Genomic DNA, 113,261 nt, shown 5'->3' with positions numbered 1-113,261 from the left:
AGCTTCCCGCCTGTCTAGAAGGTCATATTTCCTTTTATGATCATTTCACCTATACTGATAGGGCACAAAACCGACGGCATAATCTAATACATAGAAGGAGATTTGTGATGGAGAAACGTTTATCTCGTTCCGCAATGATATTTAGCTTGGGGTTTGTCTTTATGCTCGTCTGCGCAGTAGGCGCATTCTTCTACGGCGTAAAGATCGGAACGTCCAAAACGGAAACCAAGTACGAAATGAAGGAATTAAAATCTGCAGCAGTTGAGAACAACACTCCCTATCAGCAGCAGGATCTTGTCTCATTTTATCATACCGTATTTTTGCCTTACCGTGAATTTCTAACCGAATGGTACGATGCGATGAATGACTTTGCTCAAGGTCAGTCCAGCAACGCGTCAAGCAGATTGAAAGATCTAGCGGATCTGGCGCATTCGCAAAAATCAGAAGCATCATCGTTTGATATGCAGAAATCACCACTTCTTGGCGATGCACAATCGAACTTCATCAGAAGCTTGGAGCAATTCGAGCAGGCAGCGAAAGCAGCGGCGGCTGTCGTGAAATCAACAGATGCCTCTAAAGTGCAAAGCACAATTGAGCAGGAGCAATCTTTTCTGACTGCCGTCCAGCAATCGCTTGCGGCTCAACAATCGTATTACTCAGCCATGTTGAAATGGGGAGCAACCGTTGAACCTAACATCCCTTCCGAATATAAAATGCCGAAGGTCATCGAAATCAAGAAATGGTCAAGCCTTCCGTTAATCGTCAAAAACAAACTTATAGCCGATCAGCTTGCTGCCCGCAAGCAGCTCACTATATTTTATCCGCAGGATCTAACGAGCCGGATCGATGACTTTATCGCTTCTGGTCAGCCTTCGAAGATGAATCTGAAATCCATCTCAGCGATTGCTGATTTGCTGATTGAGACCGAAGCTGTGCGCAGCGGAGATTTTATAACGAACCGTACGAAATTGTACAAGCAGGAGCTCCTGCCCCAGCTTCCATTCTTCTCTTAAGTCAGAACTTAATCGTATTGAAATCCTTGTAACGAGGCTATAGCAGCCATTCCTCCGGTAACATTGTGGAGGCTGCTGTAGCCTTGTTCTTCTAAATAATTGCAAACGGCCGCACTGCGCACCCCATGCGCGCATACAATATATAACGGTTTGTCATCCGAAATGGTTCCGAGACTGTATGGGATTGTATTCATGGGAAGTAAAATGGATGATTCCAAATGATAATAGTCCCACTCCTGCTGTTCACGCACGTCAATAACCTGCTCCGCTTCAAGCTGCCCCTCTTTAAGCAGCTTCAGCAACGATTCAGGTTCAAATTCATTCCATTCGCTCATAGCTGTCTCTCCCCTAACCTCAAAAATATCTCTTGTATTGGTTGAATCATAACGAAAATTTCACATTTGATCAAGTTTACACATTGCAATTGTCCACCACATTGCTATAAAATAAGAACGGTTGTCCCTGTCGCTTTTAAACCATTACGTTATATAATAAAGCGTGCAATTTTTCACACACCAAGGACAACAACAGACATCCACGTTTGCCGCTAGGTGAACCGGTTTTGCAGAGCGCGTTTCATTCCGAAGAAAAAGACGATCTTCTCGTCCGGCTCGCTTTGTTTCTGTGCCGAGACGAGGTTTTTTGTTTTAGCATCCATCTATAAGATCATCAAATAGGCGTGAAGTGCCGACATATCGAGCAAACATATAGTTTTGCCTGGTATGTCGGCACTTCACAAAAATTTTAGGAGGCAATCTACATATGTTTAAAGTGTTAGTATCGGATCCGATCAGTGATCTGGGCATCCAACAGCTTGTAGACGCGCAAGATGTAGCAGTCGACAAAAAGCCTGGACTTAGCGAAGACGAATTGGTGAGCATTATTGGTGAATACGATGCCCTGCTCGTGCGCAGCCAAACGCGCGTTACACCGCGTATTATGGAAGCTGGCAAACAACTGAAAGTTGTAGGCCGTGCAGGCGTAGGCGTAGACAATATCGATCTTGAAGCGGCAACACAACGTGGGATCATCGTTATTAATGCACCAGATGGTAATACGATTACAACTTGTGAGCATACTTTTGCCATGATGATGGCAGTTGCCCGTCACATTCCGCAAGCTTACCTGAAAACAGTAGGCGGCGTATGGGATCGTAAATCGTTCCTTGGTGTTGAACTTCGTAACAAAACGCTTGGTGTACTTGGCATGGGCCGTATCGGCAGCGAAGTAGCAAAACGTGCGAAAGCATTTGGTATGGAAATTATGGGTTATGACCCGTTCATGACGGAAGAGCGTGCAGAGAAGCTTGGCATAAAGCTGGCTACTGTAGACGAGATCGTTCGTAACGCAGACTTTATGACTGTTCACACTCCTCTGACTCCTGAGACTCGTCATATGATCGGCAAAAAGCAATTCGAAGTGATGAAGCCTGGTATGCGTATCGTTAACTGTGCACGAGGTGGTATTATCGATGAGCTTGCTCTTGTTGAAGCCGTTGAAGCTGGTATCGTTGCTGGTGCAGCATTTGACGTATTCGAAGTTGAGCCGCCGGCTGAAGATCATCCTTTCCTGACAAACCCGAAAATCATCGTAACTCCACATCTTGGCGCATCGACTGTTGAAGCACAAGAGAACGTTGCGATTGACGTATCGGAGCAAGTATTGCACATTCTGCGCAATGAGCCGTTCAGCAATGCGGTTAATATGCCTCCTATTCCGGCTAATCTGCAAAGCAAGCTGCAGCCATACTACGTACTGGGCGAAAAGCTCGGCAGCCTGGTTGCACAAATTACGGAAGGTGCCGTTCAAGAAATTACAGTTCGTTACTCCGGTGAGCTTGCAGAGGTTGATACTCAGCCGCTGACTCGCTACATTGTAAAAGGCGTTCTGTCGCATCATCTTGGTTCTGACCAAGTTAACGTTGTTAACTCGATGCACCTTGCAAAAGTGCGTGACCTGAACATCGTACAGCAAAAATCGCAGGCTTCCAAAGACTTCACGAACCTGGTAACGGTATCGCTTCGTACGAAGAAGGAAGAACGTATCGTAGCAGGTACACTGCTTACTGGTTACGGTGAGCGCGTTGTACAAATCGATAAGTTCCCTGTTGACGTTACTCCTGAGGGTAACTTGATTCTGATCTCGCATAATGACAAACCGGGCATCATCGGCCGCGTAGGTACACTTCTTGGCAACAACGACGTGAACATCGCTACGATGCAAGTAGGTCGCCAACTGGTTGGCGGTTCTGCAATCATGGTTCTGACTGTCGACAAGAACGCAGGCAAAGAAATCCTCGAGCAACTGACTAACCTGCCTGAAATGAACACAGCGAAAGAAATTTCGTTGTTCTAATAAGATAAACGCCGAACATCAAATGATGTTCGGCGTTTTTATGTTTTGGGTCACTTCTTCACAATAAAGTTAATCCCTGTTGTTTATACTAGGCTTTATAAGACCTTTGCCAATAAGATTCGCGGATACAGGCTTTCTTCCGATTTCTCTCGCCCAGACCGATAGTTGGCCTATATGATGAATTTCATGTGCGATCACATGACGCATGACTTCTCCCCAAGAATAACCGGAAAATTCCCCGTCCTTTTGCGAATCGTAAAACGGCAAGGTATCCATATTCGCTTCCCAAGACTGTAAAAACTCTTCAACTTCTTGGCGAAAAGTTGCATCAAGCCTGCGAACCTTCTCTAAACTTCTATAATCCTCAAAGCTTTCCTGAAAATCTGGTTTGCCCTGCAAAGCGCGTATCCAGCTCCACTCTACATCTGCGATATGGAACAACGTATGTAGAATCCCCCCTACTCCACCTGTCCGGATCCGCAGCAGTTCCTCTTCAGGCACATTTTCACACCACTGATACCATTCTTCCCTGACCAACCAATTGTAACGGAACATGGTTCTCATGCTATTACACCTCTCATTAATGAATGCTCTTTTACCATCATAGCAATTCTACCTGTGATTGAAAGCCCGATTTAGCTTCACCGGGCTTTCACGATGCAAAATACCCACGCTTATAAACTGTCTCACTCATAAACTGATGATGTGCTTACCATGACCTTCCTTCCCGAAGGTCTTTTTTCTTTGTTGTAGGACCAACCGATTTTGCATCAATATCCTCTTCCACCAAACTCCATACATACTATTACTCTACCTCGGCACATACAGCGTATGAATATGAGCAAGGTGAAGTAATGCGCTGCTTCCGTCAATCTCGATTAATTCAACAATATTATTGCTCATACATTTGATTACACCTAGTCGTTCTGATGGACTACTCCAATCGATAGCAACCTTATTCCCCTTTTCTGCTTGAAACAGTTCTGCAAACGTATTAGTTCTAACATTAACCATGACTGATTCTGCGGTTAGTGCGAACGGTGCATAAGAGCTAGGATAAGGGATTAACCATTTCAAATGATCAAGGGCAATATAAATGGTATTGTAGATAGGAGAATGTAAAATCAAATAGTCCGTCATCACTTCATTTAAATACCCATGAATGGGTTTATTGCCACAGACGGATATTTCAACGAATAAACCTTTTGCATTCTGTAAAATTTTTTCTAACGAAATTTGTTCTTCTTGCTTAATGAATGGTGTCAAATTTATATCTTTATCATCATCACTCCCAGCCCTTAAGTCCGCTTTGAGACTATGCAGATGGGTTATTGGGATGTAGTAGTAACGCTGCTGATGTAGAAGGACTAACAAATCTGTCCCAGCCTCGATCAACTTCCCGTGTTTGGGGCGATTCCCGGATATTTCTACGACCACTTTTTCCGATAGATAGGGTGTAAACTCATTCAAGATAAGCCCTCCTTTTGCATGTATATCCGCTTTACATTTTCTTTTTAGAACAACCAAGATACCCATAAACTCAATAAGACCAAAGATACGATCACCGTAATTGGAATGACGAGCACAGTAACCTTCAAGTAATTACTCCAGCTCATTTTCACTCCGTCTTTTCTAATAATGTGCATCCACATGATAGTTGCAAGTGTACCAATTGGAAGCAGAAGTGAACCGATATCGCTGCCAATAACACTCGCCAGATAGGCAATTTTCAACGTAATTGGATCTAGTCCCATATTCGTTAACGCCAGCGTACCAACCATCAGAGCAGGGTGATTGTTAAATAAGTTAGATAATATACTCAGAAGCAGTCCCATCAGCACGCTGGCATGCAGTAAACTTCCGGCGATAAGCGGCTGTAGGAAGTGAATAAGCCACTCTGTAAGTCCAAGGTTACGAAGACCATAAATGATCACATACATACCGAAAGCAAAAATGAGTATATACCATGGTGTCTTCTTGATCATATCAACAGGAGGAATCTTCAAGAAAATCCAACGCCAGGTTAACAGGAACGCGGATCCGATGACAGCCATCAGAGAAACGGGGAAGTGGATATAGGAGGCTACAAATAAGCTAACTCGCACACAAAAAACGAAAATCAATACATTCCGCATGAATTTCGTGCTTCTTACTTTGGGTATTTCCCCTTTAAGCGGATGACCTCCCGGTGTTAAGCTCCATTGCGCGATTTGCGGGAGCTTCTTCGGTAGTGTCCGGTAGAAGAGCGCGAACAGGAGCAGAGCCATTACCACTAGTCCAAGCGATGCAGGGACGAACATCATTGCTGTATGCATATAGAGATCCATATGAACGATTTTAAGTGCAATTAAGTTTACGATATTGCTTACTCCGATGGGAGCGCTGGAAGCTGTTGCTATTAGTGCGCCTGAGAGTAAATAAGGAATCTTTTGATGATTTTTTAGTCCCATACTTCTAAGCAGCATTAATAAAATAGGGGTTGTTATTAAAATACTTCCATCATTGTTAACGAAGAGCGTCATTAGAAAACAAAATAAATTGGTTAGCCAGAATAACCTTATCCCAGATCCCCGGGCTTTTCTTAATAAGATTTCGGCAGCCCACTTAAAGAAGCCAAAGCTTTCGAGTACAATCGCCATTACGATCGTTGCTATAATGGTAATAGCAGCCCCGCTGATGGTTTCTGTAATAGCTCCCAAATTACTCAATGAAACGGTACCTGTTAAGAGTACGATGAATGCACCAATAGATGCGGGTATTGCCTCATTAATATTTGGTTTCCAAAATATGAACCCAATCGTAAGAAAAAAGGTGCAAATTGTGATGATCGCCATTAAATCCTGCATGTTCTAGCCTCTTTTCATGCTAAACTCACTCACTACTCTTTCATTTTAATATCATTAATGATATGAATCCTGATGTCCGAATTACCATTTTCATAGATTCCTCCTTCTCATGGCTATTAAATGAACGATATACAGTATTTATATGTACAAGGCAATTAGCTCGCACTGGTCTATAACCCCTACTCTATGAAAACCATCTCCTATCAATCGTTGATAGATACCCACTAATGATACTTGCCAGCCAAAGACACTTGCCTATCGCCCACTTACATAAACCAAAAAGGCAGCACCGTTATAGCGCTAACGGTGCTGCCTTTTTGGGTGTGAATTTTTTTGTTTTTTGTCTTTTTCTTTGGTTTTGGTCTTTTGGTCTTTTGGTCTTTTGGGCCAGTGCAACGTGGCCCAAGGCTCGCGAGAGGATTAGGGGTAACGTGCTTGAGGAGCGGAGCGTCCGCCTTTGTCTATCCATTGCCTACCTTAACCCAATTCTAATTGAGGCAATGGATAGACAACAGCGGCCGAAAGCACGTTACCCCTTCCCCCGAGCGTGCCACGAGCCTGGCGAGCCAACCTCGAGCCCCCAGAGACCGACGCCGTCAGCAAACAACAATGTTTCACGAACAACAAGATTAAATCCCCTCATTCAACAAAAAAACGCTCCCTGGGGGGAGCGTAGTGACATCTATTGATTGGATTCGACAGGCAGCAGTAAAGTGAATGTCGTGCCTTTACCGAGGACGCTGTCGACTTCGATTCGGCCGTTATGCTGAGTAATGATATTTTTGACGATGGCAAGACCTAGTCCGGTACCACCCGATGCAGCACGTTTTCGTGCTTTATCGGCTTTATAGAACCGTTCGAAGATATAAGGTACATCCTCGCTTGGGATACCTTGTCCTTCATCAGCAATAATCAGCTTCACATATCGCTTCTTGTTAATTGATGCGAGATCTCCGGCTATTCGGATCGACTTACCTGCTGGCGTGTGACGAAGTGCGTTATCCATCAGATTCGTCAATACCTGCTCAATCCGGTCTTCATCCGCCTCATAAACAGCAAGCGGATCATCTGGGAGCTCTGCGATCAAGCTAACATCACGTTCCTTCGCATACACCTGGAACTTACGATGAACACGCCTCACGACATTACTCATATCAAACTCCTGCAAACTGAGCTCAACATGACCGGCTTCCATCCGGGCCATATCAAGGAAGTCGTTTACCAGACGACCCATCCGAAGAGACTCATCATAGATCACCTGGACGAGCTCTTTCCGCTCTTCGGGCGAAGCCACGATATCGTCCAGAAGGGCTTCACTGTAGCCTTGCAGCATCGAAAGTGGCGTCCTAATCTCATGAGAGACGTTAGCAACAAAGTCCCGCCGCAGCTTCTCGAGCTTGTGCTCTTCCGTTACATTTCGGATAACGGCAACAGCGCCGCGAATGACACCATCTGTCTGAAGAGGAGCCATTACAACCGACCAGACATTATTATGGACCTGCACTTTATTCGTACAGTCGCGTCCCGCTTGCATGACAAGCTGGAACGTATCCCGCAGCGGACCGGGCACGCAATGGAAAGAAGGTACTCCTTCATCTTCCAGATCAATATCCATATCGAGATCCGACCAGCGGCTCACCAGCATATGGCCAGGAGGGTTTGTAAGAATAACCTCGCCATCCGCACCAAACGTAATCACCGCATCCCCCATACTGCGCAGAATGCTGGAGAGATGCTCCTTCTCATGATTCAAATCATCAATCAGCATCTCCAACTGCTCGGTCATATGGTTAAACGTTTTGGCAAGATCACCGATCTCATCCGAAGAACGAATTTCAACTTTTGTCTTATAATTACCGCCTGCAATGGAATCTGCCGCTTTCTTGAGCGCCAGCAAAGGCTGCTGGATCCTCGACGACAAGAAAAAAGCGAAGAACGTAGAAAGCAGAAAACCGATAACCGCTACAACGATAAACAACACTTTAATCCGATGCTGGGAATCACTATTAAAGGCAATATCGATATACTGGAGCAGGAACGTCCCGAGAATAACGAGGACAAGTGCGACGAGAAACATAATCGTCCACCACAGCTTCCCGACTACCGTATGCAGGGCAAAATTCCCCCAACGTTTCAACAGCCTCATTACTTCGGTACCTCAAGCTTATAACCGACGCCCCATACTGTCGTAATCATCGAAGCAGCATCAGGCGATACTTTATTTAACTTTTCACGAAGGCGCTTCACATGAGTATCTACCGTACGCAGATCGCCAAAGAACTCATAGTTCCATACATCCTTCAGCAGTTCCTCACGCGAGAACACTTTATCCGGCGATACAGCCAAGTAATGAAGCAGCTCGTACTCCTTGGGAGTTAGGCTCACTTCCTGTCCTCCAGCCGATACGCGGTGTGCATCATGTTCAATAACCAGGTGCGGAAAAACTATATTGTTGCTTGAGTTTACTTCTTTTGTTAAAAAGGCCGTAGCGGACGAGCGGCGCAAAATCGCTTTTACTCGATAAATAACTTCGCGCGGGCTGAATGGCTTCACGACATAATCGTCAGCGCCAACTTCAAAGCCTTGCACACGGTTCATTTCTTCGCCTTTGGCCGTCAGCATAATGACCGGCGTTGCTTTTACTTGCCGCAAGCGGGAGCACACCTCCACGCCGTCAATGCCCGGAAGCATAACGTCGAGCAGAATGAGCGCATAATCGGTTACTGTTGCGAGCCGAAGCGCGGTCTCACCGTCTTCCGCTTCGTCGATCAGATAGCCTTCCTTCTCCAAATACATTTTCAGCAAACGACGAATCCGTTCCTCGTCATCAACTACTAAAATACGGCTTGCATAGTCGGACATGCGGTGTTGCTCCTTTCAATTCATTTTATTATGAATGATTATACTCCTGCGTAAGAGTGAAGACCAGCGATAACGAGGTTAACCCCTACCAATGTAAACAAGATAACGACGAAACCGATAACTGCAAGCCACGAGGAGCGTTTGCCCTGCCAGCCGCGCGATAGACGGAAGTGCAAGTAAGCACTGTAGTAGAGCCAGGAGATAAGCGCCCATACTTCCTTCGGATCCCAGCCCCAGAAGCGGCCCCATGCGATGTTCGCCCAGATCATAGCGAAGATAAGGGCACCTAACGTAAAGATTGGGAAGCCGATCGCGATTGCACGATAGCTGATTTCATCCAGATCTTCTGGATCGATATCTTCCATAAGCGGATGGATAACTGCACCAATCCGTTTTCGGAACAGCAAGCGGATTAATCCGTACAAGATAGATCCGGCAATAACAGACCAGATTACTGTATTTAACTTACGTCCTCCATTCACACCAGTCAACCAGCTTGGTGCTTCGAACAATGGCTTATCCATGCCAAGGAAAGAATCCATCTGAACGGCCTGGCTGTTATAAGGTTTAACAATTGGCGGCAAGGTATAATCCGCTGTATCGGTCGAGGAATGATCCACGCCTTTGCTATCGATAGTGACTTTCTCTTGGGTGAACTTAGCCTCGTAGCCTACCCCTTTGAAAATAAAGACAATTGCAATAAAGCCAATAACAAGGACAATCGTGTATAAGGAGAATTCTACCCAAAATTGATCTCTTCTAGCTTGTTTCGAAGTTTGCTTGAAGTCAACGACACGAAGCAAGTACATCAGACCTGCTGCAAAGCCTACTGCGAAAAAGGCTTCGCCAGTTGCTGCTGTCGTTACATGCACCTTCAGCCACATGGAGCTTAGAGCTGGAATAAGCGGCTGAACCTCTTGTGGGAACACAGACGCATAGGCGACAACAAGAACAACAAGCGGCAATGCGAACATACCAAGTAAAGGTACTCGATAGATCGCATATACGATCGTAAATGCGATCATAATAGCCATGCCTAGGAACGTAATAAACTCATACATATTACTTGTTGGAATTTGACCGCTTCCAATCCATCTTGTAAAGAAGAACGTCAGATGGGCAGCAAGGCCGAGTGACGATGTGATAAACGAGATACGCGACCAGCGCTTCTCATGTTTTATCGGATCACGGTTGCTCCATTTTTTCCCTGCAATCGTAACTACATAGAACAGGAATGCAAAGCAATATAGGAAAAAGGCGGCGATAAAGGCATCGCTGCTGAAATCGACATAACTCACGCGTTATTCCCTCCGTTATCAAGCGACTTAGGTTCTACGGCAATTCCGGTTTTCCGGAGCGCGTAGGCCACGTCTGCTCTCATGCCGTACCAGTTTTTATTTGTATGAGCGCCAAGCGACAGCTTTCCATCGTCGATCCGCAGCCAAATGCGCCGATGCTGCCAGTAAGAGCCAAGTAATAATCCCAGCATCGAAATAGCTGCGCCATACCAAACATAAGTAAGAGCTTTGTCCTTACGTACGTTCAAGTAGGTGGAGGCTTCAGCAAAGTGGACATTGTCCATACCGTTCACTTTAATCTCCAGCTTGTTCGCAATTGCAGCATTGATCGTATCTTGTCCAAATTTCTCCTTATCCTTCTGCATCGGGAAGTAGATATAAGGCTGACCCTTCTCAGGAAGTCCCGGACCTGTAATCAGGAAGATAAAGGCTGGAGCATTCGGATCACGGCTGAGTGTTACAGGTTCTCCATCCTCGCCAATGCTGAACTCCATATAATTCGCCGCAAGCTTCATCGTGTAAGGGCCCAGCTTATAATCCAGAGGTGCATCCTTCATTGGCAAATCAAACTCACCGTAACTCTCGCCAGTTTCCTTGTTTATGAGTTCCGGACTAACACTTTTCAGCTTGGGCGTAACATCGTAGTCAAACTGATACAGCTTAAGCCCATCATACTTGAGCGGATGATTCACTTGGATGTCCTGCTTCTTTATTTCTTTCAGCTCAGGATCACCGGTGGCATTATCACCGCAGTTGCTTGTACATTTATAAAGGACTGCTGAAGTCTCATAACGTTTGGCGCGGAGAGTGCCGTGAAGTTCTGGCGGCAATTCGTCATCCGTATAATATTCGACGGTGAACTTCTCGTTTTTCACGTAGTAGTTCGTACCATCGATCTGAACCGTATCACCATCTGGTATGCTCACATAGCTGTCCATTTGCCAGCCAGGAAGGCTTCTGCCTAAGATCGCGAGCAAGAACAAGATCAAGCCGATATGGTTAATATAGGGACCCCAACGGCTGAAGCGATTCTTCTCGGCAAGCATCGCAGTTCCGTCTGTATGAACTTTGTAATGCCTTTTTTTCAAATGAGTGGAGAACTGCTTCACCCATTCTTCATCGTTTCCTTCAATCTCGGTGTTGTACACTGTCTTCTGTCTCGTTATGAAACGCAAATGTTTGCGGATCTGCTGTTTACTAAGTGCTCTGTAAAGCGGCAGCACGCGGTCCAAGCTGCAGATAACAAGTGAAGTACCAATCATAACAAGCAGTGTAATGAACCACCATGAATCGTATGTATGAGACAATCCCAGCTTATAATAGAGCTTGCCGGATAAACCGTATGTCTCCTCGTAATAGGTAGAAGGCTCGAAATTATTGAGGAATGAGCCCTCCTGTGGGTAAATGGTACCAAACATTGCTGTTATCAATGTAATGACAATGAGATAAACAGCAATCTTGACGGACGAGAAAAAATTCCAAATCCGGTCAATCCAGCTTGGATTACTCTTCTGCGACCTTCTCGCTACGCCGTCGTATCGCATCTCGAGCGGGGCATCTGACTCCATGTCTTCCATAAGTGGTTTGCCGCAGCTTTCGCACAGCACGGTACCAACCGCATTCTGATGTCCGCATTCGCATTTCGTGTTATGTAAAGATAACACCGTGAAACCCCCTAATCCCATCCATCAGCCTCTAATTCGAGGCAATCTTACTGAAGCAGCTTGACTACGCGTGAATCAATATCCTTCTCGCTCATACCACCCACAAAAACATCCTGAACGGTCCCATCCGGCAGTACAAAGAAGGTTGTCGGATACGACTCCAGTCCGTATTTATGCTCTGTCTTACGGTTTACATCCCTTAGAATCGGGTAGGTCAGGTCGAACCGGCGAACGAAATTGTTCACAGTAAGCGTGTCCTCGCTTAAGTTAATCGCCAGTATCTCAAGTCCGGCATCCTTCCACTTCTCATATTGAAGCTCGAACTCCGGCATTTCCTTTACGCAAGGCGGACAAAAGCTGCCCCAAAAGTTAATGACTACGGCTTTGCCTTTATAATCAGACAAATGATGCGTATTGCCCTGCAAATCAACTAGAGTAAAGTCGGGCGGCTGTTCCCCAATTTTCGGAATGCCACCATCCTTTGCGGCAAATATGGTATTGCCAATGGCATATCCGCCTACTACGAGTACGGCAAGCAGAATAACAATTTGCACCACTTTTCGATACTTGCCCATTCCTGTCCCATCACCTACATTTCACCATTGATGTCAGCTTAGAATACATTCATTATAACGAAAAACGGGCGGCAATAACCGCTGCCGCCGCTTACTTTTTATGAACTTTATGTGTCTTGCGAGCAGCCTCTCGAAGCTCTTTCACTTCAACTGGAGTCAGGTGTCTGAACTGTCCTCTCGCCAAGTTCTGAAGACCAATATCGCCGAATTTCACACGTCTTAATCTCACAACCGGATGATTGATTGCGTCGAACATCCGACGTACTTGTCGATTACGACCCTCATAGATTGTAATACGGATCGTTGAGGTCTTATTCTCCTCATCAACATCCTGATATTCAACGTCTGCCGGTGCTGTCATTCCATCCTCAAGCATAATACCGGACTTCAATTTCTCCAGCAAAGATCCATGTGGTGTACCTTTGACTGTTGCGAAATACATCTTCGGTACGTGATGACTTGGATGCGTTAGCAGATTGGCAAACTCACCGTCATTCGTTAGCAGAAGCAGACCTTCCGTATCGTAATCCAGACGTCCAACCGGATAGACACGCTCCCTAATACCGGGCAAAAAATCAGCCACCACTTTGCGCCCTTGCGGATCCTTCGCGCTAGTGATGACACCTTTTGGTTTATTCAGCATCAAATAGATCTTTTTCTCACTGCGGATCGACTTGCCGTTAACCTTAATCTCATCAGTCGTTGGGTCCGCTTTGACGCCAAGCGTTGTTACTTTCTCACCGTTTACCTCTACGGCACCGGCTAATATCATCTCTTCGCATTTTCGACGGGATGCGATACCCGCTTGAGCTAATATCTTTTGTAAACGTTCCAATGCTTTCACCTCAACCTCCATCATAACGATATGGAAGGGAAAGCACAAGTCACGACTACTTGAATATGTACATACAAATAAGAATTGCTGCCAAAAATCCGACAAGATCCGAAAATAAGCCTACTTTCAAGGCATATTTTGTCTTCCGTATACCAATAGCGCCAAAATAAACCGTCAGAACATACAGCGTTGTATCGGTGCTGCCTTGTATCGTTGAAGCAATTCGGCCGATCATCGAGTCCGGCCCATGGGTGGCGATAAGATCAGCGGTGAAAGCCAGTGAGCCTGCACCTGTAAGCGGCCGAAGAATACCAAGCGGCAATACCTCAGTCGGAATGCTCAACATATCAAACAAGGGGCGGACGGCGCCCAGCATGAGATCCATAGCTCCGGACGCACGGAACATACTGATCGCCACCATCATGCCAACAAGAGCAGGGATAATATTAATAGCGGTGCCAAAACCGTCTTTTGCTCCCTCGATAAAAGTTTCATAAACGGGGACTTTACGGAAAGCCGCATATAATGGGATAAATACAATAATTGCTGGAATAAGCCAAGCTGACAGACGGGTAAACAGCTCAAACAACTTCTCCACCTCCTCCTCTTGGAAGTGTGGCTGATGCTGAGACAGGTGGATCTATTGAGGATTTGATCGGCATTTGTTTAGAAGTGTGGGTGGTCTTGCCTGGAGGTGGTGCAGATCGTCTGCGATACCATCGGTCAGCTACGATTGCGGCGCCTGTCGCAACAAAGGTCGCCGCTAGCGTTGTGCCGACGATTTCTGCCGGATTAGCGGAACCATAGTTCATTCGAATCGCAATTAGTGTTGTAGGTACAAGAGTTATGCTGGAGGTATTTAGGGCAAGCAGCGTACACATTGCCGGAGTCGCAGTCGTTTGGTCAGGATTCAGCTTCTGAAGCTCCTGCATCGCTTTTATCCCCATTGGCGTTGCCGCATTGCCTAGTCCAAACAGATTGGCGCTTAAATTACTCATAATATAACCCATTGCCGGGTGATTAGGTGGTACATCGGGGAATAGACGCTTCACAACAGGGCTTAGCATACGGGCAAGCTTCTTCAGCATGCCCGCATCCTCTGCAATCCGCATCATTCCCAGCCAGAACACCATAATACTAATCAGCCCAAAGCTTATCGTTACTCCTGATTTAGCACCATCAAACGCTGCTTGCGTAACGGCATCAATTCTCCCGTTTACCGCTCCAACGACTACACTTACAACGATAAAAAACAACCATATCCAGTTCACCATAAATTGGCCGCCTCCCCCGATTAGCCAAGCGTAAACGGCTGCGTCGTCCTATAGAGGGGCAGCATTCGTTTCGCGGGTGAAATATAAGCAAAGTATAGAGAAATCCAATACTTTCTTACATTTCAAATAATGCATTGATAACGGATGTTATCGAATGTATGAAGCTGTCACGTCCCACCGTTGCCTTCTTGTAATCATGCATAGCGGCATCCGACATCGGCTTGCGCTCTGGCAAGCTCATTCTTGCACTGCCAATATCATAGACAGGAATGGCTCCAATCTTCTGATCGTTCAAATACCATTCCAGTGCACCACGTTCTCCTAGCCTATAATTCATCGTTGCCATATCAAGGACAACAAGACGAGATTGCAGCATGTCCCGCTCCTCTTCGGCTAACGGATAATAAAACGAGTTTCCAACCGCATATGGATAGCCTGCTAAGGTTTGTCCTTTGCTTGCTACTTCCATAAGAGGATAGTATTTAAAGCCCCAGTCCAACATATGACGGTGGTCAATCCAATCATCACGATCATTTAACGTAACAGCCGCAATCTGCTGTCCGTTTCTCGTTGCGGAACTGACCAGGCAGCGAAGCGCCTTTTTGGTATAGCCGGTTTTAACTCCATCTGCCCCCTCATACATCGCCAGCATTTTATTCTTGTTTGCCCAGCTGTATTGCCATTTCTCATGAGGGTTGGGGACACTCTTTACCTTTGTGCTAACAATCTCGGCAAACACCGGGTTTCTTAGGGCATAAGCCGTTAATTTTGCTAAATCATTTGCAGAGGAGTAATGCCCTTCCGCATCCAATCCATGTGGATTTTTGAACTGCGTATGAGTAAGGCCCAACATCTCCGCTTTCGCATTCATGAGGTGAACAAAACCCTCTTCCGATCCACCTACATGCTCGGCAATTGCTGTTGCCGCATCATTACCTGAACGGAGCATAAGCCCGTACAACATATTAAGCAGTGTCATTTCCTCACCTAGCTGCAAATAGATAGATGAGCCTTCCTTTCCAACCGCTGTTTTGCTCGTCTTCACATGATCCGCAAGCTTTCCATGCTCAATCGCGACAATAGCCGTCATGATCTTCGTCAAGCTGGCTATTCGCATGGATTGATCTCCATTCTCACTATACAGCAGTCTTCCTGACTTCACATCAACAAGAGCAGAAGCATTTGCACTGGTATGAATCGGCTTTGGCGCCGCGAATGCCGGCGTTGCTAAGCTTGTACCCCAAATCAAACTGGCAATCCATAATCCTATTCCTATACGGCGAGTAACTTTCACGTTTTCGTTGCTCCTTTCCTATCGTCAGCCCTCACCTTGTACAGTATATGCTTCGGATGGGCAAATTAAGACATGCCTACCTCCAGAAATGAGAAAACCTCTATCGAGGTCTCTCGAAGATGAGCGACCGCGTCTAGAGGTAGGGATTATCTATTGTAGTGAAGAATCAGAAGCCCTTGCGGGCAGTTCTCTAGATGAGGGTGTCAGTTCCATCTGTTATATAGTCATTTGTGCTTGGGCTTGAACTTGCTGAAGTTTTGAACATCGATTGAACCTTGTCGAATACATGTGGAGCAGAATCAATAATCCGTTCCATCAGATGCGTTTGATTATCAAGCGGTACAATTTTCACACCTTGTGTACCTACAACAAGGAAAGCGATTGGCGTAATCGATACCCCGCCGCCGCTGCCGCCGCCGAAAGGTGCTGAAACACTGGCAGTATGATTGTGGCCGTCAGATGGCGACGTATGCTCGTGTGATGCTGAACCGTCATACCGGATATCGCTGCCGCCAGCCACAAAACCGAATCCCACTTTCGAGATCGGCATAATAATGCTGCCATCAGGCGTTTGAACAGGATCACCGACAATCGTATTGACGTCGACCATCTCTTTAATATTTTCCATAGCAGTTTGCATTAGGCCTTGAATCGGATGTTCTGGCATTGTGACTCCTCCTGAAATTGTATTGTGTTTGTGCGTTATGGATGAGGACTCGCCTACGCTTTTGTATTCTGCTCATCACAGCGCTTGACTATGTATGGAACCAAAAGTCATCTCGGAACTTAAGCCTTAAACAGCAGACTTCGCCAAGCCTGCACACCTTCTTTTGCTTTCTTCAAGCGAATGAGTAATTGGATCCCGGCCATAACAGCATTCCCAAACCCAATTTTGGCGATACAGGACCATTCCGTTGTAAAACAAGGCTGCGCATAAACAGGCTTAATATCGACCTTAGGCTCCGCTTTTAGTTTTACGAATTGAGATAAGACGCCTAATGTAGTTGTCTTCACTGACCACAATGCTCCCGTTGCCATAGCTGTCCACATCGCATCACCCGTACCAACAGAGCTTGACCATTTCCATTCTTCCAGCTTTACCTTCGCTAAAGTTCCTTTTGTCCATTTCGATAAATTATTCGTTAGCGCTGCAGCATGTTTAAACTTATCAATTCCCGCCATCACGCGGTCTTTATCGATCTCATCATGTTTCTCATCCTTACTGCTCATACCAATGCTTGTACCTATCAAATGCTCATGCAAACGGATTGCTTTGCCGCTGAAATCAATCGAACCGATCTTCATCTTATAACGCAGTAAACCAAAGATCGCCTTGAACTTGATCTCGATATCGTCATTATCTCCATCTCGTCTCATATGTCCTTGAATGACCACTGGTGACACCAAGGCAATGAGCAGAAAAAGCACAATGATGAGACCGGCTGCTAGTACCCATAAATTCGGATAACCGATCATTCCATGCTTCCTCCATACTTCCGAAAACTAGGTTACCTGTAGTATGGCTTGATGATCTGATTTCATACAAAAAAAACCTCAGGATCTATTCAATCCTAAGGGTTTATTTGTCTAAGATACACCGCTGTAAGGCAGCCTGTCCTGATCCTTCAATGTCCATCTCTTCCCATCTACATAGACGGCATCCACACGCTCATTATAGAAACTGAGCAGTCCTGCAATCTCATGAACCTCAGGAAGAGGTTTGCGGTAGCCCCATACGACATCGTCATATTTGCGGCCAAGCACACTCGCATTCCAATAGGTTGCTATTCCTTTGTAGGGACACCGGGTTGTTGTATCAGAAGATTCAAGCAAATCCATTCTAACGTCTTCCACTGGGATATAATATCGAGGGGTTAAGCCTGTCTCAAACAAGACGACAGGACGTTTGCTGTCTGCAATAATTTTTCCGTTAATGACAACTTGAATATGGCGGGAGCTAGGTATCGCATCAATTCTTGTATATGGATCCAGCGCATGAACGAAAATCTCTTCGTCTTCCTCGTACCAGGCATCAGCTTTTTTCCAAACAAAAGAATAATAGCCCCGGAGAATGGTACTCTCCTCCACCGGTTGAAGGTAACTCCAAACCACGTTCTCTACTAGACGTTCACCACTACGAATATGCCAGTAGACAGCCTCTCCTTTCACAGGATGCTCTTGACGAAAGTCTGAAGGCTCGAATAGGTCCTTCCTAACATCCGATTCTGGAAAATAGTAAATCGGAAGCTTGCCCGTCTCCGTAACAAGCAGAGCCCGTTTGCTGTCAGCAACCGTACTTTCCCCAAACTTAACTCGAACACGCTTGGGACTACGCTCCGCACGGAGCTCCCATTCCTTCCGCTCTCCATCCCGCAAATTCCACTGGGGATCATAATGCCCAATTTCCATTCTTATGTCTCCTCCTCATGATCTGATAAGCCTGCTCGATATCCTTAGTTAAAGCTCGGTCTTCTGATAGATAGGGAACTGATTCCCGTATGGCTTCATAAGCCTTTCTTACACCGTTGCCCAAGCTATCTTGTGATCCCCGAAGATCAATAGCCTGTGCTGCGTGAATCGCTTCGATCCCTAAGATGTAATATAGCCGGTCAATGATTTCTCGTGTCTTATACACGACAAATGGCGAGTTCGTTGCATGGTCTTCGATATCCCCTGCTAATGAGGCGTAATCAGCAGATGCAGGATTCGATAAATGACGAATTTCGGCATCCAGCGACGTAACGGTTTTCTGCAGTGTACAGAAACCGATCGAATACTGCTCATTCGGTGTAAGGAATCGGGTTAAACCTGTAAATGACGGGTCGCCAAGACGTAAAGTGCGAAAGACAGAGCACCGGGATACATGATGGAGTGCTTGACCAAGCATCTCAAAGCCTAATGTCCATGCGACAGGTTCGAAGTTGGCGCAAGAAACGATACGACGTTCCTCCAGCATTAAGCATGGATTATCATCTGAACTGTTCAAGTGCAGTTCAAGCTGGTCCTTCACATAACGCCAGGCATCCCTCGCCGCACCATGGACTTGAACAGCATCACGAAAGCTTAATGGATCCTGCAGCTTTTCTGCAGTTTGCTGCTGCCATAGATGGCTCCCTTCAAGAGCATTCCTGACGACCGCTAGACTAGTCAATTGTCCTGGGAATGGCCGCATGCGATGTACAGCCTCATCCAAAGGAGACAGCTGACCATGAATGGCTTCGAGCGACATCGCATAGATAACATCCGCTAGCTCAAGCACTTTTATCGTGTCAACAAGAGCAAGAGCGCCAATACCCGCCGATAAGGCGTTAGAGCTTACAATAGCAAGCCCGTCTTTGGGTCCAAGCTGCAACGGTGCAAGTCCCGCTTCCTGCAAAGCAGCAGCAGCAGGCTGCCGCCGGCCTTGCGCATCGACCTCCCCTTCTCCAATCATAGCGAGTCCAATATGGGGCAAATTCGTAATATCAGCGGCTCCAACCGACCCTCTCAAAGGAAGAACAGGCGAGATACCAAGATTCAGAAATTCTACATATCGGTCGGCAATTGCAGGCTGTATCCCCGTACAGCCTGCTAACAAGCCATTAAGCCGTGCGAGCAATACCGCACGAACATCATCGTTTGTAGCATTTGGGCCGATTCCTGAACTATGAGACAAAATCAAATTACGATTATATTGAGCAAAGAAAGCAGGGTCTACTTTCTTATCTTTATTCCAGCCGACACCACGGTTAAATCCGTAGATGGGAACATCGTGCTCAACCAGCTCATAAACAAGTTCCCTTGCAGCCTCGAGCCGTGATCGGGCTGATTCAGCGATTTGAACTGGCCGTCCAAACCTGGCGACCTCCTCTATATCTGAAAGGGCTAGCCCGCTTCCGTCTAATACTAAGGGCTCTTCCTTAAACATAGACCTGAGTGCCCAGGGGAAAGGAATGGTCGAAAAGCTTGATGCCAAGAGCCAGCTCCACTTCCGGGTATACGGACGGGTCCTTTACCCCTGTACTTAACGGAATAAGCGATTTATCGATTATAAATACGGCAATTGGCTGGCCTTCATACAGTTGACCAACGCTCACCGGTTCACCTGTTTCAAGCGAAATAGTCGTAATGACATCCGGGAATGTGGAGAGCCGCTTACCGGAACCGTCATCAACCGCCATATACTCATTCATGACATGAAGGATAAGCCTATTTCCTTCTGTCTCTACTTCAATCGTTCCGATATCAAAGGCGCCCTGGTAACGGACATCTTTCCGAACAACAACACCCCTGCCGATATAACCGCCGCCGGTATAGGAGCTAATCGTTTCAAGTACCTTCTCAGCTCCTTCCGGTTCGGCTTTCAGAATGGCTTCCCCTAGTCCGATTGCTCTGGAAATCCCCCCAACTGCAGCATGTTCTCGGACATAGCTTGCAGGGACTGGCAGACGTGCTGCAGCAATGAAGCCTCCAGCCAAATCAGCTGCAAGCCGAAGGACATTCGAAGTGCGGCTTGGTGAACCTTTAACGGCGAGTTCAAGGTAGGTTCCATTCTCCGGCTTCCCACCGGCTACGGCTTGAATAGTCTCAATATCGTTACGTGATGCCAGTCCGAGCGATCCCATCTTGCCTGTAGGATGAGCACGGATATCGCCAGTTGCATCTACCACAACAAGTCCAAGGGCAGCGGCAGGCAGCCAGCCGTTAATGGAGCTCGACATGCCGTTTTGCGGAGTCATCACCCCTACGATTCGACCTTCGTATTGCTCAATGATGAGTTGAACCGCTTTAATATAATCTTTGCCCAGCATCTGCCATTCGGTTCCGGCCGGTGCTCCAATCGCTGTACATGTCAAGATAATTGCATCATCCGGAAGCTCATCTACACTGACCAGCTTTGGTCTGCCAATCGTAACTGCGGCACCACCAATCTCGAGGCCATGTTCTACCCATCCGCCTCCGCCGCTTGCGTAGACCGATCCGCCCTTCACTGCTGCGAGCACATCCTGCTTCGTTAATTCTCTAGCCATCTTCTCCTCATCTCCTAACCTTCCGTTGATATTCTCCGAATTCCTTTTACCCGTACCTCATCATGCGATTCTTCATAGCCGGCATCCGCATAACGCAGTACACCAAGGCCTGTATCATTATCTAGTGCAGTACGCAGCCGAATCTCAGCTTCCTCTGTCCCGTCAGCCACTAAGGTAACCCCTGCACTTGTCATAAAACCCGCATAACCACCGCCGCCCGAGTGAATCGCGACGAGATCCGCCATAGAAGAACAGTTCAACATCGCATTGAGAAGCGGCCAATCGGCAATGGCGTCACTTCCATCCTTCATTCGCTCCGTCATAATATTCGGATGTGCCATTGCTCCAGCGTCCAGATGATCACGTGAGAAAGCTATAGGCCCTGCCAGCTTGCCTTCCTTCACAAGCCGGTTCACATCAAGCGCAAGCTTTGTTCTCTCCCCATGACCAAACCAACCGATTCTTGCAGGCAATCCTTCGATAGGAACATATTTCTGAGCCAACTGTATCCAATTGACAGCCGTTTCGTTATGCCGGAAATGCTCAAGAATATAATCATCGATGACCCGAATATCCTGGGCCTCACCACTAAGCGCAATCCAGCGGAACGGGCCTATTGCCCTTGCAAATAATGGCCTAAGGAACGCCTCCGTAAAGATATCAATTTGAAAAGCATCCTCTACTCCGTAAGCTTTGGCTTGTGTGCGAATATTATTGCCGTTATCAAACACAATAGCGCCTGCCGCCTTGAAAGCGAGCATCGCTTCAACTTCTTGAGCAATCGAGTGGCCTGCCGCCGTTTGAAGCTCGGCAGGGTTAGATTTCCTTGCTTGAGCAGCCTTTTCAAGCGTATAACCACTCGGAATATAGCCGTAAAGCAGATCATGAGCTGAAGTCTGATCTGTAACAATGTCCGGGATAATTCCTCTCCGCAATAGTTCTGGGTAAATATCAGCCGCATTACCCCGTAAACCAATGGACAATGCTTCCCCCCTGCGACGGGCATCATTTATCCAATCAAGCGCTTCATCCAAGCTCTCTGCCCGGCGTTGCAGAAAGCCGGTTGACAGCCGCTTGTTGATCCGTTCATCGGATACTTCCACGCATAGAATAGCCGCATTCGACATGGTACCAGCAAGCGGCTGTGCACCTCCCATTCCTCCGAGTCCAGCGGTCAGAATGAACCTTCCCCGGAGATCGCCGCCGAAATGTATCCGGGCTATACTTTGAAAAATTTCGTAAGTTCCTTGAATCACTCCTTGCGAACCGATATACTGCCAGGCTGCAGCCGTTAATCCCCCCCAAATAATAAGACCCTTCTCTTGTAAGTCGTAGAAGTTCTCGCTCGTCGCCCATTTCCCTACCAGATTGCAGTTAGCCATCACGACAAGAGGCGCTTGCCGATGGGTACGGAAGACACCAATCGGCTTGCCCGATTGGATGACTAATGTCTCATCCTCCTCAAGCTCTTTGAGAGTACGAACGATAGCATGGTAAGACGGCCAATTTCGGGCCGCCTTGCCTAGCGAGGCATATACAATTAATTCTTTTTGATTTTCCCCATTCTCCAATACGTTTTCGAGCATGCGAAGCAAAGCTTCCTGCCGCCATCCCTTACACCGCAGCTCTGTCCCTCGACTTGCTTGTATCAGGCTCAATGCTGCACACTCCCCGCCGCTTCTCGGTATACGGGACGACCAAGGCCAAGATGATCCCGCAGTGTCGTGCCTTCATACTCCGTACGGAACAGCCCTCTCCGCTGCAGCTCTGGAACAACAAGATCAACAAAATCTTCAAGTCCGCCAGGCAGATGAGAAAACGCAATGTTGAAGCCATCTGCGGCACCACTTGTAAACCACTCTTCCAGTCGGTCTGCGATTTGAACTGGTGTTCCAACAAATCCACCAACAAAGGTGCTTTTTGCCCGTTTGACCAGCTGGCGAAGCGTTGGATTCTCCTTCTCAATCAGCTCCCGCAGCCGCTGCAAACCGCTTTGACTTTGATTAAACCCCTCCACTTCAGGCAAGTAGGGAAGCGGCTCATCAAGCGGAAATTGAGATACATCACGGCCAAGATAATGGGATAAGAGATCAAGTCCTAGCTCTAGTGGAGTTAACTCCTCAACAATAGCCCGCTTCGCGTTGGCTTCCTCTTCCGTCCGGCCAACAATCGGCATAACCCCAGGCAGAATACGCAGATCATCCGGATTACGACCATATTTGGCCAATCTGCCCTTCAAATCGACATATAATCGTTTGGCATCCTCGAGCAATCCGCCTGGTGCAAATACAACTTCCGCAGTTGCCGCTGCGAGCTCTTTGCCAGCTTCTGATGCCCCAGCCTGAATAAGAACAGGATAACCTTGCGGCGGACGTGTCACATTGAGTGGTCCTCTAACCTTGAAATGCGCCCCTTCGTAATTCAAATAACGCAGCTTGCCCGGATCAGCGAACTGTCCGCTTTCTTTATTGAGCAGAAGAGCATCCTCCTCCCAGCTGTCCCACAGCCCTTGCGTCACCTCAACAAACTCCTTCGCGCGCTCATAACGGACTGCATGAAAGAGATGCTTCTCTTGGCCGAAGTTTCGCGCTTCCTCATCCGTCTGCGAAGTGACGATATTCCACGCCGCCCGGCCGCGGCTCAAGTGATCAAGCGTTCCAAGCTTTCTTGCGATATGATAAGGCTCGTTATAGGTCGTTGAGATCGTCGCTGCCAGTCCAATTCGCTCGGTTACAGCCGCCAGCGCCGACAGCAAAGTGAATGGTTCCGGACGAATGCTGTTCGCTTGTTTCACACTCGATTCGAAACGATCCCACACATACAGCTCATCTGCGTAAAAGAACATATCAAACTTGCCTTCCTCCGCCTTTTGCACGATCCGCTTGTAATAATCAAAATCCAGCAGTGCTCCTGCATCGGCTCCTGGATGCCTCCAGCTTGAGATATGCTCACCCGCCGGGAAAAACATCATCGCTCCAAGTGCAATTTGCCGTTTCTCTTTCCCCATTTCAAACCCCTCCTTGATATTCATACATCCGTCCTATTACAAGAGTCCTTTGCTTGTCAGCCATTCCTTTGCAACATCCAGCGCCGGGCGCTGCTTAAGTTCCACTTCGCCGTTTAGCTGCTGCATCTCCGCATCCGTGATACTGCCCTTAAGCTTGTTTAGTACGTCTTTTAGTTCAGGATGGTCAGCGAGTGTCGATTCTCGTACGACTGGCACAGCATAATAAGGGACAAACACATGCTTGTCGTCCTCGAGAGCGATCAGATCTTTATCCGCAATTTTGCTGTCGGTCGAATAAGCAACCATAACATCAATCAGTCCTTGGCCGATCGCCTGATAAGCAAGACCTGCTTCCTGGATCGTCTTTTGTTCCTTAAACTTCGGATTGTACACTTTCTCAACCAGCGGCCAAGTATCTTCCCGCTTTAGAAACTCCGCATTTGTACCAAATACGAGCTCGCCTGATTTCTCGGACAACTGCGATACATTCGTGATTCCAAGCTTATCAGCCGTTTCTTTCCGAATGACAAAGGCGTATGTATCATTAAAGCCTATTGGATCAAGCACATCGATTTTGTTGCGATCCTTAAGCAGCTTTACAACACTCTCATAAGCCTGCTGCGGATCGTAGATCGGTTGTTCTTTCAAAATGTTAAGCAGTGCTGTCCCCGTATATTCCACGTAAGTGTCGACCTCTCCATTGTCAATCGCTGCCCACAGCAGATTATTGTCCAGCGTCTTAATCGAAGTCTTCAAATCCGTGTCCTGGTCAACAAGAAGCTTAAGAGCATTCGCCAAAATATCCGATTCAGCAAATCCTTTTGTTGCAACAACAATCGAATCATTTTTACTGGAAGAGCCATCCTTTGAATTACTGCATCCAGTTAAAGCAAGAACTAATAAACCCGATAACAAGATAAGTGCTGCTCCAAATGTCTTTTTCTTCTGGATAACGTTCCAGCTATGTTTTCTCATCTTCCTATACCCCTCTCGATCTATCCTTTAATTTTGTTCTGCGAACGCAAACCCCTAGGGGTTAACAGCCTGTTGATGTAAAGCAGCAGCAGGTTTACAGCAATAACGAGGAGGGAGACCGGTATAGCCCCTTCGAAGATCGTGATCGTATTAATCATCGAAATTCCCCTCGTAATGATGTCGCCAAGCCCTCCTGCCGCAATGTATGTTGCAATCGTTGCCATACTGATTGTCTGTACGGTTACGAGCCGAATTCCTGCCATAATGACGCTTCGAGCAATCGGAAGCTGTACCAACCTCAAAATCTGCCAGCGTGTCATACCCATCCCTGTTCCCGCTTCAATGAGCGCTGGCGGCACCTCACTGATGCCGGTATACGTATTTTGCAAAATCGGCAGCAGCGCATATAACGTCAGGGCAATAATTGCGGGCTTTTCCCCGATCCCGACAAACGGAATCATAAATCCGAATAAGGCCAGGCTAGGAATCGTTTGGATTACCGAGATAACGGTAATAACCCCATTAGCGAGTCTTTTCTGGCGTGTTAACAAGATACCAGTCGGGATAGCGATCACACAGGCGATTAGTACTGACCACAGCGACAGCTGAATATGTTCGCCGGTTTTCTGTACGATGAGCGGCCAGTCCGCTTTCACCGTACTCCAAAATTGATCCATAAGTGAGATCTCTCCTTAGATGGCATAGCCCGCCCCAAAGCGTTCCTGGCCAATAAAATCTCTAACAAAGTTGTTAATCGGCTGCTTAATTATTTCATTCGGCTCAGAAGCTTGAACCAGTTCTCCATCCTTGAGCAAAACGATTTCATCGGCGATCTTAAAGGCTTCGTCAATGTCATGAGTAACGAAGACAATCGTTTTGTGTAGCTGTTCATTCAGCTTGATGAGTTCCTTCTGCAGTTGTACCCGGCTGATCGGATCCAGTGCGCTAAACGGTTCATCCATCAGGATTATGGATGGTTCTGCTGCAAGCGCCCTTGCTACACCGATACGCTGCTGCTGCCCGCCGCTTAGCTCGTTTGGATACCGTTTACGGAATTGATCCGGCTGAAGGCCAATTAACTCCAGCAATTCTTCTGTTCTGATCTGCTGCTTTTTTTTGCTGTCTCCCCTGAGTCGTGGCACAATCGAAATATTTTCTTCGATGGTCATATGAGGAAATAATCCGATTTGTTGAATGACATAACCGATTCTTCTGCGAAGATGGACAGGATTCAGTTTGCTGATATCCTCACCTTCTACGAAGATTTGACCAGCTTCCGGCTCGATCAGCCGGTTAATGAGCTTGAGAAGGGTTGTTTTCCCACAGCCTGACGGACCAATGATACACACGATTCTTCGCTGAGGAATTTGTAAATTAAATCGATCTAATCCAAATCCGGAGTCCGCCCGATACTTTTTACTTACATCTCGAAACTCAACGGCCGCTTCCGCCATCCTACACACTCCTTTTTCTCATGCGGATTCCTAGAAAAAAACAAAGAGGAGGTCTTATTCCCCTTATTGGGAACAAGACCTCCTACCGTTAGGTGAGTCCGCTTTATTTTTTTCAATTCTTACTGGTATTTCCAATACTAGTATGTATGGATTGACCTTGTCAATCATTATTTTTACTATTTCTATCGGAATTATAAGTTTTAAGGACATAAAAAAAGACTTCCCGTCGAACAGGTCAGCCATTTCACCTCAAAAATCTATTCGTTTAACTTGATCTCACTAGCGTTAAAGAAGTCCAATGCCGACTTGTACCATTTGGGCTCAGCTTCACGCTCTCCATCTACGAATACTTCCGTCTTCTCGTTATAGAATGACACTAATCCTGCAATCTTAGGGATCTCCGGAATCGGATTCGGATAGCTCCACAGGATGTCTTTATAAACTTCGCCATTAACATCAGCCGTCCAATAGACAGCATCACCTTTATAAGGGCAGCTTGTTTGAGAAGCAGATGCTTTCAGCAGGTCGAAGCGGACATCTTCCCTCGGCAAGTAATAACGGACAGGAACGCCAGTCTCGAATACAATGACAGGGCGTTTACTGTCAGCAACCCATTCCCCATTCAGCTTGATCTGAATATGGCGTGAGCTGGCAATGGCGTCGACACGCTTATACGGATCCCGCGGATGGACAAAAATCTGCTCCTCTTCCTCGTACCAGGCATCTACCTTGTTCCAATAAAAAGCATAATACCCTCTGATGCCTTTACTTTCAGGAATCGGATTCGGGTAGCTCCAAACCGCATTTTCCGAAGACCTATCGCCTGTTGTGATGGTCCAGTAGGAAGCATCACCTTTTAATGGGCAGAATGTCGACTGCTCCGTTTGCTCGAGGAGATCTGTTCGAACATCCGCCTCTGGAAAATAATACACCGGTAAATGGCCGCGTTCATGCAGGACAATGACATTTTTGCTGTCCGCAATAGTTTCCCCGTTAAATTTCACACGAATCCAGCGAGGTGTGGAATCGAGGCGGATATTTCTCTTAACCTTCTCTAACTGTGTTGAATTATGCGCAGTTTGATTTGCCATCTTTCATTCCTCCTAAATGTTATTAAGGTAGATTACGAGTAGATCATAACATGCACCAAATTATTCCACAATTATAATTTATTTATTCCTATGCGATTAATCGGGTAAAATACATAAAAAATAAAACTGCCCCAAATGGAACAGTACTAAAGAGCCTAAGAGATAATAGTTGGCAAGACATTAATGATGAGGATTGTAAAAACAGCTGAGCCAGCCATCACGTTGGCATAGGTTTTGGGCAGCTTTTCCGTCGTTTGATACAGCCAATTAAACCTCGGGGCAAACCAGTTGCGAAATACAACGAAGATAATAATGATATTGGCTATACCTACAATAGACCACGCCCAAGGGAGCTGATCATTTATACCCGCAAACAAGCTACTCTCTAACATCCCAAGAAGCACAAGAGAAAAACATAAATAGATGATACTGATGATCCACTCCAGTGCAAATCTGAACAATTTAAACAACCCGCCTTCCTTATTTTCCCTTTTCATTTCATTTTAAAGGAAAATTTCTCATAAAAAAAGACCGCTCCGAAGTACGGAAGCAGCCTATGACCTTAAAGATTATTCAAATGCCGGCAAAATTGCACCTTTATAGGTGTCTTCAATGAATTTTTTCACATCTGGAGTTTGAAGAGCAGCAGCCAAAGCTTTGATCGCTTCGGAATCCTTGTTGTCCGGACGAGCAACGAGAATGTTCACGTAAGGAGAATCGCTGCTTTCGATGAAGAGCGCATCCTCTGTCGGAACAAGATCTGCTTCAAGCGCGAAGTTTGAATTGATCAGATCAAGATCCACTTCACCAAGAACACGCGGAAGAGTAGCCGCTTCTACTTCTGTAATTTTCAGGTTCTTCGGATTTTCTGTAATGTCATGTACAGTAGCTGCAACCCCTACGCCGTCCTTCAGTGTAATCAGCTTGTTAGCGGCAAGCAATTGCAGGGCGCGTCCACCGTTGGTAGCGTCGTTAGGAATAGCTACTTTAGCGCCATCCTTCAATTCATCAATACTTTTGATTTTTTTCGAATAAGCGCCCATTGGCTCGAAATGAACACCTGCTACGTTAACTAGGTCATAGCCATGTTCTTTATTAAAATCATCAAGATAAGGGACATGCTGGAAGAAGTTTGCGTCCAGCTGCTTTTCATGTAACTGCGTATTCGGTTGAACATAATCATTAAACTCAACAACCTCAAGATTAATGCCTTTTTCTTTCAAAGCAGGCTTGATGAAATTAAGAATTTCAGCGTGAGGTACTGGTGAAGCACCAACCTTTAATGTTACTTCCTTCACTTCATTGTTACCCGCCGCCGCATTGTTGTTCGTATTCTCATCTTTTTTAGCACCACATGCGGACAATGCGATAACAACCGCAAGCGCAAGCAGAATAAAACTGAGTTTCTTCATTTTCTTTTCCTCCATCATCTGTATGTTGCATCTATGTTGTCCACCTTACTTCCGGCTGAAACGGCGAACCAAATAATCGCCAGCCATCTGCAGGAGTTGAACCAAAATAATGAGCAGTGCAACTGTTACAATCATTACACTGGTCTGGAATCTTTGATAGCCATATCGAAGCGCTAAGTCACCAAGACCGCCCCCGCCGATGACACCTGACATTGCCGTATAGGAAACAAGTGTAACCGCCGTAATGGTAATACCTGCGAGCAGCCCTGGTCTTGCTTCAAGGAGCAGCACCCGTCTTACGATATCCCATCTGGATGCTCCCATCGCCTGTGCCGCCTCAATTACGCCACGATCCACCTCGCGCAGCGAGGTCTCTACCAATCGGGCGAAGAACGGTGCAGCCGCCACAACAAGTGGCGGAATAGAGCCTTGCACACCTAACGTCGTGCCTGTCAGAGCCTTCGTCACTGGCATGATGAGAATCATCAGAATAATAAACGGAACCGATCGAAGTATGTTAACCACTAGCGACAGCACCGCATATACAACTGGCTGTTCAAGCAGCTGCCTTTTAGAGGTCAGGAACAATACAACCCCTATAAGCAGTCCAAGAATAATTGTAAAGAGAAGCGAAGCACCCAGCATCGTCAACGTGTCCTTTGATGCTTGCCATACTTCTTCCCAACGCACTTGGCTCCAGTCAACACCTTGTTTCAGCATCATTTCAAATCACCTACTTCCAGCCCTTTGGCCCGAAGCTCGTCAAACACCTTGTTGATCTCGGCGTCAGCACCAATAAATTCGATAACCAGCTGTCCGTAAGGCGTATTCTTCATCCGAGATACCGTTCCTTGCAAAATCGTAAATTGAACGGAAGTTGATTTGACCGCGTTGAATAACAGCGGCTCGTACGTAATCTCGCCAACATAATTAATTTTAACGAGACGGCCACTTCTTGTGTTAATGAGCTCACGTGGATCAAACGAATCTGCGATCTGACTGACGAAATCCTTCGTAATGGAGTGCTGCGGTTTCAAAAAGACTTCCAAGACGTCGCCCATCTCGACAATTTCACCACCGTCAATAACCGCAACCCGATCGCAAATAGAACGGATAACGTGCATCTCATGTGTGATAAGCAATATCGTTATGCCAAGCTTCGCATTGATATCGAGAAGCAGCGACAAGATAGCATTCGTTGTTTGTGGATCCAATGCCGATGTAGCCTCGTCACAAAGAAGCACATCTGGGTTGTTCGCAAGCGCTCTTGCGATCCCAACACGCTGCTTTTGCCCGCCTGAGAGCTGTGCCGGGAACTTGTCCGCATGCTGTTCAAGGCCTACCAGCTGCAGCAGCTCGTCCACCCGCTTCTTGATCTCTGCTCTGGGCAGCTTAGACAGTTCGAGCGGAAATGAGATATTATCACGCACAGTCGCCATTGACAACAAATTAAAGTGCTGAAAAATCATGCCAATTCTGCGGCGTTCCTTCTGCAGCTGATTCGTCGATAAACGAGTCAGCTCTACTTCGCCTACCTTAACCGACCCGGATGTCGGCCGCTCCAGCAAATTAACGCATCGGAGCAACGTGCTTTTACCCGCTCCGGAATGTCCAATAATGCCGAAAATCTCGCCTTTTTTAATTGTCAGGCTTATATCTTTAACAGCTTCAACAGCGCCTGTACCTTTACCGTAAGATTTTTTTATATCTAATAGCTCAATCAGTGGTATAACCTCCTGCCATTATGCCATTTCTGCTAGAATCCCCTGTTACACCTTGTTCATGCTAAATAAAGAACAACGGCCATTATAAACAACTTTCACCCTTGTTGTCACTAGATAATAAAGTAAAAAAGTCCGTTATCCCATTGTGACGGGAAATAACGGACCAAACGTTCACCATTTTGACCATTTTGTTGAATGACCTGATGTAACCCTTATTCCTTATCCGCATCAACCGGAATGAACTCGTCGAGCGTCGTTTGACGTTCCCCAAGCCGTTCGAACAGCATCTGCGTTTGTTCTTCCAGCGCCTCGTCAATATCAACCTGCCTTGGCTCTGGCAATGCCTTAATATGGGGTAATCCAAAATAATCCAGGAATGATTTCGTTGTACCGTATAAAATCGGTCTGCCGATCGCTTCCGCACGGCCTACCTCTTCGATTAAATCTTTTGAGACGAGTGATTGAATAGCTCTGTCGCTCTTAACCCCACGAATTTCTTCAATATCGATACGGGTAATCGGCTGACGGTATGCGACTATCGACAGTGTCTCAAGCGCAGCCTGTGATAACTGGGAACGTGTTGGCGTATAGGCCATACGTTCGAAGTACGCCGCATGATCCGGGTTGGTTGTCATCCGGTAAGCACCGGCCACCTCTGCCACTTGAACACCGCGTTCTTCACGTGCAAGATCGCGATGCAAGTCGTACACAAGGTCCGCTGCCAGATCTGCGTCCAGCTCCAATATATCGGCAAGCTGACGTTTGTTCAGCCCTTCGTCGCCAGCCATAAATAATAAGCCCTCAATAATCGACTTCAATTTCGGGTAATCCATCGTTCGCCGCTTCTCCTCTCCAATGAATGACTATGTCATCAAACAGCTGATGCTGGAAGCAGCGAATATGTTTCATCTTCATCAGTTCCAGAATGGCCAGGAAAGTGACCACAATCTCATGCTTGCCCATATTCTCGCGGATCAGACGGGAGAATCGTACGGTCTCAAACTGCTTCAGGACCTCTACAATATCCCGAATTCTGTCTTTAACCGAGATCTCGTCCCGCTGGACGGTTGCCACAATGTTGCGGCGTGCGGCTCTGCGCAGCGCCCGCTGGAATGCGACAATCAGATCGGAAATATGCAAGCCCTCAAGCGGATTAATGACCTCCTCTTTCATATATGGTGTCATATCATCCGGCTCGCGGGAAAAAATGAGACTGCGTTCCATTTCCTTCTCCCGAAGCTGTTCTGCAATTTGCTTGAATTTACGATATTCGACCAGCTTCTGAATAAGCTCGTCCCTTGGGTCAAGCCCATCATCCGGCCATTCTTCATAGAAGTCTTCAAATACGGGAGGCTTAGGAAGCAGCTGATTGCTCTTGATGGCAAGCAAAGTAGCCGCCATAACAAGAAACTCACTTGTGAGCTCCAGCTCCAGTTCCTTCATCGCATTCAAATACTCCATATATTGATCTGTTATTTCACTAATCGAAACCTCATGAATGTCGATTTCTGACTTATCAATCAGATGAAGCAGCAAATCGAGTGGTCCTTCAAAGGATTCCAACTTGTAATGCATCGTCACTTCTTACGATCCCCCTGCCATGCGCAAACGGCTGACGTCCTATAACAAGTAACGACAGCATAATTTGAGCTATTACTCTAATTATGCAGTAATTTCGACAAATTTGCCATCTCTATTGCAGAAACAGCTGCTTCATATCCTTTATTTCCTGCTTTTGTACCTGCACGTTCAATTGCTTGCTCAATGGAATCCACCGTAAGAACACCAAAAATGGTAGGAATGCCTGTTTTGAGTGCGATAGCAGCTACACCTTTAGCAGCCTCATTGCACACAAAGTCGAAATGTGGAGTTGATCCACGAATTACAGCGCCAAGCGTAATAACAGCGTCGTATTTGCCGCTCTCAGCCATTTTTTGCGCGATCAATGGAATTTCGAATGCACCTGGCACCCAAGCGATATCTACGTTGCTGTCTTCTGCACCGTGACGCTTGAAAGCGTCAAGCGCCCCGCCCAGCAATTTACCGGAAATAAATTCATTGAAACGACCAACTACAACACCAAATCTCAAACCTTCCGCAATAACATTTCCTTCAAATACGTTTGGCATGATAAAGCCTCCTATAAATTATGTTTGTATATTTTTATCGTCCAAGTTACTAACGATTGTTGCTTGTGTTACCTTCCATTTGGATTGGCACGCGCTCAACAATCTCGATACCATGACCTTCGAGTCCTTTGATTTTGCGCGGGTTATTCGAGAGGAGACGCAGCTTTCTAACACCAAGCTCCCTCAGAATTTGAGCGCCAATTCCGTAGTCACGAAGATCAGATGGAGATCCGAGCCTATGTTTCGCATCTGCTGTACCAAGCCCCTGATCTTGAGAAGCATACATTTTCAACTTGTTCACAAGCCCATTCGCACGGCCTTCTTGACGCATGTACAGAAGAACGCCAACACCTTCGGCATCGATCTGCTTAAGTGCGGATTCGAGCTTAGAGCCACATTGACAACGACGGGAATGGAAGACATCTCCCATCAAGCATTCTGAGTGAACACGCACTAGCACGGGCTTAGCGGGATCGATCTGCCCTTTCACGAAAGCGACATGCTCATTGCCGTCTACCTGATTAGAGAAAGCAATCGCACGGAAATCGCCAAAGTCAGTTGGCATTTGTACATCCACAATACGATCAACAAGCTTTTCCTTCGCATTACGGTAAGCAATCATTCCTTGGATGGTGATCAGCTTCAAATCATGTTTCTCTTTGAAAGTAATCAAATCAGGCAGACGAGCCATCGTACCGTCTTCTTTGATGATCTCGCAGATAACGGCAGCCGGTTCGGAGCCGCACAAACGTGCAAGATCAATGCCTGCTTCCGTATGGCCAGCACGGCGAATGACTCCTCCATCTCTTGCTACTAGCGGGAAAATATGTCCTGGCTTACGGAAATCTGTTGCTTTTGTCGCTGGATCAATAAGGGCTTTGACCGTTTGGGAGCGTTCAAAGGCCGAGATCCCTGTCGTTGTGGAGACATGGTCCACGGAGACAGTAAAGGCTGTACCATGATAGTCCGTATTATGCTGAACCATCGGCGGCAGATCAAGCTGCTCTGCACGTTCCTGAGTAATCGGTACGCATACCAAACCACGTGCTTCTGTAATCATGAAATTAATTACCTCTGGTGATGCTGTCTCCGCAAGGGCAATCAAATCCCCTTCATTCTCACGGTCTTCATCATCAACTACGATGATCGGCTTGCCAGCTTTCAAATCTTCTAATGCAGATTCAATGGAATCGAAGATTTCTTCTTGAAGCTCAAGTTCTTGTCTGTTCATTAATTTCCCTCCCTGCTATCCAATCTTTCTTTTATAGAAATCCATTATCGCTCAGAAAAGCAACACTTAACTTTGATTCCGTCCGGCTTGATGCTTTGCCTGTTTCCTTAGCCGGCTTGAAATGCAGCAGGTGATCGACATATTTGCCAATGACATCACATTCTATATTGACCGATTCGCCGGCTTTTTTGTTCTGCAAGGCTGTCTCTGCAAGGGTATGCGGGATGACGGATACGGAAAACCCATTCGCATTTGTACCAACAACCGTTAAGCTAATGCCGTCAATCGTAATCGAGCCTTTCGGAATGACATAGCGAAGCATGTCATCATCTGCAAGACGAATAGCGAATACAACCGCGTTCGCATCCGTCTCACGGCCTGTAATAACCCCGGTCCCGTCCACATGCCCTTGAACGATATGCCCGCCAAATCGGCCTCCAGCGAGCATTGCCCGCTCAAGATTAACGGATTGGCCAGGACGAAGCTGCTGCAAGTTCGACTTCCGGTATGTCTCAGGCATGACATCCGCATCAAAGGAAGTGCGATCAAATGCGATTACGGTTAAACATACACCATTCACAGATATGCTGTCCCCAAGCGCCACGCCTTCCGTCACATGGGATGCTTCCACGGTAAGCACCATCGCTTCTCCTTGCTTTTTAACCCGTCTTAATGTGCCAACTTCCTCAACCAGGCCGGTAAACACGGGCACTCCCCCATTCTATTCATTGCCGTAAGCGGGATATCCGGAAATACAAATATCTTCGCCGGCCACCTCGACCTTCACGTTCTCTAGTTCAATCGCTTGAGCCATCTTCTCAAAACCGGCGAAAGTGAATGTTCCGGGAGATTCGATGCCGCCGATAATTTTCGTTGCCATATAGATTATGATTTTATCGATTAATCCCGCTTCCAGCATAGCACCATTCAATTTGCCGCCGCCTTCAAGCAGAATCGATCCGATCTCGAGTTCACCCAGCTTACGCATCGCTTCAGCTAGATCAACCTGCTGACCATTGCCGCAGCGGATAACTTCTACACCAGCAGCAACCAAAGCTTCCTCTCGGGATTGCTCTGCCTGATCCGATGTGAGGACAATTGTTCTGGTCAATCCGTCTGTCACCACTCTGGCATTCAGCGGCATACGAAGCTGGCTGTCTACGATAATTCGGATAGGGTGGATGGCTGGAACTGCCGATCTTGTTGTCAATTGCGGATCATCAGCAAGCAAAGTGCCAATCCCCACCATGATCGCTTCATGCTGGTGACGCAGCGTATGTACCTGCTCGCGCGCTGCTGAACCCGTAATCCAACGGCTGTCACCTGTATGGGAAGCGATCTTCCCATCCAGCGTGCTGGCTGTCTTAAGTGTGACGAATGGAAGGCGAGTCGTAATGTATTTGTTGAACTTCTCGTTCATATTGCGGGATTGTTCTTCCAGGAGGCCAACTTCAACCTCAATCCCTTCTTCGCGAAGACGCGCTATGCCTCGTCCCGCAACTTGTGGATTAGGGTCTGTCGTTGCGACTACAACCCGAGCTGCCTTGGCATTGATTATGCGTTCACAGCATGGTGGAGTCTTCCCGAAGTGGCTGCATGGCTCCAGCGTAACATAGACTGTAGCCCCTTCCGCTTCATCTCCAGCCATTTGCAAGGCATGAACCTCGGCATGGCCTGTTCCACGCTTCAAGTGGGTGCCAATACCAATGATCCGCCCTTCCTTCACAACAACACAACCAACCACCGGATTGATACCGGTTTGCCCTGAGGCTTTTGCGGCCATTTCAAGCGCAAGACTCATATAATAAGAATCATTTAAAATCTCCATAAATGCAAAAACACCCCCATTAGCCAGCTTAGCCAACGGGGGTGGGAAAATATCATTCGAAAATAACAAAAATAAGCTATTCAAGCGTAAACGGCTGCGCCGTCTCCATCGGAGGGTGCAGATAACGTTTCGCCGGTGAAATATAAACACAGTATAAATAAATCTATACTTTATTATATTTCAAACAAACCTATTACCCCCTTGTGAAAATATGCACAAGAAAAGAAATAAGCATGTCAGCGTATTCGTATCGAATGTGTCCCCTTCTCCCATCCAGACTATACTGTCGGTCCCGGATTTGCACCAGGTCCACCGTTCCGTCCATAACAATGCGAGGAATCGCTCTTGTCATGAATGGCCCGGGTCACGGACTGACGAGAAAGCGCCGCACGCTGGTAAACCAGTTGTGCAGACGCCGCTCGATCACCGCCGGTTGGGAATTTCACCCCGCCCCGAAGGTAAGCCACAATAACTATAATTTTGTTAGTATCTTAACACTAAGCTTCGTAAACTTCAACCTTTTGCATTTTGTCGCGTCCTTTGAACGCGTCAACATGCTCCATACCTTTTGTAACTTTACCAAAAACAGTATGTTGGCCGTCAAGATGCGGCTGTGGTTGGTAACAAATGTAGAATTGGCTTCCGCCTGTGTTGCGGCCGGCATGTGCCATTGCGAGTGTACCACGCTCATGCTTGTTCGGGTTGATCTCACAGTTAATTGTGTAGCCTGGACCACCAGTGCCTGTACCATTAGGGCAGCCGCCTTGTGCAACGAAGCCAGGAATAACGCGGTGGAATACCAGACCGTTATAGTAACCTTCGTTTACAAGCTTTTCGAAGTTTTCTACTGTTTTTGGAGCATCTTGGTCGAACAGATCGAGAATAACCTCTGCACCGTTCTCAAGTGTGATCTTTGCTTGTTTAGCCATTTCTAACATCTACCTTTCTATATCCGAATAAGACTACGTTACCAAATTTCGCCCTTACTTAGCAAGCGATTTGCGAAGTCTTGCCGGAATAACGTCATTGCACACGATATTTTCAAGCGATTCACGTTGTACAACGAGGTCAGATTGACCGTCTTTTACGAAGACAACTGCAGGGCGGCGGAAGCGGTTGTAGTTGCTCGCCATCGCGTAGTTGTAAGCACCAGTACAGAACACGGCAAGCAGGTCGCCTGTCTCTGATTTAGGCAGTTCAAGGTCAATAATCAGCTTATCGCCGCTCTCGCAAGCTTTACCAGCGATTGTAACCGTCTCAACATTCGCTTCATTGGCGCGGTTAGCCAGAATTGCTTCGTAACGGGATTGATACAGGGCAGGACGCGGGTTATCCATCATACCCCCATCTACTGCAACATATTTGCGAACGCCAGGGATTTCTTTCATTGTGCCAACTGTGTACAGTGTTGTACCAGCATCGCCTACGATACTGCGGCCTGGCTCAACCCAGATCTCAGGAAGCGGGAAGTTTGCAGCTGTGAAATTCGTAATGATCGCGTCTGTAATTGCACCAACATATTGCGCTACTGGAAGTGGTGTATCGCCTTCCACGTAACGAATGCCGAAGCCGCCGCCAAGGTTGATAACTTGGAAAGTATGGCCAAGCTCATTACGGATTTCAACAGCAAATGCTGCTACTTTGTCAACTGCCATGCGGAAGCCGTCTACTTCAAAGATTTGAGATCCGATATGGGAATGAACGCCCAGAATCTCGATGTTCGAAAGCTCAAGCGCTTCTTTGATCGCTTCTTTCGCTGCGCCGTTGCCAAGGTCGAAGCCAAACTTCGAATCTTGTTGGCCAGTCGAAATATATTCATGCGTATGTGCTTCTACGCCTGGTGTAATGCGGAACAGGATTTTCACTTTTTTGCCTTTGTCGGCAGCAAGTGCATTCAGCAAACGGAGCTCTACGAAGTTATCAACAACAAAACAGCCGATGTTTGCATCAAGCGCCATGTTGATTTCGTCAGGTGTTTTGTTGTTGCCATGGAAGTGAATGCGGGCAGCCGGGAAGCCTGCTTGCAGAGCCGTGTAAAGCTCACCGTCGGAAACAACGTCAAGCGACAATCCTTCTTGCTCAGCAATTGCGCACATTGCCATAACAGAGAATGCTTTGCTCGCGTAAGCTACTTGGAATTTAAGGCCGGAAGCCTTGAATGCTGTAACATATTCGTTAGCGCGTTGACGAACAAGCGCCTCGTCAACAATATACAGCGGAGTGCCGTACTCTTGCGCCAATCCTGTTACGTCTACTCCGCCAATTTCCAAATGCCCTTCGGCATTAATTTTGCTTGTGCCATGTAAATACATGAATCATTTCCCCCTTGGATTTCGACTACCATTACGCGATAGAAGTTAATTACGATTTGCACCAATAGACACAGTATATCGTAATCTATCCTTGAGAGAAATGGATAAAATAACATTTCATTTGTATTTCTTAGCCTCTATTCTGAGCGAGGCATTTTGTCGCTTTGCTGCGGCCGGAGCAGATTCGGACGAGTCCTGTTTTTAAGCACCGGCTTCCTTACAATGATGTTCCACATTGCCCGGTAATCGAATGGAATAAAAGGCCACATATATGGACGATTGAACGAGCGCTGCATGCACAGCATCATGAGAATCGCCGTTGTTGCAACAACAAAACCAGGTGCATGGAAGATTGATACGGCTAATATCAGCACAAGACGCACGATGCGGTTGGCCAGCCCAAGCTCATAGCTTGGCGTTGCGAACATCCCAACTGCTGCAATCGCCATATAGAGGATAACCTCATTGATGAACAGCCCTGTCTTGACTGCTATATCGCCAACCATAATGGCCGCAACGAGAGAGACGGCAGTGGCGAGTGTGGACGGCGTATGCACCGAGGCTAGCCGCATAAGGTCGACGCCAACTTCTACAATTAAGAACTGGACTATAAGCGGCAGCTTGCCGATCTTCTCCGGCCCAAGGAATTCAAGTGCCTGAGGCTTCAGCTCCGGATGAATGACAAACAAGAGCCATAGCGGAAGCAGGAACAGTGAGGAAAATATGCCAAGAAATCTGACCCAACGCAGATAGGTGCCAACAAATGGTGTCTGGCGGTTCTCCTCCGCATGTTGAATCAGATCGAAAAAGGTTGTTGGCAGAATCATAGCGCTTGGCGATGTATCCACAAAGACGACAACATTCCCTTCGAGCAAATGAGCAGCCACAACGTCAGGCCGCTCCGAATAGCGGACAAGCGGGAACGGGTTCCAGCCACGCTGTACCGTCGCTTCTTCCAGCTGTTTATCGGCGAGGGGCAAGCCGTCAATATGGACCAGCTCGATTTTATCCTTAATCGATTTTACTAGTTCCGGATCAGCCAAGTCATTAATATAGGCAATACAAACATCGGATTGTGTCCGTTCCCCCACCCTGACGAGTTCATAACGAAGCTGTGGATCCCGCAGGCGTCTGCGAACGAGCGAAATGTTCATCATCATCGTCTCGACAAAGCCGTCACGGCTGCCGCGAACGACACGTTCAAGCGTTGGTTCCTCTGGATTACGTGCCGGGAAAGCTTTGGCGTCAATTATAATGACTTCAGTTTCTTTATCAATAAACATGGCCGTTGAGCCGGATAACACGAAGGTCAGCATCTCATTCCATTTTTCTTTTTTCTCCGCCTGTGCAGCGGGCACATAATGACTCAGAAAAGAATGGAAAGCATCACTGGATATCTCATCCTGCTGCAAGTAAGTAAGGCGTTTCAATATCTCGGTTAATATCGTATCTTTGGCTAACCCGTTCATATAGAAAAAGGCAACACGCCTCTCGCCAAACGTCATTTCCCGCACAACGATGTCAAAGCTTACTTTATAACCAACTTCATTTTCCAGCCGCGCATAGATTTCATCCAGATTGTCAGGGATGACATCATCCTTGTCATTCTCCTTAGCCTCAGATTTGCGAGTTCGGCTTGGCTCCTTCGTCAATTCAAAGGCAGGAGTAGGGATCGCCATTCCCTGCTCTTCATTCTTTTGTTCACTCGGTATGTACATATACGGGGGCTCCCCGTTTGAGTGCTCCCGATCTTTATCTCGATCTTTATCTCGATCTTTATCTCGATCTGTCACTGCCATCTACCTCCATGCCTTTTGATCACTACCATTGGAAATACAGCCAATCAAATAAAGAGCCTAATGTTTTGCCAAGTACCATCGCCATCACCAGACCAACCAGATAATCAGAAAGATTCATTCGTTTGGCCAGAATGGGCAGCACGTTCATCACTTCCGTCAACGCACCTGCCAGCATCCCAACAAATACACCAGACATTAGTCCCGAGATCGTCAAGATCAGAGCCTTCGGCAGACTAAGCCGCCAATCCATAAAATCAGCAAATGTCCAGTACATGGAGCCGCAAATAACAGCTGATTCGAACCAAATGGACATCCGGTACGCGTATGCGATTTGGGCGATTCGTGGGATGAGGTCAAGTACAATAAGGAAGGCGACCAATCCGCTGCCGACCGCAAGTCCCCCTGACAAGCCAAGGAGGATGATGAAGAGATGCATAAGCCAATCACCCATCATCCTCGCTCCGTTCACCGTGCTGGTTGTTTTTCTTGCGCATCTCATCGGCGATGACATAGGCATTCACATTTTCTTGATAAGTATAGAGCTCGACCTCTAACGGATTAGGTTCCTCGTTGAACCTTTTACGGAAGAGATGGTTGAAGAACAAAATCATGCCTAGACCGATTCCAAGCGAGTACGGGATCTGAAACCAAAGTGGATGATCGGAGCGTTTGCCGGTCAAGAGCTCTACAATGCGGATATGCACTTCCTTCATGCTGACGTCGGTATGGAAATTCATAATCGCAAGCCCGGCTCCAAAAAAGAGCAGCAGCCAAGCGAACAAAAGCACCACGATCCGGGGCTTCTGTGGCTTAGGCGAAATCATGATCAACACTTGGGGGTCCCCGTAAGCCTCTACCGACAATGACGGGACCACCTCCCGTATGACTCGTACGATCTGGAGCAAGTCAATAACGACGCGATTGCCGTCACCTTTGTGATGACGGTACAGCACCAGTTCATTTAGCTCTTGCTCCAGCTCATCCGTAGGCGCCAGCAGACGCGATACCTGTCCAAGTGTTACACTTCGCTCCGGCCGGATATTTACTTTTTTCTTAAGACGAAGATAGAGGGCGGATGGCTGAGCTGCTTCCATCTGTCATCATTCCTTTGTTTCCCATAGGGTTTACTTCCTTGTTAGTATGAGAAAAGGAGTAAACGGATAGTCATGCTTGTAGAGGTAAAATATGCAAACTTTCCACAAGGAAATAAACACATCGAATGGAATTATAAGAGATCAGTTATTATCCAAAGGAGATCACTTCATGAAAATCGCCATTATTGGCTCGGGCGGTGCGGGTAAATCTACGTTTGCCAGGAAGCTTGGACAGGATTTAAACCAAAAGGTGTATCATTTAGATGCTCTGTTCTGGAAACCAAATTGGGCTTTGGTGCCAAGAGTTGAACAAATACAAGTCCAAAATGACTTGGTTCAGCAGAAGGACTGGATCATTGATGGCAATTACGGCGCTACAATTGACATCAGATTACATGCGGCAGATACCATTATCTTTTTAGATTATCCTAGGGTGATTTGCCTCTACCGTGCGATTAAGAGAACAATCCAGTATCGGAAACAATCACGCCCAGATATGGGTGAAGGCTGCGAGGAAAGATTCGATCTTACATTTTTGAAATGGATTTGGGAATATCCGAAGACAAAGAGACCAGAGACCATGAGCAAACTGCAGCAATTGTCGAGTAGGAAGCACATCGTGATTTTGAAGTCGCCTAGAGAGGCCAGGCGGTATTTAGAGGCTGTTAGTAGATCGGGAACATTGCCAAGGGAATAGACGTTTGAAAACAGACCAAATGGCCAGAGGCTCATCCTTTTCAAGATGACTCAGATGGCCATTTGGTCTGTTTTGAAGAGCGTATGTGTAGGATTTAACTGGTTATAAGAACATTTTCTGAATTGTTCGGATCTGTAAACGTTGTGCTGGCAATGAGTTTATGATCAGCATTACGTGCATCAATCTTATAGGGTGCCGTTGCTGAAGCTGGCAGAACAACATACCATAATCTCTCCTCTGACCCAATAGGAATCAGCTTGGCATCATACGTTGCCGTATCCTCACCGCCGAAAGAAAACGTAACAGTGTCTATAGACGAGTTCATCACTTGTCCAAACACAATTGGGAACGGACCGTGTATAGCCTTGATCCTCGGCATACTCATATAATTGAGTGCCACATCAGAATCTGCACCATTAGATATGCTATATCCACCACCCCACACCCATTTCCATCCGAGCCACGAATGGCGAACAAACTCAATTTGCAGATCTGTGCCTTCCTTATGCTCATTATTTTTATAGAAAAGAATAGCTCCTCCGTCTACTTTCTCTTGACTTATGACGTGATTATTTCCAATTCCCCTAAACTTTCGAACCGCTTCAACAGGTGTTTTTCCTACTGGAATTTGCATAGTCCACTTATTCCCTATTGCGCGTGAAAACCTCCAGTCGGCGATCCCTCCAGGACTATCGTACGCATAGATGGCAACAACAACTAGGACAAGGACAGCTAAAACTGACGTACAAATTCCTAACCACCTTGTTCGTATTTTCCCGTTCATGACTGCAATCCCCCTGATGTATTTATCGAAAATTAATGGTTTACCTCTTCATTCTTAATCGCTTTATTTTTATAATCTTGTAACAAATGGTAGATATCTATCTTCCACACCCCATCTTCTTTTTGCAGCCCTAAAGCCATGGAATGCGTACTGTTTTCTAAACTTAGAGTAATCAGTACAACTACTTTATTCTCCTCGGCTGTGCTCTCATCTATTTTGATAGAATCATAGTATCTATAGTGCATAGCTGTTTCAGAATCATACGTCATTGCATATTTAAAATAGTCGTCATGAAAGGTATTCGAGTCCGGAAGTTGTCCTCCATTATACACAATCTGATAAAGCAAATCAGGGTCTCCTATCGATATGCTGTACATATACACCAGCATCATGTCCTCAGGGGTAAACTGAATAAGCTCGCTTAAGTCCCTATCCTCTCTAAACCGGGTAAATGCTTCCTGCTTATCTGAGGACAGTTGTTTAAGATATGAGAACTTTTCAGCTTGGTCCTGAACTTGAGCAGGAGTGTCAGTACTAACAGCAGCAACTAGAGATACTGCGGCGTACTCATCCTTAGGCATTTCCTTACTATAGATTAACAACAAAATAATAAGAGGTAATAGAATAATCATTAAACCGGATTTTTTCAATGTCTCACTCCTCTACAATCCAATATTTCAAATCCATATTACCACATTATGGAATTCATGCACATCTAACATAATACCTATACCTTTTTCATTGCATTGCTGAACTGCTTCATAAGAAGTGGTTTCTCTTTGTCATAAGACCAATAGATGACTAAGACATTTTTGGTTCTGATTACATGAGGATACAGGTCACCTAACTTGATGCCAGCTGGCAAGGTAAGTTCGAAAGGTACTGGAACAGCACCATTAATGTCTATTGGAGTGGACGCCAATTGCTTTGCTGTTGTTAATTGTTCAACGTCCAAACCTTGCTTTTGTAGAGCTTCTCTCACATCATCCATCCGCATTAACGATTCCATTGTTTGAGCATGATGAGAGAATAAATACAAGAGTGATTAAGATGCCGTAGAGAAAAACTTGCTTCTTCATGTTTGACCCCCCTGTTTATGTGATTTCTAAAAAAAATATCCATTTACAATTCTTAACGGTACATTTCATTTGTTACGATAAATAACGAAACAAAAAAGACCAAATGGCCTTACGAACATCTGTAAAGATGGTTCGTTTGGTCATTTGGTCTTTTTCGTCCTGCACGATTTGCTCGCTTTCTACGAAGAACAAATCGCCAATACTGAGCAATCTGTTCTCGTATTTACGACGAGCAAATCGCGGCTATTGCGCGATTTGCTCTCTTCCTACGAAGAACAAATTGCTATTATTGTGCAATTTGTTCTCTTCCTACGAAGAACAAATTGCTATTATTGTGCAATTTGTTCTCGTATAACCTGCAAAATTTTCTTCTCCAACCTCGACACCTGGACCTGGGAAATCCCCAGGCGGCTGGCGACCTCGGATTGGGTTTTATCACGGTAATAACGTAAGTATACGATAAGCCGTTCGCGCTCACTAAGTCCTTCGATTGCTTCTAACAAAGCCAGCTTATCGAACCAGCGCTCCTGGGAATCATCGGCGATTTGGTCCATCAGCGTGATAGGATCGCCGTCATTTTCGAATACGGTCTCATGAATGGAAGTTGGAGGTTTGTTCGCTTCCTGTGCGAAGACAACATCCTCCGGCGTTATGCCAAGCCGATCCGCTACTTCGCTTACCGTTGGCAGGCGACCAAGCGTTTTGGATAACTCATCCTTCATCTTCCGTACCTTATTCGCGGTTTCCTTCAGTGAACGACTTACCTTGAGCGTACCATCATCGCGCAGAAAACGCTGGATCTCCCCGATAATCATTGGCACGGCATAAGTAGAGAATTTCACATCATAGGATAGATCGAACTTATCGACAGACTTCAGTAAGCCGATACAGCCAATTTGAAACAAATCTTCCGGTTCGTAACCGCGATTAATGAACCGCTGAACGACGGACCAGACTAACCTGATATTACACTGCACAAGCGTATCTCTTGCTAATGTATCGCCCGACTGGCTTAACGCAATAAGACGCTTAACTTCCGCATCATCCAAATACGGCTGAGCCGTTTGCTTCAAATCGACATCCATGAGGTTCAACCCCTATGCGCTAGTTATACAGCGCTTTTTTCGATTCAATACGCTTTAGCATTGCTACCCGCGTACCCTGGCCCAGAGCACTTGTCACTTCAAAACGGTCCATGAAATTTTCCATAATCGTAAAGCCCATACCCGAACGTTCGAGCTCCGGCTTCGAGGTATAGAGCGGCTGACGAGCCAGGTCGAGATCCTCAATGCCTCGGCCATTATCGCTAATCGAGATCGACACCACATCTCCATCAATGGAAGCCTCAATAATCACTTTTCCAGCAGGATCACTGTCGTAGCCATGAATAATCGCGTTCGTAACGGCCTCAGACACCGCGGTCTTCAGGTCGTTCAGCTCCTCAAGAGTCGGATCAAGCTGTGACACAAACGAGGCTACAGTAATACGTGCAAAAGCCTCATTCTCCGACCGGGCGCTAAAGGTTAACGTCATTTCGTTGCGTCCCATTACGAGACCACCTCCAGACTAGAAATCGCCATTCTCTCGTTGTCGTAGATGCTCATTATTTTAAACAAGCCCGACATTTCAAACAGGCGGTAGACACTAGGGTTCACATCACAGACGACCATCTTGCCGCCTTTACTGCGAACCTGCTTATATCTGCCCAAAATGACGCCTAATCCGGAGCTGTCCATAAACTGCAGATCCTTCAGGCTGAGTATAATGTGGCGACTATCGCCTCGCATGATCTCCGCTTCCATCTTGTTGCGGACAATGTCCGCCGTATGATGATCTAGCTCTCCACGGAGACGAACAATCAATACATTACGATAATGCTCCAGTTCTGCTTGCAAACTCATTGTCGCCGTTCAACTCCTTTAAGCTTCGCTATTGGATCGATCTACGATTTCTCCATCCATCGCGATGTTTCCTGCACGGCGACAAAACTAGAAGCAGAGCGCTAGAACCCGACAAATTACGCTACTAGAATAATCCTCCGAAGGACCGTTTGAGCATCATCCACCAGCCTGCTTTGCCAATTGACTGTGGAGCATCGACCGGGAACTCCTTCACAATTTGATCACCCTGATAGACGACCAGCTTGCCGATTGATTGTCCAATCGCAACTGGTGCTTTAAGTGGTTGATCGATCTGCAGCTCGTAACGGATATCCTTTGTAGCAGCACCTTTTTTGAGCAAAATGCTATATGGATGCTTCGCAACCAATGGCAATTCTCTCACAGCGCCTTTTTCGATCTTCACCGTTCCCATCGTGTCGCCTTCTTTAAAGATCGGATGCGTCATATACTGGGCGAACGTGAAATCGAGCATTTGCGATACTTCTGCATTTCTAGTTTTGGTATTCGGCTCACCCATAACGACGGCAATAACACGCAGATTGTCACGTTTGGCAGTCGCGGTTAAGCAGAACTTGGCTTCATTCGTAAATCCTGTTTTGAGCCCGTCTGCTCCGCTGTAGAAGCGTACAAGCTTATTGGTGTTCACAAGCCAGAATGGTTTCTCAGATGACTTGCGCAAATAATCCTGATACATACCGGTATATTTCGTAATCTCGGAGTGCTTAAGAAGCTCACGTGACATCACGGCAATATCATTTGCGGATGTGTAATGGTCTGACGCAGGCAAACCATTACAGTTGGCAAAATGGGTGTTCTGGAGACCCAACTGCTGTGCTTTCTCATTCATCATGGCGACAAACTGCTGCTCGGTACCTGCCAGCTTCTCAGCCATTGCAACGGAAGCATCATTACCGGAAGCAAGCGCGATGCCTTTCAACATTTCATCGACGGACATTTCTTCGCCTGGCTCGAGAAAGATTTGTGAACCGCCCATAGAAGCAGCGTACTCACTAGTTGGCACTTTGTCGGTCAGCTTGATTTTCCCGTCGTCCAGCGCTTCCATGATCAGCAGCAGAGTCATCACTTTCGTGATGCTGGCTGGGGGAAGCTTGACGTTGCTGTCTTTCTCGAAAATGATGGTCCCGCTGTCAGCGTCCATTAAGACCGCTGAACGTGCAGAAGGTGCTAGATCAAGCGATGCGGATTGCTGCTGACCTGGAGCGGATGACACTGGCTCCTTAGCAATAACGTTCTCATTAGCATAAGCAGCAGCTGGCATTGCAACGAGGGCGAATGCAGCGAATAGAATGAACAGCTTCGTACAAACTTTTTTCATGAGCAGGTCTCCTCCAAAGATGATGCGGTTCTTGTCGTTAGCTTCTAACACCGCAATTGGGCTATATTGTCTTCTCCAGTCTTGACCTCTTTCATGAAAAATATTCCACGCGATAGATGTCGGTTTTTGATACTGCCATCTGACGGGCAGTTCGCTGTGTCATTAGACTCCTTCGGGGCTTACAGCATCTAAGTTACTGATTCCAGCCTTACAGGGATATTGAGCTCTATTGTAATAAACAACAAAAACCGCCATACTCGCGTGGAGTATGGCGGTTTAAATTCATTCTTAGTAACGTACCGTTCCTTCAGCCGTCACGACAGACAGCAGCAGAGGACGTTCTTCCGGCTTGTCAGTCGATATGGTGTAGGCATCCCGAACCTTCGCTGTTACTTCTTCCAGAGTGGAATCATTAGCGCGGGTATGCAGTACAGCCAGCGTATCCCCTTCACTTACTGAATCGCCAACCTTTTTGCGGATGATGATCCCTACAGAGTAATCAATTGACGCTTCCTTTGTCGCTCGGCCAGCTCCAAGGAGCATCGCCGCAATACCAAGCTGCTCGGCGTGAATAGAAGCAATGTAGCCTGCACCAGCCGCTTTCACTTCCACCTGCTCTGCCGCTTGTGGCAAAAGCTCAACATCATCGGCCACCGAAGCGTCGCCGCCTTGTGCTGCAATAAACTGCTTGAACTTGGAGAGCGCCTCTCCACTATCCAATTGCCGCTGCAACAAGGCTTTTGCCTCGGAAAAATCCTTCGCCTTACCGCCAAGCACAACCATATGCGCACCTAACGTTAAACATAATTCAGTCAGATCAGCAGGACCTTTGCCCTGTAAAGTTTCAATAGCTTCTCGAACCTCAAGTGCATTACCAATGGCAAAACCAAGCGGCTGGTCCATATCACTAATAACAGCTGCTGTTTGTCGGCCGACTTGTGTGCCGATCTCAACCATCGCTTGCGCTAATTGTTCCGAATCCTCAACCGTCTTCATAAAAGCGCCGCTGCCCGTCTTCACGTCCAGCACAATGGCATCTGCGCCAGCAGCAATCTTCTTGCTCATCACTGAGCTTGCAATTAGAGGTATCGATTCGACGGTAGCTGTCACATCCCGCAGAGCATACAGCTTTTTGTCGGCTGGCGCCAAATTACCGCTTTGCCCAATAACCGAAATTCCGAGCTCATTCACCTGTTCGAGGAATTTCTCCCTGGACAGCTCGGTTTGAAAACCTGCAATCGATTCCAATTTGTCGATTGTACCGCCTGTATGGCCTAGGCCTCTTCCCGACATCTTGGCAACCGGGACTCCTGCAGATGCTACCAGCGGTGCAATGATAAGAGTTGTCTTATCTCCTACGCCGCCTGTGCTATGCTTATCTACCTTTACGCCTGCAATCGGAGCCAGGTCTACCTGATCTCCCGAATTCGCCATGGCAAGCGTAAGCGCTGCAGTCTCTGCTGGAGTCATTCCACGATAAAAGACTGCCATCGCCCAAGCTGACATTTGATAATCCGGAATACCGCCCTCGCAATAGCCATCCACCAGAAACGTCAATTCTTTCGCAGTCAGCTCACCGCCGTCCCGCTTCTTTTGTATAAGATCTACTGCACGCATGTTATCCACTCCGTTTCGGCCTGCGCAATCATTTATGTGAATGCGCTCGCAGCATCTGCTCCCGAACGATCAGCTCGTCCAGCATTTGGCTGAGCTGGAGCACTTCACGATGTACAAATGTTTTCTTTATCATTGCTTTTTCAACCATTTTCCCTCGCAACTGCTCTATTTCGACGAGTAATTGCTTGTCCATGTTCTCTCCACTCCATCACTCCGTAATCATGGACATTATACGACCGATCCGCCATCAAATACTGTCATATTCCGTCGAGGCGAATATTACAATTTCATTACAATCACCCATTAGAATTGTCGGATTAATTCCTTAACAAGAGCCAAAAATTCAGCTTTTACCCGCTCAGTCGTTTCCATAACTTCTTTATGGGACAATGGTTGATCCAAAACACCGGCAGCCATATTGCTGATACAGGAAATACCTAGTACTTCTATACCAGAATGACGTGCAGCAATGACTTCTGCAACGGTCGACATGCCGACAGCATCTGCACCCAATACGCGCAGCATGCGAATTTCTGCTGGCGTTTCATACGAAGGACCAAGCAGTCCAGCATAAACACCCTCTTGTAGTTTAAGCCCTTGTTTGGCAGCTGTCTCACGAGCAATAGCACGCAGACGTTTGCTGTACGCCTCTGACATATCCGGGAATCTTACACCTAGTTCATTATCGTTCGGGCCGATAAGCGGATTTTTGCCTGTCATGTTCAGATGATCGGAGATCAGCATCAAATTACCTGCTTCGTAGTCCAGGTTCACACCGCCAGCAGCATTGGTAACAAGCAAGGTAGTAACGCCAAGTGCCTTCATGACACGGACAGGGAATGCCGTAAGCTGTGGACCATATCCTTCATACATATGAAATCTGCCTCGCATGAGCAGTACAGTACGTCCTGACAATGTACCAACCAGCAGTTCACCTGCATGACCTTCTACCGTTGATACCGGGAAATGTGGGATTTCGCTGTAATCAATCGTTACTGCATTCTCGATATGATCTCCAAGAACACCTAGTCCAGAACCCATAATCAAGCCAATCTCCGGCTTTACTTGTACACGACCTGCAATATAAGCTGCTGCCTCTTTAATCTGGGCTGCCGTCATTGTATTTGAACTCATCGTAAGTTCCTCCTCTAATCCTTATCTATTCTTTTGTATGAAGCAAGTTCAAAAAGCTTGTACCGTTTGGCGGGGATGAAACACCAAAATTATCAGCAATCGTAGCGCCAAGGTCTGAGAATGTCGCTCTCGTATCCAGCAAGGCCGGTTTAGCAAATGCCGGGCTGTATAACAAAAGAGGCACGTATTCACGCGTATGATCCGTCCCTGGATGAACCGGATCATTCCCATGGTCGGCCGTTACGATTAGCAGATCACGCTCACCAATCGTTCGTTCAAGCTCAGGAATAGCACGGTCAAATTCCTCCAGCGCACCTGCATATCCTTCCGGATCACGGCGATGGCCAAACAAGGAGTCGAAATCCACAAGATTCGTGAACAGCAGACCTTTGAACGGCTTCTTAAGAGCTTCAATTGTACGCGTAATGCCATCTGCATTGCTTTTGGTCGAGGTTGTTGCTGTAATGCCTTCCCCGTCAAAAATATCATTAATCTTTCCGATTGCAATGGTATCGTAGCCATTATCCTTCAGGCTATTGAGAACTGTCGCCTCCGGTGGCTTCACAGCATAGTCATGGCGGTTTGGTGTACGTTTGAACGCTCCTGGCGAACCGGTATACGGTCTTGCAATTACTCTGCCTACTGTGAATCGCTCATCCATCGTTAATTCACGGGCAATTTCACAGCCGCGGTAAAGCTCTTCCAGCGGAATAATCTCCTCATGTGCAGCAATTTGAAAGACACTGTCTGCAGAGGTATAAACGATCCATGCCCCTGTCTCCATTTGCTCCGCACCAAGCTCATCCAATATTTCCGTCCCGCTTGCAGGCTTATTGCCAATGACCTTACGGCCTGTCCGCTCCTCGAACACAGAGATCAGTTCATCTGGAAAACCTTTAGGGAAAACTTGAAATGGAACTGTCATATTGAGGCCCATTAGCTCCCAGTGCCCAGTCATTGTATCTTTGCCAACCGATACTTCCGCCATTTTGCCATAGTAAGCTGCAGCCGCTACGCCTTCCGGCTTCCAATCCGATAATTGAGCGATTCGGTCGAGTCCCCAACGGCGCATATTCGGGAGTTGAATCGTTGGCACTCGCTCTATAATATGGCCAAGTGTATGAGAACCACTGTCCCCAAAAGATGGAGCGTCCGGCAGTTCTCCAATCCCAACGCTGTCTAACACAATAACAGCAATTCGATCAAATTTCATAAATTTTACCTCCTACTCCCGGCGTATGGTTATCCTTTAAGCACGGGGATGAGCATTCGAGTATACATCCTTCATTCTTACCTTAGATAAACGGGTGTAACGCTGTGTGGTCGAAATGTCAGCATGTCCAAGCAGCTCCTGCACAGCGCGGAGGTCTGCCCCGTTCTCCAGCAAATGAGCAGCGAAGGAGTGTCGCAGTGTATGCGGCGTTATTTCCTCTGAAATACCCGCTTCCTTCGCGTATTTTTTCACCATTTTCCAAAACCCTTGACGTGTCATACGTGTACCCAGCTGATTCAGAAACAGAGCAGGCTCCGATTCATTATGCCTAAGCAGCTCCGAACGGCCGGATTGCAAATAATCGACTAAGGCTGTGGCAGCCATGCGGCCAAAAGGGATAATTCGCTCCTTCATCCCGCTGCCGACGCAACGGATGACATTAAGCTGGTCATTAACACTGTCTACATTGAGCGAGATGAGCTCAGAGACCCGGATACCCGTCGCATATAACAGCTCCAGCATCGCTTTATCTCGCTTCCCGGGAGCATTAACCGGCTGAGGCGTTTCAAGCAGCAGGCCGGCGTTCTCGACAGACAGGACACTGGGCTCTTTTTTCTCCTGCTTAGGTGACTCTATGTAGATGGCGGGATTAAGCTGAATCAATCCGTTTACCGCCAAATAATGAAAAAATGCGCGAATAGAAGCAATATGCCGGGATACGGTGGATACCTTTCGTCCGCTCTCTTTCAGACGCAACAAATAATGCGACAAATGGTGACGTTGAATGTCCCCCACGTTCGCAACAGACTGTTCTTCCAAATAGTTGAGCAGGCCTTGTAAGTCACGGCCATACGATTCCAGCGTACTGCTTGATAAAGCACGCTCATTGGTTAGGTATTCTATAAAGGATTGTACTTGATCTTTCATGCCGGTTCCTTTCGTTCAAGAAAGATGATCAAGGCCATTCGCCTTAGGGCGATGGTCTTGCTTGTGGCCATATATCCTGCTAACCAACTATTCCACAACCGGCAGATCAAATCCTGCTTTTTGAACTTTAATTCATATTTGATCGATCATTCACCGTACCAATAAAACCACCGCAGTTGTTCTGTTACACTGCCTTTCTCTGCTGTCGCCGGATCAGCTTGAAACACTTTAAGGGATGCACCTTTTGGAGTTTGATAAGGATTGACGGGAGCAATGACGTCAACCAGCCATCGATAGCTGCCCGTCGCGATTAGAAACAATAAGGTGAATATAATAACAAATAAAATGCGGTTTAACCATTTACGCACCGAGAGGACCATTCTTCCTTCCCCCTTCATCCATTACGGTTGTCCATCCGTAACAATCTATGAAAGAGGTTCGCCGGATATGCTAAAGGAGCCTAGAACCAGCGCTTGTTCAAGGCTCCAGCTTATCAAAGGCAATACTGTCCAGCCATCGTTCAATCGGCGTGTAAGGCAAGCCAGCTGCCGTTGCGACCGGTTCGTAGGTGACGGTGCCACGATGCGTATTTACACCTTTTTGCAGCGGCACACTGCTCCGTACAGCTTCCCATCCGTGGGTCGCTAGATCCAAGGCATACGGAATCGTAACGTTCGTCAACGCGAATGTTGAGGTTCGCGGGACAGCGCCTGGGATATTCGCGACTGCATAATGAATGACGCCATGCTTCACATAGATCGGATCTTTGTGTGTCGTAGGCCGGTCAACCGTAGCAATCGATCCGCCCTGATCAACAGCAACATCCACAATGACAGAACCCTTTTTCATCCCCTGAACCATCGTTTCCGTAACCAGATGTGGGGCTTTCGCACCGGGAATTAAGACCGCACCAATGAGGAGATCTGCTCTGCCTACGGCTTCCGCAATATTGTAAGGGCTCGACATCAACGTTCGAATTCTTCCACCAAAGACGTCATCCAAATATCTCATGCGATCTGTGCTTCTTTCCAAAATAACCACAGTAGCTCCCATTCCAAGAGCGATTTTGGCTGCATTCGTCCCTACGATTCCACCGCCAATAATGACGACCTCTGCTGGAGGTACTCCAGGAACTCCACCTAAAAGCACTCCTCTGCCGCCATGGAACGCCTCAAGAAATTGCGCACCAACCTGTACGGCCATCCGTCCTGCTACTTCACTCATAGGAGTTAATAACGGCAAGCTTCCATTAGCTAATTGTATCGTCTCATAAGCGATCCCTGTTACTCCATTGTCCATCAAAGCACGGGTCAGCTCAGGAGCTGCCGCCAAGTGCAAATACGTAAATAATAATAAACCTTCACGAAAATATTGAAACTCTTCCTTGAGCGGCTCTTTCACCTTCATAATCATGTCCGCTTCGTTCCAAATCTCCGATGCAGATTGCCGAATTTCCGCGCCTTCCCTTTCATAATCCCAATCTTCAAATCCACTTCCATCGCCGGCTTTCGTCTCCACAATAACCTCATGGCCTGCCGCCTTCAGCATGGTTACGCCTGCCGGGGTAAGAGCAACTCGATATTCGCTCGTTTTGATTTCCTTTGGAACGCCAATGATCATAGCTTAGCTTCCCCCTTCATGAATGTGGCGCACTATCTACTATGTTGTATGATTCGTGAGGGACAAATGTTAGTCCTTAAGCGTACCTTTTCCAGCCGGAACTAAAAATATGTGCGCTTTGTCCGTACAGTTGACCATAACGAATACGCCGCTTACCCCATACACTGAACAAGCACGTTTTCATAAGCCACTTACAGCTTTATATAGAACGAATAGGAGAATGTATATGCCTAAGCTGGAAAAGCTGCTGTTCACAAGGTCTGTGCGCGTCCCAACCAAAAATACGGTTCGTAAGCTTATTACCTTTAAAACTGGTCGCTCGTATAAAAGATGCTTGAAGAGGCTTCGTGTAAAAGGAATAAAGCCATATAAACGGCTTCCCAACCTTCGTACCCTTGGCTGCCATTTCGACAAACGCCGATCATGGAAAGTCATTGCGAGACATCCGGAAGTTAAACGGGTCGAGAGTGATGCTCGTATTCGGGTGCATCTTTACCAGAAACATCGCCAAACGGCTGGGCAGAAGAAGGTTCAAGCTCTTTCGTCCTGTCCTCCAGAACTGACGTGGAATATATGCCGAGTCAAAGCAAATGAGGCGTGGGCTCGTACAACCGGAAGCAGCATTAAAGTAGCTATTATTGATACGGGAATTGCCGAACATCCTAATTTGAAAATAGCTGGGGGCGTCAATACGATTCGAGGCGGAAGTTATGCTGATGATAATGGGCATGGCACACATGTTGCAGGCATAACCGCTGGAAAAGGACTTGATGGAGTTAAAGGGGTTGCTCCCGACGTGGAGTTGTACGCTATTAAGGCATTAGACAGCCAAGGCGGCGGATACGTATCCAGCATTATTGCCGGTGTCGATTGGTGTATACGCAATAAGATGAACGTCATTAATATGAGCTTTGGCCTAGTTGGATCCTCAGTAAGCAAAGCGCTTCGCGATGTCATTACAAAAGCCTACAATCAAGGTATTGTCATCGTAGCATCAGCAGGAAACTCCGGCACCGAAGATAATGGCATGATAGATGCACCGGCTTCCTTTCCCGAGACGATGGCGATCGCCGCCACAAATCGGGCAAATGAAGTAACGAACTTCAGCAGCCGAGGCACTGGCATCGATCTAGCAGCTCCCGGCGAGCAGATTAGATCCACATGGCTGAACGGCGGCTATATGACCTTATCCGGCACCAGTATGTCTTCTCCACATGCTGCAGGCGGAGTTGCTCTTCTGCTGTCCAGGCAGCCAAATTTGAGTCCTTCCCAAGTTGCTGAACTGCTTCGGAGCTGGGCATTGCCACTTCCCACCGAAACGGAAGACGAGCAAGGAGCTGGACTTCTACTGTTAGACCGTGTATAAAAACGCCAAAACGGCTTTGCCGTCCAGAATCGCTGGGCAGCAAAGCCGTTTATTCATTTGTTTTGTCAGTATTTGCGTTGCAGCGATGACAGATCCCTTGGAAGTCGAGACGATGATCGAGTACGGTGAACCCGTATTCCTGCTCCAGCCGCTCTTCCAGTGGAAGCAGCCAATCTTCCTTGATCTCGTCCATTGCGCCGCACTGTACGCAAATTAGATGATGGTGATGATGCTTGCTGCTATCTGTCCGAAGATCATAGCGGGCAACACCGTCGCCAAAGTTAAGTTTTTCAACCACATGCATCTCGCTCAACAATTCTAGCGTCCGATATACAGTAGCGAGGCCGATTTCCGGTGCCTTGTCCTTTACGAGCATGAACACATCTTCCGCGCTTAAATGATCATCTTCATTCTCAAGTAATACACGGACGGTTGCTTCACGCTGCGGGGTTAATTTGTAGCCCTGCGACTGCAACTGTTGTTTAATCTTCTCAATCCGGGCTTCCATGATTTCCCCCCTACCACATGTCTGCGCCAACATCAGGAAACGTTTGCTTTCATTATAGGGGTTAACCATTCCTAAAGTCAAACATTTTGCCTATATACTCCTGTCTACGCTCCCGTCAGATAAGGAGCTGCCCACTGCATAAAATAGGGCGAAAGATACGCTTCCAGCAGTGCTGCACCAGCAAGGAGCAGAAGCATCAGCAGTGCAGTTGACGTAAAGCTGGCTATTTGTGGGGCTAAAGCTCCTTTTTGCTGCAAGAGCCTGTTCTTGATCACAAATGTCGAAAAAGTGAGTGCTGCTACACTCGTAATCATAATCGCCGGAACGATGATCAGATTAGGCGGAGCGATAGAGGCTAGAGAGAACAGTACTCCCTTCCAGGCGTGCTGGGTAATGAGTGACCCGACAGCAAAGCCAACAAGCGCTCCTTTCAAGAAATCGAGTGCAAGAACAAACGGTACTCCTACAACGGATATGCCAAGAAACCATAATAGAAACAGCCATTTGCCATGGAAAAAGAGCCGATCCCAAAATGACAACGCTGCATCCGGCGTCACGCCGTCATTAATAAGTCGGATATATTGATTGACATCTGTCGCCAAATCCTGCTGCTGCTCCAGTGTCAAAGCGTTAACCATCAGCCCGCCGAATATAGCCCCTACGACAAACAATACCGCTACGAAAACATATAAAGTCAGCTGATTTTTCACCGATTCTTGAAAAGTTGGCGAACGCATGGCACACTCCCCCCTTGTCCCGATGGTAAAGTGTATGATCCCTTACTTCATCGTATGACGTTTGAGAGAGCAGCTTGGACAAGATTTAAATGGTTCCTGTCAATTGATAAAGCTTCCACGCATACACAGCCAGAACCGTCTTCGCGTCGCTGATACGACCCTCTGCGATATAAGCTTCCGCCTGCTCAAGCGTAATGGCTTCTACCTGCAAATACTCATCTTCGTCCATATGCTGTGTACCTAATGTTACCTGATCGGCAAAATAAAGATACAATTTCTCATCAGCAAATCCGGGAGAAGTGAAGAATGCGCTGACCAGCTTCAAGCTGTCAGCCCGGTAACCTGTCTCTTCTTCCAGCTCACGTGCGGCCGCCTCAAGCGGATCCTCTCCTGCGTCCAGCTTGCCGGCAGGAATTTCGATCTGGAACTTCTCAAGCGGCTTACGGAACTGTTCTACAACGAGCAGCTTACCATCGAGTAGTGCCATTACTGCTGCAGCTCCAGGATGTTTTACAATCTCCCGGGTAGCCGTACGACCATCAGGCATCGCAACCGTGTCTACCTGAAGCGTAATCATTTTCCCCTCAAAGATCGGTTCTGTGCTGATCGTTTCCTCACGCCACAGCTCATTATTCTGACTCATCTTTTTCCTCTCTCCAATCCGTTTAATATCTGCATCTGTAATCGGAATAACTTGTCCCATTCTTACATATCCATTGCTTATAGCTACTAAACAAGGAGAGTGTTAAGGATGAAACAATATTTAACGCATAATGAGCTTCGTCTTGTCGGTAAAGCATGGGAAATTCAACGCCAGCTTCGTAAGCTTTCCAGATTGGATATTCCGCTCAACAAGCTGCTTTCCCCGCAGAAAACAAAGTAGTTGATATACTAAGCAGCTCTTATGCTTTAGCAGCTTGCTTAATAATTTCAATAACCAGCTCTGTGATCTTAACAAGATCAGCGACCTTGATTTGCTCCTTCGTCGTATGAATATGCTCATAACCAACAGAAAGATTGACCGTAGGAACACCAAGCCCGTTGAAAATATTAGCATCGCTGCCGCCACCCGAGTGGAAGGTGCGCGGCGTAAGTCCAATTGCTGTTGCCGCTGCTTTGGCCAACTGAACAACAGGAGCATTATCGTCATGCACATAAGCCGGGTAGATTAAGCTGCTCTCAAACTCAGCACGTGCACCAAATTCCTCTGCTGCGCTCTCCAGTGCTTGACGCATCGCCTCGACCTGCCGGTCCAGCTTCTCCTGCGCAATGCTGCGCGCTTCCGCTACCAGCTTCACGAAGTCGCATACGACATTTGTCGCACCGCCCCCTTCAAAGCTTCCGATATTTGCAGTTGTCTCTTTATCAATACGGCCAAGAGGCATACGGGAAATGGCCTTTGCCGCCACTTGAATTGCACTGATGCCATCTTCCGGATTTACTCCAGCATGAGCGGATTTGCCATGAAGCTTCATGATCACTTTCGCCTGAGTTGGAGCGGCAACCGCCATATCCCCAATTGAGCCATTGGAATCAATGGCATAGCCAAATGATGCTTTCAATTTAGAAGCATCCATACTCCGCGCGCCTAGAAGACCCGATTCTTCTCCTACTGTAATAACGAATTGAATAGGACCATGAGGAATATTATTTTCTTTCAAGACGCGAATCGCCTCCAGCATAGCCGCAAGCCCTGCTTTATCATCGCTGCCAAGAATGGTCGTCCCATCACTGCGTATGTATCCGTCACTGTCAATCTGCGGCTTAATCCCATTACCTGGCGCCACTGTATCCATATGCGAAGTAAACAGAATGGTTGGTGCATGATCCGCTTCCGAACCTTCCATGTAAACGAACAGATTATTCGCGCCATGACCTGTTTTCTCCTGAGCGTCATCTTCTTCTATCGATAGTCCGAGCTCCGTGAATTTTGCTTTTAGTACTTTGCTGATTTCTTGTTCAAACCTCGTCTCGCTGTCTACCTTCACCAATTCGATAAATTCATTAACAATACGATCCTGATTGACCATAACTATTCCCTCCATTCGTTGTTTTCGTTTACAATAGACTTATAGCCACACCTCATGCTGCCCCTCCTGATGGCGGGACAAGCGTTTACGCTTCAAATAGTTGAGAAAGGAGTTTTATCTTTGAAGATGCAAAAGCTTATTCGTCTAGTTGCTATTCTAGTTGTAGCTGCCTTGGTGATCACGACACTTGTTGCTTCGCTCAGCTCACTGCTCTAGCAGCTCGGGAATATCAAACCCGAATACATGGCAGAAATGCGGCAGTAACTGCCGCGCTGCCTCTTCGACGGTTACCTTCTGGTTTGTAAGGTCATTAAATGATGTGACCCCATACTCCTCTATCCCGCAAGGGATAATGCCGCTAAAGCCCTGATTGCCAATACCCGCCTCGATATTCAAAGCAAACCCGTGGCTGGTTACAAATCCTCCCCGATCTCGGGCTCTATTAAATTTCACCCCGATAGCGGCAATTTTCTCATTCCCAACCCATACCCCTGTATATTCCGGTTTTCTTCCCGCTTCTATACCATATTCGGCCAGCCAATTGATTATTGCTTGTTCAACCGTCCGAAGATAAGCATGCAGATCCAGCCCCTCCATCGGAAGGAACAGCATCGGATAACCAACTAGTTGTCCTGGACCATGATAGGTAATATCCCCGCCCCGATCGATTTCAAAGACCGATATCCCGCGCTCTCTCAGCTCATCTTCACTTAACAGCAAATGCTCATGATGACGATCCGTACCTAATGTATAAGTCGGCGGATGCTGAAGAAGGAGAAGCGTCTCCTGACGCTCCTCCTGGCTGATTTGCCGCACGATCGATTTCTGCAGCTCCCAAGCTTCCGCATAACCGATCATCGGTATATATCGGGCTTCCAATTGCCGCTTCACGTGTTGCTTTACCGTGTTAGTCATGCCTGGATTACCCCGTTTCTTAATACAATTTCGTGTCTTGATTAAAGCTTTCCAAATTGTCCTTCACACGTTGCAGGAAACGGCCGCAAATGACGCCGTCAAGCACACGATGGTCAAGGGACAAGCACATATTGGCCATCGAACGGATCGCAATCATGTCGTTAATCACGACAGGACGTTTCACAATTGATTCGAAGGTCAGAATGGCAGCTTGTGGATAATTAATGATCGGGTTCGTGATGATAGAACCAAATGAACCCGTGTTATTCACAGTGAAGGTACCGCCCTGCATATCAGATAGCGTTAGCTTACCTTCACGGCCGCGACGAGCCAAATCATCGATTTCGCGTGCGAGCCCAGCAATTGTTTTGTGATCGGCATTCTTAATGACCGGTGTTGCGACGGATTCTTCCGTACCTACCGCAAGCGAAATATTGATATCCCGCTTCACGATGATTTTGTCCACCGCCCACATCGAGTTCATGATCGGGAAGTCTTTCAGCGCATTGACGACTGCTTTAAGTACAAAGGCCAAGTACGTCAGGTTGATCCCTTCGCGCTTCATGAATTCATCCTTCACTTTATTGCGAAGCTGAACCAGATTCGTCACATCAACTTCAATCATCATCCAGCCATGCGGAATTTCATTGACGCTAAGCATGGTATTACGTGCAATCGCACTGCGAATCGGCGATACGTCAATGAAGTCTTCTCCACGGCCGGAATTCGATGTACTTTGATTATTCACGGTTGGTGTACGAGGGGACTCGGTCAAATGCAGTCCAGATGAACGAACTTCCGACACCGTTGTACTAGTAGGCGCAGCAACTGGTTTGGCCGCTGCTTGTCCTGCTCCTGAAGCAACGTAAGCCAATATGTCCTTACGCGTAATTCTTCCGCCAAGTCCTGTTCCGGACACGTCAGCTAGACGAACGCCATGCTCAGCAGCTAACTGCTGTACAACCGGAGAAAAACGATTACGCATCGATTTATCGCCTTCATCTGCTGCTTGCAAGCTTTCATTAGCTAGTGCACCGTTAGCCCCTGGAGAAACCTGAGCAGCTTCTGAGGATGCCACTTCAGTCTCTACACGGCATACAGGAGTACCAACGGGAACTGTCTCGCCGTTGCCAACCATAATCTCAACTATCGTACCTGCAAAAGTCGAAGGCAGCTCGGCGCTTACTTTATCTGTAATAAGCTCACAGATCGGCTCATACATCTCAATCCGGTCACCAGGTTGCTTCAGCCATTTATCAATTGTCGCCGAGACCAATGATTCCGCCAACTGAGGAATGACGATCTCCTTCACTGATTTCATTAACTATTCATCTCCCTACCTGACGCGTGCTTGCCGCTTAATATAGCGCCAAATTGCGCATTGCTTCTTTTACTTTATCTTTATTAAGCATGTAGTACTTCTCGCCCGGCGGGTTGATCGGCATAGCCGGTACATCCGGACTGCAGAGCCTTTGGATTGGAGCATCCAGCTCAAACAACAGCTCTTCCGCAATAATAGCCGATACTTCTGCACCTACGCCGCCAGTTTTGTTATCTTCATGAATAATCAGAACCTTGCCTGTCTTGCGTACTGCTGCGAGAATGGCTTCTTTATCCAATGGCTGCAAGGTTCTCAAATCAAGAATATGAGTGCTGATACCTTCCTGTTCAAGATCTGCCGCCGCTTGCTCAACAAACATAAGAGGCATGCTGTAGCCGATTACTGTAATATCATCGCCTTCACGAAGAACATTCGCTTTGCCGATTTCTACAATATAATCATCAGCCGGCACATCGCCATTGATCATTTTATAGCATTTTTTATTTTCGAAATAAATAACAGGGTCTGGGTCGCGTACCGCAGCCTTGAGCAGCCCTTTTGCATCATAAGCTCTGTATGGTGCCACAATCTTCAGGCCGGGAGTCCCAAAAAATACGGATTCCGGACACTGGGAATGGTACAAGCCGCCAAAAATACCGCCGCCGATTGGAGCACGGATAACGATCGGACAGGTCCAGTCATTATTTGAGCGGTATCGGATTTTAGCCGCTTCGCTGATGATCTGGTTCGTTGCGGGGAACATAAAGTCCGAGTACTGCATTTCCGCAATTGGCTTCATGCCATACATGGCTGCACCAATCGCGACGCCTGCAATAGCGGACTCCGCAAGCGGCGTATCGAGGACACGGCTTTCGCCAAACTGCTCCTGCAGACCTTTTGTTGTTGTGAATACGCCGCCTTTTACTCCGACGTCCTCCCCAAGCACGAATACATCCTCATCGCGTTCCATTTCTTCCTTCATTGCCAACCGAATAGCATCGATATAATCCATATTCGCCATCTTAGTGTCCCTCCTCTGCATACACATGCAATAGTACGGACTCAGGCGCAGGGAATGGAGCGTTATCGCCATATTCCGTTGCTTCATCGACCACTTTCCGGATACGTGCCAGAAGCTCTGCTTCCAGCTCCTCGTTCCAAAGGCCGCACTCTTCTAAATACTGCTTATATTTAGGAATACCGTCCTTCGCCCGGTTCTCGTCCACTTCTTCCTTCGTACGGTATGCAAGATCATTATCGGAAGTAGAATGCGGGGATAAACGGTACATCATTGCTTCAATAAGTGTTGGACCTTCGCCAGCAATTGCCCGTTCACGAGCTTCTTTCACGACGCGGAATACTTCCAGGGCGTCATTACCGTCAACCTGGAATCCTGGGAAGCCATAACCCAATGCACGGTCTGCAACACGTCCGCCAAGCTGCTTGTGCACAGGTACAGAAATCGCGTATTGATTGTTCTCGCACATTAAGATAACCGGAAGTTTATGTACTCCGGCAAAATTACAGCCTTCATGGAAGTCCCCTTGGTTGCTCGAGCCTTCTCCGAATGTTACGAAACTGACGATTGGCTGCTTCTTCATCTTCGCTGCCATTGCAATGCCTACTGCATGCGGCACTTGTGTAGTTACCGGACTTGAACCAGTCACAATACGAAGACGCTTGCTGCCGAAATGGCCAGGCATTTGACGACCGCCGCTGTTCGGATCTTCCGCCTTCGCGAATACAGACAGCATCAGTTCTTTTACAGTCATTCCTACCGCAAGTACAAATCCATAATCGCGATAATAAGGCAGGAAGTAATCATTCTCCCGGTCTAACGCGAAAGCAGCAGCAACCTGCGCCACTTCTTGGCCGATGCCGGATACGTGGAAGTTGATTTTACCAGCGCGCTGCAAGAGCATATTTCTCTCGTCAAATTTGCGGGAAAGCACCATCGTTGCATACATTTCAACGGCTAGCTCATTGCTTAAGCCCAGTTCATTGTGACGAAAGGTTTGTTCGGTTGAACCCTTTTGACTCATGAGGTTTTGCCTCCTTTAACCTGATTTTAAAACCAGGTACTAAGACTTGATATTACTTATTATAACCGCATTTGGACGAAAAAGAAAATGTTTCACTACTACAGAGCCAGTGATTTGCCATCAATAGCAAGCATCGCTTCGCCAAGTGCTTCCGATAAGGTTGGATGTGGATGTATAAGCTGTCCTACTTCCCATGGCGAAGCGTTTAATAACCCCGCAAGAGAAGCTTCCGAGATTAAATCCGTTGCATGAGGACCAATCATATGGACGCCTAGAATATCATTTGTTTTGCGGTCAGCAATAACCTTCACGAAGCCATCAGCTTCACCGAGAACAAGTGCTTTGCCAATCGCCTGGAATGGGATTTTCCCCGTCTTAATATCATGCCCTTTAGACCGTGCGCTATCTTCGGTTAAGCCATAAGAGGCCACTTCAGGACGTGAATAGATACAACGAGGGATTAGGTTTGGATCAACGGCTTCTTTCTTATGACCAGCAATATGCTCGGCTGCTGTTACACCTTCGTGTGCTGCTGCATGCGCAAGCTGAACGCCACCGATCACATCACCAATCGCGTAAATATGCGGCTCAGTCGTTTGACCATGTTCATTGGCATAAATAAAACCGTTTTTCGTCTGAATATCTGTGTTTTCCAAGCCAATTCCTTCGATGTTTGCTTGACGGCCAACAGACAGCAGCATCTTATTAGCTGTAATCAGAATATTACCTTCCGAGGTCTCAGCGTTAATAGACACTTCATCTGCATTAATGGATATTTCTTCTGTCTTTAATTGAACATTAGTTAATACTCTAACACCACGGCGCCGAAGCAGACGAGTAAGCTCTGCTGATACTTCCACATCTTCACCTGGCAGCAATCTGCCACCTACTTCTACAAGTGTTACTTGTACACCAAAGTCCTGCAGCATGGAAGCCCATTCCACACCAATCACGCCGCCACCAACAATGAGAATCGACGCTGGAAGGGTATCAAGCTGAAGAGCATCGTCGCTGGACAAAATATGCACACCATCCGGTTTTAGACCCGGCAGATGACGAGGCCGTGAGCCCGTTGCGATAATCAGGTTTGTAGATACAACCGACTCCATTTCACCATCGGCAAGTTCTACTGCCAGCGAACCACTGCGCGGAGAAAAAATGGAAGGACCAATAACCCGGCCTTTACCATTTATAATTTGAATATCGTATTTTTTCATAAGACCCTTCAAGCCGCGATGCAGCTGCTCAACCGTCTTTTCCTTCCGTTCCTGTACTTTATTGAAATTTAGCGACAACGCCCCGTCCGCCACCGAAATCCCGTATTTATCAGCTTCCAGCAAAGTCGCATATACTTCCGCGCTGCGAAGAAGCGATTTACTTGGTATACAACCTCTATGTAAGCAAGTGCCGCCTAGCTTATCCAGCTCGACGATTGCTACGCTTTTGCCAAGCTGTGCGGCTCTAATCGCCGCCGTATATCCGCCTGGGCCACCACCAAGCACAGCTACATCCACTTGGATTGTCATTATGTATTCCCTCCTAAAAAGAATTGCGAAGCAATTCTTGCTTCGTCAGCTTCAGCTTAAAGAATTGTTACCTAGTAAGACCATTATGGGTGAATTTGTGACAATTCTTACTTCGTAAGCATTCCACATCATTAATACCACTCGTCCTATTGTACCTTTTTTCAACCCTATTTACATCGTTAAATTTCCGAAATAGACACTGCCAGCATAAAAAGGTATCATAGGAAAGTACATCAGATCATAAGGAGAACAACAAACGCATGAGATTAGTCACTGCTCGTTTAATTGCCGTTCTGCTGCTTGTCATTCCTGGCCTTCTGGCTTGTTTTGGTTTTCTGAAAATCAAAAATGCTATATTTAATTACTTCTCTGCTTTCGGTAATGATGCGATTACTCCAGACTTTCAATGGCTTAGCTTCCTGTTTGGTCTTGTATTGTTTGCCATTGGAGTAGGTTTTATCGGCGGCTGGATCTTCTTCCGTGACCGCAAACGCAATTATGTTGCCCCTAGATTCCGCCCGAAGCGGCCTAGACCACCAAAGCCGCAAGCTTAAGCTACATAGAACACCCCGCGACAACTCTTAGAGTGCTGCGGGGTGTTTTTTATTTAACAGCTATTTGAGCTCAGGATCTAATAGAAAGAAAAAACCGCCTTCATATTGGTAAAATCAGACCCAATAATAAATAGCGGTTTTTTGATTTAGCTAACTTTATGCTCGATCCGCAGCTTGTCTGCTACCATAGCGATGAACTCGCTGTTGGTTGGCTTCGACTTGCTGATGTTAATTGTATAGCCGAACAAGTGGCTGATACTGTCTATATTGCCTCGCGTCCATGCGACTTCAATTGCGTGGCGAATCGCACGTTCGACGCGGGACGGCGTCGTTTTGAACTTTTCAGCAATCGCAGGATAAAGGGTTTTAGTAATTGCTCCAAGAATTTCGATATTGTTATACACCATGGTAATTGCTTCTCGCAAGTACTGATAACCTTTAATATGAGCAGGAACACCAATCTCATGGATAATACTTGTAATATTCGCGTCCAGGTTTTTTCCTTTTGCAAGCGGGACGACATTTGATTTGATCGTCGTTGTTGCGGCAGAACTAAATGATGCCGAGGATGAAAACGTTGTATTGCTCACCAATTGGCGGATACGGTTCGCTAAAATTTCCATATCGAACGGTTTCAAAATATAATATGACGCGCCAAGCTGAACGGCTTTTTGAGTGATGTTTTCTTGACCAAATGCAGTCAGCATAATGATTTTGGGCATTGGAGAAATATTCATTTCTTTTATACGTTCCAATACGCCTAGACCATCTAAATGCGGCATTATAATATCAAGAATTAGAACATCCGGTATTTTTCTGCCTTCTTCAAAATAAGACAATACCTCTTCACCGTTATAAGCTACTCCGCTTACGTTCATATCATTTTGTTCCGATATGTATTCGGATAATAAATTGGTGAATTCACGATTGTCATCTGCCAGCAATACTTCGATCTTGTGCAAGGTCTGGTCCTCCCTTAAATGGTATTCACTTACGATTACCTTCCCTAGTTGTCTTGAATTAAGTTTTCGACATGTGACTTTAAATTCCTTCTGTCGAAAAATTTTTTCCTTTGATTTTTTAATCTTTTTCGTTATAATAAATAATTTATTACAATTTATGATGCGCTTCGAAAATATTCGACAAATCTAATCATTTATTGACGTTCTGAAAATAAGAAACCGCTGATGGCTTGCTATGGCCAACCAGCGGTTTTATTCATTTAAAGCTTCATTATGCAGCTGTACCTTGAGAAGATTGTTGCTCCTTCATCAAAATCCCAGCATCCTGAAGCATCCATTCAATAAAGCAGCCATAACCAGAAGAAGGATCATTAACAAATACATGTGTTACTGCCCCAACAAGCTTCCCGTTCTGAATGATTGGCGATCCAGACATCCCTTGAACGATTCCTCCTGTTTTATCAAGAAGACGTTTATCGGTAATCTTAATAACCATACCTTTCGTTGCCGGCGCTGGCTGTCTGGTTACATGAGCGATTTCAATATCAAATCGTTCGACCTTCTGACCATTAACAACAGTCAAAATTTGAGCCGGTCCTTCCTTCACTTCTTCAGCAAATGTCACCGGAATTGATTTTTCGCTATAGCTATGATTCGGATTTTCACTCATCTTGCCAAAAATACCGAATGGTGTATTACGTTCTATATTCCCTAGAACTTTGCTTTCCTTCACGAAATGCGCACGTTTCTCTCCCGGTTCGCCCGTTTGACTTTTGTTAATGGACGTCACGCTGGATTGCAAAATTTGACCCTCGCCAACTTCGATTGGCGTTTGTGTATCCATATCCGTAATCACATGGCCAAGAGCGCCGTAGACACCTTGATCAGGGGCATAGAACGTTAATGTACCTACACCGGCCGCAGAGTCTCGAATATAGAGACCAAGCCTCCAGTTACGTTCCTCAGCATCTCTGATCGGATAAAGCTTCGTTTCCCCAATTGTCCCGCCGCGTTTGTAAGTGATCGAAAGTGGGCGCTGCTGTTTGCCTGCTTGTTCCACTAGATCAGCGACCTTGCGTACCTCATTGATATTCTGCCCATCGATCCTAATAATAAGATCACCCAAACGGAGACCAGCCTTTTCACCTGGCGACTCCTTCGTACCGTTACTTGCTCGTACCTGATGATGACCAACAACGAGAATGCCTGCGGATTTCACTTTCACACCAATTGTCTGGCCTCCGGGAATTACCCGCAAATCCGGTACGACATTTACTTTGACAGTCTTAAACGGGATTTTACCAAATAATTTCACTTTCATGCTCGTTTGTCCGCTTTGATGCGGCTCTAACGAGATTGGGTCGTTCAAATTGACTGATAATGACTGACGGGTTGAGCCATTAATTTGAAGCATTCGTGGATCCACGGTAACTTCTGCATGTACGGGAACTCCATATTGTAATCGTTTCAGTTGGCCGGAGAATAAACGAAGTTCATTCGGAAATGCGGCAAAATGTTGAAACGGCGCGGAGAGTCCGATCATGCAGACGCAGATAACGAGAACTAGGCCAAACCATTTCTTCCTTGGGCTGGAGTTCAATGATTTCACGCTCCCTGTTATTCCATCGCATGACGAGGTAGGTCGTTTCGCCATTGGCGTACCTTTAAGTTACCCTCTGCCGTATGTTTTATGACCGCAAAAACATTCCCTGAATGCCTACCATTAGGCTCCTTTCTGTCGATCCGCCAAAACAAGCATTTCTTGAGCATGATGACGAGTTTTTTCCGTGACTTCTACACCGCCCAACATACGGGCAAGTTCCTCAATTCGTGTCTGCTCCGCAAGCTTCGTCACATTCGTCGAAGTACGCTGTTCAATAATATGCTTACGAATTTCGTAATGATGATCGGCCATACATGCAACTTGAGGCAAATGTGTAATCGAGAAGATCTGACATTTCGCGGAGAGCTGCGACATCTTCTCTGCAATGGCTTGTGCTGCTCTGCCACTGACGCCAGTATCAACCTCGTCGAAAATAAGCACCGGTACCTGATCGATTTCAGCAAATATCGCTTTCAGGGCGAGCATAATACGTGACATTTCACCACCGGAGGCAATTTTATTTAATGGCTTAAGCGGCTCACCTGGGTTAGTCGATAACATAAAGATGGCTTCATCAATGCCATTTGCATTTAAAGCAGCCATTTCTGCAGTATCCGATGTTGCCGGATGATCCAATTTCACGCGAAATACGGTATTGCCCATTTGAAGCTGCTTTAGCTCAAGCTCAATGGCTGCCGATAATCGATCCGACGCATGAGCACGAAGCTCTGACAGCTCCTGCGCTAATTCATGTGCCTGAAGATAAAGGCGAAGCTCATCCTTACGCAGCTGTTCCAAATATTCATCACGGTTCTCGATTTTGTCTCGTTCAGTTGCAATTCGTTCAAGATAATCGAGAATTTCCGGAATGGACTCCCCATATTTACGTTTCAGACCGTTAATCAAATCAAGCCTGTCTTCAATAATAGAGAGCTGCTCAGGATCAGAATCAATACCATCCCGATAATCCCTCAATTGGAACACTGCATCCTCTGCTTGATAAAAGGCAGATTGCAGCTGCTCAAGCATAGGTGTCAGCACTGCAGGGTCATATCCTTGGATATCCGTAAGCTTGGTTATCGCTTTGCTAATTGCATCAAGGCCTTTGCCATTATATAGAAGAGCGTAAGCTTCAGCCACGCTGTCCATGCGCTTACCTGCATATTGCAGCTTGCGCTTCTCCTCCACTAGCAGTTCATCTTCACCGGTTTTTAAATTAGCATTCGTAATTTCCTCAATCTGATACCGATATAAGTCGAGCATTTGTACGTTATGACGTGTTGTCTCCTCTAATTCACGCACAGATGCACGTGACTGCTGTAGCTGCTGATACACAGCACGGTAAGCAGTCTTTCGCTCGATGAGCAAATCGCCAGCGAACAAATCCAGCCATTCCAAATGCTGTTCTGTACGCAACAACGATTGATGCTCGTGTTGACCATGAATATTCACCAGGCATTCGCCTATCTCCCGCAGCATGGTCATTGTTACAAGCTGACCATTAACGCGGCTGCTGCTCTTGCCATGCGAGGTCAGCTCGCGTCTAATCACCAGCATCTCTTCTCTGGATGCTTGCACCCCTAGCCGTTCTAATACATTCCACACTGGATGGACAGCCGGCAAATCAAACATTGCCTCCATCTCAGCTTTATCACAACCGTACCTGACCATATCTGCGGAGCCTCGTCCACCAACAATTAAGCTAAGTGCATCGATAATAATCGATTTCCCCGCACCTGTCTCCCCTGTTAATACATGAAATCCACGATGAAACGAAACGTTTACTTCCTCAATAACCGCTAAATTCCGAATGGATAACTCGCGCAGCATGGCCAATAACCCCCAACAATGTTTAGTTCAGTAGTTCGAGCAGCTTCTCAACAAGCTCCCCGCTCTTCTCCTTGGTCCGGCAAATAATAAGGATTGTATCATCACCGCATATGGTCCCCATTACTTCCGGCCATTCCATATTATCAATTAACGCGCAAATCGTATTGGCTGTACCAGGTAAACATTTCATAACCACAAGATTATCTGTGTAATCAATGTGAGTGAAATGGTCAATTAGCGCACGTTTCAATTTATTAACTGGATTCTGACGCTGTTGTTCTTGTGGCAGAGAGTACTTATAACGTCCATCCTCCGCGGGCACTTTAATAAGCATCAGTTCTTTCATATCTCTAGATACAGTTGCTTGAGTAACCTGTAAGCCAGCCTCCCGAAGGGCGTCCACCAGTTCCTCCTGCGTCTCAATCGTATGTTTTGTAATTATTTCCTTGATCTTGTACTGTCTAATGCCTTTCATAACGTTCCTCCCAAACATGCTAGTCGCTTATATGAAAAATAATTTGCCGAATGATCTGCTCTTTCGCATCAACGAATAGGACTCCGGTACATTCCGGCAGCAGAAGCGAATAAACGAGCAAACGGTCTCTTACACCGCTGCCAGTCCAATCCATCGGCATTCGTTCGCGTGCAGTTTTCACTATATACATTTTGCCATCTTGCTCAGCAATATAATCAATATATAGTCGGCTGTTAAGTGATTGTCCGTCCAAGTCTATTCTGATCGGAACCCGATGCTTTCCAGATAGAACCTCATAGCCTGAACGTTCCAGGAATATGATGTTCTCATCATCTTCTGTAAGCTCGCCGCCCTTTCCCAGTGTTAAACGATTCACACTAATAGGCTGATGCAGCCAGCGATAGGCGCCTCGGTATAACCAGAACAATAAAAATGCGCCAGCGACCAGCATAATAAACCAGTCACCGTACATTCCCATATGCAACCCTCCATCCCATTAAAACCTTTCTTAATTGGTTCGTGATGAAGGGAGCATTTTCCTCTCTCAAGGTGAAACAGGTTTCGCCGTCCTAAAATGGCGAGACGCGTTTCATTCCGGAGAATTCTAAGTCCTATTTATAAGATAAAACTTATAAATCCTTAGAATTCAAGCGTAAACTGCAAACAATTGGACGAACGCATGTTTGGTTGCTTTTAGTTTAGCAAAACGAACACATGTTTGTAAAGAGGAAAAACAAAAGGGAACGCTGGCCGCTTTTATAGCGGTCGTAGCATTCCCTTGGAAATGTTTCACACCTGCGCAGTCTTGATTGTCTAGTGCAGTTAATTTCACGAATCAGCATAGTTCTGCAACGGTTAATGTTTTTTATGAACAGTAAATGTCTCACCTGCTTGACGGACAATAGCTGTGATCGCTTGTTCGTCAGGCAGGTGCTCACTAGGTTTGTCTTCCCATGTCCAATAGGCAAGAAACTCAATATTGCCTTCACCACCAGTGATTGGCGAGAAAGTGAGGTCCTGCAGCTTATAACCTAGTTCAGCAGCAGCACGGAGAACCTTCACGAGTACTTCCTGGTGAACGCTAGGTTCACGAACAACACCTGATTTTCCAACCTTCTCACGCCCTGCTTCGAATTGAGGTTTTATTAGTGCCACAATACCCGAACCAACGCTCAACAGACCACTAAGTGCTGGTAAAATAAGCTTGAGCGAAATAAAGGATACATCAATTGTAGCAAAGGTCGGAGGTGGTCCTTCCAAATCAGACGGCTGTGTATAACGGAAATTAGTTCGCTCCATAACACAAACGCGCTCATCTTGCCGAAGTGACCAATCAAGTTGGTTATAACCGACATCAATCGCATATACAAATGAGGCACCGTTCTGCAAGGCACAATCTGTAAAACCGCCAGTAGAAGCCCCAATATCGAGCATAACTCTGTCCGTCAAATCAATCTCAAAAGAGCGAATAGCTTTTTCAAGCTTAAGTCCACCTCTGCTTACATAGGGGTGAACTGCTCCTTTGACCTTGATCTCGGCTTCCCGCGGAATCTTCATGCCGCCTTTATCAACAGGCTCGTTATTCACAAGCACTAAACCAGCCATAACAGCTGCTTTGGCCTTCTCTCTGCTCTCATAGAACCCGCGTTCCACAAGCAATACATCTATTCTTTCCTTAGGTGTCGTTGTCATGGTTCTCCTTCGTTACTGCCCTGTTGCACGCTTCTGGCGGCTTGGCAGCATGCTCTTAAGCTCCATTGCTGCTCGCTCTCCAGTTAAGCCAACTTCCACACGCTGTTCCTTGATGGAGCCATGCTCCACGAACAGATCCGGAACACCCATAATCCGAACCGGCATGCCATATATCCCCCGCAGGGAGTAGAATTCCAGTACTGCACTGCCAAAGCCGCCCAGCTCCGAGCTTTCTTCAATAACAAGAATATGCTTGCCTTCCGAAGCAAACGAGAGCAGCATTTCCTCATCAAGTGGTTTAATAAATCTGGCATTAACGATTTGTACATTGAGGCCATCTCTCTTCAGAAGCTCTGCAGCTTCTTCTGCGACCTGAAGCATTGGTCCAATGGCCAGGATCACAGCGGAATCGCCTTCTCTAACTGTCTCCCACTTACCAATTGGCAGCGGTAGAAGTTCTTCATCCATTTTGACACCAAGACCACTGATACGGGGATAACGAACCGCAATAGGTCCTTCATTATAATCAATTGCCGTCTTCATCATACGGCGAAGCTCATTTTCGTCCTTCGGCATCATAATGACAAGGTTAGGTATGTGACGCAAGAAGGCAATATCATATACGCCCTGATGAGTCTCACCATCCGGCCCAACAAAGCCCGCTCGGTCAATTGCAAATACTACATTTGCATTTTGTCGGCAAATATCATGTACAACCTGGTCGTAAGCACGTTGCAGGAAAGTTGAATATACCGCGTAGACAGGCTTCATACCTTCCATCGCAAGCGCTGCTGACATGGTTGCCGCATGCTGCTCGGCGATTCCAACATCGATCATCCGGTCAGGGAATCGTTCTGCAAATTTGAGAAGCCCAGATCCACCTGGCATTGCCGGAGTAACCGCAACAATCCGTTTGTCCTTCTCAGCCATTTCAATCAATGTATTACCAAATACATCGGTATACATTGGCGGGCCTACTGCCTTCATTACTTGACCTGATTCAATTTTGTAAGGCGTGATGCCATGCCACTTGAAGGAATCAGCTTCTGCTGGTGAATACCCTTTGCCTTTAACCGTAATCACATGAACCAGTACAGGCCCTGGAATGGAATCCGCCTGCTTGAACAGTTCAATCATTTGTTCCATATCATGACCATCAACAGGACCAAGGTAAGTGAATCCAAATTGCTCAAACAAAATACCGCTGACAAGCAAATATTTCAGGCTGTCCTTGAACCGCTCTGCCGTCTTAGCCAGTTTACCGCCGATTGCCGGGATTTTGTTCAGGAAATGCTGAAGTTCATCCTTCGCTTTCTGATAATGACGGTCTGTACGGATTTTGCTCAAATAATGGTGCATCGCGCCTACGTTTGGAGCAATTGACATCTCATTATCATTCAGTACAACAATGAGGTTTTTCTTCTCATCGCCAATATGGTTGAGTGCTTCTAATGCCATCCCGCCAGTTAATGCACCATCGCCAATAATGGCAACCACTCGGTTGTCTTCGCCTTTCAAATCACGGGCCAACGCCATGCCCATAGCTCCTGAAAGTGAAGTACTGCTATGTCCAGCTTCCCAAACATCATGCTCACTTTCAGCACGTTTAACAAAACCGCATAGACCTTTATATTCACGTAATGTATCAAACCGGTCTTTACGTCCGGTCAGAATCTTATGAACATACGATTGATGACCTACGTCAAAAAGAAACTTATCCTTCGGACTGTCAAAAAGATAATGGAGGACCAGTGTCAGCTCCACAACTCCAAGATTCGGTGCGAGATGACCACCTGTAACGGAAAGCTTCGCAATGAGGAACTGGCGAATCTCTTCAGATAACTGCTCCAGCTCTTCCAATGAAAAATCTTTCAGATCTTGAGGTCCGTTAATTTGATCAAGCAGCACGTTACTTCCTCGCTTTCTGGAATACGACATCAGATCACATCTTATTCCACAATAAACGTCAAAATATTTCAATCATTATAGCATAAGCTCCGATATTTTCCCAATGTACCCATTTACACGATCCAGACTTAGTAGTCACGTTGGACAAGATAATCGGCAATTAAGAGCAATTTGTCCGGTGCGGCGATTTGTGCTTCAAGGATCACTGCCTTCGCTTCACAGGTTAAACGTTTGACTTGCCCTTTACTTTCATCAATCCCAAGAAGGTATGGGTAGGTTACCTTTTGCTGCTCAACATCACTGTTCGTTTTTTTGCCCAGCTTTTTCTCGTCACCAATCAGATCAAGAATATCGTCTTGAATCTGGAACGCCAGGCCGATGTTACGTCCGTACTTACGCAGCGCTTCCAGCTGTTCTGCTGTTGCACCACCAATACGCCCTCCGGCTGTAACCGAGAAAATAATTAAATCGCTCGTTTTATGAAGATGAATATATTCGAGTTCTTCAATCGAGGTCGTTCCTTGTTCCCCTTGCATGTCAGCTGCTTGACCGCCAACCATGCCTCTAGCTCCTGCGAGCATTGCTAGATCCTCTACGATATCAAGTGCCACTTCAGCGCTTACCCCGCCAAGACGTGCTGCCTTTGGAATAAGATGAAAAGCATGCGTCAATAAGGCATCACCTGCAAGAATAGCCATCGCTTCTCCGAATACCTTGTGATTGGTCAGCTTCCCGCGGCGGTAATCATCATTATCCATGGCAGGAAGATCGTCATGAATAAGGGAGTAAGTATGAATATATTCGATCGCGCATGCAACTGGAAGCGCATGTTGTACCGCATCTGATTGGCCTTTAATCGCCTCAGCAGCAGCCAGTACAAGAGCAGGCCTTAAACGTTTGCCACCAGCCTGCAGGGAATACAGCATCGAGTCTCTAAGCTGCTGCGGGATATTCCAGCCGGCAGGCAGAGCTTCGGGAAGTGACTTTTCAATAAGCGCAGCACATTCATGCAAGTAAGACTTGATATCTGTAATCAACGTTATTCCCCTTTTTCCTCGTTCATTGGAGCGAATGCCTTCTTTTGAAAACCTTGCTCTGTCTCAATAAGCAATTCAATCTTGCGTTCAACCTGCTCGAGCTTGCCGCCACAAAGCTGTGATAGCTTCATACCTTCTTGGAACAATTCAATTGCCGTTTCCAACGGAACATCTCCGCTTTCAAGCCGCTCGACGATTTTCTCGAGCTGTTCCATGGCTTCTTCAAAGCTTATTTCATTATTCGCTGCTGCTTTCAACGCCATCTTCTCCTTTCATCGACCAAACGTGACAATCAAGCTGTCCGTCGGCTACCTTCACTTTCACAAGATCACCTGGCTGAACATCAGCAATAGATTTAATCAATCGCTTTTCTTGCTCGTCATAGACTAGGCTGTAGCCTCTGGCCATTACTTTCAGAGGACTAAGAGCATCAAGCTGGCGAATTGCACTATGCAGCTGCAGCCTCCGTTCTTTCAGCGATGATTGCATAGCTTGCTCCAAGCGCTTCACGTCACCTTGAAGCCGCTTAGCTGCGAAGGCCGTTTGTTCCCCTGGATGATGTCCGGACAATTGACTATGCAGCCGATCAAGTCTTGCTTTCCCACGTTCTGCTAACCGTACTGTTCTCTGCTGCAGCCGTTCCTGGAGTCGATCCAGCCGCTGAGCCTGATCAAGTAAATATCTGCGGGGATGTATGAAGAACGGAGACCGCCTAACGCGTTCCAACCGCTCTTTCCTCCCTTGAACCATCATTCGCAGCGATTGTTCTAATCGCTGACGTTGTCTGACTAGCTGCTGCTGCAGCTCCGCAACATGCGGAACAGCCAGCTCGGCAGCGGCCGTTGGCGTTGCTGCCCGAAGATCAGCAACAAAATCAGCAATTGTAAAATCCGTTTCATGCCCAACAGCACTAATGACAGGAATTTGTGATAAAGCGATGCTTCTAGCGACAAGCTCTTCATTAAAAGCCCAAAGCTCTTCGAGAGACCCGCCGCCCCTGCCTACAATTAATACGTCGACTTCGCCAAAACGGTTCATCGATTCGATCGCTTTCACAATTGAAGGTGCTGCTTGCGTCCCTTGAACCAGCACTGGGAACACATAGATTGGAACCGATGGATGTCTGCGCTGCAAAGTTATGATGATATCCCGAACCGCTGCGCCTGTAGGGGATGTAATAACGCCAATACCTTTAGGAAAACGCGGAATGGGCCGTTTGCGCGATTCGGCAAACAACCCTTCCATTTCCAGCTTCGTCTTCAGCTGTTCATAGGCTAGATACAAGCTTCCAATTCCGTCCGGCTGCATAGCAGTTACATAAAATTGATAATTGCCGTCACGTTCATAGACCGATACATTGCCACGTGCCATTACTTTCGTACCTTCTCGCGGAATAAAAGGAAGCCGCTGATTATGCGATGCGAACATGATGCATTTGAGACGGCTATCTTTATCTTTCAACGTAAAGTACATATGACCACTGGAATGATGCGTAAAATTGGATATTTCTCCTCTTAGCCATACATCGCCAAGCAGGTTATCCGATTCCAGCTTCATTTTAATGTAACGGTTAATCTCTTTTATCGAATAAATACGAGGTTGATCTGCCATAAGACATCATCACTCCCCGACTTTGTGTGCTCGTTTCGCAGCTGTAATCGTATTGTTCATGAGCATTGTAATTGTCATCGGTCCTACGCCGCCCGGAACAGGAGTAATAAAGCCTGCTGTTTCCAGACAATCTTCATAATCCACGTCGCCGGCGAGTTTGCCGTCTGGCAGACGGTTAATGCCCACATCAATGACGACTGCACCTGGTTTCACATATTTGCTGTCAATTGCTTTTGCTTTGCCAATCGCTACAACTAGAATGTCGGCTTGCTTCGCAAGCTCTTCCATGTTCGCTGTACGGGAATGACAGATGGTTACTGTTGCATTCTCACGAAGAAGAAGCATAGCAACAGGCTTGCCTACAATGTTACTGCGGCCAATGACAACGGCATGTTTGCCAGCGATGTCACCACTGCTCCGTTTGATCAATTCAATAACGCCGGCAGGTGTACAAGGGAGCAGACTGTCGTCTCCAATAACAAGATTGCCAACGCTTTCCGGATGGAAACCATCAACATCTTTGTCAACATGAATAGCATCGATTACTGCTTTTTCATTAATATGTTTAGGTAATGGAAGCTGTACAAGAATACCGTTGATTTTGTCATCGTTATTCAATTGATCAATAAGCGCAAGTAATTGCTCTTCCGAAGTCGACTCCTCCAAACGATGAACCTCGGAATGGAAGCCAAGTTGTTGGCATGCTTTTTCTTTCGAGCCTACATAGACCTTGGATGCTGGATCTTCGCCTACGAGAACGACAGCCAGACCAGGAACGATGCCTTTCTCTCTAAGATCAGCTGCTTCTTTCTGAATTTCTTCCCGGATCATATCAGAAATCTGTTTCCCTGCAATAATTTGTGCGCTCATCATCATCTCTCCCCTATGTACACGGCCAAAAAAGGCCGTTTATCTAATTTGTCGATTCTGAATTTGCCTGTTCGCCTACGTGTTCTTTGAACAGCTTGCCCAACACGCCGTTAACGAATTTGCCGGATTCCTCTGTACCAAAATGCTTGGCCAGCTCAATCGCTTCGTTAATTGCCGCTTTAGGTGGTACATCATTGTTATACACAATTTCAAAACAAGCCAAACGAAGAACTTGACGGTCAACACGAGACAGACGGTCTACCTGCCAGCCAGTCAAATATTGCTGCAGCATCTCATCGATCGCTGCCTTATTGTCTGCAACTCCACTAACGAGCTCACGGACATAAGAATCCGTTTGTTCACTTTCTACAAATTCAGCTTCAATTTCATTCTCGGTACGAGCCTCTTCCATCAGCATATCTACAGCTTCCATGGCAGTTACATCGTTCATTTCCATTTGATATAAGCTTGATACAGCTATCTCGCGTGCTAATCTACGTTTCATGCTTTCCTCCTCGGCAGCTCTCTGCCGATATACTCTTATATTTGAAAAAAACCTATGATCTCCTCCCTGCCCGGAACTGGAGGCAATCCATCTTCCGGCGTACGGAGGAGACCACAGGATTATCTAAACGGCCGATACCTTTCCATTAACCAAGACCAAAGCCGCTGCCAAGGCAAGATAGAACTTTTTTGCATGTCCTTTTGCTTGCCAAACCAATAACCGACCGAGACGAGCAGTATGAAAATCAGCATGTCCCAAAACCCGGCAAACAAATACACAAATCCGAAAAACAGACCTGCGGCAGCGCCGATCGTCCGTTTCCCATAGGATGCCCAGTACTCCCTCCACATCGGCATGCTCCCCTTTATTCGACGCGACTTTTATTCGTCCCGGTTTGAATGACGTTAGCGATGAATACCGCTACATTCGTCACCGGAATACCGGCAATCTCCTCAACATGCTCTTTCACAGCCTTTTGGATTTCCTCCGTAAGACTTGGAATCGAGCTTTCCCCATCTACGACTGCACGTAAAATGATATTAAGGCCAGTATCAGACGCTTGAATGCGTGCTTTCAAATCTTTAACACCACGCTGCTTTGTTGCAGCCTTAAGCGCTAAATTCTCAATTGTCTCTATCGAAATCCGGATATCACCAAAATCGGTGCGTTGGTCGATAGATGGCGCCGATGAAGAAGAACGCTTCAGCGAAACAATGAAGAATCGCAAGCTGAGCAGGAGCAGAATTAAACCTACTACAACAGTAGTAATTAGAAGAGAATCTGTACTGTAGAGCTCACTGACCATATCATTCAAATCGTCCTCCTGTATCCAATTAAACCCGATACAAGCAATAAAGACGGAGATAATGCCGATGGCTATACTGTAAATAAACAAGAATAGCTTGTCTATAATTCTGATCAACGTAACGCCTCCCTGCGTCAGAGCGAATGAAAACCCCCTTGCGCGAAGCGGCATAACCATCACGAGGGGGTTATATTAATTCAATTCATCAGCGTGTTTGTTATTTCACGCGGAAATTTGAGTCTTCTTCTTCCGGCTTGCTCTCTGTCTTGAAATGTACATCGTGAATATGTACGTTCACTTCAATTACATTCAATCCTGTCATCATTTCGATGGAGCGTTTTACATTACGTTGAATTTCCGAGGCGATTTCCGGAATCCGGTTGCCGTACTCCACGATAATCGACACATCGACTGCAGCTTCACGCTGGCCGACCTCAACCTTAACGCCCTTAGACAAATTCTTGCGGCCAAGCAATTCGGCAATGCCGCCTGCAAATCCGCCACTCATTCCTGCTACTCCATTCACTTCTACAGTAGCCAGTCCTGCGATCACTTCAATGACTTCGGGTGCAATTTGAATGGTGCCAATGTCCGTTCTTTCATAATCTGCAGCAATCGTACTCATGATGGTTGTACACCTCCTTAAAGTTGCGCGCTCCGGTTGTGGCTAGCAAAACCGAAGTGTTACCTTCGCATCTTATTTCTATACTATAACATTCGACGTGAAATATGACAAACCAGTGCAGATTGTACTATTCCGCTTGTTCCGGCTGATTCACATCGTATTCTTCCAGGAATTTAATATCAAAGGTGCCTTTTACGAAAATCGGGTGATTCAGAAGCTTTTGATGGAAAGGAATCGTTGTTTTAATGCCATCAATCGCAAATTCGGAAAGCGCACGCTTCATACGAGCGATGGCTTCTTCTCTCGTTCTACCCCATACAATCAGCTTCGCAATCATCGAATCGTAGTGCGGCGAAATGGTGTAACCAGGATACACTGCGCTGTCCACCCGAACGCCCGTACCGCCTGGTGGCAGGTAGAACGGAATAAGACCTGGAGACGGCATAAAGTTACGCTCCGAATCTTCCGCGTTAATCCGGCATTCGATTGCCCATCCGTTAATGTGGAGATCTTCTTGCTTGAATGACAACGGATTACCTTCTGCAACGGAGATCATCTCTTTAATCAAGTCAACATTCGTTATCATCTCTGTAACCGGATGTTCAACCTGAATACGTGTATTCATCTCCATGAAGTAGAAGTTACCGTCTGGACCAAGCAGAAACTCAAGAGTTCCGGCACCTGAATATTGAACAGCTAATGCTGCACGAACAGCTGCGCTTCCCATACGCTCACGAAGTGCTGGCGACAGGATTGGGCAAGGCGCTTCCTCAACAAGCTTCTGACGACGGCGCTGCACGGAACAGTCACGTTCGAATAAATGAACAGCATTGCCGTGCTTGTCGGCCATAATTTGAATTTCGACGTGCTTCATGCCCGTCAGATATTTCTCCAGATATACGCCGGCATTACCGAAAGCCTTTTGAGCTTCCTGCTGGGCCGTCGTAATTTGCTGAATGAGCGTATCCTCATCCTCGGCAATACGAATCCCTTTGCCGCCGCCGCCGGCAGTTGCTTTAATAATAACCGGGTATCCAATGCTGCGTGCAATACGGATTGCGTCATCCATATTTTCAATAAGGCCGTCAGAGCCCGGAATGACCGGAACATCCGCTTCCTTCATCGTTTGCTTCGCAACGGCTTTGTCACCCATTTTGCTGATCGCTTCTGGGGAAGGACCAATAAAGGTAATGTTGCATGATTCACAGATCTCTGCGAAATCCGCATTCTCGGCCAAGAAGCCGTAACCCGGATGCACAGCATCACAACCTGTTATCGTGGCAACACTCATCAGGTTTGTCAAATTTAAATAACTGTCCTTGGAAGCAGTTGGACCGATGCAATAGGCTTCATCTGCAAGTCGCACATGCAGAGAATCACGGTCAGCTTCGGAATAAACAGCTACAGTCGAAATACCGAGCTCGCGACAAGCGCGAATGATGCGCACCGCGATTTCTCCCCGGTTAGCGATTAATACTTTTTGGAATTTCACATTCGTACTCCTCTCAGGCAACAATTTCTCCAAATTCGGAGCTGGTCTTATTCCGGTTTTACAAGGAACAACGGCTGGCCATATTCCACCAATTGACCGTTGGATACCAGAATTTCAACAATCTCACCGCGAACTTCTGCTTCCAGCTCGTTCATCAGCTTCATCGCTTCGAGAATACATACAACGCTCTTCTCCGTTACACGGTCGCCTGCCTTGACGAATTCTGCTGCGTCAGGAGACGGTGAGCTGTAAAACGTACCAACCATTGGCGAAACAATTTGGTGCAGATTGTCTGTATTTGGACTTGCTGCAGGTGTGCTGGCCTGCACAGCTGCTTGAGGAGCTTCTGCTGCCGGCTGTGGTGCAAATACAGGCGCCTGCGAATATGTATGCGTAATTGGGGCTGCTTGTACATTCACCACTTCGGTCTTGCCAGGCTTGCGAATGAATAAGCGTGCTCCTTCGTTTTCGATCTCCAGCTCATGAACGGAAGTCTGATCAACCAGTTTGATCAATTCCTTAATCTCGCTCAATTTGAACATGAATAGTTTTCACTCCTTAAAAGTTTCCGAAGCCTTGTTGCTTCGTATGCGTTTGCTTTTTACCCTGATAGAATAGCATTATTCAGTTTCTTATGGATATTTATCCGTCACATAACGTCTAACATTATATCACAAACGCGGCGGAACACGAATCAATTTTTTAATATGCCATTAATATTGGAACTTTTATACAAATGAAAAAGAGGCCGATCAGGGATCATATCCCTGTCGGCCTCCTCTACTTTACTTGATAAATTGTACCGAAACTTGGTCAGCACCTACGTTTAATGTTTTCATAACGAGATCAATAATGTTGGCCGCTTGGGTCTTATCCAGCTTTTCGCTTTCGACCAATACTTTATAACCGTTGCCTTCTTCGTTAACAATTGCTGTCTGGAAGCTCTTCATCAATTCATTCTCGATGCTTGTTAATTTCGAGTTTTTCTCTTCCAGCTGCTCGAGCTGCTGCATAGCAGCTTTGGAGTCTTCAGGGTCCTGCAGATCAGTGATATCAGAGAACAGTTTATCCTGCTGATCGCTGTTTAACTGACTGCGCTTTTCTTCCACTTGGGCAAATACACTGCTGTCTACTCCGCCTTGTGCCTCAATTTGATCGAGGACTTGCTTATCTTCTTTTGATAAGCCATCATTGCTGGCATTGGCTGTTTCGTCCTGGCCCACCTGATCAACCACAATCTGGCTATTGTCTGCCGAAGCTTCTGTTGCTCCTGCCTTTTGCTCCGTCTGTGTACCGTCAGACAGCATATCCGGTGATTTGGTGTCTTGAGTAAACAGATAATACGCGGATAATACGACCATCAAGCTGAGCATCGATACGAGCCAAATTGTTTGTCTTTTCGTGTTCATAGAACACCCTCCTAATAATGGTTTATTATTATTGCTTGCTTGGGGCTACTGAAATGCGGTTCGCAGGTACATTAACGCCCTTTTCCACCGCGTCTATAATAAGGCGTCTCACGGTCTGATTCTCGGCGCCTTTGGCGACGATGAGCACACCGCGAATGCTCGGATTAATCGTCTTCGTTACGATCGGCTTCTGATCTCCTGCAACTTCAGCAATGACCACTTTACCATCCTTGTTAATCGCGGTGATATGCCTTTTGCCGCCGTTTCGATCATCCTCATCAGTAGTCGACTGCGACTCCGAACTCTCCCTTGCGATTTCAATCTCCTCCGTAGAATCGATTGTCAAAAGGACATCCACTGGGCCGACACCAACGATTTTCTCCAATATCTCCTTCAGTCGATTCTCAAGAGGTCTCTCAATAGCTGCAAACTGCGAGTTATCTGTTGTTTCTGTATTCCCAAATGCGCCTGTATCCTGGGGAGGAGGATTCGCCCCCTGCGTCACGGTATCAACCTTATTGAAATTGATATAGGAGTTGAGCAGCATAAGCGCCGCTCCAATACAGCCGATGATCAGAAGCAGCCGTAAGGTTTTTACCCGCTTCGGGCCGCCTGGACCGCCGCCCACTACCGATTCGAGACCACTCAGCCATTTGGCCACTCTGCTCCCTCTCCTTCCGCTTTAATGGACGCTGCTCTCTGCCCGCTGCCGCACCTGAATTCTGCTTGGATTAACACTCCAGCCCTCCGCCAGAACATCCCGTATCTCCTCACTATCTGATGGATTCACCTTCGTAAATCCATCATCAGGCTTCTCTTGAGCTGCATCTCCAGCAGCTTGCTTATCATCTTGGCTGCGGTCGATATTGACATCCACATCTACATCTACGCTGACGGATGCTACCTCTTTGACAGCATCACTGGACTCCTCGGATGAGGCTGAATCTGCTTTGTCAGTAGGCAAGGTGACGAGCACGGCGCTGACGTACGGTGTCATCGTCTTGCCTTGCTGTTCCCATTTCAGCGTCACATCTACGGCTTCTACTGAAAGCCCCGTCTGCTTCACTACGGCATCCACCATCGAGTTCTCCAGTGTCTGCTCCATCAATGCCGCTGCATCACTGTTTTGCTGCTTATTCAGATCTTCCGCTTTCTTCTGGATGTCATTTAGAGTTGGCATCTTTACTTCATGCTGTGCCTCTAGCTGATCCCAATTCGATATTCCATCCTTCAGCTTGGCATTAAAGTCTCCTTGCAGCAGCCGAAGGATCGGCGACATGATGGTGAGCAGTATGAGAAGTCCGATAACCAGCCTTGCATAACGCTGCATCGATTTGTTCGGCAGCAGCAGCTCCACGAATGTTGCAAGCATGATGACCGCAATAATATCTCTCAGCCAATCGCTGAGCCAAGCAATCACACTTCTTCGCCTCCTTTGATTCGCTTTGCTGTCATCGCACCATAAGGGCGGCGTTGCCTGCTGTCAGCACGATAGTGACTGCAAGGAAGAACATTAGGCTGACTGCGGCAAGAGCAGCGAATACATAGATCATCGTTTTGCCTATCGTTTGCAGGCAGGCAACGATGGGAGAATCGCCAAGCGGCTGCATGGCAGCTGCAGAGACATTGTAGATAAGCGCCAGAGTCAATATTTTCACAGCGGGAAAGGCGCATAAAAAGAGCAAGATGATAACACCAGCGAGACCAATCGCATTCTTGGCTAGCAACGAAGCAGAGATAACGGTATCCGCAGCATCTGAGAACATCCGTCCTACGACGGGGACAAAGTTACCCGTTACGAACTTTGCAGTCCGCATCGTAATCCCGTCTGTTACCGCTCCTTTTGCCCCCTGAACGGATAGAACACCTAGAAACACGGTTACCAGCACACCCATGATCGCAACGCCGATATTCCGAAGCAGATTCGCCAGTTGAGTGACTTTAAATTTATCCGTTAAAGCACTCACAATATGAAGCACTGCCGAGAAGAAAAGCAGCGGGAACACAATCGTATAGATGACCGTTCCAACCGTATGAATCATAAAGATGATCAGCGGATGCAAAATGGAAACCGTGACCACATTCCCCATAGCAGCAAGAAGTGTCAGGAGCAGCGGCATCATCGCGAGCATGAATTGGATCATGGTTTCGATTGCATCCTTCGCATAACCAATGGCGACATGAAAGCTGTTGACAGCGATAATGATAAGCACCATGTAGGTGATCGAATAAGCAACCTTGCTGACCGCATTCCGTTCGAAGGCGTTTTGCAGCGTTTCCAGCACCATGCTGAATACAGTCAGCATGACGATTGTAACGAGGAGCTTGCCGTTATACAGCACTTCATGAAAGAAATAGCCAAGCAGCCCTTTGAATACTGTTTTGAGCTTGAGCCCTTCGCCATCTGGCTTCAGCATTTGGAAGAAACTGGGCATTTTCTCATCAGGAAAATATCCACCGTATTCCTCTTTTAGTTGACTCCAGTAATTCTCTACCGTTTGCGTATCCAATCCTTTCAACTGACTTTCTGTCAGCTGATTCGTCATCGCCGGATCTGTCTGCTGCTGCCCATGCCCGGACTCTTCTGTCGGTGTGTTCTCTGCTGCCATAACCGGCGTGACCAGAAGCATACTGACCAGCCAGGCGATGACTAGAAAAGCGATTAAGCGGGTGGCATATACATATAGCTTGTTCATCCGTTCAACTCCCCGCCGGCAGCAGCCCGATCACCGTCTCGACGATGACGCTAATGATCGGAACCGCCATGACGAGTATGAGAACCTTACCCGCGAATTCGATTCTGGATGCGATGCTGTCTTGACCGGCATCTCTTACGATCTGGGCTCCGAATTCGGCGATATAGGCGATACCGATTATTTTCAGAATCGTSTTCAAGTAGATAGATGGAATGCCTGAGCGGTTCGCCAAATCCTCAAGTACTTTGATGACCGAATCGATTTTACCGATAAGAAAGATGAAGATAAAAAGGCCGGTAAAAGCCGCAAGCAGAAAAGCGAATAACGGCTTCTGCTCCCGAACGACTATGATGAGTATTGTGGCGATCAGCCCAAGGCCGACGATCTGAATAATTTCCAACTTTATTCACCTACTTGCGGCTTCTCTAGACGTCTTACTTCACTGAAACAGAAAGATCGTCTTGATTTCTTGAAACAAATCGTTCAGTAACCGAATGACCATAAATAGGACTACGACAAAGCCGATTAAGGTTACCCATTGCGCCATATCCTCTTTTCCCATTTGCTTGAGAACCGTATGAATCATACCAATGATGATTCCGATCCCTGCAATTTGGAAAATAGCGCTCACATCCATATTCATTTGTGCGGCACCCCACTAAACCATCAATATCACGACGAGCACGGCGATCAATACACCAAGGCTTTTCCACATTTTTTCGTAACGTGTTTGATCATCTCTCGCTGCATCTTCTTCTGCTTTCAGCTGCAGGAGTGCCAGGTGGATATGCTTGAGCTGATCCTCCTTGTCACTAATGCCAAGGGTTGAACCAAGCCGCAGCATCACAGCCAGCTCCGTCTGGCGTAACGCGGTTGAACTCCAGCCGTTCTTCATCGCCAGTTCCCAGCTCTCGCGAAAGGTAAAGCCATCGGATCCCCTCACCCCATCAGCCGCATTCCGAAACAACTCTGCCAATGGAGCCGCTACAACTTCGGCTGTTCTTTCAAGAGCTTCCGGAAGTGGTGTGTGGCCGTATCCGATTTCTGTCTCCAATCTTTGAAGAGCATGGGCCAGCTGGCGAAGCTGACGGGGCCTTGCGGCCAACCTAGCTGCTTGCTGAAAGCCGATCATCGTGCCTGCGAAAAGAATGAGAACAGCTCCTATCAGCTTAATCAAGGGACATCGCCCCTTTGAAAACCGCTGTAGGTCTGCGTAACCCGCTCCGGCTCGCCCTTTGCTGCAGCAGTTGGTTCTCTCGCAGCTGCTGGCAGCTTGTCTTTCATGTCCGCAGCGACTACACGATGCATAAACCCTTCCGCCGCCCTCTTTAATTCGACCACGTAAGTGAATGTGCCATCATCTAGAAGCTGTCGTAACACCGGTCTTCCTCTTGCGTCATGCAGATCATAAGCATGAGCTGTGGCAATCACGCTAATCCCCGCATGACTTGCTTCTTGAATAGCCTCCGCGTCCTCTGGCCGGCCAATCTCATCGACGATGACCACTTCTGGAGACATGGAGCGCAGAAGCATCATCATACCTTCCGCCTTCGGGCAAGCATCCATAATATCTGTCCTAGGTCCAACATCAAAGGTAGGGATTCCCCGAACACAAGCGGCAATCTCGGACCGTTCATCCACGATGGCAACCTTGCGGCCAGACCAGCCTGCCGCATTCTCCAACATTCCCCAATGTCCATAGCTGATCGAACGGGCAATATCGCGGACAATCGTTGTTTTCCCTTGCTGAGGTGGAGCGAGAATAAGTGTCGAATGAATGGTCTTTCGATTCTTGTCCAGCAGCTTAGGAAGCAGGTTCCTTGCAGAACCAACTACTTCGCGGGCAATCCGAATGTTAAAACCGCCAATATCGCGAATTCCTCGAACGTTCCCGCCATCGAGAATGGTCCGGCCAGCCAGTCCAATTCGATGCCCTCCTGCAACGGTAATAAATCCCCGCTTTAATTCCTCTTCCATGGCATAAAGCGAATGGTTTGTTATTTTCTCCAGCAGCTTCCGGCAGATATCGGCAGTTGGCTTGTACGCTCCATCGCTGCCCGCACGGAGGGTTCCATCAGAGTCTGCAAACCGAGATTGTCCGCGAATACCAAGCTCCAGCGGACGTCCTTCCCGAATGCGAATTTCCTCCAGATGCTCCATAGACGATTCAGGAAGCCGCTCCAGTACCGCCTTAAGCTCCGGCGGAAGTAAATGTACGACACGATCCAGCATGAGTCATCACTCCCGGATGTTTGTCCTTCGTAGTTTTATTTGTATGCTTGACCAGGCTGAATATGTCCAACTTCTTGAAGAATGATAGATTTATAGTGTGATGGCATAGCAAAGCTTAAGTAACTCTACTATTTTTTCAATATGCCAATGAGCAAACAAACAACACCTGCAGTTACCCACGCTAATTTGCCGAAGGACAGCTTGTCTGTCATCCCTATGAGTCCAACCGTTGTTGTTGCAATTAATATAAAAGGACCAACTAGAGCTAGCGACGAGTTAACCACCAGAGCCTTATCAATCTGGTTCAGCCTAAGCATGAGCAATGCCGCGCAAATTTCAATTGTCCCTGATGTCAGCCGAAGGGACGCCATGGTGAGCACGATCTTATTCAACATAACCGTTCACCTCCTAAAAAGAATTGCCACCAAATGAGCCGTTTTCCGGACCATTGTGGTGATTCTTACTTCGTAAGGATTAACTAAAAAGAATTGCCACCAAATGAGCCGTTTTCCGGACCATTGTGGTGATTCTTACTTCGTAAGCATCAACTTGTTCACTGCCAACGTCTCCATCAACACATCATATGCAGGCTCGTCTCCAATTCATGCTAATCGTTCGGGCACACGCCCAGCAGATGCTGCATATATTGCTTCATGCCCCGCCCCCCCCACGCGGGAATCATCAAATGTTAGGAGTCAACTCCCATGACAAAAGCTAGTAACGCGGCATGGCACCGCACGCTGCATGATCCAAGCGGACACCGTGATTACGCCCCCGTTCGCCATAAAGGTAAAACCATGGTTATCGACAAAGGAATTGGACTAAATGGATTTTCTGATCTTCTTCAAATAGCGGCTCCCTACATGAACGTAATAAAGCTTGGTTTTGGAACAGCCGTCCTCTATGAGCCAGAACTTCTGAAACGTAAAATCGAACTTGCCCGAAGTGCAGGGCTCATTATCATGCCTGGAGGCACTTTGCTGGAAACAGCGGTTCAGCAGCGGTTAGCCCCTTCTTTCTTCGATACGATATGTGAGCTTGGCTTTAATGGGATCGAAGTATCGGATGGAACGATTGAGATGAGCAGAAAGCAGCGGACTGAGCTCATTAAAGAGGGCAAAGAAAGAGGGCTTCTTGTTATTACGGAGTATGGTAAAAAATCAGCAGGTTCGCTCATTGACCCTGAGCAATTAGCCGTTACAGCCGATTATGATCTTGCTGCTGGTGCAGAATGGATTACTGTTGAAGCACGTGAATCCGGTATTGACGTTGGTTTGTTTGACGAAAATGGCAATTGCCGCGAGCAGGCAATCGAGCAGATCTTAGCTGAAATGACGAGCCAAGACTGCTTAATGTGGGAAGCGCCTCTGAAGCAGCAGCAGGCTTATTTGCTCCAGCAATTTGGTCCAAATGTTCATTTGGGCAATATTCCACCAAGCGACGCATTGGCGCTTGAGGCGATGCGTCGGGGGCTGCGTTCCGATACTTTCGAATTCGGAATGCGGGGGGAACCTGTTCATTATATGATTTAAGCACGAAAGGAAGAGCGATTGCTATGCAGGTGCAAGTCATTTCAAGCGTAAATGAAGCCAGCTCCGCGCACTTTGTCCATAAAACAGCCATCATTATTGATGTGCTTCGAGCAACCAGCTCGATCATTACCGCGCTGGCCACCGGATCCTCTGGCGTTGTCCCCGTTGAAACAGTCATGGATGCCCGAGCGGCGCAGAAAGACGGCGATTTGCTGTGCGGAGAGCGTTTTTGCAAAAAAATCCCTGGTTTCGATCTCGGTAATTCTCCTGATGAATTCCTGATGAATTCCGTAAAGGATCGTCGTGTCATTCTTACAACGACTAACGGTACCCGAGCTATTCATAAATCGACTCGAGCGGATTATGTATTGGTGGCAGCCTTGTTGAATGCCTCTGCCTGTGCGAAAGCAGCCCTTGATCTGAGACGGGATGTGGTCATTTTATGTGCAGGAAGCCATGATGAATTTGCCATTGAGGATGGTTTATGTGCAGGACTGCTTCTAGCTAAGATGCAGGCAACATGCACATCGGAGCTTACGATGGATGACTTCGGACTCGCCATGCTATCACTCTATCAGAATCGATCTAATGAAATAAAAGAAACGATCCGCTCCGGTGCCACAGGCAAACGATTAATTAAGCTGGGTATGGGAAGAGATATTGATATTTGTGCGGAAGTTGATGCTTACAGCCAGGTCCCTCGTCTTCAATCTAGTGGAGATATGCTGATCTGTTCCTGCTTCTGACATATTCGCCATAGGATGTCCATATAATGGAGCAAGCAGTTTATCCGCTTCATGACTGGAGTTTTAACAATGACTGGTGAATTGATATTAGTAGGATTGATTATCATAGGTTTAATAGGCCGCTCACCTATAATTGCAACAGCCGCATGTGTGCTGCTAGCCGTCAAACTGCTGCATCTAAGCCGGTTCCTGCCTTCGATTGAACGTCGAGGGCTGGAGCTTGGTTTATTATTCCTCACCTTAAGCGTACTTGTGCCGTTCGCCTCCGGGAAGGTCCAGATGAAAGAACTGATAGCCGCGTTTAATACTTGGCCAGGCTGGCTTGCCCTCATTGGAGGAGCTGCAGCAGCTTATATGAATGCCAAAGGGCTTGATCTGCTTAAGCTTGATCCGCAGATGGTTGTTGGACTTGTCATCGGATCGATCTTCGGCATTATCTTTTTGCGTGGTATCCCTGTAGGTCCTTTGATGGCAGCTGGTATTACAGCGATATTGTACAAGTTGTTTAAGCTTATGAGCGGAGGATAATTTAGATTAACAAGCATACTTCGCATTTGAATGTTCTTCCGATCGCCATTGCTCAGGGATTCCTTTGAATAATTTTCAAGTGGTAGGAATCCCCTTACAAAAGCGAACGCTATCGCTTCTTCAGAATCATTCAAAATGCTTCGTATGAAGTTATTCAAAATTATCTTTATAAGTATGAAAAATGGCCGTGCAGAAAACCTGCACGGCCACTTTCATAATAAACATATTAACGACGGTCTTGAGGTCCGCCGACGAATACCTGCTCTGCTGTATCGAGGCCATAAGCCGTATGAAGAGCGCGTACAACCTCTTGCAGCGGCTCTGCAGCAATAATGCAGGATACTTTAATTTCGGAAGTGCTTACCATCTTGATGCTAACGCCAAGATCCGAAATTGCTGCAAACATTGTAGCAGCAACTCCTGGATTGCTGACCATGCCTGCACCAACGATCGATACTTTCACAAGGTTATCTTCCGAAGTTACTTCGTTGAATGGCACTTCGCTGCGATTACCGTTGATTACATCAACAGCACGAGCAACATCATCGCCTGATACCGTGAAGGAGAAATCAGCTTTACCGCTTTTCACTCCGCTTTGTACGATAACATCAACGTCAATGCCGTTATTAGCAAGCGCACCAAATACTTTAGCGAGTACGCCTGGCTCATCCTCAACGCCGAGGATGCTGATTCTTGCTACATTTTTGTCAAAAGCGATGCCGCGTACGACTACGCCTTGCTCCATGACCGCTTCCTCCTTCACACTTGTACCTTCGTTTTGCGTAAAGCTGGAACGTACGACAAGTCTTACATTGTTATGCTTCGCGTATTCCACCGCACGCGGGTGAAGGACAGCAGCACCCAAATGTGCCAGTTCAAGCATTTCGTCGTACGAAATTTCATTCAATTTACGCGCGCATTTCACAACCCGTGGATCCGTCGAATAAATGCCGTCCACGTCTGTGTAGATTTCGCACACATCTGCTTCGATAGCAGCGGCAAGCGCCACGGCTGTCGTATCAGAACCGCCGCGTCCAAGCGTCGTAATATCGCCGTCTTCCGTCATGCCCTGGAAGCCTGCGACAATGACGACATTGCCTGCATCAAGCTCTTTGAACAAACGATCTGGACGAATATCTGTGATTTTCGCCTTGCTGTGTACTGCTTCCGTCCGAATGCCAGCTTGCCACCCAGTCAGTGATACCGCTTGATGGCCAAGCTGATGAATCGTCATCGACAATAATGCAACCGATATTTGTTCACCTGTCGTAAGCAGCATATCCATCTCCCGCGCTGGCGGGTTCGGGTTAAGCGCTTTAGACTGATCGATTAAATCGTCCGTTGTATCTCCCATTGCGGAAACGACAACCACAACGCGGTTACCCGCTTGCTGGCTATCAATAATCCGCTTCGCAACACGCTGCATCCGCTCAGGTGATCCTACCGAGCTTCCGCCAAACTTCATCACTATCAACGACAAAGCTGATTCACTCCCAACCTTGACATATAACATACAAGACAATATTATACCACAACCCCAGCATGTCTGGGTATATGCACCTAGCAATTTTTGTCGAACAAGGTGAAACGGATGAGCCATCCTTTAGAGGCGAGGCGCGTTTCATTCCGGAGAATTCTAAGTGCTAATTATAAAATAAAACTTATAACTTCTTAGAATTCAAGGTGAAACGGATGAGCCGCCCTTTGAAGGCGAGGCGCGTTTCATTCCGGAGAATTCTAAGTGTTAATTATAAAAACAAAACTTATAACTTCTTAGAATTCAAGGTGAAACGGCTGCGCCGCCCTTTGAAGGCGAGGCGCGTTTCATTCCGAAGAATTCTAAGTGTTAATTATAAAAACAAAACTTATAACTTCTTAGAATTCAAGGTGAAACGGATGAGCCATCCGTGTTATTTATAAAAAAAGCCGTTCGAATCCTAAGATTCGAACGGCTTGTCCTATTTTCTAAGCACGGGAGATGTATTTACCTTCGCGTGTATCGATCAAGAGAACGTCGCCTTCGTTGATGAACAGTGGAACTTGTACGTTCAGACCTGTTTCAACTTTTGCACTTTTCGTAGCGCCTTGTGCAGTATTGCCTTTAACGGCTGCATCTGTCTCAACAACTTTCAGCTCAACGCTGTTCGGCATTTGAATACCGATGATTTCGCCTTTGTAGCTGGAGATGTTAACATTCATGTTTTCTTTCAGGAAGTTCAGTTCCCACTCGAGTTGTTTGTAATCCAGACCAAATTGGTCATAAGACTCGTTATCCATGAAAGTATACTCATCGCCGGAGTTGTACAGGTATTGTACTTCACGGGTCTCGATAATTGCACGGCCGAGTGACTCGCCTGCACGGAAAGTTCTCTCAACAACGTTGCCGTTGCGAAGGTTTTTCAGTTTGGAGCGAACGAATGCCGCACCTTTGCCTGGTTTAACGTGCTGGAACTCGGTAACCGAGAAAATATCGCCTTCTACTTCAATGGTCAAACCTGTTTTGAAATCATTTACTGAAACTGTCACTTCTAATTCCCTCCTGAAATAACTGCTTTAATGGTCCCTAACCCAGAGTAATCAATGCTTTCGGGGATGAGGTTAATATTTTAATACCGGATTCCGTGATGACGATGTCGTCCTCAATCCGCACTCCACCAAAGCCGGGGAGGTAGATGCCAGGTTCAACCGTCACTGTCATGCCGGGGGTTAAAATCGTATCGCTGTTTCTTGCAAGTCGCGGATACTCGTGAATTTCCATACCGAGTCCATGACCTGTGCTATGCCCGAACTTGTCGCCATAGCCGTACTTCGTAATAATATCACGTGTTAACGCATCGGCATCATGACCCGTCATACCCGGACGGATATGCTCCAAAGCATGCAGCTGTGCTTCCAGCACGATATTGTAGATTTCAAGATGCTTCTCCGTTGGTTTACCTACTACAACCGTTCGAGTGAGATCTGAGCAGTAACCTTTGTAATAAGCACCGAAATCTAGCTTTACAAACTCATTATTACCGATTACCCGCTCGCTAGCCACGCCATGCGGCAGAGCAGAGCGTTCACCGGACGCCACGATCGTATCAAAGGACGACGAAGTTGCGCCATTGCTGCGCATGAACATTTCCATCTCAAGAGCGATGTCGCTTTCTTTTACACCCGACTTGATATGGTTCAAAATATGCTGGAAGGTCTTATCGGCTAGATCTGCCGCCTCCTGTATAATTTGCAGTTCTGCAGCATCCTTAAACATACGCAGCTTCTCAACGAGACCCGATACCGGTGTCAGCTTAATATTGCCAAGAGCTTCGCTCCAAGCCATATACTCGCTAAAGACAACCTGGTCCTGTTCGAATGCTGCTGTCTGAATACCTTTGCTCGCAAGCAGTTCCCGGATATTAACAATGGCTTTTGGTCCATGTTCAATAACCTGGAAAGAAGCTGCTTGCTGCGGCGCCTGGGTCATATAGCGGAAGTCCGTAAACAAAAATTGCTCCTGCAGCGTAACTACCACAATTCCGGATGATCCCGTAAACCCACTGATATAACGCCGATTGTGCTCGCTTCCGATAATGATCGCTTCGAGGCTTTGTTCGGCCATCAATTGTCTCAGCCGATTAACTCTTTCGAGTGTCATGTTAAGCTCCCCTTTCACGCAACACCATTTTGAAGCTTTGCAACAAGCGCTGCAAGTCCAAGCTCATAGCTTTGACCGCCAAAGCCGGCGATTTGACCAATCGCCACCGGCGCAATGACCGATACATGACGGAACGCTTCACGTTTATGTATATTGGACAGATGCACCTCAACAACCGGCAAAGCAACCGTGCTCAATGCGTCTCTAAGCGCGTAACTATAATGAGTCAAAGCGCCTGGATTAATTACAATACCATCTGCTTGCCCAAATGCGCTATGTATCCGGTCAATTAGGGCGCCCTCGTGATTGGATTGGAAAAACTCCAGCTCCACGCCGAGCTGCAATGCTTGTTCGCGCAATTTCGCTTCGATCTGGGCCAGCGTCTCTGTGCCGTATACACCAGGCTCACGTACGCCAAGCATATTTAAGTTAGGCCCGTTTAATACAACAATTCTAAGCAATTTCGCACCTCCCAGTCAGCCGAATCTTGCACTTAGCCAAAGATCATTAGCCATTTTACCACAAATGACCGCTGCTTGAGAAGTCGAAACCTTGAGTCAATGCGCGCCCATCGGCTCTCTTGAAGCTTCGTCGGTAAATTCAAAGGAAATCGAGTATCCGATAAACAGCCCCCATAACAGGAAGATGCATAATTCTGAGAACAACGTGTTCCATCCTGCGACTGTAATCTGACGGGAGAAGCCAACTGTAGGACCAAGGATCAAGAACATGACCACCCACCATCCAAGTCCATAGAATACCCCAGGCCAAGGTCCACGCAGCTTGCCGAGCAATACCTTATAAAGTAAGCCCGCTATTATGGAGAAAATGATGTAGCTTGCAATTCCTACGACTATACCCCAGCCTGTCTTTAAATAAGAAGACTTAAAGAATGGATCGGCGATTAAACCAGGAAGCTCCACCGTAAATTTTAATTCATAAAAGAGCCAGCGGGTTGTACCCCAGATCAAGCCTGCGAAAAAACCAATCATGCAGCTGAACAGCCATGGATTCGTGTGATGCTCCGATCCATGCTGTTCTTTCTGGCCACTTTGTTTGGTGTTATGCTGCTTACTTCCTTTTGCACCTTTCCCAAAAGCTCTGACTCCTGTTGCTGCCATCATCATGCCTCCATTTCTCATGCACAACCAATTTTCTTCTAGTATGCAACGTAATCCCCAAGGATAACCAAGGATTCGTGCATGTACAGGAAACGGAAGATGATGACGTTGGCAAATCTATAAACGATCAAGTACAATAGATTTATACCTTCGTCACCTGATCGGGACGATACTATTTAAGGAAGGTGACAAGCTCTTGTCTCAAAACAATATGAGCATTTACGGCGGACAAGCTGTTATTGAAGGCGTTATGTTCGCAGGTAAACATGTGAATGTAACCGCTGTACGCAGGAAGAACGATGAAATCGTATTTTACGAGGTTCCGCGCACGACCAAACGGTGGGTACAATCGCTCAAGAGGATTCCTCTTGTCCGAGGTGTAGTCGGAATCATCGATTCCAGCGCTAAGGGCTCACAGCATTTGAACTTCTCTATGGAAACATACGCGGAAGACGAAACAGCCGACATGTCCGAGGCAGAAAAAGCAGCCGCTCAGAAGAAAGAAAAATCCGGCTGGAGCCTTGGAATGATTGTTGGCGTTGCCGCGGCAGGTGTTATCTCCTTTATATTCGGAAAGTTGCTTCTTACCGCAGCACCGGCAGCTCTTGAAAGTTTACTGTTCCAGGATGTATTCGAGAACAAAGTTGGTCATAACTTATTAGAAGGACTTATCAAACTTATTATCCTTCTCGTTTATTTGTATCTGATGTCTGTAACACCGCTTATCAAACGGCTCTTCCAATATCATGGCGCCGAGCATAAGGTAATAAGCGCGTATGAAGCCGGTGAGGCATTAACACCAAGCAACGTACAAAAGTACAGCAGACTTCATTACCGTTGCGGCAGCAGTTTTATTATTTTCACGGTAATCGTAGGGGTTATCATCTATTCCCTTCCGATTTTTAGTTGGGATACGATTTGGGAACGCGTCTATATTCGTATTTTGCTTCTGCCAGTGACACTTGGCATTTCCTATGAGGTGCTTCGCTGGACGAATGCATTGCGTGATGTACCCGTGCTTCGTTACTTGGGCTATCCCGGCCTGTGGCTTCAGCTTCTTACTACGAAAGAGCCAAACGATGAACAGGTTGCCGTATCCATCGCCTCCTTCAACCGGATGCGTGAGCTTGACCAGCAAATGAGCACCAAAGCATAATCATTCCAATAAAGGACAGGTGGTATCATGCCGCGGAAATGGAACGCATCTTCAATTATTGTGCTGACCCTTCTGGCAATTGGGATTTTGTACGGAATCGGACAGCATCTAACTTCGTTTCTAATTCCTATTATTGTGCTTGGCGGCATCTTCCTGTTATATAAATATCCGCCTAACACATGGGGAAGCAATGTACGAGTCAGACAACAGCCATTTGTGAAGCAGTCCAGAACGACTCCACGGCAAAAGCCGAAATCGCGCCGTACGCCATTCCGAGTGATCGATGGCGGCAAGGATGACGATGATCTGCCGAAATATCATTGACGAAACCCTTCGAAAAATTGATTCGCAGCTTTAAATCCGGACTGAAACAGCTTCTCTGCCATCCCATCAGGTAAATGAAACTGTGTAGTCCGGATGCCTAAAGTAGGAATTTTGACGGTTCGATCACGGGCATATTTCTTAATATACCGTTCATCATGGGCCTGCATCATCGTCTCGAATATTGCTTCAAGCATCGACAACGGACCGCGTATTTCATGCGGTTCGTTGTCGTTTTTTCCGACCATTTGAAACCCTACCGTCGGTACTGGATTCGTCCTCCCCGCCTGCTCCCGGTCAAACAGCCAAAGCGGAAAATTGCTGAGTAATCCCCCGTCCACAATATATGCTTGAAGATGAGGCTTCACTTTCTCCTCCTTCTCCTTTTGGGATAACGAAGAGTAAAGCTTGGAATAACGAACAACAACCGGGTCGAAGAAATACGGAATACTAGCGCTCATGCGCACCGCTCTCGCGACACTAAGCTTCTTCGGATCCATCCCATATATCTTGATATCCTCCGGTAAGACAAGCAGCCGCCCATTCGTAATGTCTGAGGCAACAATCCGAAGCTTACACTCAGGTAAATCCGCAAACGTCCGAATACCCTTCGCTTCCATCAAGCGCATTACCCAATATTCCAATGCTTCGCCGCTGTACAGCCCCTTCTTCACCAGCAGCCTAAGGGCTGGACTAATCACTTTCATATTGAAGATAAAAGACCGTTTCAAGAAAGTAGAAAACGGCGTATTCTCCACGATCCGTTTAATTTCAAGACCACTGTAGCCCGCCGCAAGCATTGCTGCAATGATAGCTCCGCTTGATGTACCTGCAACCTGCTCAAACCCAATTCCCTGCATCTCCGCCGCCCTGACTGCTCCAGCCAGCGATATCCCCTTCACTCCGCCACCTTCGAACACTGCATTAATCTTCACTTCCGCATCCCCCCGGACAACGGAAGCAGTGTCGATTCGGCTCCCATCAAAAGTATATATGCCGAGGAGAATTGTCTACATGTTAGGGTTTGTGAGAAAATATATATTAGGAATAATACCTAGAGACAAATATGTAGGCAATGGAGATAAAACAATGAGATTTAATGAACTAAAAGATCAAATAACAACATGCCAGGATTGTAAGCAAAAGTTTGGCTTTACACCGAATCCGATCTTTCACGGGAAAGAACGGTCGAAGATTATGCAGATCAGTCAAGCGCCCTCCAAGAAGGTTCATGAGACCGGCTTACCGTTCAATGACCCATCAGGAGCGAAGTTAAAATACCAGTGGTATCAAATTACAGATGACATCTTTTACAATGAAGATAACTTTTATATTACGGCGATCGCTCACTGTTTCCCAGGTAAACATCCAAAAGGCGGCGATAACCCTCCACCTCTTGCTTGTGCGAATAAATGGCTGGCGAGAGAGATTGAAATGGTAGATAACCAGCTTTATATCATCATCGGTGCAAGAGCGGCAAAATACCTTTTTCCAAATGAAAGTTTTGAAGATTTGATCTTTAAAAATAACACGCTTAATAATAAACCTGCTGTTGTGCTTCCCCATCCCTCGCCTCTGAATATTCGCTGGTTTAAAGCTCATCCAGCATTCGAAAAGAAGCGTATGCCAGAAATAAGAGAACTAATCAGGGATATACTTGGGTTAACCTAATACTGAGGAGAATACAAGGAGCTTCGCTGTTTCCATAGCGAAGCTCCCCCCTGTCCTGATCCCATTAGCTCGCAGCTTTCGCGGCGGGCTGACTGTGTTGCCTGCCGTTAGCGGCAGACGAAGGCGCCGGGGCTAAGGGGTATCTCCTGAAGGAGCGTAGCGTTCGCCTTTGTCCGGGTATTGCAACCTCAGCGAGTATAATTCGAGCAATACCCGGACAACAGCGGCCGTAAGGAGATACCCCGTGCCCCAAGCACGCAGTCTGCTCAAGCTAACTTCCAGGCAACTAAAAAAGCCCGCCGCAAGCGGCGAGCTTTTACTCGGTTTCTAATTCAGACCGGATCCCTCTCAGCTCGTCCAAGCGAGATTGCTCACGATTAAAATATTCAACTAGCGTCTCGATACAAGTAATCGAGTCCCAGCTCAAATGATGCTCGATGCCTTCGACATCGCGATAGATGTTCTCTTCCTGTACACCGATAATCGTTAGGAACGATTCGAGCAAGTGATGACGGTCAACCAGTCGTTTGCCCATCTTCTTCCCTTTGCTCGTCAGAACAAGTCCACGGTACTTCTCATAGATCAAATAATTGTCTTTATCCAGCTTCTGAATCATCTTGGTGACAGATGAAGGATGCACTTCAAGCCCTTCGGCTATATCCGAAACGCGCGCATAGCCTTTCTCATCAATAAGCTTATAAATACGTTCCAAGTAGTCTTCCATGCTCGGAGTCGGCAATGAAGAACCCCCTAACCCTGCATTCTACACCTTGTCTTATGGCGTTACTCTTAGTATCATACAACGATTTTTAATGCCTCTGCAAGCCGATCAGCCTGCGTTCTTCCATTAAAACTTCATAAAAGCTGGTGTCACTTGGTTCAGCCAAATCGTAATTTTTGTCATTTGGTCTGTAAACAGCAGGATCCCCATCAGCACCATGACGCCCCCGCCAATACGCATTACAACCGTGGAATATTTCAGCAGCCAACGTGCTGAACCAAGGAAAAAGGCTAAAGCGAAGAATGGGATCGCAAAGCCTAGTGCATACGCTGTTGTCAGTTCAAACCATGTCCCTGGCTTCGAAGCAGCCAAAGCAAGGATCGCTGTTAATGCCGGTCCAATACATGGTGTCCAGCCAGCAGAGAAACCAATACCAAAAATAAAGGAACCAATGTATCCTGTCTTCTTAGTCGGATCAATGTTGAAACGGCGTTCCTTCATCAACACCTGCGGCTGAAATATACCAACGAGGAATAAACCCATCAATACAATCAATATGGCTGATAATTTACGGATAAGCGATTCATATTGGCTGAAAAATTCCGCAAACACATTGGAGCCATACCCAAGCGTGTAATACACCGTACAAAACCCTAGAATGAAGAAAAACGTATGTGTCATCGTTCTCATTCTCATGTGGGAGGTGTGGTTATTCTGTTTCAGATCACTTACGGAAATACCGGTTATGTAAGATAAATAAGATGGATATAAAGGCAGGCAGCATGGTGAAATAAATGAAGCAAAGCCGGCGCCAAACGCCAGCCATACATTAATATTATCCAAAGTTATACACCTCAACCCAAAGTTAACTGCCTAACCGTATGCCACGCTTTACCAGCATAAGGATAAGCATAATCGCGATCAGCAGCAATACGATTGTACCGCCCGGCGCGAGGTTCCATACTCCTGCTATCATCAGACCAGCAACGACAGCAAGCTCACCAATTATAACAACTGTAATCACACTTTGCCGGAAACTGCGGGCGATTATTAAGCTGCAAGCAGCGGGTATCGTCAGCAAGGCTGATACCAGCAAGGCCCCTACGATTTTGATAGAAGCACTAATAACAAGTGCGGTAAGCACGCTAATCATAACATTATAGAACCGAACGGGCAAGCCGCTTACAGCTGCTGCATCCTCGTCAAAAGTAAGCAGAAACAGCTCTTTCAGCTGTGTACGGATAGCCACCAGCACCACTACTGTTACAACGGCAATCGTAATCAAATCCGTATCATTCAAGGTAAGAATACTCCCGAACAAATACCCATTCACATTTACGTTATAGCCTCTTCCCATCGTGAACATAATCGATGCAAGAGCTACACCACCAGACATAATAATAGCAATCGACAATTCCGCATAGGATTTGTACGTTTTCCGCAGCTTCTCAATAAAGAAGGAAGCAATAATCGCGAATAATAAACCAACCGCTACCGGATATACGCCAACCAGGAAACCTAAGGCTACCCCAGCTATGGATACATGAGACAGCGTATCTCCAATCATCGATAAACGGCGCAGAACGAGGAAGATTCCCATAAGTGGAGCCGTAATCCCGATCAGCACGCCCCCAATAAGCGCCCGTTGAAAAAAATCACTAGCTAAGATCTCCAACCGTAACTACCTCTCTCCTGCTCTCCATTTGCTGACGAAGCTCCCTCAAGCTATGCGTCAGATCATTCTCTACACAATCCTGCAATTCATGCGAATGCTTCTTGTAAAATTTCAGCTTGCCGCTCTCCACTGCAGGCTGCTGGCCCAGATAGGACCGAATCATTTCCATATCATGCGATACCATCAGGAACGTAATATTATGATGCTGATGCATGTGCTTGATCATATGGAAGAAGCCTTCCTGTGTCTCCGAGTCAATGCCAACTGTAGGTTCATCCAAGATAAGCAAGGACGGGTTATTGATGAGTGCTCTGGCGAGAAATACACGTTGCTGCTGTCCACCGGACAACTCACCGATCCGCTTCATAGCCAAATCTTCTATGTTCATTGCATGGAGCGCATCATCACATTTTTTCTGGTCAGCCTTCGTAATTTTACGGAACAGTTTATTGCGGCTGTACAAGCCGGATAATACTACTTCCCGAACCGTTGCCGGGAACAAAGGGTTAAAGGAATTCTTTTGCGGGACATAACCAATTCTATCCCATTGTTTGAACTGAGAGACAGGCTGACCGAACAGCCTTATTGTACCGCTCTCCGGCTTAAGCAGACCAACGATCATACGCAGCAAGGTTGTTTTGCCTGCACCATTTGAACCAATAAGTCCGATGAAATCTCTTTCTTTTACTGAGAAATTAAGCCCTTTATGAACCACTTGATTCTGATAGGAAAAGGATACATCCTCAAGGGTAATTATATCTTGATGACAAGTGGAATTTTGCATCGTTGCCCTCCTTTCTGGATCTTTCGAATCATGTTTTTATTGCAATCCTGTTAATAAGTTTTGCAGATTTTGTTCCATCAGACTTAAGTAATCTTCGCCTGCTTTTTCCTGTTTTGGTGTAAGACCTTCAATAGGATTAAGCACGAGCAGCTCTGTATTTGTCTCATCGGCAATCGTATTGGCCAAATCACGGGAGACCAGCTCTTCAAAGTAAATATATTTGATGCCTTCCGATTTCACGAGCTTAGCTACATTCAGCAGATCTTGAGGACGCGGCTCTGCATCAGGAGATAGGCCAGTTATGGCGATTTGCTTCAAACCGTAATCCCTTGCCAAATAACCAAAAGCTTGATGGGATACGACAATCGTATAATGTGGAGCAGTTGCTAATTTGGACTCGAACTCATCATTCAGTGCCTCAAGCTTACCTACAAGTTCCTTATAGTTAGCCTCAAACTCATCTTTATGAGCAGCATCCGCCTGAACTAAGCTGTCTCTTACATTAGCAGCCATAATTATAGCAGATTTTGGGCTTACCCAGGTATGCGGATCAACATCCAGATCATGGTCATGATCATGACCATCATCTTCATGCTCATCTTCTTCCGGATTACCATGAATCATTTCAATCCCTTTGCTCATTTCTGCCGCAACGAGACCGCTGTTCTTAGGCAGACCTGTCAAGAAATCATCTGTCCAGCCTTCAAGTCCCGCGCCATTGTACAGGAATAGCTGTGCTTTCGAAGCGATCGTCAAATCTTGACTCTTTGGTGTCCAATCATGTGGCTCGACACCAGCCGGTATTAAGTTTACGACATTTACGTTGTCGCCGCCAATCTCTGATGCCAAATAATATAGCGGATAAAAGCTGGTCACCACATTCGTCTTGCCTTCGACAAGCTCCTTATTCGAATTACTCCCGCATGCCGCCAGAAATACCGTTATTGCAATAAAAAGAAGGCCAATATTTTTGATATAACGCATTCGTATAATCTCCAATCGTTTCTTTTTAGTAATCGTTACTATTACGTTTAAGATTATACGAGTGGGTTTAAACCCTGTCAACCCACAATATGAAATAATTGAAGTTAACCTATTATCTACTATTTACACGCTTGGACCTGCACATACGTAAATACAAAAGAACCGCCGCGGATCATAAGATCCGGGCGGTTCTCCCTTGCATTTGTTTCCTTATTTAACGATAGCACCGTTAGGCATGTCATCTGGTACCGTCGCAAGAGTAAGCTGATCACCATGGGAGGCTGCCAGAATCATCCCTTGGGACAATTCACCACGAAGCTTCACCGGCTTCAGGTTCGTGACACAAATCACTTTGCGTCCGACCATTTGCTCAGGCGTGTAAAATTTCGCAATACCAGATACGACTTGGCGCTGCTCATAACCAAGATCAAGCTGCAGCTTCAGCAGCTTATCCGCTTTCTTCACAGGCTCAGCGGCAATAACTTGGGCAACTCGAAGCTCAACTTTACCGAAATCTTCAATACCGATTTCTTCTTTCGATTCAACTTCTACTTCAGGAGCAGCATTCTCGGCTGCAGGTGCAGCAACTTCCACCTTAACAGCAGTCCCTCCGCCCATTGCCGCAGCGATGTAAGCAACCTCTTCGGCTGCATCCAGACGCGGGAAGACAGGTGCGCCTTTGCTAACGCGTGTTCCGCCAGGCAGCTTGCCGAATTGCTTCGTGCTTTCCCATGCCGTTAACTCGCCTTCTTCAAGACCAAGCTGACGCCACAGTTCACGAGGACCATGAGTCAAGAACGGTTGAAGCAGAATCGAGATGATACGAAGTGACTCCGCTAGGTGATACATAACAGAGGCAAGCTCACCTTTTTTCGCTTCGTCCTTTGCGAGTGCCCAAGGGGAAGTCTCATCAATATATTTATTTGTACGGCTGACAAACTGCCAAATTGCCGCTAAGGCAACCGAGAATTCCATTGTCTCCATCGAAGCTTCGACCTGGCGAACCGTTTCTGCCGCCAGCACTTGAAGGGACTCATCAAATTCCGTTACATTCCCGCCATAAGCCGGAATCTCGCCTTCAAAATATTTGTCAATCATCGCAACGGTACGGTTGAGCAGGTTGCCCAAGTCATTAGCCAGATCGAAGTTGATCCGGTCAACGAAGTTCTCTGGCGTGAATGTTCCATCTGAACCAAACGGTACTTCACGAAGCAAGTAGTAGCGAACCGCATCAAGACCATAACGGTCGATTAGGGTTACTGGATCAACCACATTACCCTTCGACTTCGACATTTTACCATCCTTCATCAGAAGCCAGCCGTGCGCGAATACTTTCTTCGGAAGCGGCAGTCCAAGAGCCATCAGCATGATTGGCCAATAGATCGTATGGAAACGAACGATCTCCTTGCCAACCAAGTGAACATCCGCCGGCCAGAAACGGTCGTACAAATCCTTGGTCGTACCCTCTGCCCCATAACCCAGCGCAGTAATATAGTTAGACAAAGCATCAATCCAAACATAGATCACATGCTTCGGATCACCAGGAACCTTGATACCCCAATCGAAAGTTGTGCGGGATACCGCAAGATCCTCGAGGCCTGGCTTAATAAAGTTATTAATCATCTCATTCTTGCGTGATTCTGGTTGAATGAACTCCGGATTCTCTTCATAGTGCTTCAGAAGGCGGTCGGCGTATTTGCTCATCCGGAAGAAGTAGCTCTCTTCCTTCACGAGTTCAACAGGACGTCCGCAATCTGGGCAGTTGCCATTTACAAGCTGACGCTCCAGGAAGAATGATTCGCATGGTGTACAGTACCAGCCTTCATATTCTCCTTTATAAATATCATCCTGCTTCAGCAATTGCGCAAAAATCTTCTCTACTGCTTCTTTATGACGGGGCTCCGTCGTACGAATGAAATCATTGTTGGAGATCTCCAGCTTCGACCAGAGCTCTTTAATACCTACCACGATATCGTCGACGAATTGCTGAGGAGATTTATTCTTATCCTTCGCATTACGTTCAATCTTCTGACCATGCTCATCAGTACCTGTCAAATACCATACATCATAGCCGCGAAGACGTTTGTAGCGAGCCATTGCATCGCCAGCTACTGTTGTGTACGCATGACCGATATGAAGCTTATCACTTGGATAATAAATCGGTGTCGTAATATAAAAGGTTTTGTTATCTTTTCCCATTTCATCTACCTCCATTATCATCATATACATGCATGAGAACGCGAAAAACTCCCGTCCAACATGGGACGAGAGTTACATTCACTCACGCGGTACCACCCAAATTTCCGCTGCGCTGATTGAAGTACTTAAAGCACAGCAGCTTCGTGTGCCGCCAATTTAGGACGGCAGAGCTATTAACGCCAGCTTCGCGCTATTCCCTTACCTGACTTATCAGGCTCGGAAACAGATCCTCCTGGACCATCTTCTGATGCTTATCCATACCGGCTTCCAGCACCTTGCCCGGCTCTCTGTCATGGACTCTTCATCGTACTTATCCGTTCATCGAATATACAAATATGCTTATATGACAAAATATAACCAATTCAACGCGTCATTGTCAAGGAGCAGCTGTTCCGCCTTCTTCATCATCGCTGCCGGCGACAGGCGGAACGGGATCGTATCCTCCTGGGTGGAAGGGATGGCAGCGCGCAATTCGCTTGGCAGCTAACCAGGAACCCTTCAATGCTCCATGCTTTTCCAGTGCCTCAAGCGCATATGCCGAACAAGTCGGATAATAGCGGCAGGATGGCGGAGTGAGTGGTGAAATCACTTTCCGATAAAAGATAACTGGTGCCTGAAGTACTCTTCTTGCTCTTCTGCCGCCTGCCATTACCCTTCCCCAGCAGCCGACTCTTCCTGGATGCAGTCTTTGCAGTAGCCGAACACTTCAAATTTATGTTTTACGACACGGAACTCGTCTGGTACGTCCGTCTGTTCCATCGGGCAAAAAATAATCGGATACGTCTTGCCGCATTGCAGGCAGATCATATGATGGTGATGCTCATTCTCCCTGCAATGCAGCTTGAACTTAACACCTTCCTCGAAGATGACCTGTTCCAGCACACCCAGCTCCTCCATAACACGCAAGTTGCGGTATACCGTATCAAAGCTTAATCCCGTGTAGGATTTGCCCATATATTCATATACTTCCTTAGGTGCAAGATAACCCGGCGTCTCGGCGAACAACTTGGCCAGCGATTTCCGCTGATCCGTTATTCGTAAACCCTGTCCGGTCATTCGTTGTATAATTTCCTCTATTGTATGCAAGGTAAGAACCTCCGACAAAAAAGTCTCTTTTATTCATAATGCCGAAAAAAAAGACTCTCGTCAATGAGAGCCTCTCGCTTGGCACAACTTTATCAGCCATTTAATCGCATATTAATCAAGAAACTTGCACACATAGCTAGAAATAACAGCGAGCTGACAATAGATACAATCTTCCTTCTGCGCTTTGCGACAGCTAGTCGCTGCACACCCGCCGGATCCATTGCCGCTTCGGTAACGAAGCGATGCATGAACAATAACGTAATGACCGACGCTACGAATAACATATTAACTACAAACCATATTGCCGTCCACATCATAACGGGCACACCTCCAATTCATCTGCAGCTCCCGCTATAAATACCACTTGTTCAAAATAATCATTAACACAATAAAGCTGACTACTGCTCCGCCAAAGCATACCCAGCCATACCGGAAGCGTTGCTGGAACATACGAAGAATACCAAAGCTTAATAACCCGAAGATAAGCAATAGAAAGACGACCCCGATAATAAATAATGAAGCAGAGATGTCACTGACATCGACTAAAGCCACTGCATACACTCCCTTATGTAAAAATGCAAGTACACACTATTAGCATTATAAGGGATTGTCCATTCATTCGCTAGCAACAAAAAAACGACAGTATCAAGGCCCTGCCTTAGCGGCCTTTCAACCATCGAATATCGGCTTCATAATAAGCTCCTGCCCTTGGCCTTTTACGGAGCTTCACCTGCAGTACGAAGTTCTTCACTAATGCACGGCAGATTTTTGGCTGAACAAGCTTAGGCAGCTTTATCGTTTCTTTCTGATTATTTGGAAGTCCTTCGATACGAAGACGATCATCCCTTACGAGCAGGCGCAGATCTTCACGGTTTACTTCACGCGGAAGGTGAAACTTCACGAGCAAGAAATGATGCGTCTCGAAAAAGGATATCCCTTCTTCTTCCGCCTGATCCAGAATTGAATTTGCCGCAGCCGGCAGAGATTTTGTCATCATCTTGCGAACAAACTGCTCAACCCAATCCGGTTCCTTCATGACATCGAAGCCCTTTGGCAGACGTTGACCGTCCAGCCATCGCTCCAGCTCATCCCATTTCTTCTCCATGTCCCGTTCACCTCCAGCCGTTCTACCTTTAGCATATGCGAAGCTGGGCGGAGAGGCTACATGGTCCTCGTAGGCTTCTATCCACACGGGCTGCGGAACCTCTAGGCATATGCCGCATACGATAATACACAAGACGCTTTAAGGGAAAAGGGTGAGTACGCATGCCATCTATCGTTGGATTTGTAAAAGTCGTTAGTGTTGGTTCCAGTGCCGTTGTTCAATTCGGAGACGCCGTTCAAGTATCACCGTCCAGCCAGACCAAAACCTATGCTGGCTCTGGCTCGTTCCTAACAGGAAGCCTGGCGAACTCGAATAACGCAGTCAGCGCCACTAATACGCTAGATCCAGATGTACAAGACAATTCTCAGAACAACCTGGAAAACGTGGTGTAATGTATGAATTGGACAATATATCAGACCATTACCATTCAGCAGCTTCGGGTGAACAGTGTATCCAACAGCTCAGTCCTGCAAGTCGGAAGCGCGGGATCAATCCGGTCCTTGTCACAAATGTATAACTCGGGAGGTTTCACGGGCCCTGCTCCGCAGCTTGGAGAAGAAAGCCCGCTCTCCCTTGTTCCGCTTCCTGATCCCGCTTAAAGAGAGGAGGCATTCCCTATGCAGCAGCCCCCGCCTGGCAATGGGTTATCTCCATGGCAAGCCTGGTCACTTGAGCTTCAATCCAAGCTAAAAGCACAACAGACACAGATTTACTCGCTGGAGCAGCAGCTTGCTGTTCTATGTGAACAGCTTAAGCAAATAGAGAGCAAGCCTACCTATAACATCGAGAAACTCGAGTATCATTTTGACCAATTAAAAGTAGAGAAGCTTGAAGGAACGTTAAATATCGGAATGACACCGCTAGGCACGCCAAATGGAGAAGGAGACATTGAGCAGCTGTCCGTCCCTCCTAAGCCAAACGTTTATCCGGCAGCAGCTTCTGGCTTAACGCCGCCTTCTGCTCCATATGCTGATGTTCGCAGTGAGGTCGATCACTATTTAAATATGCAAGGCATGCAAAAGCTAGTTGAATTGGAATCCGAATACGGGGTGCAGCTCGATCCTTACCACCGACGAATGGTTCTGGAAGACATACGGAAGCAAATGCCTTCCCGTATCCATTTCTATATGACATTGAAGCCTGGCGAGGCCAATTCGAATGGTGCAGAGACCGAGCAGCAGAAAAAAGAAGTCATTTTCTCCAAAACCATAAGGGATGTTGATGCCGCAATGCAAAGATATATGCAGCTGTTAAATAATGGAGGCGGCAATCCTACCTAATTGCGTGAGGAGTTGAGAATGTATGTTGAATTTCACTGTACACAATTGCGGCTTAACCGTAGGATCGATTGAGATCTTAGGCGTATCGGCAGCCTCTATGTTCCAGATTGGCGACTCCGATCACGTCACACTTTATTCCATGTTTGACACTCCACCAGAATCCGTTATCGCAGGTCCAATTGCCCCGCTTCCGACTCCAGAAGATGAAGAACAGGCTGCTGGCGAAGCGCCGATGGCTGGATAAGTGAGGTTTCCATAATGCAGCAGAATTTTACGATACGCACTTCCGAGATCGCGTTAGTTTCCATCGTTGACGTATCGCTTTCCTCTATTGTCCAATTTGGAGATCGAGGGGAAGCAACACCTAGGCTGAACGCTCTTGCCGTACAACGTGCTATTGACCACACAAAGGCCGGAAGCGTCTATTTCGAATCTTATCCGATATTCTACCGCCCGCTCCCAAAACTCGTTGATCCGGAAACAGAAGCCGGAGATGATGTCTGCATCCGGCGGGTGAATCATTGTCCTCGTATCAAGGTGGGTTGTGTTTATGTGACAGCCGTAGGCTCCACCGCCAGCTTTCTTGCCGGCAATGCCATGCGAACAACTGCCGAATCACGTATTAAACATATCAGACAGTATGAGAAATCGCTTATTGAAATCAGATAGGCATATTCATCAAAAGCATTTGCACAGGTACAAATGTCCAATTCCGATAAGACCCCCCGTCATATATTGGTCTTGTAATTGATAATCACAACAATGACTCGGGAGGAATGAACAATGGGATATCCTGTAGCTGGAGCTAACACAGGCTGTGCACCGGTTCAAGGAGTCTGGAACAATAGTGCGGCTTACATTCTTGTTCTGTTTGTCTTGCTCGTTATCATCATTCGTACTTGCAGCTTCTACTAAGAAGAGCTGTCGATTGAATTCATGAAAGGGAGTCCGGACTCCCTAATATTTGCGGGCATGCAGCCATAGCCTCATAAAATAGCCGCTTAGAGCGATCTAAGCGGCTTTTACGTATTATAAGGACTTCAATTCCTTGTATTTCGCTGCATATTTACTGACGCTCTGCACGAAAGTTGCATGTGACCATGTCAGCGGCGCAACAGACAAGGGAGAACCATCATACGGATTTAGCTGCTCGGGGAGCAGTCCGCTGGACAAAGCATGATTAACTACCCACTCCAGCGTCTTATACGGTCCTTCCAGATCCGCCAGCGTTTGTGCAGAATCGATCTCATAATTCGCAACCCATAATGTACATATAATCCATGGATTACCCGGAACCTGATCAATCTCCCCGGACTGCTGGAAGTAATAATCATTCGTATACCTGGCGATGCCGCCAATATCGGTCCGAATTTGTAATCCTTCCTTAATCGCATTCATCGTCGTAGCGATACGTTCATCATGAACGGACAATACGCCAAACTCCCACAGACCAAAGACACTGCTCTCCAGTGTCATATCCTTCACCCAGCGATTATCCCTTTGAACAAGACCACGGGCGAATCTCCCCGTTTCTTCATCCCAAAGATGCGTCAAAATCCCCGTCTTAATGGTATGGGCTACATTCCTATAATGGTCACTCCGCTCATAATCGCCGAATAACTCGGTAAAGAAGGCACCTGCCATAAGGCCGGCATATACAGAAGCGGCCGTATACGTCCAGATTCCGTACCGCTCCTCCCATAGATCATAACTTGGCTTCGGAAGTGAAAGTTCCGGCTCGATGTATTCGCTAAGGAAGGAAGCAGCTTTCCGAATGAGATTGCTGTATAGGGATTGGGGCAGCTCGATGACCTGATTACGCGAATAATCCTGCCATAAAGCGAACAGCACAAGCGCAGTCTCATCCTCTTGAATAGGAATACGCTGGCTTCCCTTCACGATATAGGGATGCCAACTGGAGCCTACTGTACCGTCCGGATTATATTTGTGAAATAAATAGCCTTCAGGGGAGAGTGCATTCGCACAAAAATGGAAAAATGGCGATATGACACTCTGATAGCCTGCCAGCGACATCGCTTCGGCGATAAGAGCCCCATCACGCGGCCACATATAGCTGTAATGGTCACGATTGTACTGGAGGATATCGGTATCATTGGCTGCCAAGATCGCCCCACGCTCATCCACTTGCGTTCTTACGAGCAGCAGGCTGTGTCTGAACATACGGACAACATCCTTCGGCAAATCGCCTAGATCGGTTTCTGCGCGCTGCAGCCAATGCTTCCAGTAGATCACGATTCGGCTAAGCAGCTTTTCAGGATGGTTATCCTTCACATATTTATTCAGCGTCTTTACTTCCTCCAGATTCTTACCAACAGACATCCAGTAATACAAAGTCTTCTCACCATTAGCCGGCACAGTGGTACGCAGGCCAATCGTGCTGTCGACCGACCCCTGGGCTATCGTATTGCCCATCAAGACGCCGTCCTCTGCATCACGCCATGTTCCTTCTGCTGAATGGAATCGTTTAATCCCCGTCGAATACTGCATAATGCCGCCTTCATCCGTACATCCGCTGAACATGAAATAATTCGACCGTTTGTAATGGAACAAGGTATTATTCTCCGGATAATACGCCGCTGTATCGCCGACCTCAGAGCCTTCAATCATCAGGTCCTGATGGAAGAACAATCTCGCCTCCCGGTTATCGTTCCTTCGGTTTCGAACGACTACACGCTTAATATAAATACACTCGCGCTGATGAATACCGTCGTTTATATGCAGTTCAACGCCAAGACCCTCATGCTTTGCAATAATATTGGTCACAAGGGAATCCTCGATATAATTGAGCTCGAACGTCCATTCTTTCTCATCCAGCCAAGAGAATGCGCCTCCGATCCAAATCCCGAATCGGCAATAGTGACCGCCCACATGGTTAAGCTGTCCAACGTACGGATAATAAATATCCCGGATAAAACAATGCTGATCCAAATTGAGCAGCAGTTTACCATTGCCGATTACAAGGTGACGGGCCATTGTTCAGTCCCCTTTCGAGAAACAACAAGTTGTTCATACAAGGCCATATAAGCTTTCGCCGACCGGTTCCAGCTATAATCTTCCTTCCCGGCATTATCAACGATTTTGCGCCATACCTCTTCATCCCGATAGAAGGAGAGTGCCCGCTTCAGAGTGTACCAATAATCGTCCGCATTATAATACGTAAAGCTGAAGCCGTTCCCTTCCCCGGTCATTTCATTATAAGACTGCACCGTATCCTTTAGACCGCCCGTTTCACGAACGAGCGGTATCGAGCGATAACGAAGAGCCAACAGCTGACTAAGCCCGCAAGGCTCAAACCTTGATGGCATAAGAAAAATATCCGAGCCGGCATAGATCCGTCTTGCAAGGCGGTCATTATAACCAAGCCATACTTTAAATTTATGTGGATAAATAGCTGCGAACCAATTCATACTGTCTTCGTACTGTTTCTCCCCTGCCCCAAGTACGACAACCTGGACATCCTCCTGCAACAGCTGATCCAGCTTCGATGTAATCAGATCGAGGCCTTTGGGCTCAACAAGTCTGCTGACGACGCCAAGAAGTGGTGTCTCTTCCGATTCCGGAAGTCCCAGCTCTGCCTGTAAAGACAGTTTGTTCTTCCGCTTGCGTGCAAGTGAAGATCGGTATGGTGTATGTAACGCAGCATCATTCATCGGATCAAATAATTCGGTGTCGATGCCGTTCACAATGCCGGTCAAGTCACCGGATCGATAGCGCAGGAGACCATCAAGACGCTCTCCGTACTCCCAGCCTTGAATCTCCTTTGCATAGGTGTCGCTGACAGTGGTAAGTTTGTCCGCATAGACAAGCCCGCCCTTCAAGCAGCTTGCAGCACCTTCGAACTCCAGACGATCAGCCGTGAACATATCATCGCCTGCTCCAAGCAGCTCCTTCAGCAGGTCAATTCCGAATATTCCTTGATACATCAAGTTGTGAATTGTAAATACGGATTTCACACCTGCCCAGCCCGGATCATTAACATATCGAGTCTTGAGCAGGAACGGAATAAGTCCAGCCTGCCAGTCATGACAATGGACAAGATCAGGTCGGAAATCGAGATAACGCACGCACTCCATCACAGCGAAGCAGAAGAATACAAAACGCTCTGCATCATCGCCATAGCCATAAAGCCCTCTGCGCCTGAAATAAAATTCATTGTCGATCAAATAGAATACGACTCCATCAATCTCGGCCTTCATCAGGCCGCAATACTGCGACCTCCAGCCGAAACTGACTTGAAATTCTGCTACTTTCTCAAATTGCTGAATATAAGACTCAGAGATTTCCTCATACTTGGGCATAATAATTCTAGCATCGGCTCCACGCTGCTTCAGAGCCTTCGGCAAAGCGCCTGCAACATCAGCTAGTCCTCCCGACTTAGCGAGCGGATTCGCTTCAGAAGTAGCCATTAATATATTCATATCTGATCACCTCGCACCCTATCCATTGGTATGATACTTTTTTATATAATTTTACGTTTACCTGCAAGAAACGGATTTTCAGAAGAACCTCGAATATCACGGTCATATTGAACGCGAACATCTTTGTCGAGAATACAATGCTGAACGAGACTATTCTCGCCGATATCGCCATTTTGCATAATGATGCTGTTGCGGACAACAGCTCCTTTGCGGACATGAACACCACGGAACAAAATGCTGTTCTCTACGGTCCCTTCAATACGGCAGCCATTTGCAATCAGAGAATCGGTTACTTTGGCGGTTCCCAGGTAACGAGCAGGTGGCTCATCCTTGCCCTTCGTAAAAATAGTACCCGGCTGGAAGAACAATTCACGCCATACGTCTTGGCTAAGAAGGCTCATATTGCTTTGATAGAAGCTCGATAATGTATTCACAACAGCCAAATAACCTTCGTACATATAACCATATACCCGCAGCTTATCAATTCTTGAGAAAATCGCATGACGGACCAAATGGTCCTGCCCTTGTGCTAGTGAGGTTTCAACAAGCTCCATGAGCAGGTCTTTACGCATAATGAACATCTCCATGGAAGATACACTGCTGTGCATCCTTCCATAGTGATCCTGCATAGCTGTAATCCGACCATCGGCATTCATCTTCACCTTGCGCGCTTTGCCGCCCATGAGATCGGCATCTTCTCTACATACAACCGTTATATCAGCCTCACGTGCTTTATGGGCTTCAATAATAGGCTCGAAGTCAATGTTGCATACCATGTGGCTGCGGGCAATAACAACATACTCCGCTGTCGATCGATTAAAATAATCACGGTGCTGGTAGAAATGATATAAGTCACCGCGGCTCACTTCTTGAATATCATCGGTTGCCGGCGGCAGCAGGAACAACCCGCTTTGACGATTATTTAAGTCCCAATGGTCGCCTGAACCTACATGATCCATAAGGGAACGATATTTCGTATGTGCAAATATGGCTACTTTATTGATTCCCGAGTTCACCATACTCGATAAAATGAAATCAATAAGCCGGTATCGCGCACCAAAAGGCACGGTCGCAAGGCAGCGGTTTTGAGTCAGCCGCTCCATATCATCTGTTTCATGAATAAGATTAATAACGCCCATTACCTGATGTTTCATGACGGCTCCACCTCCAGAAGTACAGGTTCGTTAGCTACAAATTCTCCTACAGCAACGACGGTTATTGCATTATCATCCGGACTGCCGATTGAAACGCCATCCTCAATTACTGCACCTTCACCAATAATCGCGCGGTAAATGCGGGCGCCTTTTCCAATACGTACATTCGGCATAATGACCGACTCACTGACAATACTGTTCTTACCGGTATTTACGCCATAAAACAACACAGAACGCTCGACATCCCCTTCTACAATGCAGCCCTCCGTCACCAGAGAAGAGGTTACACTTGCCCCCGAAGCAATATATTGCGCAGGACGATTTGGACTTACCGAGTAAATACGCCATTCTTTATCCGCTAGATCAAGCGATGTCTTATCGTCCAGCAAATCCATATTGGCTTCCCATAAGCTATCAATGGTACCGACATCTTTCCAATAGCCCCGGAAGGAATATGTGCTTAGATGAAGCCCATCTCTCATCATCGCCGGAATGATGTCTTTACCAAAGTCATGACTGGAATTGCGGCTTAATTCGTCATTGATCAAATATTTTTGCAGAACAGACCATGTGAAAATGTAAACGCCCATGGAGGCAATATTGCTGGTTGGTGTTTTTGGCTTTTCTTCAAATGCCGTAATACGATCCTCGTCATCGACGTGCATAACGCCAAATCGGCTCGCTTCTTTCCAAGGGACTTCAATGCCGGCAATCGTAATATCTGCACCACTTTTCTTATGATGCTGCAGCATGAGATCGTAGTCCATTTTATAAATATGGTCACCCGAGATGACCAGAACATAGTTTGGATCATAGCGCTCGATAAACGCCATATTTTGATAAATCGCATTCGCCGTGCCTTTATACCATACGCCGCCCTTTTGCTTCACATACGGAGGCAGAATGGCCATGCCGCCATCCTTGCGGTCGAGCCCCCACGGGCTTCCAATGCCCAAATACCGATTCAGTTCAAGAGGCTGGT

126 protein-coding genes, 1 pseudogene and 1 riboswitch (1 of these 128 running past the window's edge) are annotated in these 113,261 nt (G+C 46.8%); of the genes and pseudogenes, 18 read left to right on the top strand and 109 right to left on the bottom strand.

Going from position 1 to position 113,261, the window contains the following annotated elements; all coding sequences use genetic code 11:
• The first annotated feature begins 107 nt into the window (after positions 1–107).
• A complete protein-coding gene (locus AB4Y93_RS07015; protein WP_441890296.1) occupies positions 108–1,013 on the top strand; it encodes a hypothetical protein in 906 nt (301 codons plus the stop codon).
• An 8-nt stretch (positions 1,014–1,021) separates the two neighbouring features.
• Here the strand turns inward: AB4Y93_RS07015 and AB4Y93_RS07010 are convergent, their stop codons facing one another.
• Positions 1,022–1,348 carry a rhodanese-like domain-containing protein gene (locus AB4Y93_RS07010; RefSeq protein WP_441890294.1) on the bottom strand — a complete coding sequence of 109 codons (327 nt, stop codon included), beginning with the start codon at positions 1,346–1,348 and terminating at the stop codon, positions 1,022–1,024.
• Between the two features lie 427 nt (positions 1,349–1,775).
• On the opposite strand from AB4Y93_RS07010, the gene serA reads away from it, so the two are divergent.
• On the top strand, positions 1,776–3,368 hold the full coding sequence (gene serA, locus AB4Y93_RS07005) for a phosphoglycerate dehydrogenase (RefSeq protein WP_441890292.1): 1,593 nt from the start codon (positions 1,776–1,778) through the stop codon (positions 3,366–3,368).
• A 69-nt stretch (positions 3,369–3,437) separates the two neighbouring features.
• On the opposite strand, the gene AB4Y93_RS07000 is transcribed toward serA, so the two are convergent.
• From AB4Y93_RS07000 to AB4Y93_RS06815, 38 genes and pseudogenes are all read right to left on the bottom strand, one after another.
• On the bottom strand, positions 3,438–3,932 hold the full coding sequence (locus AB4Y93_RS07000; RefSeq protein ID WP_441890290.1) for a DinB family protein: 495 nt from the start codon (positions 3,930–3,932) through the stop codon (positions 3,438–3,440).
• 246 nt (positions 3,933–4,178) lie between these two features.
• Positions 4,179–4,838 (bottom strand): hypothetical protein, encoded by a 660-nt coding sequence (locus AB4Y93_RS06995; protein WP_441890288.1) that lies wholly within the window; start codon positions 4,836–4,838, stop codon positions 4,179–4,181.
• Positions 4,839–4,882: 44 nt separating this feature from the next.
• Positions 4,883–6,214, bottom strand: coding sequence for an arsenic transporter (locus tag AB4Y93_RS06990; protein WP_441890286.1), 1,332 nt, complete (start codon positions 6,212–6,214; stop codon positions 4,883–4,885).
• A gap of 682 nt (positions 6,215–6,896) precedes the next feature.
• Positions 6,897–8,360 carry an ATP-binding protein gene (locus tag AB4Y93_RS06985; RefSeq protein ID WP_441890284.1) on the bottom strand — a complete coding sequence of 488 codons (1,464 nt, stop codon included), beginning with the start codon at positions 8,358–8,360 and terminating at the stop codon, positions 6,897–6,899.
• The gene (locus AB4Y93_RS06980; RefSeq protein ID WP_015843966.1) at positions 8,360–9,076 is read right to left on the bottom strand and encodes a response regulator transcription factor; all 717 of its coding nucleotides are present in this window, start codon (positions 9,074–9,076) and stop codon (positions 8,360–8,362) included. The genes AB4Y93_RS06985 and AB4Y93_RS06980 overlap by 1 nt, the downstream gene beginning before the upstream one ends.
• Before the next feature lie 38 nt (positions 9,077–9,114).
• Complete coding sequence (ccsA, locus tag AB4Y93_RS06975; RefSeq protein WP_441890281.1) at positions 9,115–10,374, bottom strand: cytochrome c biogenesis protein CcsA; 1,260 nt, start codon at positions 10,372–10,374, stop codon at positions 9,115–9,117.
• Positions 10,371–12,059, bottom strand: a complete 1,689-nt coding sequence (gene resB / locus AB4Y93_RS06970; protein ID WP_441890279.1) for a cytochrome c biogenesis protein ResB — start codon at positions 12,057–12,059, stop codon at positions 10,371–10,373. The genes ccsA and resB overlap by 4 nt, the downstream gene beginning before the upstream one ends.
• A gap of 26 nt (positions 12,060–12,085) precedes the next feature.
• A complete protein-coding gene (locus AB4Y93_RS06965; protein WP_441890277.1) occupies positions 12,086–12,613 on the bottom strand; it encodes a redoxin domain-containing protein in 528 nt (175 codons plus the stop codon).
• Between the two features lie 91 nt (positions 12,614–12,704).
• A complete protein-coding gene (locus AB4Y93_RS06960; protein WP_167276277.1) occupies positions 12,705–13,448 on the bottom strand; it encodes a pseudouridine synthase in 744 nt (247 codons plus the stop codon).
• Positions 13,449–13,503: 55 nt separating this feature from the next.
• Entirely contained in the window at positions 13,504–14,037 is a 534-nt protein-coding gene (locus AB4Y93_RS06955) for a spore maturation protein (protein ID WP_441890275.1), read from the bottom strand.
• On the bottom strand, positions 14,030–14,722 hold the full coding sequence (locus AB4Y93_RS06950; RefSeq protein WP_441890273.1) for a nucleoside recognition domain-containing protein: 693 nt from the start codon (positions 14,720–14,722) through the stop codon (positions 14,030–14,032). Before AB4Y93_RS06950 ends, AB4Y93_RS06955 begins: the two co-directional genes overlap by 8 nt.
• A 115-nt stretch (positions 14,723–14,837) precedes the next feature.
• The gene (locus tag AB4Y93_RS06945) at positions 14,838–15,968 is read right to left on the bottom strand and encodes a D-alanyl-D-alanine carboxypeptidase family protein (protein WP_441890532.1); all 1,131 of its coding nucleotides are present in this window, start codon (positions 15,966–15,968) and stop codon (positions 14,838–14,840) included.
• Between the two features lie 238 nt (positions 15,969–16,206).
• A complete protein-coding gene (gene ytfJ / locus AB4Y93_RS06940) occupies positions 16,207–16,683 on the bottom strand; it encodes a GerW family sporulation protein (RefSeq protein ID WP_441890271.1) in 477 nt (158 codons plus the stop codon).
• A 119-nt stretch (positions 16,684–16,802) separates the two neighbouring features.
• Positions 16,803–17,492 carry a DUF2953 domain-containing protein gene (locus AB4Y93_RS06935; protein ID WP_441890269.1) on the bottom strand — a complete coding sequence of 230 codons (690 nt, stop codon included), beginning with the start codon at positions 17,490–17,492 and terminating at the stop codon, positions 16,803–16,805.
• A gap of 111 nt (positions 17,493–17,603) precedes the next feature.
• On the bottom strand, positions 17,604–18,425 hold the full coding sequence (locus AB4Y93_RS06930) for a DUF427 domain-containing protein (protein WP_441890267.1): 822 nt from the start codon (positions 18,423–18,425) through the stop codon (positions 17,604–17,606).
• Positions 18,406–19,923, bottom strand: coding sequence for an HAL/PAL/TAL family ammonia-lyase (locus tag AB4Y93_RS06925; protein ID WP_441890265.1), 1,518 nt, complete (start codon positions 19,921–19,923; stop codon positions 18,406–18,408). Before AB4Y93_RS06925 ends, AB4Y93_RS06930 begins: the two co-directional genes overlap by 20 nt.
• Positions 19,916–21,025, bottom strand: coding sequence for a DUF917 domain-containing protein (locus AB4Y93_RS06920; RefSeq protein ID WP_441890263.1), 1,110 nt, complete (start codon positions 21,023–21,025; stop codon positions 19,916–19,918). Before AB4Y93_RS06920 ends, AB4Y93_RS06925 begins: the two co-directional genes overlap by 8 nt.
• A gap of 14 nt (positions 21,026–21,039) precedes the next feature.
• Positions 21,040–22,683 (bottom strand): urocanate hydratase, encoded by a 1,644-nt coding sequence (locus tag AB4Y93_RS06915; protein WP_441890261.1) that lies wholly within the window; start codon positions 22,681–22,683, stop codon positions 21,040–21,042.
• On the bottom strand, positions 22,680–24,032 hold the full coding sequence (locus tag AB4Y93_RS06910) for an LLM class flavin-dependent oxidoreductase (RefSeq protein ID WP_441890259.1): 1,353 nt from the start codon (positions 24,030–24,032) through the stop codon (positions 22,680–22,682). Before AB4Y93_RS06910 ends, AB4Y93_RS06915 begins: the two co-directional genes overlap by 4 nt.
• 36 nt (positions 24,033–24,068) lie before the next feature.
• Positions 24,069–25,007 (bottom strand): ABC transporter substrate-binding protein, encoded by a 939-nt coding sequence (locus tag AB4Y93_RS06905; protein ID WP_441890257.1) that lies wholly within the window; start codon positions 25,005–25,007, stop codon positions 24,069–24,071.
• Positions 25,008–25,027: 20 nt separating this feature from the next.
• A complete protein-coding gene (locus AB4Y93_RS06900) occupies positions 25,028–25,684 on the bottom strand; it encodes an ABC transporter permease (protein WP_441890255.1) in 657 nt (218 codons plus the stop codon).
• A 39-nt stretch (positions 25,685–25,723) separates the two neighbouring features.
• Positions 25,724–26,461, bottom strand: a pseudogene (locus AB4Y93_RS06895) (ABC transporter ATP-binding protein); the annotation flags it as partial.
• A gap of 257 nt (positions 26,462–26,718) precedes the next feature.
• A complete protein-coding gene (locus AB4Y93_RS06890; protein ID WP_441890253.1) occupies positions 26,719–27,552 on the bottom strand; it encodes a DUF427 domain-containing protein in 834 nt (277 codons plus the stop codon).
• A gap of 155 nt (positions 27,553–27,707) precedes the next feature.
• A complete protein-coding gene (locus AB4Y93_RS06885) occupies positions 27,708–28,013 on the bottom strand; it encodes a hypothetical protein (protein ID WP_441890251.1) in 306 nt (101 codons plus the stop codon).
• A 108-nt stretch (positions 28,014–28,121) separates the two neighbouring features.
• The gene (locus tag AB4Y93_RS06880) at positions 28,122–28,964 is read right to left on the bottom strand and encodes a MetQ/NlpA family ABC transporter substrate-binding protein (protein ID WP_441890249.1); all 843 of its coding nucleotides are present in this window, start codon (positions 28,962–28,964) and stop codon (positions 28,122–28,124) included.
• A gap of 45 nt (positions 28,965–29,009) precedes the next feature.
• Positions 29,010–29,684 (bottom strand): methionine ABC transporter permease, encoded by a 675-nt coding sequence (locus AB4Y93_RS06875; RefSeq protein WP_441890530.1) that lies wholly within the window; start codon positions 29,682–29,684, stop codon positions 29,010–29,012.
• Positions 29,684–30,688: a methionine ABC transporter ATP-binding protein gene (locus AB4Y93_RS06870; protein WP_441890528.1), complete on the bottom strand. Its 1,005-nt coding sequence runs from the start codon at positions 30,686–30,688 to the stop codon at positions 29,684–29,686. Before AB4Y93_RS06870 ends, AB4Y93_RS06875 begins: the two co-directional genes overlap by 1 nt.
• A gap of 212 nt (positions 30,689–30,900) precedes the next feature.
• Positions 30,901–31,521, bottom strand: a complete 621-nt coding sequence (gene scpB / locus AB4Y93_RS06865) for an SMC-Scp complex subunit ScpB (RefSeq protein ID WP_167272873.1) — start codon at positions 31,519–31,521, stop codon at positions 30,901–30,903.
• Positions 31,490–32,269, bottom strand: coding sequence for a segregation and condensation protein A (locus AB4Y93_RS06860; RefSeq protein ID WP_441890246.1), 780 nt, complete (start codon positions 32,267–32,269; stop codon positions 31,490–31,492). Before AB4Y93_RS06860 ends, scpB begins: the two co-directional genes overlap by 32 nt.
• A gap of 77 nt (positions 32,270–32,346) precedes the next feature.
• On the bottom strand, positions 32,347–32,817 hold the full coding sequence (gene ribH / locus AB4Y93_RS06855) for a 6,7-dimethyl-8-ribityllumazine synthase (RefSeq protein ID WP_441890244.1): 471 nt from the start codon (positions 32,815–32,817) through the stop codon (positions 32,347–32,349).
• 49 nt (positions 32,818–32,866) lie between these two features.
• Positions 32,867–34,048, bottom strand: coding sequence for a bifunctional 3,4-dihydroxy-2-butanone-4-phosphate synthase/GTP cyclohydrolase II (locus AB4Y93_RS06850; RefSeq protein ID WP_441890242.1), 1,182 nt, complete (start codon positions 34,046–34,048; stop codon positions 32,867–32,869).
• Between the two features lie 31 nt (positions 34,049–34,079).
• A complete protein-coding gene (ribE, locus tag AB4Y93_RS06845; RefSeq protein WP_441890240.1) occupies positions 34,080–34,754 on the bottom strand; it encodes a riboflavin synthase in 675 nt (224 codons plus the stop codon).
• Between the two features lie 15 nt (positions 34,755–34,769).
• Positions 34,770–35,876, bottom strand: a complete 1,107-nt coding sequence (ribD, locus tag AB4Y93_RS06840; protein WP_441890238.1) for a bifunctional diaminohydroxyphosphoribosylaminopyrimidine deaminase/5-amino-6-(5-phosphoribosylamino)uracil reductase RibD — start codon at positions 35,874–35,876, stop codon at positions 34,770–34,772.
• Positions 35,877–36,133: 257 nt separating this feature from the next.
• Positions 36,134–36,340: riboswitch (FMN riboswitch) on the bottom strand.
• Between the two features lie 33 nt (positions 36,341–36,373).
• Positions 36,374–36,805: a peptidylprolyl isomerase gene (locus AB4Y93_RS06835; protein ID WP_167272849.1), complete on the bottom strand. Its 432-nt coding sequence runs from the start codon at positions 36,803–36,805 to the stop codon at positions 36,374–36,376.
• 54 nt (positions 36,806–36,859) lie between these two features.
• A complete protein-coding gene (gene lysA, locus AB4Y93_RS06830) occupies positions 36,860–38,188 on the bottom strand; it encodes a diaminopimelate decarboxylase (RefSeq protein ID WP_441890235.1) in 1,329 nt (442 codons plus the stop codon).
• Between the two features lie 137 nt (positions 38,189–38,325).
• Complete coding sequence (locus tag AB4Y93_RS06825; RefSeq protein WP_441890233.1) at positions 38,326–39,906, bottom strand: spore germination protein; 1,581 nt, start codon at positions 39,904–39,906, stop codon at positions 38,326–38,328.
• Between the two features lie 103 nt (positions 39,907–40,009).
• Positions 40,010–40,441 (bottom strand): stage V sporulation protein AB, encoded by a 432-nt coding sequence (locus tag AB4Y93_RS06820; protein WP_441890231.1) that lies wholly within the window; start codon positions 40,439–40,441, stop codon positions 40,010–40,012.
• A complete protein-coding gene (locus AB4Y93_RS06815) occupies positions 40,431–41,081 on the bottom strand; it encodes a stage V sporulation protein AA (RefSeq protein ID WP_441890229.1) in 651 nt (216 codons plus the stop codon). Before AB4Y93_RS06815 ends, AB4Y93_RS06820 begins: the two co-directional genes overlap by 11 nt.
• Before the next feature lie 169 nt (positions 41,082–41,250).
• On the opposite strand from AB4Y93_RS06815, the gene AB4Y93_RS06810 reads away from it, so the two are divergent.
• The gene (locus AB4Y93_RS06810; RefSeq protein ID WP_441890227.1) at positions 41,251–41,778 is read left to right on the top strand and encodes a DNA topology modulation protein; all 528 of its coding nucleotides are present in this window, start codon (positions 41,251–41,253) and stop codon (positions 41,776–41,778) included.
• A 94-nt stretch (positions 41,779–41,872) separates the two neighbouring features.
• Here AB4Y93_RS06810 and AB4Y93_RS06805 read toward each other — a convergent pair whose 3' ends face one another.
• From AB4Y93_RS06805 to ald, 14 genes are all read right to left on the bottom strand, one after another.
• Positions 41,873–42,562 carry a hypothetical protein gene (locus AB4Y93_RS06805; RefSeq protein ID WP_441890225.1) on the bottom strand — a complete coding sequence of 230 codons (690 nt, stop codon included), beginning with the start codon at positions 42,560–42,562 and terminating at the stop codon, positions 41,873–41,875.
• Between the two features lie 32 nt (positions 42,563–42,594).
• The gene (locus AB4Y93_RS06800) at positions 42,595–43,212 is read right to left on the bottom strand and encodes a hypothetical protein (protein ID WP_441890223.1); all 618 of its coding nucleotides are present in this window, start codon (positions 43,210–43,212) and stop codon (positions 42,595–42,597) included.
• Positions 43,213–43,289: 77 nt separating this feature from the next.
• Entirely contained in the window at positions 43,290–43,544 is a 255-nt protein-coding gene (locus tag AB4Y93_RS06795; RefSeq protein WP_441890221.1) for a hypothetical protein, read from the bottom strand.
• 426 nt (positions 43,545–43,970) lie between these two features.
• Positions 43,971–44,726, bottom strand: a complete 756-nt coding sequence (sigF, locus tag AB4Y93_RS06790) for an RNA polymerase sporulation sigma factor SigF (RefSeq protein ID WP_167272826.1) — start codon at positions 44,724–44,726, stop codon at positions 43,971–43,973.
• A 19-nt stretch (positions 44,727–44,745) separates the two neighbouring features.
• Entirely contained in the window at positions 44,746–45,189 is a 444-nt protein-coding gene (gene spoIIAB, locus AB4Y93_RS06785) for an anti-sigma F factor (protein WP_441890219.1), read from the bottom strand.
• On the bottom strand, positions 45,189–45,542 hold the full coding sequence (gene spoIIAA, locus AB4Y93_RS06780) for an anti-sigma F factor antagonist (protein WP_167272818.1): 354 nt from the start codon (positions 45,540–45,542) through the stop codon (positions 45,189–45,191). The genes spoIIAB and spoIIAA overlap by 1 nt, the downstream gene beginning before the upstream one ends.
• A gap of 124 nt (positions 45,543–45,666) precedes the next feature.
• Positions 45,667–46,878, bottom strand: coding sequence for a D-alanyl-D-alanine carboxypeptidase family protein (locus AB4Y93_RS06775; RefSeq protein ID WP_441890216.1), 1,212 nt, complete (start codon positions 46,876–46,878; stop codon positions 45,667–45,669).
• A gap of 288 nt (positions 46,879–47,166) precedes the next feature.
• Positions 47,167–48,495, bottom strand: coding sequence for a pyrimidine-nucleoside phosphorylase (locus tag AB4Y93_RS06770; RefSeq protein ID WP_441890214.1), 1,329 nt, complete (start codon positions 48,493–48,495; stop codon positions 47,167–47,169).
• 28 nt (positions 48,496–48,523) lie between these two features.
• Positions 48,524–48,688, bottom strand: a complete 165-nt coding sequence (locus AB4Y93_RS06765; protein WP_167272810.1) for an aspartyl-phosphate phosphatase Spo0E family protein — start codon at positions 48,686–48,688, stop codon at positions 48,524–48,526.
• Positions 48,689–48,798: 110 nt separating this feature from the next.
• Positions 48,799–49,629: a purine-nucleoside phosphorylase gene (locus AB4Y93_RS06760; RefSeq protein WP_441890212.1), complete on the bottom strand. Its 831-nt coding sequence runs from the start codon at positions 49,627–49,629 to the stop codon at positions 48,799–48,801.
• A gap of 25 nt (positions 49,630–49,654) precedes the next feature.
• Entirely contained in the window at positions 49,655–50,842 is a 1,188-nt protein-coding gene (gene deoB / locus AB4Y93_RS06755; protein ID WP_441890210.1) for a phosphopentomutase, read from the bottom strand.
• A gap of 36 nt (positions 50,843–50,878) precedes the next feature.
• Positions 50,879–51,769, bottom strand: coding sequence for a site-specific tyrosine recombinase XerD (gene xerD / locus AB4Y93_RS06750; RefSeq protein WP_441890208.1), 891 nt, complete (start codon positions 51,767–51,769; stop codon positions 50,879–50,881).
• 146 nt (positions 51,770–51,915) lie between these two features.
• Entirely contained in the window at positions 51,916–52,149 is a 234-nt protein-coding gene (locus AB4Y93_RS06745; protein WP_167272792.1) for a DUF4227 family protein, read from the bottom strand.
• A gap of 97 nt (positions 52,150–52,246) precedes the next feature.
• Positions 52,247–53,389, bottom strand: coding sequence for an alanine dehydrogenase (gene ald, locus AB4Y93_RS06740; RefSeq protein WP_441890206.1), 1,143 nt, complete (start codon positions 53,387–53,389; stop codon positions 52,247–52,249).
• A gap of 226 nt (positions 53,390–53,615) precedes the next feature.
• Here ald and AB4Y93_RS06735 point away from each other — a divergent pair, with 226 nt between their 5' ends.
• Entirely contained in the window at positions 53,616–54,755 is a 1,140-nt protein-coding gene (locus tag AB4Y93_RS06735; protein WP_441890204.1) for a S8 family peptidase, read from the top strand.
• A gap of 49 nt (positions 54,756–54,804) precedes the next feature.
• Here AB4Y93_RS06735 and fur read toward each other — a convergent pair whose 3' ends face one another.
• The 3 genes from fur to AB4Y93_RS06720 all read right to left on the bottom strand — a co-directional run bounded on the left by fur (position 54,805) and on the right by AB4Y93_RS06720 (position 56,643).
• Positions 54,805–55,263 carry a ferric iron uptake transcriptional regulator gene (gene fur, locus AB4Y93_RS06730; RefSeq protein WP_441890202.1) on the bottom strand — a complete coding sequence of 153 codons (459 nt, stop codon included), beginning with the start codon at positions 55,261–55,263 and terminating at the stop codon, positions 54,805–54,807.
• 104 nt (positions 55,264–55,367) lie between these two features.
• A complete protein-coding gene (spoIIM, locus tag AB4Y93_RS06725) occupies positions 55,368–56,000 on the bottom strand; it encodes a stage II sporulation protein M (RefSeq protein WP_441890200.1) in 633 nt (210 codons plus the stop codon).
• Between the two features lie 85 nt (positions 56,001–56,085).
• Positions 56,086–56,643, bottom strand: a complete 558-nt coding sequence (locus AB4Y93_RS06720; protein WP_441890526.1) for an NUDIX domain-containing protein — start codon at positions 56,641–56,643, stop codon at positions 56,086–56,088.
• Positions 56,644–56,751: 108 nt separating this feature from the next.
• Here AB4Y93_RS06720 and mciZ point away from each other — a divergent pair, with 108 nt between their 5' ends.
• On the top strand, positions 56,752–56,883 hold the full coding sequence (gene mciZ, locus AB4Y93_RS06715; protein ID WP_441890198.1) for a Z-ring formation inhibitor MciZ: 132 nt from the start codon (positions 56,752–56,754) through the stop codon (positions 56,881–56,883).
• A gap of 19 nt (positions 56,884–56,902) precedes the next feature.
• Here the strand turns inward: mciZ and AB4Y93_RS06710 are convergent, their stop codons facing one another.
• The 6 genes from AB4Y93_RS06710 to lpdA form a co-directional block, all read right to left on the bottom strand.
• Entirely contained in the window at positions 56,903–58,030 is a 1,128-nt protein-coding gene (locus tag AB4Y93_RS06710; protein WP_441890196.1) for a M20/M25/M40 family metallo-hydrolase, read from the bottom strand.
• Positions 58,031–58,234: 204 nt separating this feature from the next.
• Complete coding sequence (gene lipB / locus AB4Y93_RS06705) at positions 58,235–58,945, bottom strand: lipoyl(octanoyl) transferase LipB (RefSeq protein WP_441890194.1); 711 nt, start codon at positions 58,943–58,945, stop codon at positions 58,235–58,237.
• 19 nt (positions 58,946–58,964) lie between these two features.
• Positions 58,965–60,266 (bottom strand): dihydrolipoamide acetyltransferase family protein, encoded by a 1,302-nt coding sequence (locus AB4Y93_RS06700; RefSeq protein ID WP_441890192.1) that lies wholly within the window; start codon positions 60,264–60,266, stop codon positions 58,965–58,967.
• Positions 60,267–60,303: 37 nt separating this feature from the next.
• Positions 60,304–61,287 (bottom strand): alpha-ketoacid dehydrogenase subunit beta, encoded by a 984-nt coding sequence (locus tag AB4Y93_RS06695; RefSeq protein WP_167272752.1) that lies wholly within the window; start codon positions 61,285–61,287, stop codon positions 60,304–60,306.
• Between the two features lies 1 nt (position 61,288).
• Complete coding sequence (locus tag AB4Y93_RS06690) at positions 61,289–62,308, bottom strand: thiamine pyrophosphate-dependent dehydrogenase E1 component subunit alpha (RefSeq protein ID WP_441890189.1); 1,020 nt, start codon at positions 62,306–62,308, stop codon at positions 61,289–61,291.
• A gap of 98 nt (positions 62,309–62,406) precedes the next feature.
• Positions 62,407–63,834 carry a dihydrolipoyl dehydrogenase gene (gene lpdA, locus AB4Y93_RS06685; protein WP_441890187.1) on the bottom strand — a complete coding sequence of 476 codons (1,428 nt, stop codon included), beginning with the start codon at positions 63,832–63,834 and terminating at the stop codon, positions 62,407–62,409.
• A gap of 260 nt (positions 63,835–64,094) precedes the next feature.
• On the opposite strand from lpdA, the gene AB4Y93_RS06680 reads away from it, so the two are divergent.
• A complete protein-coding gene (locus tag AB4Y93_RS06680; protein WP_441890185.1) occupies positions 64,095–64,388 on the top strand; it encodes a DUF2627 domain-containing protein in 294 nt (97 codons plus the stop codon).
• 146 nt (positions 64,389–64,534) lie between these two features.
• On the opposite strand, the gene spo0A is transcribed toward AB4Y93_RS06680, so the two are convergent.
• The 26 genes from spo0A to AB4Y93_RS06550 form a co-directional block, all read right to left on the bottom strand.
• Entirely contained in the window at positions 64,535–65,350 is an 816-nt protein-coding gene (gene spo0A, locus AB4Y93_RS06675; RefSeq protein ID WP_441890183.1) for a sporulation transcription factor Spo0A, read from the bottom strand.
• 271 nt (positions 65,351–65,621) lie between these two features.
• Positions 65,622–66,950, bottom strand: a complete 1,329-nt coding sequence (gene spoIVB / locus AB4Y93_RS06670; protein WP_441890524.1) for a SpoIVB peptidase — start codon at positions 66,948–66,950, stop codon at positions 65,622–65,624.
• Positions 66,951–67,073: 123 nt separating this feature from the next.
• Complete coding sequence (gene recN / locus AB4Y93_RS06665; RefSeq protein ID WP_441890181.1) at positions 67,074–68,783, bottom strand: DNA repair protein RecN; 1,710 nt, start codon at positions 68,781–68,783, stop codon at positions 67,074–67,076.
• A gap of 22 nt (positions 68,784–68,805) precedes the next feature.
• Positions 68,806–69,258: a transcriptional regulator AhrC/ArgR gene (gene ahrC, locus AB4Y93_RS06660; protein WP_441890179.1), complete on the bottom strand. Its 453-nt coding sequence runs from the start codon at positions 69,256–69,258 to the stop codon at positions 68,806–68,808.
• Positions 69,259–69,277: 19 nt separating this feature from the next.
• The gene (locus tag AB4Y93_RS06655; protein ID WP_441890177.1) at positions 69,278–69,736 is read right to left on the bottom strand and encodes a hypothetical protein; all 459 of its coding nucleotides are present in this window, start codon (positions 69,734–69,736) and stop codon (positions 69,278–69,280) included.
• 377 nt (positions 69,737–70,113) lie between these two features.
• Positions 70,114–70,950 carry a TlyA family RNA methyltransferase gene (locus tag AB4Y93_RS06650; protein ID WP_441890175.1) on the bottom strand — a complete coding sequence of 279 codons (837 nt, stop codon included), beginning with the start codon at positions 70,948–70,950 and terminating at the stop codon, positions 70,114–70,116.
• Positions 70,951–70,962: 12 nt separating this feature from the next.
• Entirely contained in the window at positions 70,963–72,888 is a 1,926-nt protein-coding gene (dxs, locus tag AB4Y93_RS06645) for a 1-deoxy-D-xylulose-5-phosphate synthase (protein ID WP_441890173.1), read from the bottom strand.
• A 98-nt stretch (positions 72,889–72,986) separates the two neighbouring features.
• Positions 72,987–73,895 (bottom strand): polyprenyl synthetase family protein, encoded by a 909-nt coding sequence (locus tag AB4Y93_RS06640; protein ID WP_441890171.1) that lies wholly within the window; start codon positions 73,893–73,895, stop codon positions 72,987–72,989.
• A 2-nt stretch (positions 73,896–73,897) separates the two neighbouring features.
• Positions 73,898–74,158, bottom strand: a complete 261-nt coding sequence (gene xseB / locus AB4Y93_RS06635) for an exodeoxyribonuclease VII small subunit (RefSeq protein ID WP_441890169.1) — start codon at positions 74,156–74,158, stop codon at positions 73,898–73,900.
• On the bottom strand, positions 74,133–75,506 hold the full coding sequence (gene xseA, locus AB4Y93_RS06630; protein ID WP_441890167.1) for an exodeoxyribonuclease VII large subunit: 1,374 nt from the start codon (positions 75,504–75,506) through the stop codon (positions 74,133–74,135). The genes xseB and xseA overlap by 26 nt, the downstream gene beginning before the upstream one ends.
• A gap of 9 nt (positions 75,507–75,515) precedes the next feature.
• Positions 75,516–76,376 carry a bifunctional methylenetetrahydrofolate dehydrogenase/methenyltetrahydrofolate cyclohydrolase FolD gene (gene folD / locus AB4Y93_RS06625; RefSeq protein ID WP_167272698.1) on the bottom strand — a complete coding sequence of 287 codons (861 nt, stop codon included), beginning with the start codon at positions 76,374–76,376 and terminating at the stop codon, positions 75,516–75,518.
• A 43-nt stretch (positions 76,377–76,419) separates the two neighbouring features.
• Positions 76,420–76,881 carry a transcription antitermination factor NusB gene (gene nusB / locus AB4Y93_RS06620; protein ID WP_441890164.1) on the bottom strand — a complete coding sequence of 154 codons (462 nt, stop codon included), beginning with the start codon at positions 76,879–76,881 and terminating at the stop codon, positions 76,420–76,422.
• A 119-nt stretch (positions 76,882–77,000) separates the two neighbouring features.
• On the bottom strand, positions 77,001–77,231 hold the full coding sequence (locus AB4Y93_RS06615; protein ID WP_441890162.1) for a DUF2273 domain-containing protein: 231 nt from the start codon (positions 77,229–77,231) through the stop codon (positions 77,001–77,003).
• A gap of 14 nt (positions 77,232–77,245) precedes the next feature.
• Positions 77,246–77,803, bottom strand: coding sequence for an alkaline shock response membrane anchor protein AmaP (gene amaP / locus AB4Y93_RS06610; protein ID WP_441890160.1), 558 nt, complete (start codon positions 77,801–77,803; stop codon positions 77,246–77,248).
• Positions 77,804–77,903: 100 nt separating this feature from the next.
• Positions 77,904–78,311 (bottom strand): Asp23/Gls24 family envelope stress response protein, encoded by a 408-nt coding sequence (locus tag AB4Y93_RS06605; protein WP_441890158.1) that lies wholly within the window; start codon positions 78,309–78,311, stop codon positions 77,904–77,906.
• A 127-nt stretch (positions 78,312–78,438) separates the two neighbouring features.
• Complete coding sequence (gene accC, locus AB4Y93_RS06600; RefSeq protein WP_441890156.1) at positions 78,439–79,803, bottom strand: acetyl-CoA carboxylase biotin carboxylase subunit; 1,365 nt, start codon at positions 79,801–79,803, stop codon at positions 78,439–78,441.
• A gap of 47 nt (positions 79,804–79,850) precedes the next feature.
• Positions 79,851–80,345 carry an acetyl-CoA carboxylase biotin carboxyl carrier protein gene (gene accB, locus AB4Y93_RS06595; protein ID WP_441890154.1) on the bottom strand — a complete coding sequence of 165 codons (495 nt, stop codon included), beginning with the start codon at positions 80,343–80,345 and terminating at the stop codon, positions 79,851–79,853.
• Positions 80,346–80,588: 243 nt separating this feature from the next.
• The gene (locus tag AB4Y93_RS06590; protein ID WP_441890152.1) at positions 80,589–81,212 is read right to left on the bottom strand and encodes a SpoIIIAH-like family protein; all 624 of its coding nucleotides are present in this window, start codon (positions 81,210–81,212) and stop codon (positions 80,589–80,591) included.
• Between the two features lie 28 nt (positions 81,213–81,240).
• Positions 81,241–81,873, bottom strand: coding sequence for a stage III sporulation protein AG (gene spoIIIAG, locus AB4Y93_RS06585; protein ID WP_441890150.1), 633 nt, complete (start codon positions 81,871–81,873; stop codon positions 81,241–81,243).
• A gap of 21 nt (positions 81,874–81,894) precedes the next feature.
• Complete coding sequence (gene spoIIIAF, locus AB4Y93_RS06580; RefSeq protein ID WP_441890148.1) at positions 81,895–82,632, bottom strand: stage III sporulation protein AF; 738 nt, start codon at positions 82,630–82,632, stop codon at positions 81,895–81,897.
• Positions 82,633–82,663: 31 nt separating this feature from the next.
• Positions 82,664–83,908 carry a stage III sporulation protein AE gene (gene spoIIIAE, locus AB4Y93_RS06575; protein ID WP_441890146.1) on the bottom strand — a complete coding sequence of 415 codons (1,245 nt, stop codon included), beginning with the start codon at positions 83,906–83,908 and terminating at the stop codon, positions 82,664–82,666.
• Positions 83,909–83,912: 4 nt separating this feature from the next.
• Complete coding sequence (gene spoIIIAD / locus AB4Y93_RS06570) at positions 83,913–84,308, bottom strand: stage III sporulation protein AD (protein WP_441890144.1); 396 nt, start codon at positions 84,306–84,308, stop codon at positions 83,913–83,915.
• 39 nt (positions 84,309–84,347) lie between these two features.
• Positions 84,348–84,551, bottom strand: coding sequence for a stage III sporulation protein AC (spoIIIAC, locus tag AB4Y93_RS06565; protein ID WP_015843896.1), 204 nt, complete (start codon positions 84,549–84,551; stop codon positions 84,348–84,350).
• A 15-nt stretch (positions 84,552–84,566) separates the two neighbouring features.
• On the bottom strand, positions 84,567–85,085 hold the full coding sequence (gene spoIIIAB, locus AB4Y93_RS06560; RefSeq protein WP_441890141.1) for a stage III sporulation protein SpoIIIAB: 519 nt from the start codon (positions 85,083–85,085) through the stop codon (positions 84,567–84,569).
• Entirely contained in the window at positions 85,082–86,140 is a 1,059-nt protein-coding gene (gene spoIIIAA / locus AB4Y93_RS06555) for a stage III sporulation protein AA (RefSeq protein WP_441890139.1), read from the bottom strand. The genes spoIIIAB and spoIIIAA overlap by 4 nt, the downstream gene beginning before the upstream one ends.
• A gap of 128 nt (positions 86,141–86,268) precedes the next feature.
• A complete protein-coding gene (locus tag AB4Y93_RS06550) occupies positions 86,269–86,535 on the bottom strand; it encodes a YqhV family protein (RefSeq protein WP_167272648.1) in 267 nt (88 codons plus the stop codon).
• 309 nt (positions 86,536–86,844) lie between these two features.
• On the opposite strand from AB4Y93_RS06550, the gene AB4Y93_RS06545 reads away from it, so the two are divergent.
• The 3 genes from AB4Y93_RS06545 (at position 86,845) to AB4Y93_RS06535 (ending at position 88,946) form a co-directional block, all read left to right on the top strand.
• A complete protein-coding gene (locus AB4Y93_RS06545; RefSeq protein WP_441890137.1) occupies positions 86,845–87,672 on the top strand; it encodes a phosphosulfolactate synthase in 828 nt (275 codons plus the stop codon).
• Between the two features lie 23 nt (positions 87,673–87,695).
• Positions 87,696–88,418, top strand: coding sequence for a 2-phosphosulfolactate phosphatase (locus AB4Y93_RS06540; RefSeq protein ID WP_441890135.1), 723 nt, complete (start codon positions 87,696–87,698; stop codon positions 88,416–88,418).
• A gap of 69 nt (positions 88,419–88,487) precedes the next feature.
• The gene (locus AB4Y93_RS06535) at positions 88,488–88,946 is read left to right on the top strand and encodes a DUF441 domain-containing protein (protein WP_441890133.1); all 459 of its coding nucleotides are present in this window, start codon (positions 88,488–88,490) and stop codon (positions 88,944–88,946) included.
• Positions 88,947–89,172: 226 nt separating this feature from the next.
• On the opposite strand, the gene AB4Y93_RS06530 is transcribed toward AB4Y93_RS06535, so the two are convergent.
• The 5 genes from AB4Y93_RS06530 to AB4Y93_RS06510 form a co-directional block, all read right to left on the bottom strand.
• The gene (locus AB4Y93_RS06530; RefSeq protein WP_441890131.1) at positions 89,173–90,426 is read right to left on the bottom strand and encodes an aspartate kinase; all 1,254 of its coding nucleotides are present in this window, start codon (positions 90,424–90,426) and stop codon (positions 89,173–89,175) included.
• Positions 90,427–90,911: 485 nt separating this feature from the next.
• Positions 90,912–91,472: an elongation factor P gene (gene efp, locus AB4Y93_RS06525; RefSeq protein ID WP_441890129.1), complete on the bottom strand. Its 561-nt coding sequence runs from the start codon at positions 91,470–91,472 to the stop codon at positions 90,912–90,914.
• Positions 91,473–91,509: 37 nt separating this feature from the next.
• The gene (locus AB4Y93_RS06520; RefSeq protein WP_441890127.1) at positions 91,510–92,583 is read right to left on the bottom strand and encodes a M24 family metallopeptidase; all 1,074 of its coding nucleotides are present in this window, start codon (positions 92,581–92,583) and stop codon (positions 91,510–91,512) included.
• Positions 92,584–92,597: 14 nt separating this feature from the next.
• Complete coding sequence (gene aroQ / locus AB4Y93_RS06515) at positions 92,598–93,044, bottom strand: type II 3-dehydroquinate dehydratase (RefSeq protein ID WP_441890125.1); 447 nt, start codon at positions 93,042–93,044, stop codon at positions 92,598–92,600.
• Positions 93,045–93,140: 96 nt separating this feature from the next.
• Positions 93,141–93,704, bottom strand: coding sequence for a YqhR family membrane protein (locus tag AB4Y93_RS06510; protein ID WP_441890123.1), 564 nt, complete (start codon positions 93,702–93,704; stop codon positions 93,141–93,143).
• Between the two features lie 211 nt (positions 93,705–93,915).
• Here AB4Y93_RS06510 and AB4Y93_RS06505 point away from each other — a divergent pair, with 211 nt between their 5' ends.
• Together AB4Y93_RS06505 and AB4Y93_RS06500 are read left to right on the top strand one after the other, a co-directional pair.
• Positions 93,916–94,860 carry a DUF1385 domain-containing protein gene (locus tag AB4Y93_RS06505; protein ID WP_441890522.1) on the top strand — a complete coding sequence of 315 codons (945 nt, stop codon included), beginning with the start codon at positions 93,916–93,918 and terminating at the stop codon, positions 94,858–94,860.
• 27 nt (positions 94,861–94,887) lie between these two features.
• The gene (locus AB4Y93_RS06500; RefSeq protein ID WP_441890121.1) at positions 94,888–95,184 is read left to right on the top strand and encodes a hypothetical protein; all 297 of its coding nucleotides are present in this window, start codon (positions 94,888–94,890) and stop codon (positions 95,182–95,184) included.
• Here AB4Y93_RS06500 and AB4Y93_RS06495 read toward each other — a convergent pair.
• On the bottom strand, positions 95,178–96,116 hold the full coding sequence (locus tag AB4Y93_RS06495) for a patatin-like phospholipase family protein (RefSeq protein WP_441890119.1): 939 nt from the start codon (positions 96,114–96,116) through the stop codon (positions 95,178–95,180). The genes AB4Y93_RS06500 and AB4Y93_RS06495 overlap by 7 nt on opposite strands.
• A 79-nt stretch (positions 96,117–96,195) precedes the next feature.
• Between AB4Y93_RS06495 and AB4Y93_RS06490 the strand changes: the two genes are divergently transcribed.
• Positions 96,196–96,852 (top strand): uracil-DNA glycosylase family protein, encoded by a 657-nt coding sequence (locus AB4Y93_RS06490; RefSeq protein WP_441890117.1) that lies wholly within the window; start codon positions 96,196–96,198, stop codon positions 96,850–96,852.
• 316 nt (positions 96,853–97,168) lie between these two features.
• Here the strand turns inward: AB4Y93_RS06490 and mntR are convergent, their stop codons facing one another.
• The 11 genes from mntR to AB4Y93_RS06435 all read right to left on the bottom strand — a co-directional run bounded on the left by mntR (position 97,169) and on the right by AB4Y93_RS06435 (position 105,406).
• A complete protein-coding gene (mntR, locus tag AB4Y93_RS06485) occupies positions 97,169–97,591 on the bottom strand; it encodes a transcriptional regulator MntR (protein ID WP_441890115.1) in 423 nt (140 codons plus the stop codon).
• 108 nt (positions 97,592–97,699) lie between these two features.
• On the bottom strand, positions 97,700–98,416 hold the full coding sequence (locus AB4Y93_RS06480; RefSeq protein ID WP_167272615.1) for a cytochrome c biogenesis CcdA family protein: 717 nt from the start codon (positions 98,414–98,416) through the stop codon (positions 97,700–97,702).
• A 22-nt stretch (positions 98,417–98,438) separates the two neighbouring features.
• Positions 98,439–99,248, bottom strand: coding sequence for a metal ABC transporter permease (locus AB4Y93_RS06475; protein WP_441890113.1), 810 nt, complete (start codon positions 99,246–99,248; stop codon positions 98,439–98,441).
• The gene (locus tag AB4Y93_RS06470; RefSeq protein WP_441890111.1) at positions 99,232–100,032 is read right to left on the bottom strand and encodes a metal ABC transporter ATP-binding protein; all 801 of its coding nucleotides are present in this window, start codon (positions 100,030–100,032) and stop codon (positions 99,232–99,234) included. Before AB4Y93_RS06470 ends, AB4Y93_RS06475 begins: the two co-directional genes overlap by 17 nt.
• Positions 100,033–100,068: 36 nt before the next feature.
• Positions 100,069–101,016: a metal ABC transporter solute-binding protein, Zn/Mn family gene (locus AB4Y93_RS06465; RefSeq protein WP_441890109.1), complete on the bottom strand. Its 948-nt coding sequence runs from the start codon at positions 101,014–101,016 to the stop codon at positions 100,069–100,071.
• Positions 101,017–101,226: 210 nt separating this feature from the next.
• The gene (gene metG / locus AB4Y93_RS06460) at positions 101,227–103,215 is read right to left on the bottom strand and encodes a methionine--tRNA ligase (RefSeq protein WP_441890107.1); all 1,989 of its coding nucleotides are present in this window, start codon (positions 103,213–103,215) and stop codon (positions 101,227–101,229) included.
• A gap of 376 nt (positions 103,216–103,591) precedes the next feature.
• On the bottom strand, positions 103,592–103,864 hold the full coding sequence (yidD, locus tag AB4Y93_RS06455; RefSeq protein ID WP_441890105.1) for a membrane protein insertion efficiency factor YidD: 273 nt from the start codon (positions 103,862–103,864) through the stop codon (positions 103,592–103,594).
• Positions 103,864–104,271: a Fur family transcriptional regulator gene (locus AB4Y93_RS06450; RefSeq protein ID WP_441890520.1), complete on the bottom strand. Its 408-nt coding sequence runs from the start codon at positions 104,269–104,271 to the stop codon at positions 103,864–103,866. The genes yidD and AB4Y93_RS06450 overlap by 1 nt, the downstream gene beginning before the upstream one ends.
• Before the next feature lie 122 nt (positions 104,272–104,393).
• Positions 104,394–104,618 (bottom strand): hypothetical protein, encoded by a 225-nt coding sequence (locus AB4Y93_RS06445; protein WP_441890103.1) that lies wholly within the window; start codon positions 104,616–104,618, stop codon positions 104,394–104,396.
• Between the two features lie 34 nt (positions 104,619–104,652).
• Complete coding sequence (locus AB4Y93_RS06440; RefSeq protein WP_441890101.1) at positions 104,653–104,853, bottom strand: hypothetical protein; 201 nt, start codon at positions 104,851–104,853, stop codon at positions 104,653–104,655.
• 106 nt (positions 104,854–104,959) lie between these two features.
• The gene (locus tag AB4Y93_RS06435) at positions 104,960–105,406 is read right to left on the bottom strand and encodes an Hsp20/alpha crystallin family protein (protein ID WP_441890099.1); all 447 of its coding nucleotides are present in this window, start codon (positions 105,404–105,406) and stop codon (positions 104,960–104,962) included.
• 161 nt (positions 105,407–105,567) lie between these two features.
• On the opposite strand from AB4Y93_RS06435, the gene AB4Y93_RS06430 reads away from it, so the two are divergent.
• From AB4Y93_RS06430 to AB4Y93_RS06405, 6 genes are all read left to right on the top strand, one after another.
• Positions 105,568–105,798 carry a spore germination protein gene (locus tag AB4Y93_RS06430; protein ID WP_441890098.1) on the top strand — a complete coding sequence of 77 codons (231 nt, stop codon included), beginning with the start codon at positions 105,568–105,570 and terminating at the stop codon, positions 105,796–105,798.
• A gap of 3 nt (positions 105,799–105,801) precedes the next feature.
• Positions 105,802–106,005, top strand: coding sequence for a spore germination protein GerPB (locus AB4Y93_RS06425; RefSeq protein WP_132304456.1), 204 nt, complete (start codon positions 105,802–105,804; stop codon positions 106,003–106,005).
• Between the two features lie 18 nt (positions 106,006–106,023).
• Complete coding sequence (gene gerPC / locus AB4Y93_RS06420) at positions 106,024–106,686, top strand: spore germination protein GerPC (protein WP_441890096.1); 663 nt, start codon at positions 106,024–106,026, stop codon at positions 106,684–106,686.
• A 22-nt stretch (positions 106,687–106,708) separates the two neighbouring features.
• Entirely contained in the window at positions 106,709–106,930 is a 222-nt protein-coding gene (locus AB4Y93_RS06415; protein ID WP_441890094.1) for a hypothetical protein, read from the top strand.
• Between the two features lie 14 nt (positions 106,931–106,944).
• The gene (locus AB4Y93_RS06410; protein ID WP_441890092.1) at positions 106,945–107,355 is read left to right on the top strand and encodes a spore germination protein GerPE; all 411 of its coding nucleotides are present in this window, start codon (positions 106,945–106,947) and stop codon (positions 107,353–107,355) included.
• Between the two features lie 114 nt (positions 107,356–107,469).
• Positions 107,470–107,601 carry a sporulation protein YjcZ gene (locus AB4Y93_RS06405; protein ID WP_441890090.1) on the top strand — a complete coding sequence of 44 codons (132 nt, stop codon included), beginning with the start codon at positions 107,470–107,472 and terminating at the stop codon, positions 107,599–107,601.
• A gap of 114 nt (positions 107,602–107,715) precedes the next feature.
• On the opposite strand, the gene AB4Y93_RS06400 is transcribed toward AB4Y93_RS06405, so the two are convergent.
• The 4 genes in view from AB4Y93_RS06400 to AB4Y93_RS06385 are tightly spaced (at most 41 nt apart) and all read right to left on the bottom strand, a layout consistent with a single transcriptional unit that may run on beyond the window.
• The gene (locus tag AB4Y93_RS06400) at positions 107,716–109,680 is read right to left on the bottom strand and encodes a glycoside hydrolase family 15 protein (RefSeq protein ID WP_441890088.1); all 1,965 of its coding nucleotides are present in this window, start codon (positions 109,678–109,680) and stop codon (positions 107,716–107,718) included.
• Positions 109,662–111,125, bottom strand: coding sequence for a glycogen synthase GlgA (glgA, locus tag AB4Y93_RS06395; protein WP_441890086.1), 1,464 nt, complete (start codon positions 111,123–111,125; stop codon positions 109,662–109,664). Before glgA ends, AB4Y93_RS06400 begins: the two co-directional genes overlap by 19 nt.
• Before the next feature lie 41 nt (positions 111,126–111,166).
• The gene (gene glgD / locus AB4Y93_RS06390; RefSeq protein ID WP_441890084.1) at positions 111,167–112,279 is read right to left on the bottom strand and encodes a glucose-1-phosphate adenylyltransferase subunit GlgD; all 1,113 of its coding nucleotides are present in this window, start codon (positions 112,277–112,279) and stop codon (positions 111,167–111,169) included.
• Positions 112,276–113,261: the 3' portion of a glucose-1-phosphate adenylyltransferase gene (locus tag AB4Y93_RS06385; RefSeq protein ID WP_441890082.1), read on the bottom strand. It continues 184 nt past the right edge of the window; 986 of the gene's 1,170 nt are visible here — the last part of the coding sequence; its start codon lies off the right edge, out of view — the gene reads right to left on this strand; it ends in the stop codon at positions 112,276–112,278. Before AB4Y93_RS06385 ends, glgD begins: the two co-directional genes overlap by 4 nt.

Origin of the sequence: Paenibacillus sp. YAF4_2, from assembly GCF_052113225.1 — a bacterium.
Taxonomy (GTDB): domain Bacteria; phylum Bacillota; class Bacilli; order Paenibacillales; family Paenibacillaceae; genus Pristimantibacillus.
Note: the sequence above shows the minus strand (reverse complement) of the source record. Positions and strands in the feature narration are given on the sequence as shown.

Excerpts from the sequence above, each read along its gene's own strand:
- AB4Y93_RS07015 (WP_441890296.1), top strand. The coding sequence starts at position 108 with ATGGAGAAACGTTTATCTCGTTCCGCAATGATATTTAGCTTGGGGTTT.
- AB4Y93_RS07010 (WP_441890294.1), bottom strand. The coding sequence starts at position 1,348 with ATGAGCGAATGGAATGAATTTGAACCTGAATCGTTGCTGAAGCTGCTT.
- serA (WP_441890292.1), top strand. The coding sequence starts at position 1,776 with ATGTTTAAAGTGTTAGTATCGGATCCGATCAGTGATCTGGGCATCCAA.
- AB4Y93_RS07000 (WP_441890290.1), bottom strand. The coding sequence starts at position 3,932 with ATGAGAACCATGTTCCGTTACAATTGGTTGGTCAGGGAAGAATGGTAT.
- AB4Y93_RS06990 (WP_441890286.1), bottom strand. The coding sequence starts at position 6,214 with ATGCAGGATTTAATGGCGATCATCACAATTTGCACCTTTTTTCTTACG.
- AB4Y93_RS06985 (WP_441890284.1), bottom strand. The coding sequence starts at position 8,360 with ATGAGGCTGTTGAAACGTTGGGGGAATTTTGCCCTGCATACGGTAGTC.
- AB4Y93_RS06980 (WP_015843966.1), bottom strand. The coding sequence starts at position 9,076 with ATGTCCGACTATGCAAGCCGTATTTTAGTAGTTGATGACGAGGAACGG.
- resB (WP_441890279.1), bottom strand. The coding sequence starts at position 12,059 with ATGGGATTAGGGGGTTTCACGGTGTTATCTTTACATAACACGAAATGC.
- AB4Y93_RS06965 (WP_441890277.1), bottom strand. The coding sequence starts at position 12,613 with ATGGGCAAGTATCGAAAAGTGGTGCAAATTGTTATTCTGCTTGCCGTA.
- AB4Y93_RS06950 (WP_441890273.1), bottom strand. The coding sequence starts at position 14,722 with ATGGTGAACTGGATATGGTTGTTTTTTATCGTTGTAAGTGTAGTCGTT.
- ytfJ (WP_441890271.1), bottom strand. The coding sequence starts at position 16,683 with ATGCCAGAACATCCGATTCAAGGCCTAATGCAAACTGCTATGGAAAAT.
- AB4Y93_RS06935 (WP_441890269.1), bottom strand. The coding sequence starts at position 17,492 with ATGATCGGTTATCCGAATTTATGGGTACTAGCAGCCGGTCTCATCATT.
- AB4Y93_RS06930 (WP_441890267.1), bottom strand. The coding sequence starts at position 18,425 with ATGGAAATTGGGCATTATGATCCCCAGTGGAATTTGCGGGATGGAGAG.
- AB4Y93_RS06925 (WP_441890265.1), bottom strand. The coding sequence starts at position 19,923 with ATGTTTAAGGAAGAGCCCTTAGTATTAGACGGAAGCGGGCTAGCCCTT.
- AB4Y93_RS06920 (WP_441890263.1), bottom strand. The coding sequence starts at position 21,025 with ATGGCTAGAGAATTAACGAAGCAGGATGTGCTCGCAGCAGTGAAGGGC.
- AB4Y93_RS06910 (WP_441890259.1), bottom strand. The coding sequence starts at position 24,032 with ATGGGGAAAGAGAAACGGCAAATTGCACTTGGAGCGATGATGTTTTTC.
- AB4Y93_RS06905 (WP_441890257.1), bottom strand. The coding sequence starts at position 25,007 with ATGAGAAAACATAGCTGGAACGTTATCCAGAAGAAAAAGACATTTGGA.
- AB4Y93_RS06900 (WP_441890255.1), bottom strand. The coding sequence starts at position 25,684 with ATGGATCAATTTTGGAGTACGGTGAAAGCGGACTGGCCGCTCATCGTA.
- AB4Y93_RS06890 (WP_441890253.1), bottom strand. The coding sequence starts at position 27,552 with ATGGCAAATCAAACTGCGCATAATTCAACACAGTTAGAGAAGGTTAAG.
- AB4Y93_RS06880 (WP_441890249.1), bottom strand. The coding sequence starts at position 28,964 with ATGAAGAAACTCAGTTTTATTCTGCTTGCGCTTGCGGTTGTTATCGCA.
- AB4Y93_RS06875 (WP_441890530.1), bottom strand. The coding sequence starts at position 29,684 with ATGCTGAAACAAGGTGTTGACTGGAGCCAAGTGCGTTGGGAAGAAGTA.
- scpB (WP_167272873.1), bottom strand. The coding sequence starts at position 31,521 with ATGGATTACCCGAAATTGAAGTCGATTATTGAGGGCTTATTATTTATG.
- ribH (WP_441890244.1), bottom strand. The coding sequence starts at position 32,817 with ATGCCAAACGTATTTGAAGGAAATGTTATTGCGGAAGGTTTGAGATTT.
- AB4Y93_RS06850 (WP_441890242.1), bottom strand. The coding sequence starts at position 34,048 with ATGAACAGACAAGAACTTGAGCTTCAAGAAGAAATCTTCGATTCCATT.
- ribD (WP_441890238.1), bottom strand. The coding sequence starts at position 35,876 with ATGGAGATTTTAAATGATTCTTATTATATGAGTCTTGCGCTTGAAATG.
- AB4Y93_RS06835 (WP_167272849.1), bottom strand. The coding sequence starts at position 36,805 with ATGGCTAAACAAGCAAAGATCACACTTGAGAACGGTGCAGAGGTTATT.
- lysA (WP_441890235.1), bottom strand. The coding sequence starts at position 38,188 with ATGTATTTACATGGCACAAGCAAAATTAATGCCGAAGGGCATTTGGAA.
- AB4Y93_RS06825 (WP_441890233.1), bottom strand. The coding sequence starts at position 39,906 with ATGTACATACCGAGTGAACAAAAGAATGAAGAGCAGGGAATGGCGATC.
- AB4Y93_RS06820 (WP_441890231.1), bottom strand. The coding sequence starts at position 40,441 with ATGATGGGTGATTGGCTTATGCATCTCTTCATCATCCTCCTTGGCTTG.
- AB4Y93_RS06815 (WP_441890229.1), bottom strand. The coding sequence starts at position 41,081 with ATGGAAGCAGCTCAGCCATCCGCCCTCTATCTTCGTCTTAAGAAAAAA.
- AB4Y93_RS06810 (WP_441890227.1), top strand. The coding sequence starts at position 41,251 with ATGAAAATCGCCATTATTGGCTCGGGCGGTGCGGGTAAATCTACGTTT.
- AB4Y93_RS06805 (WP_441890225.1), bottom strand. The coding sequence starts at position 42,562 with ATGAACGGGAAAATACGAACAAGGTGGTTAGGAATTTGTACGTCAGTT.
- sigF (WP_167272826.1), bottom strand. The coding sequence starts at position 44,726 with ATGGATGTCGATTTGAAGCAAACGGCTCAGCCGTATTTGGATGATGCG.
- spoIIAB (WP_441890219.1), bottom strand. The coding sequence starts at position 45,189 with ATGGGACGCAACGAAATGACGTTAACCTTTAGCGCCCGGTCGGAGAAT.
- spoIIAA (WP_167272818.1), bottom strand. The coding sequence starts at position 45,542 with ATGAGTTTGCAAGCAGAACTGGAGCATTATCGTAATGTATTGATTGTT.
- AB4Y93_RS06775 (WP_441890216.1), bottom strand. The coding sequence starts at position 46,878 with ATGAAAAAAGTTTGTACGAAGCTGTTCATTCTATTCGCTGCATTCGCC.
- AB4Y93_RS06770 (WP_441890214.1), bottom strand. The coding sequence starts at position 48,495 with ATGCGTGCAGTAGATCTTATACAAAAGAAGCGGGACGGCGGTGAGCTG.
- AB4Y93_RS06765 (WP_167272810.1), bottom strand. The coding sequence starts at position 48,688 with ATGGACAAGCAATTACTCGTCGAAATAGAGCAGTTGCGAGGGAAAATG.
- AB4Y93_RS06760 (WP_441890212.1), bottom strand. The coding sequence starts at position 49,629 with ATGAGTTCAAATACAATGACGGCAGCCCAGATTAAAGAGGCAGCAGCT.
- deoB (WP_441890210.1), bottom strand. The coding sequence starts at position 50,842 with ATGAAATTTGATCGAATTGCTGTTATTGTGTTAGACAGCGTTGGGATT.
- xerD (WP_441890208.1), bottom strand. The coding sequence starts at position 51,769 with ATGAAAGATCAAGTACAATCCTTTATAGAATACCTAACCAATGAGCGT.
- AB4Y93_RS06745 (WP_167272792.1), bottom strand. The coding sequence starts at position 52,149 with ATGGTCCTCTCGGTGCGTAAATGGTTAAACCGCATTTTATTTGTTATT.
- ald (WP_441890206.1), bottom strand. The coding sequence starts at position 53,389 with ATGATCATTGGCGTTCCAAAGGAAATCAAAACGAGCGAATATCGAGTT.
- AB4Y93_RS06735 (WP_441890204.1), top strand. The coding sequence starts at position 53,616 with ATGCCTAAGCTGGAAAAGCTGCTGTTCACAAGGTCTGTGCGCGTCCCA.
- fur (WP_441890202.1), bottom strand. The coding sequence starts at position 55,263 with ATGGAAGCCCGGATTGAGAAGATTAAACAACAGTTGCAGTCGCAGGGC.
- spoIIM (WP_441890200.1), bottom strand. The coding sequence starts at position 56,000 with ATGCGTTCGCCAACTTTTCAAGAATCGGTGAAAAATCAGCTGACTTTA.
- AB4Y93_RS06720 (WP_441890526.1), bottom strand. The coding sequence starts at position 56,643 with ATGAGTCAGAATAATGAGCTGTGGCGTGAGGAAACGATCAGCACAGAA.
- mciZ (WP_441890198.1), top strand. The coding sequence starts at position 56,752 with ATGAAACAATATTTAACGCATAATGAGCTTCGTCTTGTCGGTAAAGCA.
- AB4Y93_RS06710 (WP_441890196.1), bottom strand. The coding sequence starts at position 58,030 with ATGGTCAATCAGGATCGTATTGTTAATGAATTTATCGAATTGGTGAAG.
- lipB (WP_441890194.1), bottom strand. The coding sequence starts at position 58,945 with ATGACTAACACGGTAAAGCAACACGTGAAGCGGCAATTGGAAGCCCGA.
- AB4Y93_RS06700 (WP_441890192.1), bottom strand. The coding sequence starts at position 60,266 with ATGAAATCAGTGAAGGAGATCGTCATTCCTCAGTTGGCGGAATCATTG.
- AB4Y93_RS06695 (WP_167272752.1), bottom strand. The coding sequence starts at position 61,287 with ATGGCGAATATGGATTATATCGATGCTATTCGGTTGGCAATGAAGGAA.
- AB4Y93_RS06690 (WP_441890189.1), bottom strand. The coding sequence starts at position 62,308 with ATGAGTCAAAAGGGTTCAACCGAACAAACCTTTCGTCACAATGAACTG.
- lpdA (WP_441890187.1), bottom strand. The coding sequence starts at position 63,834 with ATGACAATCCAAGTGGATGTAGCTGTGCTTGGTGGTGGCCCAGGCGGA.
- AB4Y93_RS06680 (WP_441890185.1), top strand. The coding sequence starts at position 64,095 with ATGAGATTAGTCACTGCTCGTTTAATTGCCGTTCTGCTGCTTGTCATT.
- recN (WP_441890181.1), bottom strand. The coding sequence starts at position 68,783 with ATGCTGCGCGAGTTATCCATTCGGAATTTAGCGGTTATTGAGGAAGTA.
- ahrC (WP_441890179.1), bottom strand. The coding sequence starts at position 69,258 with ATGAAAGGCATTAGACAGTACAAGATCAAGGAAATAATTACAAAACAT.
- AB4Y93_RS06655 (WP_441890177.1), bottom strand. The coding sequence starts at position 69,736 with ATGGGAATGTACGGTGACTGGTTTATTATGCTGGTCGCTGGCGCATTT.
- AB4Y93_RS06650 (WP_441890175.1), bottom strand. The coding sequence starts at position 70,950 with ATGACAACGACACCTAAGGAAAGAATAGATGTATTGCTTGTGGAACGC.
- dxs (WP_441890173.1), bottom strand. The coding sequence starts at position 72,888 with ATGTCGTATTCCAGAAAGCGAGGAAGTAACGTGCTGCTTGATCAAATT.
- xseB (WP_441890169.1), bottom strand. The coding sequence starts at position 74,158 with ATGGCGTTGAAAGCAGCAGCGAATAATGAAATAAGCTTTGAAGAAGCC.
- xseA (WP_441890167.1), bottom strand. The coding sequence starts at position 75,506 with ATGGCAGATCAACCTCGTATTTATTCGATAAAAGAGATTAACCGTTAC.
- folD (WP_167272698.1), bottom strand. The coding sequence starts at position 76,376 with ATGAGCGCACAAATTATTGCAGGGAAACAGATTTCTGATATGATCCGG.
- nusB (WP_441890164.1), bottom strand. The coding sequence starts at position 76,881 with ATGAAACGTAGATTAGCACGCGAGATAGCTGTATCAAGCTTATATCAA.
- AB4Y93_RS06615 (WP_441890162.1), bottom strand. The coding sequence starts at position 77,231 with ATGTGGAGGGAGTACTGGGCATCCTATGGGAAACGGACGATCGGCGCT.
- AB4Y93_RS06605 (WP_441890158.1), bottom strand. The coding sequence starts at position 78,311 with ATGAGTACGATTGCTGCAGATTATGAAAGAACGGACATTGGCACCATT.
- accB (WP_441890154.1), bottom strand. The coding sequence starts at position 80,345 with ATGTTCAAATTGAGCGAGATTAAGGAATTGATCAAACTGGTTGATCAG.
- AB4Y93_RS06590 (WP_441890152.1), bottom strand. The coding sequence starts at position 81,212 with ATGAACACGAAAAGACAAACAATTTGGCTCGTATCGATGCTCAGCTTG.
- spoIIIAE (WP_441890146.1), bottom strand. The coding sequence starts at position 83,908 with ATGAACAAGCTATATGTATATGCCACCCGCTTAATCGCTTTTCTAGTC.
- spoIIIAC (WP_015843896.1), bottom strand. The coding sequence starts at position 84,551 with ATGAATATGGATGTGAGCGCTATTTTCCAAATTGCAGGGATCGGAATC.
- spoIIIAA (WP_441890139.1), bottom strand. The coding sequence starts at position 86,140 with ATGCTGGATCGTGTCGTACATTTACTTCCGCCGGAGCTTAAGGCGGTA.
- AB4Y93_RS06550 (WP_167272648.1), bottom strand. The coding sequence starts at position 86,535 with ATGTTGAATAAGATCGTGCTCACCATGGCGTCCCTTCGGCTGACATCA.
- AB4Y93_RS06545 (WP_441890137.1), top strand. The coding sequence starts at position 86,845 with ATGACAAAAGCTAGTAACGCGGCATGGCACCGCACGCTGCATGATCCA.
- AB4Y93_RS06540 (WP_441890135.1), top strand. The coding sequence starts at position 87,696 with ATGCAGGTGCAAGTCATTTCAAGCGTAAATGAAGCCAGCTCCGCGCAC.
- AB4Y93_RS06535 (WP_441890133.1), top strand. The coding sequence starts at position 88,488 with ATGACTGGTGAATTGATATTAGTAGGATTGATTATCATAGGTTTAATA.
- AB4Y93_RS06520 (WP_441890127.1), bottom strand. The coding sequence starts at position 92,583 with ATGACACTCGAAAGAGTTAATCGGCTGAGACAATTGATGGCCGAACAA.
- AB4Y93_RS06510 (WP_441890123.1), bottom strand. The coding sequence starts at position 93,704 with ATGGCAGCAACAGGAGTCAGAGCTTTTGGGAAAGGTGCAAAAGGAAGT.
- AB4Y93_RS06505 (WP_441890522.1), top strand. The coding sequence starts at position 93,916 with ATGAGCATTTACGGCGGACAAGCTGTTATTGAAGGCGTTATGTTCGCA.
- AB4Y93_RS06500 (WP_441890121.1), top strand. The coding sequence starts at position 94,888 with ATGCCGCGGAAATGGAACGCATCTTCAATTATTGTGCTGACCCTTCTG.
- AB4Y93_RS06490 (WP_441890117.1), top strand. The coding sequence starts at position 96,196 with ATGTTAGGGTTTGTGAGAAAATATATATTAGGAATAATACCTAGAGAC.
- AB4Y93_RS06470 (WP_441890111.1), bottom strand. The coding sequence starts at position 100,032 with ATGCAAAATTCCACTTGTCATCAAGATATAATTACCCTTGAGGATGTA.
- AB4Y93_RS06465 (WP_441890109.1), bottom strand. The coding sequence starts at position 101,016 with ATGCGTTATATCAAAAATATTGGCCTTCTTTTTATTGCAATAACGGTA.
- metG (WP_441890107.1), bottom strand. The coding sequence starts at position 103,215 with ATGGGAAAAGATAACAAAACCTTTTATATTACGACACCGATTTATTAT.
- yidD (WP_441890105.1), bottom strand. The coding sequence starts at position 103,864 with ATGGCAGGCGGCAGAAGAGCAAGAAGAGTACTTCAGGCACCAGTTATC.
- AB4Y93_RS06450 (WP_441890520.1), bottom strand. The coding sequence starts at position 104,271 with ATGACCGGACAGGGTTTACGAATAACGGATCAGCGGAAATCGCTGGCC.
- AB4Y93_RS06445 (WP_441890103.1), bottom strand. The coding sequence starts at position 104,618 with ATGATGTGGACGGCAATATGGTTTGTAGTTAATATGTTATTCGTAGCG.
- AB4Y93_RS06435 (WP_441890099.1), bottom strand. The coding sequence starts at position 105,406 with ATGGAGAAGAAATGGGATGAGCTGGAGCGATGGCTGGACGGTCAACGT.
- AB4Y93_RS06430 (WP_441890098.1), top strand. The coding sequence starts at position 105,568 with ATGCCATCTATCGTTGGATTTGTAAAAGTCGTTAGTGTTGGTTCCAGT.
- AB4Y93_RS06425 (WP_132304456.1), top strand. The coding sequence starts at position 105,802 with ATGAATTGGACAATATATCAGACCATTACCATTCAGCAGCTTCGGGTG.
- gerPC (WP_441890096.1), top strand. The coding sequence starts at position 106,024 with ATGCAGCAGCCCCCGCCTGGCAATGGGTTATCTCCATGGCAAGCCTGG.
- AB4Y93_RS06415 (WP_441890094.1), top strand. The coding sequence starts at position 106,709 with ATGTTGAATTTCACTGTACACAATTGCGGCTTAACCGTAGGATCGATT.
- AB4Y93_RS06410 (WP_441890092.1), top strand. The coding sequence starts at position 106,945 with ATGCAGCAGAATTTTACGATACGCACTTCCGAGATCGCGTTAGTTTCC.
- AB4Y93_RS06405 (WP_441890090.1), top strand. The coding sequence starts at position 107,470 with ATGGGATATCCTGTAGCTGGAGCTAACACAGGCTGTGCACCGGTTCAA.
- AB4Y93_RS06400 (WP_441890088.1), bottom strand. The coding sequence starts at position 109,680 with ATGGCCCGTCACCTTGTAATCGGCAATGGTAAACTGCTGCTCAATTTG.
- glgA (WP_441890086.1), bottom strand. The coding sequence starts at position 111,125 with ATGAATATATTAATGGCTACTTCTGAAGCGAATCCGCTCGCTAAGTCG.
- glgD (WP_441890084.1), bottom strand. The coding sequence starts at position 112,279 with ATGAAACATCAGGTAATGGGCGTTATTAATCTTATTCATGAAACAGAT.